The 104,620-nt window shown below is 69.2% G+C and carries 97 protein-coding genes (1 of these 97 running past the window's edge); 48 read left to right on the forward strand and 49 right to left on the reverse strand.

Features of this window, described 5'->3' with window-relative positions:
* The 4 genes in view from argC to G8346_RS02380 are tightly spaced (at most 6 nt apart) and all read right to left on the reverse strand, a layout consistent with a single transcriptional unit that may run on beyond the window.
* Window positions 1-880, reverse strand: the 5' portion of a protein-coding gene (gene argC, locus G8346_RS02365) for an N-acetyl-gamma-glutamyl-phosphate reductase (RefSeq protein ID WP_166047822.1). The gene continues 179 nt to the left of window position 1, outside the view; 880 of the gene's 1,059 nt are visible here — the first part of the coding sequence; the start codon lies at window positions 878-880; its stop codon lies beyond the left edge, outside the window.
* A complete protein-coding gene (locus G8346_RS02370; RefSeq protein ID WP_166047824.1) occupies window positions 877-1,938 on the reverse strand; it encodes a molybdopterin-guanine dinucleotide biosynthesis protein B in 1,062 nt (353 codons plus the stop codon). Before G8346_RS02370 ends, argC begins: the two co-directional genes overlap by 4 nt.
* A gap of 3 nt (window positions 1,939-1,941) precedes the next feature.
* Entirely contained in the window at window positions 1,942-3,153 is a 1,212-nt protein-coding gene (argG, locus tag G8346_RS02375; protein ID WP_206202542.1) for an argininosuccinate synthase, read from the reverse strand.
* Between the two features lie 6 nt (window positions 3,154-3,159).
* Complete coding sequence (locus tag G8346_RS02380) at window positions 3,160-3,612, reverse strand: arginine repressor (protein ID WP_166047826.1); 453 nt, start codon at window positions 3,610-3,612, stop codon at window positions 3,160-3,162.
* Between the two features lie 162 nt (window positions 3,613-3,774).
* Here G8346_RS02380 and G8346_RS02385 point away from each other — a divergent pair, with 162 nt between their 5' ends.
* A complete protein-coding gene (locus tag G8346_RS02385; RefSeq protein WP_206202543.1) occupies window positions 3,775-4,446 on the forward strand; it encodes an alpha/beta hydrolase in 672 nt (223 codons plus the stop codon).
* Between the two features lie 395 nt (window positions 4,447-4,841).
* Here the strand turns inward: G8346_RS02385 and G8346_RS02390 are convergent, their stop codons facing one another.
* From G8346_RS02390 to G8346_RS02410, 5 genes are read right to left on the reverse strand one after another with little or no spacing between them, the layout of a single operon-like run.
* Window positions 4,842-6,764 carry a S9 family peptidase gene (locus G8346_RS02390; RefSeq protein ID WP_166047828.1) on the reverse strand — a complete coding sequence of 641 codons (1,923 nt, stop codon included), beginning with the start codon at window positions 6,762-6,764 and terminating at the stop codon, window positions 4,842-4,844.
* Between the two features lies 1 nt (window position 6,765).
* Window positions 6,766-7,527: an NRDE family protein gene (locus G8346_RS02395; RefSeq protein ID WP_166047830.1), complete on the reverse strand. Its 762-nt coding sequence runs from the start codon at window positions 7,525-7,527 to the stop codon at window positions 6,766-6,768.
* Window positions 7,528-7,548: 21 nt separating this feature from the next.
* On the reverse strand, window positions 7,549-8,478 hold the full coding sequence (gene nudC / locus G8346_RS02400) for an NAD(+) diphosphatase (RefSeq protein WP_166047832.1): 930 nt from the start codon (window positions 8,476-8,478) through the stop codon (window positions 7,549-7,551).
* The gene (gene rraA, locus G8346_RS02405) at window positions 8,475-8,966 is read right to left on the reverse strand and encodes a ribonuclease E activity regulator RraA (protein ID WP_166047834.1); all 492 of its coding nucleotides are present in this window, start codon (window positions 8,964-8,966) and stop codon (window positions 8,475-8,477) included. The genes nudC and rraA overlap by 4 nt, the downstream gene beginning before the upstream one ends.
* A 39-nt stretch (window positions 8,967-9,005) precedes the next feature.
* Window positions 9,006-9,602, reverse strand: a complete 597-nt coding sequence (locus G8346_RS02410; RefSeq protein ID WP_166047836.1) for a hypothetical protein — start codon at window positions 9,600-9,602, stop codon at window positions 9,006-9,008.
* A gap of 183 nt (window positions 9,603-9,785) precedes the next feature.
* On the opposite strand from G8346_RS02410, the gene G8346_RS02415 reads away from it, so the two are divergent.
* The 4 genes from G8346_RS02415 to G8346_RS02430 all read left to right on the forward strand — a co-directional run bounded on the left by G8346_RS02415 (window position 9,786) and on the right by G8346_RS02430 (window position 12,905).
* Window positions 9,786-10,382 carry a hypothetical protein gene (locus tag G8346_RS02415; protein WP_166047838.1) on the forward strand — a complete coding sequence of 199 codons (597 nt, stop codon included), beginning with the start codon at window positions 9,786-9,788 and terminating at the stop codon, window positions 10,380-10,382.
* A 102-nt stretch (window positions 10,383-10,484) separates the two neighbouring features.
* Window positions 10,485-11,414, forward strand: a complete 930-nt coding sequence (locus tag G8346_RS02420; protein WP_166047840.1) for an ABC transporter ATP-binding protein — start codon at window positions 10,485-10,487, stop codon at window positions 11,412-11,414.
* An 11-nt stretch (window positions 11,415-11,425) separates the two neighbouring features.
* A complete protein-coding gene (locus tag G8346_RS02425) occupies window positions 11,426-12,199 on the forward strand; it encodes an ABC transporter permease (RefSeq protein WP_166047842.1) in 774 nt (257 codons plus the stop codon).
* Between the two features lies 1 nt (window position 12,200).
* Window positions 12,201-12,905: an SOS response-associated peptidase gene (locus G8346_RS02430; protein ID WP_166047844.1), complete on the forward strand. Its 705-nt coding sequence runs from the start codon at window positions 12,201-12,203 to the stop codon at window positions 12,903-12,905.
* 367 nt (window positions 12,906-13,272) lie between these two features.
* On the opposite strand, the gene G8346_RS02435 is transcribed toward G8346_RS02430, so the two are convergent.
* The 6 genes from G8346_RS02435 to G8346_RS02460 form a co-directional block, all read right to left on the reverse strand.
* Window positions 13,273-15,093: a DegV family protein gene (locus G8346_RS02435; RefSeq protein ID WP_166047846.1), complete on the reverse strand. Its 1,821-nt coding sequence runs from the start codon at window positions 15,091-15,093 to the stop codon at window positions 13,273-13,275.
* Window positions 15,094-15,099: 6 nt separating this feature from the next.
* The gene (locus tag G8346_RS02440; protein WP_166047848.1) at window positions 15,100-15,807 is read right to left on the reverse strand and encodes a general secretion pathway protein GspB; all 708 of its coding nucleotides are present in this window, start codon (window positions 15,805-15,807) and stop codon (window positions 15,100-15,102) included.
* Window positions 15,807-17,525 carry an ExeA family protein gene (locus tag G8346_RS02445; protein ID WP_166047850.1) on the reverse strand — a complete coding sequence of 573 codons (1,719 nt, stop codon included), beginning with the start codon at window positions 17,523-17,525 and terminating at the stop codon, window positions 15,807-15,809. Before G8346_RS02445 ends, G8346_RS02440 begins: the two co-directional genes overlap by 1 nt.
* 75 nt (window positions 17,526-17,600) lie before the next feature.
* Entirely contained in the window at window positions 17,601-18,857 is a 1,257-nt protein-coding gene (locus tag G8346_RS02450) for a DUF4286 family protein (protein WP_166047853.1), read from the reverse strand.
* Between the two features lie 25 nt (window positions 18,858-18,882).
* The gene (locus tag G8346_RS02455) at window positions 18,883-21,405 is read right to left on the reverse strand and encodes an acyl-CoA dehydrogenase (RefSeq protein ID WP_166047855.1); all 2,523 of its coding nucleotides are present in this window, start codon (window positions 21,403-21,405) and stop codon (window positions 18,883-18,885) included.
* A 184-nt stretch (window positions 21,406-21,589) separates the two neighbouring features.
* Window positions 21,590-22,567 (reverse strand): malate dehydrogenase, encoded by a 978-nt coding sequence (locus tag G8346_RS02460; RefSeq protein WP_166047857.1) that lies wholly within the window; start codon window positions 22,565-22,567, stop codon window positions 21,590-21,592.
* Between the two features lie 311 nt (window positions 22,568-22,878).
* Here G8346_RS02460 and G8346_RS02465 point away from each other — a divergent pair, with 311 nt between their 5' ends.
* Genes G8346_RS02465 through G8346_RS02485 form a run of 5 tightly spaced genes read left to right on the forward strand, consistent with a single transcriptional unit; the run spans window position 22,879 to window position 26,566 of the window.
* Entirely contained in the window at window positions 22,879-23,262 is a 384-nt protein-coding gene (locus G8346_RS02465) for a GntR family transcriptional regulator (protein ID WP_166047859.1), read from the forward strand.
* Window positions 23,259-24,116 (forward strand): ABC transporter ATP-binding protein, encoded by an 858-nt coding sequence (locus tag G8346_RS02470; RefSeq protein WP_166047861.1) that lies wholly within the window; start codon window positions 23,259-23,261, stop codon window positions 24,114-24,116. The genes G8346_RS02465 and G8346_RS02470 overlap by 4 nt, the downstream gene beginning before the upstream one ends.
* A gap of 5 nt (window positions 24,117-24,121) precedes the next feature.
* A complete protein-coding gene (locus G8346_RS02475; RefSeq protein ID WP_240901259.1) occupies window positions 24,122-25,030 on the forward strand; it encodes an ABC-2 transporter permease in 909 nt (302 codons plus the stop codon).
* A 50-nt stretch (window positions 25,031-25,080) separates the two neighbouring features.
* Complete coding sequence (locus G8346_RS02480) at window positions 25,081-25,470, forward strand: BON domain-containing protein (RefSeq protein ID WP_166047865.1); 390 nt, start codon at window positions 25,081-25,083, stop codon at window positions 25,468-25,470.
* Between the two features lies 1 nt (window position 25,471).
* Window positions 25,472-26,566, forward strand: a complete 1,095-nt coding sequence (locus G8346_RS02485) for a DUF4097 family beta strand repeat-containing protein (RefSeq protein ID WP_166047867.1) — start codon at window positions 25,472-25,474, stop codon at window positions 26,564-26,566.
* A gap of 16 nt (window positions 26,567-26,582) precedes the next feature.
* Here the strand turns inward: G8346_RS02485 and purT are convergent, their stop codons facing one another.
* From purT to pspF, 3 genes are read right to left on the reverse strand one after another with little or no spacing between them, the layout of a single operon-like run.
* Entirely contained in the window at window positions 26,583-27,764 is a 1,182-nt protein-coding gene (gene purT / locus G8346_RS02490) for a formate-dependent phosphoribosylglycinamide formyltransferase (protein WP_166047869.1), read from the reverse strand.
* A gap of 22 nt (window positions 27,765-27,786) precedes the next feature.
* Window positions 27,787-29,745 (reverse strand): cation:proton antiporter, encoded by a 1,959-nt coding sequence (locus G8346_RS02495; protein ID WP_166047872.1) that lies wholly within the window; start codon window positions 29,743-29,745, stop codon window positions 27,787-27,789.
* A gap of 13 nt (window positions 29,746-29,758) precedes the next feature.
* Window positions 29,759-30,808 (reverse strand): phage shock protein operon transcriptional activator, encoded by a 1,050-nt coding sequence (gene pspF / locus G8346_RS02500; protein ID WP_166047874.1) that lies wholly within the window; start codon window positions 30,806-30,808, stop codon window positions 29,759-29,761.
* A gap of 166 nt (window positions 30,809-30,974) precedes the next feature.
* On the opposite strand from pspF, the gene pspA reads away from it, so the two are divergent.
* From pspA to G8346_RS02550, 10 genes are all read left to right on the forward strand, one after another.
* Window positions 30,975-31,652, forward strand: coding sequence for a phage shock protein PspA (gene pspA / locus G8346_RS02505; protein WP_166047876.1), 678 nt, complete (start codon window positions 30,975-30,977; stop codon window positions 31,650-31,652).
* Between the two features lie 47 nt (window positions 31,653-31,699).
* On the forward strand, window positions 31,700-31,927 hold the full coding sequence (pspB, locus tag G8346_RS02510; RefSeq protein WP_166047878.1) for an envelope stress response membrane protein PspB: 228 nt from the start codon (window positions 31,700-31,702) through the stop codon (window positions 31,925-31,927).
* Complete coding sequence (locus G8346_RS02515; protein WP_166047880.1) at window positions 31,924-32,205, forward strand: PspC domain-containing protein; 282 nt, start codon at window positions 31,924-31,926, stop codon at window positions 32,203-32,205. The genes pspB and G8346_RS02515 overlap by 4 nt, the downstream gene beginning before the upstream one ends.
* Window positions 32,202-32,591, forward strand: a complete 390-nt coding sequence (pspC, locus tag G8346_RS02520; protein WP_166047882.1) for an envelope stress response membrane protein PspC — start codon at window positions 32,202-32,204, stop codon at window positions 32,589-32,591. The genes G8346_RS02515 and pspC overlap by 4 nt, the downstream gene beginning before the upstream one ends.
* A 46-nt stretch (window positions 32,592-32,637) precedes the next feature.
* Window positions 32,638-32,850 (forward strand): hypothetical protein, encoded by a 213-nt coding sequence (locus tag G8346_RS02525; protein WP_166047884.1) that lies wholly within the window; start codon window positions 32,638-32,640, stop codon window positions 32,848-32,850.
* 118 nt (window positions 32,851-32,968) lie between these two features.
* The gene (locus G8346_RS02530) at window positions 32,969-33,670 is read left to right on the forward strand and encodes an ABC transporter ATP-binding protein (RefSeq protein ID WP_166047886.1); all 702 of its coding nucleotides are present in this window, start codon (window positions 32,969-32,971) and stop codon (window positions 33,668-33,670) included.
* Entirely contained in the window at window positions 33,667-36,195 is a 2,529-nt protein-coding gene (locus G8346_RS02535) for an ABC transporter permease (RefSeq protein ID WP_166047887.1), read from the forward strand. The genes G8346_RS02530 and G8346_RS02535 overlap by 4 nt, the downstream gene beginning before the upstream one ends.
* Window positions 36,196-36,702: 507 nt before the next feature.
* A complete protein-coding gene (locus tag G8346_RS02540; protein ID WP_166047889.1) occupies window positions 36,703-37,569 on the forward strand; it encodes a DUF6279 family lipoprotein in 867 nt (288 codons plus the stop codon).
* 84 nt (window positions 37,570-37,653) lie between these two features.
* Complete coding sequence (locus G8346_RS02545; protein WP_166047891.1) at window positions 37,654-39,333, forward strand: AMP-binding protein; 1,680 nt, start codon at window positions 37,654-37,656, stop codon at window positions 39,331-39,333.
* A complete protein-coding gene (locus tag G8346_RS02550) occupies window positions 39,311-40,087 on the forward strand; it encodes a DUF3108 domain-containing protein (protein ID WP_166047893.1) in 777 nt (258 codons plus the stop codon). Before G8346_RS02545 ends, G8346_RS02550 begins: the two co-directional genes overlap by 23 nt.
* 31 nt (window positions 40,088-40,118) lie before the next feature.
* Here G8346_RS02550 and G8346_RS02555 read toward each other — a convergent pair whose 3' ends face one another.
* Genes G8346_RS02555 through G8346_RS02580 form a run of 6 tightly spaced genes read right to left on the reverse strand, consistent with a single transcriptional unit; the run spans window position 40,119 to window position 44,495 of the window.
* Window positions 40,119-40,382 carry a hypothetical protein gene (locus G8346_RS02555; RefSeq protein WP_166047895.1) on the reverse strand — a complete coding sequence of 88 codons (264 nt, stop codon included), beginning with the start codon at window positions 40,380-40,382 and terminating at the stop codon, window positions 40,119-40,121.
* 48 nt (window positions 40,383-40,430) lie between these two features.
* Entirely contained in the window at window positions 40,431-40,691 is a 261-nt protein-coding gene (locus G8346_RS02560; protein WP_166047897.1) for a hypothetical protein, read from the reverse strand.
* 28 nt (window positions 40,692-40,719) lie between these two features.
* Window positions 40,720-41,484, reverse strand: a complete 765-nt coding sequence (locus G8346_RS02565) for an SDR family oxidoreductase (RefSeq protein WP_166047899.1) — start codon at window positions 41,482-41,484, stop codon at window positions 40,720-40,722.
* 10 nt (window positions 41,485-41,494) lie between these two features.
* Entirely contained in the window at window positions 41,495-42,577 is a 1,083-nt protein-coding gene (locus tag G8346_RS02570) for a phosphotransferase family protein (RefSeq protein WP_166047901.1), read from the reverse strand.
* Complete coding sequence (locus G8346_RS02575) at window positions 42,574-43,770, reverse strand: acyl-CoA dehydrogenase family protein (protein ID WP_166047903.1); 1,197 nt, start codon at window positions 43,768-43,770, stop codon at window positions 42,574-42,576. Before G8346_RS02575 ends, G8346_RS02570 begins: the two co-directional genes overlap by 4 nt.
* A 5-nt stretch (window positions 43,771-43,775) precedes the next feature.
* Window positions 43,776-44,495, reverse strand: a complete 720-nt coding sequence (locus tag G8346_RS02580) for a histidine phosphatase family protein (protein WP_166047905.1) — start codon at window positions 44,493-44,495, stop codon at window positions 43,776-43,778.
* Window positions 44,496-44,632: 137 nt separating this feature from the next.
* On the opposite strand from G8346_RS02580, the gene G8346_RS02585 reads away from it, so the two are divergent.
* From G8346_RS02585 to G8346_RS02600, 4 genes are read left to right on the forward strand one after another with little or no spacing between them, the layout of a single operon-like run.
* Entirely contained in the window at window positions 44,633-45,454 is an 822-nt protein-coding gene (locus G8346_RS02585; protein ID WP_166047907.1) for an SDR family oxidoreductase, read from the forward strand.
* Window positions 45,451-46,521, forward strand: a complete 1,071-nt coding sequence (locus G8346_RS02590) for a trans-acting enoyl reductase family protein (protein WP_166047909.1) — start codon at window positions 45,451-45,453, stop codon at window positions 46,519-46,521. The genes G8346_RS02585 and G8346_RS02590 overlap by 4 nt, the downstream gene beginning before the upstream one ends.
* Window positions 46,511-47,512 carry an alpha/beta fold hydrolase gene (locus G8346_RS02595; protein WP_166047911.1) on the forward strand — a complete coding sequence of 334 codons (1,002 nt, stop codon included), beginning with the start codon at window positions 46,511-46,513 and terminating at the stop codon, window positions 47,510-47,512. The genes G8346_RS02590 and G8346_RS02595 overlap by 11 nt, the downstream gene beginning before the upstream one ends.
* Entirely contained in the window at window positions 47,509-47,856 is a 348-nt protein-coding gene (locus G8346_RS02600) for a hypothetical protein (RefSeq protein WP_166047913.1), read from the forward strand. The genes G8346_RS02595 and G8346_RS02600 overlap by 4 nt, the downstream gene beginning before the upstream one ends.
* Before the next feature lie 422 nt (window positions 47,857-48,278).
* Here G8346_RS02600 and G8346_RS02605 read toward each other — a convergent pair whose 3' ends face one another.
* From G8346_RS02605 to G8346_RS02615, 3 genes are read right to left on the reverse strand one after another with little or no spacing between them, the layout of a single operon-like run.
* Complete coding sequence (locus G8346_RS02605; RefSeq protein WP_166047915.1) at window positions 48,279-50,096, reverse strand: ABC transporter transmembrane domain-containing protein; 1,818 nt, start codon at window positions 50,094-50,096, stop codon at window positions 48,279-48,281.
* Window positions 50,097-50,108: 12 nt separating this feature from the next.
* Complete coding sequence (locus G8346_RS02610) at window positions 50,109-50,858, reverse strand: glycerophosphodiester phosphodiesterase family protein (RefSeq protein WP_166047917.1); 750 nt, start codon at window positions 50,856-50,858, stop codon at window positions 50,109-50,111.
* Window positions 50,859-50,874: 16 nt separating this feature from the next.
* Window positions 50,875-51,546 carry an SDR family oxidoreductase gene (locus tag G8346_RS02615; RefSeq protein WP_166047919.1) on the reverse strand — a complete coding sequence of 224 codons (672 nt, stop codon included), beginning with the start codon at window positions 51,544-51,546 and terminating at the stop codon, window positions 50,875-50,877.
* A 76-nt stretch (window positions 51,547-51,622) separates the two neighbouring features.
* Between G8346_RS02615 and G8346_RS02620 the strand changes: the two genes are divergently transcribed.
* Complete coding sequence (locus G8346_RS02620) at window positions 51,623-52,147, forward strand: hypothetical protein (protein WP_166047921.1); 525 nt, start codon at window positions 51,623-51,625, stop codon at window positions 52,145-52,147.
* 35 nt (window positions 52,148-52,182) lie between these two features.
* The gene (locus G8346_RS02625) at window positions 52,183-52,680 is read left to right on the forward strand and encodes a DUF2505 domain-containing protein (RefSeq protein WP_166047922.1); all 498 of its coding nucleotides are present in this window, start codon (window positions 52,183-52,185) and stop codon (window positions 52,678-52,680) included.
* Between the two features lie 17 nt (window positions 52,681-52,697).
* On the opposite strand, the gene G8346_RS02630 is transcribed toward G8346_RS02625, so the two are convergent.
* Window positions 52,698-53,714 (reverse strand): DUF2333 family protein, encoded by a 1,017-nt coding sequence (locus G8346_RS02630; protein WP_166047924.1) that lies wholly within the window; start codon window positions 53,712-53,714, stop codon window positions 52,698-52,700.
* Between the two features lie 39 nt (window positions 53,715-53,753).
* Window positions 53,754-54,746: a glutathione S-transferase family protein gene (locus tag G8346_RS02635; protein WP_166047926.1), complete on the reverse strand. Its 993-nt coding sequence runs from the start codon at window positions 54,744-54,746 to the stop codon at window positions 53,754-53,756.
* 62 nt (window positions 54,747-54,808) lie between these two features.
* On the opposite strand from G8346_RS02635, the gene G8346_RS02640 reads away from it, so the two are divergent.
* A complete protein-coding gene (locus G8346_RS02640; protein WP_166047928.1) occupies window positions 54,809-55,165 on the forward strand; it encodes a carboxymuconolactone decarboxylase family protein in 357 nt (118 codons plus the stop codon).
* Between the two features lie 9 nt (window positions 55,166-55,174).
* Here G8346_RS02640 and G8346_RS02645 read toward each other — a convergent pair whose 3' ends face one another.
* Window positions 55,175-56,335: an EAL domain-containing protein gene (locus G8346_RS02645; protein ID WP_166047930.1), complete on the reverse strand. Its 1,161-nt coding sequence runs from the start codon at window positions 56,333-56,335 to the stop codon at window positions 55,175-55,177.
* Between the two features lie 152 nt (window positions 56,336-56,487).
* On the opposite strand from G8346_RS02645, the gene gshA reads away from it, so the two are divergent.
* On the forward strand, window positions 56,488-58,065 hold the full coding sequence (gshA, locus tag G8346_RS02650; protein WP_166047932.1) for a glutamate--cysteine ligase: 1,578 nt from the start codon (window positions 56,488-56,490) through the stop codon (window positions 58,063-58,065).
* Window positions 58,065-59,015, forward strand: a complete 951-nt coding sequence (locus G8346_RS02655) for a calcium/sodium antiporter (RefSeq protein WP_166047934.1) — start codon at window positions 58,065-58,067, stop codon at window positions 59,013-59,015. The genes gshA and G8346_RS02655 overlap by 1 nt, the downstream gene beginning before the upstream one ends.
* Here G8346_RS02655 and G8346_RS02660 read toward each other — a convergent pair.
* Genes G8346_RS02660 through G8346_RS02670 form a run of 3 tightly spaced genes read right to left on the reverse strand, consistent with a single transcriptional unit; the run spans window position 59,012 to window position 61,679 of the window.
* Window positions 59,012-60,013, reverse strand: coding sequence for an isoaspartyl peptidase/L-asparaginase family protein (locus G8346_RS02660; protein ID WP_166047936.1), 1,002 nt, complete (start codon window positions 60,011-60,013; stop codon window positions 59,012-59,014). The genes G8346_RS02655 and G8346_RS02660 overlap by 4 nt on opposite strands.
* Window positions 60,010-60,903 (reverse strand): protein phosphatase 2C domain-containing protein, encoded by an 894-nt coding sequence (locus G8346_RS02665; protein ID WP_166047938.1) that lies wholly within the window; start codon window positions 60,901-60,903, stop codon window positions 60,010-60,012. Before G8346_RS02665 ends, G8346_RS02660 begins: the two co-directional genes overlap by 4 nt.
* Window positions 60,900-61,679 carry a serine/threonine-protein kinase gene (locus tag G8346_RS02670; RefSeq protein WP_206202544.1) on the reverse strand — a complete coding sequence of 260 codons (780 nt, stop codon included), beginning with the start codon at window positions 61,677-61,679 and terminating at the stop codon, window positions 60,900-60,902. Before G8346_RS02670 ends, G8346_RS02665 begins: the two co-directional genes overlap by 4 nt.
* A 206-nt stretch (window positions 61,680-61,885) precedes the next feature.
* On the opposite strand from G8346_RS02670, the gene G8346_RS02675 reads away from it, so the two are divergent.
* Both G8346_RS02675 and G8346_RS02680 read left to right on the forward strand, forming a co-directional pair.
* Window positions 61,886-62,098: a PA3496 family putative envelope integrity protein gene (locus G8346_RS02675; protein WP_166047943.1), complete on the forward strand. Its 213-nt coding sequence runs from the start codon at window positions 61,886-61,888 to the stop codon at window positions 62,096-62,098.
* Between the two features lie 50 nt (window positions 62,099-62,148).
* A complete protein-coding gene (locus G8346_RS02680) occupies window positions 62,149-62,742 on the forward strand; it encodes a DUF4136 domain-containing protein (RefSeq protein ID WP_166047945.1) in 594 nt (197 codons plus the stop codon).
* 9 nt (window positions 62,743-62,751) lie between these two features.
* Here the strand turns inward: G8346_RS02680 and G8346_RS02685 are convergent, their stop codons facing one another.
* The 6 genes from G8346_RS02685 to G8346_RS02710 form a co-directional block, all read right to left on the reverse strand.
* A complete protein-coding gene (locus tag G8346_RS02685; protein ID WP_166047947.1) occupies window positions 62,752-63,186 on the reverse strand; it encodes a hypothetical protein in 435 nt (144 codons plus the stop codon).
* A gap of 7 nt (window positions 63,187-63,193) precedes the next feature.
* A complete protein-coding gene (locus G8346_RS02690; protein ID WP_166047949.1) occupies window positions 63,194-64,489 on the reverse strand; it encodes a thioredoxin family protein in 1,296 nt (431 codons plus the stop codon).
* A 94-nt stretch (window positions 64,490-64,583) separates the two neighbouring features.
* Window positions 64,584-66,011, reverse strand: a complete 1,428-nt coding sequence (locus G8346_RS02695; protein WP_166047952.1) for a NapC/NirT family cytochrome c — start codon at window positions 66,009-66,011, stop codon at window positions 64,584-64,586.
* Between the two features lie 115 nt (window positions 66,012-66,126).
* Window positions 66,127-68,097: a hypothetical protein gene (locus tag G8346_RS02700; protein ID WP_166047954.1), complete on the reverse strand. Its 1,971-nt coding sequence runs from the start codon at window positions 68,095-68,097 to the stop codon at window positions 66,127-66,129.
* Between the two features lie 187 nt (window positions 68,098-68,284).
* Window positions 68,285-69,601, reverse strand: a complete 1,317-nt coding sequence (locus tag G8346_RS02705) for a coproporphyrinogen III oxidase family protein (RefSeq protein WP_240901264.1) — start codon at window positions 69,599-69,601, stop codon at window positions 68,285-68,287.
* 73 nt (window positions 69,602-69,674) lie between these two features.
* Window positions 69,675-70,727 (reverse strand): AraC family transcriptional regulator, encoded by a 1,053-nt coding sequence (locus G8346_RS02710; protein ID WP_166047958.1) that lies wholly within the window; start codon window positions 70,725-70,727, stop codon window positions 69,675-69,677.
* A 100-nt stretch (window positions 70,728-70,827) separates the two neighbouring features.
* Here G8346_RS02710 and G8346_RS02715 point away from each other — a divergent pair, with 100 nt between their 5' ends.
* The 3 genes from G8346_RS02715 (at window position 70,828) to G8346_RS02725 (ending at window position 74,738) form a co-directional block, all read left to right on the forward strand.
* A complete protein-coding gene (locus G8346_RS02715; protein ID WP_166047960.1) occupies window positions 70,828-71,943 on the forward strand; it encodes an alkane 1-monooxygenase in 1,116 nt (371 codons plus the stop codon).
* A 153-nt stretch (window positions 71,944-72,096) separates the two neighbouring features.
* Window positions 72,097-74,004, forward strand: coding sequence for a S8 family serine peptidase (locus G8346_RS15010; protein WP_166047961.1), 1,908 nt, complete (start codon window positions 72,097-72,099; stop codon window positions 74,002-74,004).
* A gap of 296 nt (window positions 74,005-74,300) precedes the next feature.
* On the forward strand, window positions 74,301-74,738 hold the full coding sequence (locus G8346_RS02725; RefSeq protein WP_166047963.1) for an Hsp20/alpha crystallin family protein: 438 nt from the start codon (window positions 74,301-74,303) through the stop codon (window positions 74,736-74,738).
* 93 nt (window positions 74,739-74,831) lie between these two features.
* Here the strand turns inward: G8346_RS02725 and G8346_RS02730 are convergent, their stop codons facing one another.
* Window positions 74,832-75,596 (reverse strand): GNAT family N-acetyltransferase, encoded by a 765-nt coding sequence (locus G8346_RS02730; RefSeq protein ID WP_166047966.1) that lies wholly within the window; start codon window positions 75,594-75,596, stop codon window positions 74,832-74,834.
* 166 nt (window positions 75,597-75,762) lie between these two features.
* Here G8346_RS02730 and G8346_RS02735 point away from each other — a divergent pair, with 166 nt between their 5' ends.
* Window positions 75,763-76,650, forward strand: a complete 888-nt coding sequence (locus tag G8346_RS02735) for a rhomboid family intramembrane serine protease (RefSeq protein WP_166047969.1) — start codon at window positions 75,763-75,765, stop codon at window positions 76,648-76,650.
* Between the two features lie 45 nt (window positions 76,651-76,695).
* Here G8346_RS02735 and putP read toward each other — a convergent pair whose 3' ends face one another.
* Window positions 76,696-78,162: a sodium/proline symporter PutP gene (gene putP / locus G8346_RS02740; protein ID WP_166047971.1), complete on the reverse strand. Its 1,467-nt coding sequence runs from the start codon at window positions 78,160-78,162 to the stop codon at window positions 76,696-76,698.
* Between the two features lie 57 nt (window positions 78,163-78,219).
* On the opposite strand from putP, the gene G8346_RS02745 reads away from it, so the two are divergent.
* From G8346_RS02745 to G8346_RS02755, 3 genes are all read left to right on the forward strand, one after another.
* Complete coding sequence (locus G8346_RS02745; RefSeq protein ID WP_166047973.1) at window positions 78,220-79,293, forward strand: patatin-like phospholipase family protein; 1,074 nt, start codon at window positions 78,220-78,222, stop codon at window positions 79,291-79,293.
* Window positions 79,294-79,371: 78 nt separating this feature from the next.
* On the forward strand, window positions 79,372-79,842 hold the full coding sequence (locus G8346_RS02750; RefSeq protein ID WP_166047976.1) for an aminoacyl-tRNA deacylase: 471 nt from the start codon (window positions 79,372-79,374) through the stop codon (window positions 79,840-79,842).
* Between the two features lie 43 nt (window positions 79,843-79,885).
* Window positions 79,886-81,724 carry an SLC13 family permease gene (locus G8346_RS02755; protein WP_206202545.1) on the forward strand — a complete coding sequence of 613 codons (1,839 nt, stop codon included), beginning with the start codon at window positions 79,886-79,888 and terminating at the stop codon, window positions 81,722-81,724.
* Here G8346_RS02755 and G8346_RS02760 read toward each other — a convergent pair.
* Window positions 81,721-82,404, reverse strand: coding sequence for an exonuclease domain-containing protein (locus G8346_RS02760; protein WP_166047978.1), 684 nt, complete (start codon window positions 82,402-82,404; stop codon window positions 81,721-81,723). The genes G8346_RS02755 and G8346_RS02760 overlap by 4 nt on opposite strands.
* The gene (locus tag G8346_RS02765) at window positions 82,401-84,257 is read right to left on the reverse strand and encodes a DUF294 nucleotidyltransferase-like domain-containing protein (protein ID WP_166047979.1); all 1,857 of its coding nucleotides are present in this window, start codon (window positions 84,255-84,257) and stop codon (window positions 82,401-82,403) included. Before G8346_RS02765 ends, G8346_RS02760 begins: the two co-directional genes overlap by 4 nt.
* Window positions 84,258-84,347: 90 nt before the next feature.
* Here G8346_RS02765 and G8346_RS02770 point away from each other — a divergent pair, with 90 nt between their 5' ends.
* Window positions 84,348-85,079, forward strand: a complete 732-nt coding sequence (locus G8346_RS02770; protein ID WP_240901244.1) for an esterase — start codon at window positions 84,348-84,350, stop codon at window positions 85,077-85,079.
* Between the two features lie 24 nt (window positions 85,080-85,103).
* On the opposite strand, the gene G8346_RS02775 is transcribed toward G8346_RS02770, so the two are convergent.
* The 3 genes from G8346_RS02775 to G8346_RS02785 form a co-directional block, all read right to left on the reverse strand.
* The gene (locus G8346_RS02775) at window positions 85,104-85,460 is read right to left on the reverse strand and encodes a YggT family protein (protein WP_166047981.1); all 357 of its coding nucleotides are present in this window, start codon (window positions 85,458-85,460) and stop codon (window positions 85,104-85,106) included.
* 99 nt (window positions 85,461-85,559) lie between these two features.
* Window positions 85,560-87,398 carry a sodium:solute symporter family protein gene (locus G8346_RS02780; protein ID WP_166047983.1) on the reverse strand — a complete coding sequence of 613 codons (1,839 nt, stop codon included), beginning with the start codon at window positions 87,396-87,398 and terminating at the stop codon, window positions 85,560-85,562.
* Window positions 87,399-87,415: 17 nt separating this feature from the next.
* Window positions 87,416-87,679 (reverse strand): DUF4212 domain-containing protein, encoded by a 264-nt coding sequence (locus tag G8346_RS02785; protein WP_370520522.1) that lies wholly within the window; start codon window positions 87,677-87,679, stop codon window positions 87,416-87,418.
* Window positions 87,680-87,935: 256 nt separating this feature from the next.
* Here G8346_RS02785 and G8346_RS02790 point away from each other — a divergent pair, with 256 nt between their 5' ends.
* Window positions 87,936-91,892 carry a NahK/ErcS family hybrid sensor histidine kinase/response regulator gene (locus tag G8346_RS02790; RefSeq protein ID WP_166047985.1) on the forward strand — a complete coding sequence of 1,319 codons (3,957 nt, stop codon included), beginning with the start codon at window positions 87,936-87,938 and terminating at the stop codon, window positions 91,890-91,892.
* Between the two features lie 450 nt (window positions 91,893-92,342).
* On the opposite strand, the gene G8346_RS02795 is transcribed toward G8346_RS02790, so the two are convergent.
* Together G8346_RS02795 and acs are read right to left on the reverse strand one after the other, a co-directional pair.
* Window positions 92,343-93,002, reverse strand: coding sequence for a response regulator transcription factor (locus G8346_RS02795; RefSeq protein WP_166047986.1), 660 nt, complete (start codon window positions 93,000-93,002; stop codon window positions 92,343-92,345).
* A 36-nt stretch (window positions 93,003-93,038) separates the two neighbouring features.
* Window positions 93,039-94,988 carry an acetate--CoA ligase gene (gene acs, locus G8346_RS02800; protein WP_166047988.1) on the reverse strand — a complete coding sequence of 650 codons (1,950 nt, stop codon included), beginning with the start codon at window positions 94,986-94,988 and terminating at the stop codon, window positions 93,039-93,041.
* Between the two features lie 380 nt (window positions 94,989-95,368).
* Here acs and G8346_RS02805 point away from each other — a divergent pair, with 380 nt between their 5' ends.
* The 6 genes from G8346_RS02805 to G8346_RS02830 all read left to right on the forward strand — a co-directional run bounded on the left by G8346_RS02805 (window position 95,369) and on the right by G8346_RS02830 (window position 101,443).
* Complete coding sequence (locus G8346_RS02805) at window positions 95,369-96,460, forward strand: porin (RefSeq protein WP_166047990.1); 1,092 nt, start codon at window positions 95,369-95,371, stop codon at window positions 96,458-96,460.
* A 132-nt stretch (window positions 96,461-96,592) separates the two neighbouring features.
* Window positions 96,593-97,336 (forward strand): acetoacetyl-CoA reductase, encoded by a 744-nt coding sequence (phbB, locus tag G8346_RS02810; RefSeq protein ID WP_166047992.1) that lies wholly within the window; start codon window positions 96,593-96,595, stop codon window positions 97,334-97,336.
* A 45-nt stretch (window positions 97,337-97,381) separates the two neighbouring features.
* Window positions 97,382-97,870 carry a polyhydroxyalkanoate synthesis repressor PhaR gene (gene phaR / locus G8346_RS02815; RefSeq protein WP_166047993.1) on the forward strand — a complete coding sequence of 163 codons (489 nt, stop codon included), beginning with the start codon at window positions 97,382-97,384 and terminating at the stop codon, window positions 97,868-97,870.
* Window positions 97,871-98,011: 141 nt separating this feature from the next.
* Window positions 98,012-98,380, forward strand: a complete 369-nt coding sequence (locus tag G8346_RS02820) for a phasin family protein (RefSeq protein WP_166047995.1) — start codon at window positions 98,012-98,014, stop codon at window positions 98,378-98,380.
* Window positions 98,381-98,508: 128 nt separating this feature from the next.
* The gene (locus G8346_RS02825) at window positions 98,509-99,702 is read left to right on the forward strand and encodes an acetyl-CoA C-acyltransferase family protein (protein ID WP_166047997.1); all 1,194 of its coding nucleotides are present in this window, start codon (window positions 98,509-98,511) and stop codon (window positions 99,700-99,702) included.
* A 10-nt stretch (window positions 99,703-99,712) separates the two neighbouring features.
* Window positions 99,713-101,443, forward strand: coding sequence for an alpha/beta hydrolase (locus tag G8346_RS02830; RefSeq protein ID WP_166047999.1), 1,731 nt, complete (start codon window positions 99,713-99,715; stop codon window positions 101,441-101,443).
* A 42-nt stretch (window positions 101,444-101,485) separates the two neighbouring features.
* Here the strand turns inward: G8346_RS02830 and phbB (G8346_RS02835) are convergent, their stop codons facing one another.
* On the reverse strand, window positions 101,486-102,211 hold the full coding sequence (gene phbB / locus G8346_RS02835) for an acetoacetyl-CoA reductase (RefSeq protein WP_166048001.1): 726 nt from the start codon (window positions 102,209-102,211) through the stop codon (window positions 101,486-101,488).
* A gap of 145 nt (window positions 102,212-102,356) precedes the next feature.
* Here phbB (G8346_RS02835) and G8346_RS02840 point away from each other — a divergent pair, with 145 nt between their 5' ends.
* Together G8346_RS02840 and G8346_RS02845 are read left to right on the forward strand one after the other, a co-directional pair.
* Window positions 102,357-103,403, forward strand: a complete 1,047-nt coding sequence (locus tag G8346_RS02840) for an agmatine/peptidylarginine deiminase (protein ID WP_166048003.1) — start codon at window positions 102,357-102,359, stop codon at window positions 103,401-103,403.
* A 77-nt stretch (window positions 103,404-103,480) separates the two neighbouring features.
* Window positions 103,481-104,461 carry a deoxyhypusine synthase family protein gene (locus tag G8346_RS02845; protein ID WP_166048005.1) on the forward strand — a complete coding sequence of 327 codons (981 nt, stop codon included), beginning with the start codon at window positions 103,481-103,483 and terminating at the stop codon, window positions 104,459-104,461.
* Window positions 104,462-104,620: the final 159 nt, after the last annotated feature.

Genomic DNA, 104,620 nt, shown 5'->3' on the forward strand with positions numbered 1-104,620 from the left:
CGTCCTTGATGCGCGGCGGCGTGTCGACGACCTCGACGAAATGCGAGCGGGCATAGGCCTCGGCCAGCGCTGCACGCAAGGTCGCGGTATCGGCCGGTGCGGCGAGGCGGCCGTGAATGGTGGCGTGAATGCCGCGCGCCCACGGCCCGGAATGGGGCACGAAGTGCACCTGGCAGGGCCGCGCCGCCTCGGCGGCGAGTTGCTCGATCTCGGGCCGGTGGCGGTGGGTCAGCGGCTGGTAGGCAAACATGTTGGCGTGACGCACGGGATGGTGCGTGCCCTCGCCGAGCTTGCGGCCGGCGCCGGTGCTGCCGGTCACGGCGGAGACGAAGAACTCGGGCTCGGCCAGGCCGGCGCGCAGCAACGGGACGATGCCAAGCAGCACCGAGGTGACGAAGCAGCCCGGGTGCCCGACGTGCGCCGCCGGCGTGCCGTCGAGATGCTCCGGCAATGCCGAGGCGAATTCCGCCAGCCGTTCCGGGCAGGCGTGCGGATGGCCGTAGACGCGCGCATAGGCCGCGGGATCGCGGAAGCGGAAGTCGGCGGAGGCATCCACCACCGTCAGCGTGACCCCGGACGCGGCGGCGACGTTCAGCAGCGCATCCACGCGCCCGGCCGCAGCCCCGTGCGGCGCGGCGCAGAACAGGGCGCGCACGCGGCCGTCGCGGACGGCCTCCTCGAGCCCGGCCTCGTCACAGAACCTGGCTGCGCCGAAGACCCCGGCGAGATTGGGGAAGGTTGCCGCGACCGGCTTGCCGGCCTGGCTTTCCGAGGAGATCGCCGCCAGCGCCAGCTGCGGATGTCCAGCCAGCAGGCGCAGGAACTCGCCGGCGACGTAGCCGGTGCCGCCGAGCACGGCAACGGGATAAGGCCTGCTCACGAACCGGCCTCCGGCCCGAACAGCACGCCGCGCAGGTGCTCGCCGAGCTCCGCTTCCTGGGTGAGGGCATTGAAGGCGGCCACGCCCATCTGCTCGCGGATGATCTTCACGCCCACCTCGTTGTCCGTGGAACGGCCAGTGACCATGGCCGGCTCGATGTCGAAGCGCTCGCGCAGCAGGTGTACGCCGCCGAAGGCACCGACCGGGTCGTTGGCGCACAGGATCACGGCCGACACCGCCTTGCGCACTTCCGGGTCCTTGAGGATGGCTTCCACGCCGTAGGCGCCGAGGATGCCGTCGCCGAGCTCGAACACGATCACGTCCGGGCGCGTCTCCGCCATGCGGTTGAGCATGGTGCGGGTCAGGCGCGGGCCGTTGGCCGGGCCGGTGGTGACGATGCCGAAGTCGGTGAAGATGGCGGTGGCGCGCGCGCCGGCGTCCTCCATGGCGAGAATGTCACGCCGGAGCGACACGCCGGTGGCCTTGAAGGCGGCGACGCGGTAGCCGTAGTGCGAGAAGCGGCTGATGATGGCGGCGGCTGCCGCGGTCTTGCCGGCGTCCATGCAGGTGCCGGCCAGCGCCACGACGGGAATGCCGCGCATGTCCACGCTCGGGTCCTCCGGCAGCTTGATGCTGCCGACCCGCGCCGGCGTGCCGATACGCTCGCCCAGGTAAGGGAAGTGCAGCACCGTGCCGAGCACGCGGCACTCGAAAGGCTGGCCGCGGTCGCGGTTCACCGAGTCGCAGATACCCATCACGCCGCCGAGATTGAGCAGGTTGATGGTGTCGCCCGGCGCCAGCTTCTTGGGGATGTGGCCGGAGTAGCCGAACAGCGCATGGCGGTGGCCCAGGGCGCCGACCACGATGTCGCCGCGCTTGACCTGGGCCATGCGGCCTGAGGTCAGCTCGATGGTGTTGTATGTGGACTTGTTGGACAGCACCTCGACGGCGATGACCACGCCTTCCTCGCAGGGAATTTCCGGCGAGATCCGCACCTCGCGGCCGAGGCGGCAGCTCTGCGCCACCGAGGCGACCTTGTCGACTACCAGTGGACGCATGGCTCAGCCCCCCGCCCGCGTGTGCAGCATGCCCGCCAGCGCCTTCATGCGCGCCAGTCCCAGCGCGTCGGCGGCGCTCCACTCGCCGGCCGATTCACCGTACTTGCCCTTGGTGGCGGCGAGCAGGGAATGCGGCGAGCTCACGCCCTCGACGAACAGGCAGCCCGGGCGGAACAGCAGCTTCACCTCGCCAGTGACGCGCGCCTGCGAAGAGGACAGCAGGGCCTCGATGTCCCGCGCCGCGGGCTCGAGGTGCTGGCCCTCGTGCACCAGGTCGCCGTAGATGAGGCCGAGTGGCTCCTTCACCTTGAGCTGCGTGCCGGTGAGGGTGAGCTTCTCCAGCTCGCGGTGCGCAACCAGGATGGTCTCCGCGGCGGGCGCTTCGAAGGCCACGCGGCCCTTGGAGCCGAGGATGGTTTCGCCGAGGTGAATGCCGCGGCCGATGCCGTAGGGACCAGCCAGCGCCTCGAGCTTCTCGATCAACGCCACCGCGTCCATGGTCTCGCCGTCCAGCGACGTCGGCACGCCCTGCGTGAAGCCAAGCGTGTGCCGCGCAGGTTCCTGCGGCTGCACGAAGGCGCCCGCGGTCACCACCCAGGCGCTCTCCGGGATGGACGCCAGCGAGTCCAAGGTCTCCTTGCCGCCGATGGTGGTGCCCCACAGGCCGCGGTTGATGGAGTAGGCGCCGCCGCCCGGGGGCACGGGCAGGCCGCGCTCCTCGAGCCAGGCCACCTGTGCCGCCCGCTGCCAGTCATGATCGCGCACCGGCGCCAGCACCTCGAGGCCCGGGCGCAGCGTGCGCAGCGCCACTTCGAAGCGGACCTGGTCGTTGCCGGCCGCGGTGCTGCCGTGGGCCACGGTGTCGCTGCCCAGCGCCACCGCCTGCTCCGCCACCATGCGCGCCTGCAGGCCGCGCTCGGCGCCCACGCACAGCGGGTAGAGCTGGCCCTTGCGCACGTTGCCGAACACCAGGAACTTCAGCACGGTGTCGAAGAAGGCGTGCTTCGCGTCGACCGTGATGTGGCGCTCCGCGCCCAGCGCCAGCGCGCGCTGTTCCAGCGCCGCGGTATCGACGTCTCCGCCGGTGTCGACGGTGACCGTGATGACCGGGCGGTGCAGCGTCTCCTTCAGCCAGGCGACGCAGAAGGACGTGTCGAGGCCGCCGGAGAAAGCGAGCAGGATCGGGCTTCCGCCCATGGGGGAAGAGGCAGTCATGTTTTCTTACCTTGGGAAGATCCGGGTGAGGCGCGCCAGCAGGGTCTGCTGGCCGCGGGCTGAAGCGGTGGCGACGAAGATTGTATCGTCTCCGGAGATCGTGCCCGCCACTTCATTCCAGCCGGCGCGATCGATGGCGACGGCGACACTCTGCGCGGCGCCGATGGAAGTGCGAACCACGGTCAGGTGCGGGCCCGCCGCGGACCAGCCGGTGACGAAGCCGGTCAGGGCGCCGAAATCGGTGGCCGGGCCGCCGATGTTCTGCGGCGCAAGGTAGCGTTCGCCGACCTTGGCGACGCCGAGGTCACGCAGGTCGCGGCTGACGCTCGACTGCGTCGCGGGGAATCCGCGCACGGCGAGCAGCTCCACCAGCTCCGACTGGCGGGTGATGCGTTGCTGGCGCAGGAGGTCAAGGATGACTTCCCGGCGCTCGTTCTGCTGGGTGTTGACGGCAGGCATGGGGGTGAAATCACGTGCGGATAAATATGCGCATGATTAGAAGTTAATGCGCATGCGATGTCAAGCCCGCCGGCGCCGGTTTTGTCGCGCTCGTCGCATTTACGCCGCGGGCGGTAAACTGCCGCCTCCATTCCGACTGATATGCAACGGAGCCCGCCGCCCATGAGCCTGAAGCTGCAAACTGTCGAGCGCGAGACCGGGCCGGAACCGACCACCAGCGTGATCTGGCTGCACGGCCTGGGCGCCGACGGTTACGACTTCGACCCCATCGTGCCCGCGCTGCGCATCGCCGGCGGCCCCGAGACGCGCTACGTGTTTCCGCATGCGCCGATTCGCCCGGTGACCATCAACGGCGGCATGGAAATGCGCGCCTGGTACGACATCATCGCCATCCAGCGCGGCGCGCAGGAGGACACCGGGGGCATCCGCGAGAGCGCCGAGGCGGTGAGCGCGCTGATCGCGCGCGAGGCCGAGCGCGGCATCCCGCCCGAGCGCGTGGTGCTGGCCGGCTTCTCCCAGGGCGGCGCCATCGCATTGCATGCCGGCCTGCGTTACCCGCAGCAGCTCGCCGGCATCATCGGCCTGTCCACCTACCTGCCGCTCAAGGCGGCCGGTGGCGAGTTCCACGCAGCCAACCGCCAGACCCCGCTGTTCATGGCGCACGGCACGATGGACCCGGTCGTCCCGGCCTTCCTTGGCGAGGAGAGCGCCGAGCTGCTCACGCAGGCCGGCTACCCGGTGGAGTACAGGAGCTACGTGATGCCGCACTCGGTGTGCCCGGAGGAGGTCGAGGACATCCGCAACTGGCTGCGCCAGCGCTTCGCCGCGGCCTGACCCCGGCCGCACCGGGACCCTTCGCCTCCAAGACCTGAACGCGGGGCCGGGCCGTGCAAGGCGCCCTTCGTTCGGAAATCTTTATCTCATTCAGTGCGCCTTGCACGTCCCGCCCCCGCTGCCGTGTCGCAGGCGCGAGGCCCTGGTGGGGCACTGGGGCTTCGGCGGCGGCGCCGACGCGTCCGCGCGCCGCTCAGTAAGCTCGCGGTCGGCTACGTGGCTGCCCGAGTTCCGAATCCGGCCGACACCGCGAAGGCCGGCTTCGCCCCCGGAGGCGCCGTGCGCCACCGAAACCCGCCCCCTGCAACCAAGCAGCGGGGCCGGGACGTGGAACGCTCACTGAGCGAGATAAAGATTTCCGAGTGAAGGGAGCGTTCCACGGCGCGGCCCCGCGGTCAGTGCAGGGCGGCGCCGCCGAGATCGAGCGCCGGCACGTCGCCGGCCGGCGTGACGCCGAGCACCCGGCAGTAGAACGCCAGCTCGGCCTCGAGCGCGGCCCTGATGTTCTCGGCGCGGCGGAAACCGTGTCCTTCCTCGGGGAACTCGAGATAGGCGGTCGGAATGCCGCGCTCGCGCAGCGCGGCGTGCATGCTGCGGCTCTGCTCGGGCGGCACGACCTTGTCTTCGCCGCCCTGGAAGAAGATCACCGGGCAGCGGATCCGGTCGGCGTGCTTCAGCGGCGACCGTGCGTCGAGCAGCCGTTGCGTGGCCGGGTCCGAGGGATCACCGATGAGCCAGCGATCGTACTGTGACTCGAACTTGTGCGTGGTGCCGAACAGCGCGCCCACGTCGCCGATGCCGTAGTAGCTGGCGCCGGCGCGAAAGGCGTCGGTGAAGGCCAGGGCGCAGAGCACGCTGTAGCCGCCGGCGCTGCCGCCGCTGATGAAGGCGGCCTCAGGATCCGCGAGGCCCTGTTGCGCCAGGAAGCGCACGCCGGCGACACAGTCCTGCACATCCGCCTCGCCCCAGCGCCCGTAGAGGCTTTCGCGGTACTCGCGGCCGAAGCCGGTGCTGCCGCGGTAGTTCACGTCGAGCACGGCGAAGCCGCGCGTGGTCCAGAACTGGATCTTCGCGTCGAAGGCCGGCGAGGTGGCGCCGGTCGGGCCGCCATGGCATTTCACGATCACCGGCGGCGTGGTGCCGGCGGGCGCGACGTGCAGCGGGTTGCAGGGCGGGTAGTAGAACGCATGCGCCGTGGCGCCGTCGCCGGTGGGGAAGCTCAGCGCGCGCGGGTGCGAGATCCACTCTTCCTTGAGCGGCAGCGGGCCGGTGTCTGCGACCAGGCGCGGCCGCATGTTGGGCGCGTCCAGCAGGTACACGCCCATGGCGCGGTCGGGCCCGCCGGCCAGGACCACCGCCTCGCGGCCGTCGGTGGCGAAATGATCGATGGCTTCGAGCCGCCAGCGTTCGCGGGAGGGCAGCCCGGGGCCGAAGTGCCACAGTTCCCAGCTGCCGTCGCGGCTCATGGCGCCCATCATCCCGCCCGAGATCTCGCCCCAGGTGGACTGGCCGAACACCCATTGCGGCATCCCGCCCTCGGAGTCCATCGTGGTGAAGCGCTCCGTATGACGCCCGTCCCACGCGTAGTGGTTCCACCAGCCGTCGGGATCGGCGACATAGCCGAGGCGTCCGTCGCGCAGCCACTCCGGCTGGAACACGGAGACACGCTCGCCGCCGGCGACTTTGCGCGAGTCCGCCGGTCGCCCGTCGGCATCGAGGCGAGCCATCCACAAGGTGGTGCCGTCCCAGGGCAGGCGCGGATGGTCCCAGGAGAGCCAGGCGAGGCGCTCGCCGTCCGCGTCGAGGCGCAGCGAGGCATAGAAATCGTGGCCCTCGAGGAGGGTGGTGATGGTGCCGTCGTCGCTGATGGCCACCACGCTGGCGCGCGGCTCGCCCGGGGTGCCGTGATCTTCACAGACAGCCAGCAGGCGCCGCCGCCGGGGGTCGCGCCTGAGATCCGCATAGCGGCGCTGGTCGGCGGGCGTGAGTTGCCGTATGTCGCCCCCGGCATCGCGATGCCAGATCGCCTGGTCGGCGTCGTTGACGAACCAGGCCTCGGCCCCGAGCACGCAGTAAGCCCCGCCGCCGTATTCGTGCGCGCGGCTGCGCACGTTGAACGGCGCCGGCGTCAGCTCGCTGCGCCGCCTGTGCAGGTCCTGCATGAGGACGGTGCGGCCGCCCTCGGCGGGACGCTGCTCCAGCCAGCAGACCTGGTCGCCCTTGCGCCAGGGCTGCTGCAGCTTGACCCCGGCCCGGGCGACTTCGGCGGCGGACAGCGGCGATGACCAGCTGCCGCAGGGCGCTTCTCTCGGTTGCATGTCAGGACTCCGGGACAAATTCGAAACTGCGCTCGTCGACGGCTGCGCCGGCGGCATCGAAGCTGCGCTCGGTCAGCTCCATGGCGCTGCCCCGCGTGAGCCGCAGCACAGTGGAGCAGCGCGTGCCGTAGCGCGGGTCGGTGATGAAAGGTGCTGACAACAGGCGCTCCCACTCTGGCGGCAGCCCCGTGTCCGGTAGCTCTGCGTCGGCTGCCGGGACGCGGTCGGCCAGCATGTCCAGCAGGTCGGACGTGTCGGCGCCGGCATCCAGCAGGCCCGCGAAACGCGCGCGTGTGCGAGCAAGTTTCGGCCAGGGCGTGTCCAGCAGGTGGTTCGACAGGCCATACACCCCGGGTGCCAGCACCTCCGGGCCGCGCCCGCGGTTGGACAGGTAGACCAGTTCGTCGGGCGCGCCCAGCAGGAGGTTGAAACCGGCGTAGTCCTCGTGGTGCTGCGCGACGTGGCGCGCCCACTCGCGGGGCCCGGCGTCGCCACGCAGGAAGCCGGTCACGAGTTCGCCGCGCGAGCGCGGGCCGCGTCCCTCGGCCATGGGCTCGCGGTAGTTGGTGACCACGGCGAAGCGGCCGTCGCGGGCCGCGGCCAGCCAGGTGCCGCCGGCGCGCAGGTCGCGGCCGCCGACGATGCGGCCGCCCTCCCACCAGTCTGCGGGCGCGGCCGGGCGGTCGTGGAACTCGTCGCGGTTGCCGGCCAGCACCAGCGGTCGGGCGGCGGCGGTCTGCCAGGCGAACACGAGCAGGCACATGGGCTCAGCGGGTCCCGGTGTTCATGGTTCGGGCCGCGCGATCCATGGGCCGGCCTGCACTTCCCCGGCGAGCGAGCGTCCCGGCGCGGCGTCGAACCAGTGCTCGATCAGCCGCCAGGCAATGGACACCCGCGGCGGCAGCAGCACCTCGCCGGCGGCGATGTCGTCGCGGCTGAGCCAGCGCGCGTCTTCCAGCTCGCTGTCGCGCAAGGTGATGCGCTCCGTGGTGGCATGCGCGACGAAGCCGAGCATCAGCGAGGAAGGGAAGGGCCAGGGCTGGGAGCTGTGGTATTCGATGCCGCTGACGCGCACCCCGGTCTCCTCGGCGACCTCGCGCGCCACGGCGTCCTCGAGGCTCTCGCCGGGCTCGACGAAGCCGGCGATGGTCGAGTAGCGGCCCGGCGGCCAGGCCGGCTGGCGGCCGAGCAGGCAGCGCTCGCCGTCGGCCACCAGCACGATGATGGCGGGGTCGACGCGCGGGAAGTGCTTGGCGCCGCAGCCGCTGCACTTGCGCGCATGGCCGGCCTCGATGCTGTGCGTGGGTGCGCCGCAACGGCTGCAGTGGCGATGATGCTCGTGCCACGCCAGCATGGCCCGGGCATAGGCCAGCAGGGCGGCGTCGTCGGGCTCGAGCTGTTCGCCGATGCTGCGGATGTCCTCGAAGCGTCCGAGCGTCTCCGGCGGCTCTTCGCCGGCGAGGGCAAAGGCGAAGCAGGGCACGCCGGTGCGTTCGCCCAGCAGCACCCAGTCCTGCGGCTCGCCCGCCACGGCTTCGGCGGCGAGGAACAACGGTCGCGGGCTGGCCTCGGCGCTGACCAGCACCTTGCGGCGCCACACCGCGATCCAGTCGCCGCGACCGCGGGCCGCTGCCAGCCACGCCTCGTCGCGTCGCAGGTGGCCGACGCGGTCGAGCGGCGCAGCGGCGAGGAAGTTGCTGCGCGCGGCGCTCATGCCCCCGCGAGGTCCAGCGGGCGCGCCGCCACCACGATGCCGTCGGCATCGGCATAGAGGTGCTCGCCCGGGCGGAAGGTGACGCCGGCGAAGCTCAGTGAGACGTCGCGCTGGCCTTCGCCCCGCTTGTGGGTCTTCAGCGGGATGGTGCCCAGCGCGTGCACGCCGAGCTCCAGCTGGTTGATGGCCGCGGAATCGCGAATGCAGCCGTTGATGACCAGGCCCCGCCACCCGTTCTTGACCGCCAGCTCGCCGAGCATGTCGCCGAGCAGCGCGCGGCGTTTCGAGCCGCCCCCGTCGACCACCAGCACGCGGCCTTCGCCGGGCTCAGACAGGGCTTCGCGGACCTTGGAATTGTCCTCGTAGCACTTCACCGTGGCGATCGGCCCGTCGAAGGCCGTGACCCGGCCGTAGCGCTGGAACATCGATTCCAGCACGTGCAGGTCCTGTTCGTGGGCGTCGCAAAGGTCGGCGGTATGGTGGGGCATGTCGGCTCCGGGACAAGGCGTCGCCCCATATTCTACGCGTCATGGCGGCGCGCGCTTGGGCCGGCCCCGGCGACGTCCCCGCCTGATGATCCGGCAGGCAGGGCAGCGCCGGCTGTCCAGGGCGAGGGCGTCCTGGACGTAGAAGGCGCGGCACTCCGCGCAATCGAGCAGCAGCAGGTCGTGCCGCTCGGTCAGCGCCGCGAGCAGGCTCCAGGCGTGTTCGAAACTGATGTCGCTCCCGGGGCTCACGGCGCGGAATTCCTCGAAGGCGTCGCAGAACCGCTCGCCGAGCTCGAGCTCGTTGTCCAGCGGGACGGGCTGCGTGCTCAGGTCCGGGAGTATCTCCAGCAGGCCCCAGTTGGCGAATACGTGCGCCAGCAGCGAGGCTTCCGCCTGCAGGAGCGGGTTGCGGACGAAGAACTCGATGCTGGACGGCGACCTGCCACGGTGGCGCCGCACCACGCGCCCGGGCGCCCCGGGCGCGGAAAAATACCGGCTCCAGAGCTTGCGGATCTGGTCCTGGCTGAAGCCGGTGCAGCGCGTGATGATGTGCGTCCGGGCTTCGTGGCGTAACAGGCGGACGGCGAGATCACGCCGGGCCTGCTCCCCCTGGTACTTCTGTTCGTGGTCCGTCATGGCGCATCCCCCCTGGTCGAGCGCCCACTTTCGCTCAGCCCTGCCCGCATTGGAATACCATATTTGGGCTTTCCAGACCAGATATGGTATTACTTACGTCAAATCTCGCTGCAGGCGGCCCTTATTCCGGGGTTACGCGCCGACGCAGAGCCCCTAATCTGCCTGTTCAGGGAGGGCAGCAAGATGAGCATCACATTCAGGCGTGACCTGGCGGAGCTGAACGCCGAGTTCATCGGCTTGGCGGCAGAAGGGCTCGAACTCGGGCTGGCGGCGCCCGTGCAGCAACGTATCGCCGCGCTCGATCCACCCGGGCGCCGCGTCCTGGCCGCGGTGCCTTTCGCGCTGTTCGGGCTGGGTTTCGAGGAGGAGGGGGCCTGGACCACGCTGCTCTCGCCGTGCGTGCGCGACCTCGAGCCGGGCTATATCGCGACGAGAGCCCCGGCGGAAAGGTTCGCACTGCTCGCCCTGAGCACCCTGCGGACCTGCGTGCGCATGGCGTCCCGGAGTACTTCTTCCTGGATCGGCCTGCCGCCCGCGACCCGGCGACGCCTTGCAGCACTGGAGATAGGCTTGCTGCCGCCGGTGGCCGCGTGCGCGGCGCCGCGCCTGCGGGCGAGGCGGGTCCTGCACGAAACGACCTGGGCGCGGCTGGTCGACGCGGTGGCCGACGGCGACGAGCGCCAGCTGGTGATCCTCGCGGCGCTGGGGCGGCAGTGGTCCATACGCCGCTCCCTCGGTATCAAGCCTGCGACTGCAGGTGCGCATGCATTCCGCCGTTGACCGCCCGGCGCGCCTCGTTCTGCGAAGTTGTTAAAATGAACGACTTCGCCGGGCACCCGGCCGCGCTTCCCGCGCGGCGCCGCCCGGCCTCCAGGCAGGCGCATGAAGGCCCTCGAACTCGAAAATCTCAGCAAGACCTACCCCAACGGGGTGCAGGCCCTCAAAGGCATCGATCTCGCCGTGGAAGAGGGCGATTTCTTCGCCCTGCTCGGTCCCAACGGCGCCGGCAAGAGCACCACCATCGGCATCGTCACCTCGCTGGTGACCAAGACCGGCGGCACGGCAAAGATCTTCGGTCACGACATCGATCGCGATTTTTCGGCCGCCAAGGCCTGCATCGGGCTGGTGCCGCAGGAGCTCAACCTGAACCAGTTCGAGAAAGTGGAGAGCATCGTCGCGACCCAGGGCGGTTATTACGGCATGGCGCGCGCCGAGGCGCTGGAGCGGGCGGAGAAGTACCTGCGCGAGCTGCAGCTTTGGGATCGTCGCCACGACATCGCGCGCTCGCTGTCCGGCGGCATGAAGCGCCGCCTGATGATCGCCCGCGCGCTGGTGCACGAGCCGAAGCTGCTGATCCTCGACGAGCCCACGGCCGGCGTGGACATCGAGATCCGCCGTTCTATGTGGGGTTTCCTGCGCAAGGTCAACGCCGAGGGCACCACCATCATCCTCACCACGCACTATCTCGAGGAAGCGGAAAACCTGTGTCGCAACGTGGCCATCATCGATCACGGCCGCATCATCGAGAACGATCGCATGAGCCGCGTGCTGCGCAAGCTGCACATGGAGACCTTCCTGCTCACGCTGGACCGGGAGTACGAGGTGGCGCCGACGCTGGACGGCTACGACACCCGCCTGGTCGATCCGCTGACGCTGGAAGTCGACGTGCACAGCCGCCAGGGCATCAACGAGTTGTTCCACGCCTTGTCCGCCGCGGACATCAGGGTGACTTCCATGCGCAACAAGGCCAACCGCCTCGAAGAGCTGTTCATCCGCCTGGTCGACCAGGGCAGCGACGGCCGGGCGGCCTGAGGAGCACGAGCATGGAACTGCGCGCACAGTGGAACGCCTTCTCCACGCTGGTCATCAAGGAATACAACCGCATCGTGCGGATCTGGATCCAGACCATCGTGCCGCCGGCGATCACGATGACGCTGTACTTCATCATCTTCGGCAGCCTCATCGGCAAGCGCATCGGCCAGATGGACGGCTTCGATTACATGCAGTTCATGGCGCCGGGCCTGATCATGCTCTCCGTGATCACCAACTCCTACGGCAACGTGGTGAGCAGCTTCTTCGGCGCCAAGTTCGGCCGCCACATCGAGGAGATGCTGGTCTCGCCCATGCCCAACTACCTGATCCTGTGGGGCCACGTCGCCGGCGGCGTCATTCGTGGCCTGTTCGTCGGCGGCGTCGTCACGGTGGTCGCGCTGTTCTTCACCAAGCTGGAGATGCAGCATCCCTGGATCGTGCTCACCACCGTGGTATTGACCGCCATCGTGTTCTCGCTCGGCGGTTTCATCAACGCCGTGTTCGCGAAGAAGTTCGACGACATCAGCATCGTGCCGACCTTTATCCTTACGCCGCTGACCTACCTGGGCGGCGTGTTCTACTCGATCTCGCTGCTGCCGCCGTTCTGGCAGCACGTGTCACAGGCCAATCCCATCCTCTACATGGTCAATGCCTTCCGCTACGGCGTGCTGGGCAGCTCCGACATCCCCATCGGCACGGCCTACGCCATCATCGGCGTGGCCATCGCGCTCCTGTACGGCGTCTCCATGTACCTGCTGAACCGCGGCATCGGCATCCGCGAATGACATGTGCGGCCGCTACGCCCTCTACACCCCGATAGAAGCCGTCGCCCGGCTGTTCCGGGTGGCAGAGGTCCACGCCCACGACATCGCGCCGCGCTACAACATCGCGCCCACCCAGGAAGTGCCCATCGTGCGGCGCTCACCGTTTCCGGCAGCTGACGCTGCCCAAGCCCGCGCCGCGCCGCCAGTCGAGCTGGCGCTGGCGCGCTGGGGCCTGGTGCCGTTCTGGGCCAAGGACCCGGCCATCGGCAACCGCATGATCAACGCCCGTGGCGAGACCGTGGCCGCCAAGCCGGCCTTCCGCGCCGCCTTCCGCAAGCGCCGCTGCCTGGTGCCCGCGGACGGCTTCTTCGAATGGCAGAAGACCGGCGACGGCAAGCAGCCCTGGTACATCCGCGATGCCGGCGGCGAGCCCATGGCGCTGGCCGGCCTGTGGGAGTTGTGGGACCCGCCCGACGGCGGCGAGCCGCTGGCCAGCTGCGCCATCATCACCACCGGCGCCAACGCGCTCATGCGCCCGCTGCACGAGCGCATGCCCGTGGTCCTCGACGAGGCCGGCCGCGCCGCGTGGCTCGACCCCGAGGCAGATTCCGGGACGCTCGAGGCGCTGCTGGCGCCGGCGCCCGACGGCATCCTCGAGGCCTGGCCGGTGAGCCGGCGCGTGAACAGTCCCTTCAACGAGGATCCCTCGCTCGTCCAGCCGGCCTGACCGCGGGGTCGGTTCCTGCAAGACCTGACCGCGTGGCCGTGACATGCATGGCACCCTTCGCTTGGAATTCTTATGCCGCTCAGGGCGCCATGCATGTCACGCCCCCGCTGCCACTTCAGGGCCTGCACGGACCGGGGCGTGCGGCCAGGAACTCACCAGATCCGGCTCGCCTGGTGTCAGCCCGGCCCGATGTAGCTACGGCCCGCGTGACGACGGTCGGCTGGCGAGTGCCGGCGCAAGGTGCCGAGTCCGGGTGCGCTGTCGGCGCTCGGCCCTTTGGCGTCGCAGCGGGGCCGGGTCCTGTAGGGTCCCCTGAGCGGCATAAGAATTCCAAGCGAAGGGGACCCTACAGGGGCCGGCCCCGCGGTCAGGTGTCGAGGCGTTGCAGGGCGACCACCAGCGTGCCGGGCCCGCCGTGCACGCCCAGCGCGGTGCCGATCTCGGTGACGAAGGCCTGCTCCAGGCCGGGCAGGCGCGCCTGCAGCTCAGCCAGCAGCTCGGCAGCGGCCTCCGGAGCATTGGCGTGGCCGACGGCGAGGCGCTGGCCGACGGGGGGCCCGGCGTGTTTCGCGATCCAGCGCGCGAACCGCGCGATGCGCCTGCGGTGGCCGAGCAGCGCCCCGGCGGTGCCGATGCGCCCGTCCGGGAAGGTGGCGAGGATCGGTTCGAGGCGCAGCAGCCGCGCGATGACGCGCTTGGATGGCGGCACCCGCCCGCCCCGCACGGCGTGCTCCAGGCTGCCGAGCAGCGCCCAGGTTCGGGTGTTGGCGACGATGCCTTCCAGCGCGAGCGTGATCTCTTCGACGCTGTGCCCGGCCGCGGCCAGCTCGGCGGCGCGCAGCGCGACCAGCCCCTGGCCGATGGACGCATTGCGGGAGTCGACCGCCAGCACCGGGGTCCGGGTGGCGGCGCGAGCCGCGGCGGATTGCGCGGCCTGGAAGGTGCCGCTGCCCCAGCCGGTCACATGGATGGAGACGATCCCGGCGTGGTGGCTGGCGAGAATCTGGTACAGGCGCCGGAAGTCGCCCGGGGGCGGCTGCGAGGTTGTGGGGTGCGCGTCGCTTTCCGCCATGAGGCGGTAGAACTCCGAGGTGTCCAGGCTGACCTTGTCGAGGTAACTTTGTGCGCCGAAATGGATGCGCACCGGCACGGTGTGGATGTCCATGGAAGTGAGCAGCTCTTCCGGCAGGTCGGCGGCGCTGTCGGTGACGACGGCGACGATTCCTGCGCCGCTGCGCGCCGCGACCTGCTGGGCCTGCATGTCGTCGGCTTTCTTCGCGCTGACTGCGCCGAAGCGGGCCGCGGCGCGGAACACCTCCTCGGGGTCGTCCGCGTGAATGTGAATGCGTGCCCGTCGCGTGCCGCCGGCGATGACCAGGCTGCTGCCGAGACCGGCAAGGGCGCCGCGCAGGCGGCGCCGGTCCAGGTCGCCCGTGACCAGGCACTCGGTGCACCAGCGGTGACCGCTGTTGTCGCCCGCGTCGAAAAAACTGGCTTCCTGGGCCTGATGCGCTTGTCCCTGTGCGGGCGCCGCATTTTCGCTGTCGGTGCGCAGGGAGCCGTGGCGGACGAAATCCGTGATGCCCTGCAGCAGGTCGACGAAGCCCTGTGCCCCGGCGTCCACCACGCCCGCCTTGCGCAAGGCCTCGAGCTGCTGGGTGGTGGCGGCCAGCGAACGCTGTGCCCGTGCCAGTCCGGCGTCCAGCAGCGCCGCGAAATCCTGGCCGCCGGCGGCGATCTGCTGCCCCAATTCGGCGGCGAAATCGCGCACGACCGTCAATATGGTGCCTTCGCGCGGTTCGCTCAGCGCGTCCTGGGCGTAGCTGGCGCCCAGTTCCACTGCTGCCGCGAAGTGTCGGGTCGTGAGCAGGCGCTGGTCCTGGCTCGCGTCGCAGACGCCGTGGAAGAACTGCGCCAGGATGGCGCCCGAGTTGCCGCGTGCGCCGTCGAGCGCGGCGTCGGCGACGATCTCGAGCAGCTTGCCGGCGTGTCGCTCTTGGTGGCGCAGCAGCGCGGCGCGCACTGAGCCGAGCATCACCGCCAGGTTGGTGCCGGTGTCGCCGTCCGGCACCGGGAACACGTTGATGCGATTGAGATGCTCGGCGTCGGCCGCAACCCGCGCGATGCCGGCCAGCAGCCCGCGCGCCAGCCGTTGACCATCGAGGTACGCAATACCCGCTGTCGCCAAGCCCGCCTAGTCCCGTGTCAGCAGGAACTGTTGGCCCTGGTAGTTCATCACCACGCCGGTCCGCGTGATGCGTTCCACCTTCGGCCCCTCCTGCGTGGCGTTGCCCTCGTTGTAGCGCCGCATGTTGATGAACACGAAGCGCTCGGCCGGGTCGCCGCTGTAGACATGGATGTCGAGATGCATGTGCGGCACGTTGAGCTCGCCACGGACCACGAGGTCGGCAAAGCGCGGCAGCCTGGCGTCTTCGGTCGCGGTGGCGGTGCTGTCGGCCGGCGCCGCCGAGGTGGTGCGTGCGGCGGGCGACGATGCGGCCGTGGCTGGCGCGGCGCTCGCACGCGAGCTGGTGCTGCTGGACCCCGGCGGCAACTCCGTGGTCAGGGACCGCACTTCATGGCGGGTGGGCTTGTCCGGCAGCGGCAGCGGCGTGGCGACGGTGGTTTCCCGGGCCTGGCCGGCAGTGGTTGCGCGGGCGGGCTGGGCCGGGGCGGCGGCAGGGGGTGCGGTGGTCGTGACGGCTGCGGGCTCGGGGCTCGAGTTGCGCAGCAGCACAGCTGCGAGGACCACGATGTTGAGCGCCAGCAACACCACCAGCACGGGCAGCCACTTCGGACTGCGCCGGTCGGGCCGGCTCTCCGGCACCATCGCCAGCGCCGGCCCGGCTTCCCGCTGCCGCTCGTGTTCAGACTTGCGCAGGGCTTCGAGAATCAGCGACATCACTCGGTCCCGTGCAGGCGGGGGCGCTGCAGCCCCAGCGCGTTGTTGACGGCGATGAGCGTCATCGCGCCGGCAATGCCGTCCACGGCGAGACGCTGCTCGCGCTGGAAGTCGCGCACCGCGGCCTCCAGGGCCGGGTCGTAGCGGTTCGAGTCCGTCGGCAGCAACGGCGCGCCGCGCAGCTCTCCCAGGGCCCGGCGCAACCACACCACGTCCGTTCCCGTGGCGTCACGCGACAGGGGGCGGCCGTCGCCTGCCTCGGGGCGCCACAGCAGCAGGTATTCGCCGTACCAGAGCGTCAGCAGCTCGCCCAGCGGGACCTGGACGCGCTCCGCGCCGGCCTGCAGCTCGGCCCGGCCGTCCAGGATCCGGCGCAGGACCAGCTGGTGTTCACGGCCCTCGGCGTCTGACAGCACCATGATGACGGGGCGGTCGAGTACTGCCAGTTCGCCCCAGGTGCCCCGTTGCAGCAGGCAGCGCATGCCCTGGCTCGCAGCCTGTTCGCAGGCCGGGCCGGCGTCCGGGCTGTAGTTGATGTTCCAGTAACCGAACAGGCTCTGGATCGCCGTGTCCGTACCGGAAGCCAGCATGCCGGCGGCGAGGCGACGCTCCAGCGGTTCGGGATCCGGGCCGGATTCCAGGGTCGCGGTCTCGGGCGCCGTCGTCGCGGCAGGTTCCGCACGCACCGGGACGACTGCGGGTTCTGCAACCTCCTGTTGTGGCCGCTGCACCGGGGTCGCTGCCGGGAGCCGCGCGTTTTCGGTCGCCGGGCTGGACCCGGGCTGGAACGTGGCGGCGGGCTCGCGCTGCAGCAGGAACAGGATCACGGCCGCCATGGCGACGATGACCACGCCGGCGGCGCCGAGCAGCATGGCCGTGGCGCCGGGCGACCGGCGCACCTGGCGCTTGATGCGGTCGCCGAAGACTTCACTGGCCGCCTGCCGGGTCATCTTGGCGTCGACGGTGGAGGCCTCGCGAGACCAGGCGCCCAGCAGCGCGCGGTCGGCGATGACGTTCACCAGGCGCGGGATGCCGTCGGAGCTGCGGTGCAGTTCGCGGAGGGCGGCGGTGGTGAAGATCTGGCCGCGGCCTCCGGCCACGTCCAGGCGATGACGCACGTAGGCGTGGAGCTCATCGGCCTCCAGCGGCTCCAGGTGGTAGCGGCCGGTGATGCGTTGAGCCAGCTGGCGCAGGTCGCTGCGCGCCAGCAGGTCCCGCAGTTCCGGCTGCCCGACCAGGATGATCTGCAGCAGCTTCTGCTTGGCGGTCTCCAGGTTGGTGAGCAGGCGGATCTGCTCCAGCACCTCGGTGGAGAGGTTTTGTGCTTCGTCGACGATGAGCACGACACGCCGGCCGGCCGCATGGGCCTTGAGCAGGCGCAGGTTGAGCGCGTCGATGATGGCCTTGGGACTGGCGCGCTCCTCGACCTCCACCTGCAGCTCGTCGCAGATGGCGAGCAGGAACTCGGTCGAGGAAAGACGCGGGTTCAGCACCAGGGCGACTTCAGTGTTGTCCGGCAGCTGTTCCAGCAGACTGCGCACCACGGTGGTCTTCCCGGTACCGACTTCGCCGGTCAGCTGGATGAAGCCGCCGCTCTCGGTGATGCCGTACAGGAGGTGGGCCAAAGCCTCGGCGTGACGCGGGCCCAGGTACAGGTACCTGGGGTCCGGCGTGATGGCGAAGGGCTTTTCGTTGAGTCCGAAGAAACTTGCGTACATAACCATTTTCCGCGCGGGACATTCCCGCGGCAGGGTCCCGGATGATGCACCGGGTTGGCGCGCCGGGGCAATCCGCTAGAGAGTGATCGCGGTGTACAGCAGCAGGCCGACGAAGGTGGTGACCAGGGCGAACAGGTAGCTCAGCCCCATCAGCACGTACTTGAAAAGGGTCAGCCAGAAGCCCTGGCTGTAGACCCGCCGCAGCGCGCGGAACAGGTAGACCATGACGTAGATGAATGCTGCGCCGTTGATCAGCCCGGTCGGCAGCATGCCGGGCGCCAGCCACGCGCCCCCCTGCTCGAGCAGGATCAGCAGCAGGCTGAAGATGTAGAAAAAGGAATGGTAGTGCACCAGGAACAGCAGGTGCTCGGCGTAGTAGCGGCCCGACAGCGGGTAGGAGAGCTTCATCACCAGCGCCATCACAGGCAGGAAGAGGAACATCATCGCCGGGATGTTGCTCAGCACCGCGCGCAGGAAGGAGCGGCCGCGGTCGAGCGTGATGCGCTCGCAGATCTCGCGGGCGCGCTCCGGTGGAATCCACTCCGCGAACCAGTCGGGCACGCCCTGGTAGTCGACGTTGCACAGCTCGTCGAACTTGGCGCCGCCCACGGTGACGTTGAAATCGAGCGGTTGCTCTTCCGCCGCCGTCTCGGGCGGGGGCGCTTCCTGCTGCGGCGTGCCCTCGTCGAACACGACGTCGTCGCCGATGTTGAAGTCCGTCAGCAGGGAAGCGACGAAGAAGAACACGATGCTGGCCGAGATGAAGAGGCGGAAGGGCGGCACGTAGCGCGCGCGCTTGCCTTCGAGGTAATCCAGGGTCAGCCGTCCGGGCCGGAACAGCAGCAGCGCGAGGGTGCGCCAGAGGCGGGAGTCGAGCGAGGCGATGAGATCGCCGGCGTCCTGCAGCAGCTCCCACAGCGTGATCATGCGCGTGCGCGCGCGCTGGCCGCAGTTGGCGCAGTACTGGCCCCACAGCAGCTGGTCGCAGTTGGGGCATGGGCGCGCATCCGTCAGGGCGGCGTCACGCCCCTCCTCGACGATGCGGCGCGTGGCGCGGAAGCGGTCGCCGAAGCGCGCGATCCCCTCGGCGCGCATGCGCGGCGCGAATTCCTCCAGGTAGCGCTGCAGCGCCGCGCGGTCCTCGAGTTCGTAGCGCACGATGCGCAGCGCGGCCCCGGTCTCGGGATCCTCGCCCTTGTGGATGGTCGCGCCGGTAAAGCCCGGCAGCGCGATCATCTCGTCGGCGTGGTACTCCAGCCAGGCCTCGAAGTCGCGCAGGATGGCCGGGTCCGGCTCGAGCGTGACCTCGTAGGTGATGCGCTCGCCGGACACGGCCTCTTACCCGGCCCCGCCGCCGTCAGGCTTCGGTGGTTTCGGCCGCTTCCTGCGCCGACTTGCGTGCGCGCGGCTTGCGCGCGGGCTTGTCCGCCGTGTCCTCCGCGGACGGCCGCACGAACGGCGACAGGTCCTCCGGCGCGAAGTCGTCGACGTGGATGATCGCCATGATCTTCTCGTCGGCCTGGCGCAGCTTCTCTGCTTCCGCTGCGCTCAGGATGCCCGCGGCCACCGCTTCCTCGAGCTGGCCGGCGAGGCCGAGGGCCTGGATCTTGCCTTCCTTGGCGCCCTTGCGCAGCTTCTTCTCCAGCGGCGAGGCCTCGATGGACAGCTCCATCGCCTCCTGCAGCAGGCCGAGATGGCTGCCGGGCTCCACGGTGCGGTACACGCCCTCGCACAGGCCGTCGCGCATCTCGCCCGGGCTGATGACGCCTTCGACGATGCGCCGCGACAGGCTGTCGCGCGGCGAGCTGAAGCTGCGCCCGCGCGGGAACACCACCAGCCGCAGCATGCGCGCCACCCAGCGCACCGGGAAGTTGCGCAGGAAGCCGTGCAGCTGTTCCTGGGCGCGGTAGAGCAGGAAGCGACAGCTCCACTCCACCAGCGGCAGGTCGGCCTCGCGCCGGCCCTGGTTCTCCCAGTGCTTCAGCACCATGGAGGCGAGGTAGAGGTTGGAGAGTATGTCGCCGAGACGGGCGGACAGCATTTCCTTCTTCTTCAGGGCGCCGCCCAGCGTCAGCATGGCGGTGTCGGAGACCAGCGCGAAGGCAGCGCTGAAGCGGCCGATGTGCTGGTAGTAGCGCCGCGTCGGGCCGCGCGTCGGGCTCTCGGCGCCGCGCGCGCCGGTGAGGCCGAGCACGAAGGCGCGGGCGGCGTTGGAGAAGGCGTAGCCGATATGGCCGAACAGGGCGCGGTCGAAGGCCTCGAGCCCGGCTTCCTGGTCCGGGTCCTGGGCCGCATGCAGCTCCTTCAGCACGAAGGGATGGCAGCGGATGGCGCCCTGGCCGAAGATCATCAGGCTGCGCGTGAGGATGTTCGCGCCTTCCACGGTGATCATCACCGGCACCGAGTTGTAGCCGGTGCCGAGGTAGTTCTTCGGCCCCATGCAGATCGCCTTGCCGCCGTGGATGTCCATGGCGTCGTCGGTGACGTCACGGCCGAGCTCGGTGCAGTGGTACTTGAGGATGGCGGCCGGCACGGCGGGCTTCTCGCCCGCGTCCACCGCGGCGATGGTGACGCTGCGCGCGGCGTCGATGATGTAGGCGAAGCCGGCCATGCGCGCGAGGGCTTCCTGCACGCCCTCGAAGCGGCCGATGGACATGCCGAACTGCTTGCGGATGCGGCTGTAGGCGCCGGTGGCGAACACCGCCGCCTTGGCGCCGCCGTTGGCGTTGGACGGCAGCGAGATGCACCGGCCGACGGACAGGCACTCCATGAGCATGCGCCAGCCCTGGCCGGCCATCTTCGGCCCGCCGATGATGGCGTCCAGCGGCACGAACACGTCCTTGCCCTCGATGGGGCCGTTCATGAACGGCACCGACAGCGGCAGGTGGCGGCGGCCGATCTCCATGCCGGGCGTGCCCGCAGGGACCAGCGCCAGGGTGATGCCGAGGTCTTTTTCCTCGCCCAGCAGGCCGTCGGGATCGAACAGGCGGAAAGCCACGCCCACCACGGTGGCGACGGGCGCCAGGGTGATGTAGCGCTTGGAGAAATTCATGCGGATGCCCACGACTTCCTCGCCGTCGACTTCCTGCTTGCACACCACCCCGGTGTCGGGGATGGAGGCGGCGTCGGAGCCGGCGCGCGGGCTGGTCAGGCCGAAGCAGGGAATCTCGCTGCCGTCGGCGAGGCCCGGCAACCAGCGGTTCTTCTGTTCCTCGGTGCCGTACTTGTGCAGCAGCTCGGCGGGGCCGAGGGAGTTCGGCACGGCGACCGTCGAGGCGAGGGTGGCGCTGCGGCTGGCGACCTTGGTCAGCACCTGGCTGTGCGCGTAGGCCGAGAACTCGAGCCCGCCGTAGTGCTTCGGGATGATCATGGCGAAGAAGCCGTTCTCGCGCAGGAACTTCCAGGTCTCGGGCGCGAGGTCCTGCAGCGAGTGGGTGACCTGCCACTCGTCGTTCATGCGGCACAACTCTTCGCACGGCCCGTCGAGGAAAGCCTGCTCTTCTTCGGAGAGCTGCGGGGCGGGCGCGCCGAGCAGCTTGTTCCAGCGCGGCACGCCGGCGAACAGCTCGCCTTCCCACCACACCGTGCCGGCTTCCAGCGCCTCGCGCTCCGTGCGCGACATGGAGGGCAGCATCTTGCGGTACATCTTCAGCATCGGGCGGGTCAGCCGCTCGCGGCGGAAGTCCTCGACATTCAGCGCCACCAGCCCGGCGAACACCACCCACAGCACGAGGTTCCACAGGAACCCGCCGCTGCCGAACAGGGTGTAGGCCACCAGCGCGGCGCCGGCGGACGCAGTGAACACGCCCAGGCTGACGCGACGGTAGGCCAGCGCGATCGCGCCGCCGAAGAAAACGAGGAACCAGAACAGAGTCGCCACGATGAACCCCCTCGAGCTTGCGGGCCGACGGCTTCAAGGGAATGAAGCCATACAAGCGTTTGAATATAACCCCCGCAAAGGGGGTGCCGCAAAGATTTCGCAGGGGGGCCGGGGCTGGTTGCGCCGGCTGGGATGGCGGCGCGGAACAGGAGGCGCCGCCGTCGGGCGGCGCCTCCGCAGGGCTTTACAGCAGGTCCTTGACCCCGTCGCGCTCTTCGAGCAGTTCGGCCTCGGTGGCCTGCATGCGTTCCCGGCTGAACTCGCTGATCTCCAGCCCCTGCACGATCTCCCAACGGCCGTCCTTGCAGCGCACCGGGAAGGAATACACGATCCCCTCGGCCACGCCGTAGCTGCCGTCCGAGGGCACGGCCATGCTGACCCAGTCGTCGCCGGGTGAGCCGAGGGCCCAGTCACGGATGTGGTCGATGGCCGAGGAGGCGGCGGAGGCGGCGGAGGACAGGCCGCGGGCCTTGATGATGGCTGCGCCGCGCTGCTGCACGGTGGGAATGAAGTCGTCCTTCACCCAGGCCTCGTCCACCAGCTTCGGGGCCGCCTTGCCGGCCACCGTGCAGTGGCTGATGTCCGGGTACTGGGTGGCGGAGTGGTTACCCCAGATGGTCATCTGGCGGATGTCCTTCACCGGTGTGCCGGTCTTGATCGAGAGCTGCGCCAGGGCGCGGTTGTGGTCCAGCCGCGTCATGGCGGTGAAGCGCGCATGGTCGAGATCGGGTGCATTGGAGTAGGTGATCAGCGCATTGGTATTCGCCGGGTTGCCGACCACCAGCACCTTCACCTTGCGGTGCGCGTTGTCGTTCAGCGCCTTGCCCTGGGCGGAGAAGATCTTGGCGTTCTCCAGCAGCAGGTCCTTGCGCTCCATGCCGGGGCCGCGCGGCCTGGCGCCGACCAGCAGGGCGTAGTCGGCGTCGGCGAAAGCCTCTTCCGGCTTGTCGGTGGCGACCACGCCGGCCAGCGTCGGGAGGGCACAGTCCAGCAGCTCCATTTCCACGCCCTTGAGCGCGCCCAGCGCCGGAGGGATTTCCAGCAGCTGCAGGATGACCGGCGTGTCGGGGCCGAGCATCTGGCCGGAGGCGATGCGGAAGGCGAGCTGGTAGCCGATCTGGCCGGCGGCGCCGGTGATGGCGACTCTGGCGGGCTGGGTCATGGGGGACTCCCTGTGCTGGATGCTTGCTGGATAGGGCGCCGGACCCCAAGCCTGGGACCCCGCGCAGGATGCCGGCATTTTAGCAGCGGCGGGCCGGTCGGGCGCGTGCATGCAGGTGGGGGTTGCATTTATTCGAATCGGTGTTATAGTCAACTACAACACCGGCTCAGCCAAGGGCGGATTACCGCCAGCGAGGACCGCCATGAAGACGCAAATGACCCGCGAACAGACCATGCGCATGTTGACGATATTCGCCATCGCGTGCCTCACGCTCGCATCCATCGCTGCCTGAAAAGACCGGGAGGCAACCCATGGAAGGCGAGTGGAACGACAGCCAGCCCATTTACCGCCAGCTGCGCGACCGGGTGGTGAACATGATCCTCGAGGGCGTGCTCACAGACGGTGACGCACTGCCCTCGGTGCGCACCGTCGCCGCCGAGTACCGCCTCAATCCGCTCACCGTGCTGAAGGGGTACCAGGAACTGGTGGACGAGGGCCTGGTCGAGAAGCGTCGCGGGCGCGGCATGTTCGTGCGCGAGGGCGCGCGCAAGGCGCTGGTGAAAGACGAACGCCAGGCCTTTCTCGACGAGCAGTGGCCGGAGGTGGTGAGCACCATTCGTCGGCTCAAGCTGGATTTGGAAGAACTGCTGGCGCAGGCGCGCCGGCAGCTGGATGACGAGGAGAAGTCGCAGTGAGCACCGTGATTCGTGCACAAGGACTGTCGCGCCGCTACGGCAGCACCGTGGCACTCGATAACGTCGACTTCGAGATCGAAAGCGGGCGCATCGTCGGCATGATCGGCCCGAACGGCGCCGGCAAGACCACCGCGCTCAAGGCCATCCTCGGCCTCGGGCACTTCGACGGCCAACTGGAAGTGCTGGGCATGGACCCGCGCCGGCAGCGCGCCGAGCTCATGCAGCAGGTGTGCTTCATCGCCGACGTCGCGGTGCTGCCGCGCTGGCTGAAGGTGCGCCAGGCGCTGGAGTTCGTGCAGGGCCTGCACCCGCGCTTCGACCGCGCCAAGGCCGAGGCCTTCCTCGACCGCACCGAAATCAAGCGCAACAGCAAGATCAGCGCGCTGTCCAAGGGCATGATCGCCCAGCTGCACCTGGCGCTGGTGATGGCCATCGACGCCCGGCTGCTGGTGCTGGACGAGCCGACCCTCGGCCTCGACATCATCTACCGCAAGGACTTCTACCGCGCGCTGCTGAACGACTATTTCGACGGTGAGCGCACCATCCTGCTCACCACCCACCAGGTGGAGGAGATCGAGCACATTCTCACCGACCTGATGTTCATCAGCCACGGCCGGCTGGTGCTGGACGAGCCCATGGATGCCCTGGGCGAGAAATACATCGAGGTCGCGGTCCGGCCCGATCGCGCCGATGAGGCGCGCCGGCTGGGACCGCTGTCCGAACACCAGGGCCTGGGCCGTTATCACTTCATTTTCGAGAACCGCAGCCGCGATGAGCTGGCGCCGCTCGGCGAGCTCAAGGTGCCCGGCGTGGCGGACCTGTTCGTCGCCAAGGTCAGGGGGGGCGCGTCGTGAACCAGATGATCACTCTGTTGCGCCGGGAACTGGTCGAGCATCCCGCCAGCTGGATGGTGCCGGCGGTGCTGGGCGGCTTGTTCGTCGTGGCGGCGCTGTTCGCCGTGTTCGGTATCGCGCGGGTGGGGATCGACGAGGTGCAGTTCAGCTCCGACGTCTTTGCCGAGGCGGCTGACCCGGGCGATATCCGCGCGGTGCTGATGGTCATGTTCCTCCCGATGGCCGCACTCTTTGCCATGGTCATCAGCGTGATCATCGGCTTTTACCTGCTGGATGCGCTGTACGCCGACCGCAAGGACCGCAGCATCCTGTTCTGGAAGTCGCTGCCTGTGAGCGACCTGAAGACCGTGGGCTCCAAGTACCTGACGGCCATCGGCGCCATGCCGTTGCAGGCGCTGGGAGTATTCGTCGCCACGGCGGTGCTCGTGTGGCTCGTCCTGGGCACGGCGGGCGCCGTGGCAGGCACGAGCCAGTTCCTCGTGCACGGCCCCTCGGCACTGCTGCAGGCCGCGATCGTGCTGGCTTACGGGCTGGTCGCGCTCGGCCTATGGCTCGCGCCGGTGCACGCCTGGCTGTTGCTGGTCTCGGCCTATGCCAAGCGGGCAGTCCTGGCCTGGGCCACGCTGCCGCCCTTGCTGGTGATCGTGGCGGAGAAGACGCTTTTCGACACCACGTACTTCGCCATCCTGCTGGGACAGCGCTTGTCCGGTGGCGCGGAGCTGGCGTTCAGCGGCGAGGGCAATGCCGCCATCGAGGCCGTCGACGGTGGCGTGTCTGCAGTTTTCCCCGCCCTGGCCGAACTGCTCACGCCCGGCCGCTTCCTCGCCGCACCGGCGCTGTGGGCCGGCCTCGTGGTCGCGGCCGTGTTCTTCGCCGGCGCCGTCTGGTTGCGGCGCTGGCGCGATGATTCCTGATCCTGCGCCCGACCGCGCAGCTCTTTTTCCTATCCGGAGGTTATGAAGCCATGTCGACGAAGTTCAAGATGCCGCTCATTCCCGCCCTGGCGCTGTGCGCCGCCGCGGTCACTGCCGGTGGCTGCGTGCTGGTGGTGGACGGCGAGGGCGTGCATCGCGCCAACAGTGACGTGGAGTGGGCCCGGGTGAGCGAACCCGCCCCGGCGTCTTCCACCACAGCGGCGGACGGCGCCCTGGCCCGGGAAGTGCGCAGCCGCTTCACTGCCGATACTGCCCTGGCGGAGGAGGACATCACCGTGTCCTCGAGCGGCGACGTCGTCACGCTGCACGGGCGCCTCAGCGACGCAGCGCTGCTCGAGCACGCGCTGCGGGTGGCCGCCGAAGTGCCCGGCGTGACGCGAGTGGTGTCCCGGTTGACAGTCGAGATGGAGGGACAGTGACATGAGAAACATGCCCTACAAGCTGCTGGCTCCCCTGGTCGCGCTGGCCTGCCTCGCGGCCGGACCGGCGGCCGCCGCCGAGCGCGTGGTGGAGCTGGAGATCGACGCGCCCGCGCTGCAGGTGACCAACCTCGCCGGCTCGGTGCGTATCGTCCCCGGCGCCGGTGCTGTCGTCCTGCGCGCCACCGTGAAGGCGGATGACGCTGCCATTGCCGATGCAGTCCGCCTGGAACAGGGGCGGCGCGGCGATACCGCCAGTGTCTCGGTCCGGTTGCCGGACGGCCTGGACGAGGTGCGCTACGAGGACGAGCAGTTCCGCCGACTCGACGTGCGCCTCGAGTACGAGGGTGAGCGGATCCGTGTCCGCAGCAACGGCGGCGAAACCTTGCGCGTCGACCTCGAGCTGCAGCTCCCGGAGGGCACCCAGCTCGAGCTGCGCCAGGGCGTGGGCGACATCGGCGTGGCCGGCGTGGATGCCGACCTGAACCTCAGCCTGAACTACGGTCATCTGCGCGCCGCCGACGGACAGGGCGTCCTGGTCGCGATGACCCGCGCGGGCGATATCGAGGTGAAAAGCCAGCGCGGCCAGCTCGATGCGCGCAGCGGTTCCGGCGATGTCGACGTCGAGAACGTGCTCGGCACGACGCGCGCGCGCACCGGCTCCGGCGACGTCAGCCTGAGGGGCGTGGACGGCGAGATGCAGGTCGAGACCGGTTCGGGGGACCTCGAGCTTGCGGACGTCATCGGCTCGCTGCGCGCCCGTACAGGTTCTGGCGATGTCGAGATCCGCGGCCTCGGCGCCGGTCCGAAGCTGGATATCGCCACCGGTTCCGGCGACGTGGCGGCTGCGGGCGATCTCGGCGCATTGCGGGACGTGACGGTGCGCACCGGCAGCGGCGACGTCGCCCTGGCGAGCAGCGCGCCGCTTTCGCTCAAGGTCAGCCTGGCCACCGGCAGCGGCAGCATCAAGGTCGACGTCCCCGTGATGGGCAACGTCGAGTCCGGGCGCCGCAGCTTCAAGGCCACCATCGGAGCCGGCGAGGGCGAGGCGCGCATCAACACCGGCAGCGGCGACATCTCCATCAAGGCGCCCTGACGCGGCGCCTTGACGGCTACAGGCTGATTCTCACTGCCTCGGCAACGCGTCGCGCCTTGGCCCGCGCCTCTTCCAGGCTCTCCCCGCGGGCCAGCGCGACGCCGAGCCGGCGCCTGCCCCGCACCTCGGGCTTGCCGAACAGGCGCAGCTCGGTGTCCGGCTCCTCAAGGGCGTCCGACACGCCGCCGTAGCGCATGCGGTCGGAGTCGCCTGCGCCGAGAATGGCGCAGGACGCCGCGGGGCCACGCTGGCGGATGACCGGCACGGGCAGGCCGAGGATGGCCCGCACGTGCAGGGCGAACTCGGACAGGTCCTGCGACGCCAGCGTCACCAGGCCGGTGTCGTGCGGGCGCGGCGAAACCTCGCTGAACAGCACCTCGTCGCCGCGCACGAACAGTTCCACGCCGAAAATGCCGTGGCCGCCGAGGCGCCCCGTGACCTCCGCCGCGACGTGCTGGGCGCGCTCCAGCGCCAGCGCGGTCATCGGCTGCGGCTGCCAGGACTCGCGGTAGTCTCCGTCCACCTGCAGGTGGCCGATGGGCGCGCAGAAGCTGGTGCCGTCGCGATGGCGCACCGTCAGCAGCGTAATCTCGTAGTCGAACTCGACGAAGCCCTCGACGATGACGCGGCCGGCCCCCGTGCGGCCGCCCTGCTGCGAGTAGTCCCAGGCGTGCTCGATGTCCGCCTCGCTGCGCACGGTGGACTGGCCCTTGCCCGACGAGCTCATCACCGGCTTGACCACGCAGGGGATGCCGATCTCGGCCACTGCGGCGCGGTACTGCTCCACGGTGTCGGCGAAGCGGAACGGAGAGGTGGGCAGTCCCAGCTCCTCCGCCGCCAGGCGCCGGATACCTTCGCGGTCCATGGTGAGGCGTGCGGCGAGGGCGGTGGGGATCACCTGCCAGCCTTCCGCCTCCAGCGCCTGCAGCTCGGCCGTGGCGATGGCCTCGATCTCCGGCACGATGAGCGCGGGACGCTCGGCCTCGACCACGGCGCGCAGGGCGCTGCGATCGAGCATGTCGATGACATGGCTGCGATGCGCCACCTGCATGGCCGGCGCATTGGCGTAGCGGTCGACGGCGATGACTTCGACGCCGAGGCGCTGGGCCTCGATGGCGACTTCCTTGCCCAGCTCGCCCGAGCCGAGCAGCAGCATGCGGGTTCCGGTGTCGCTCAGGGGCGTGCCCAGGGTAGTCATAGGGTTCTCAGTGCATTCCAGTTCAGCGGGAGGTGAAGAGCATGCCCAGGGCATGCTCCAGGTCTTCTGGGCGCCCGAACAGCACCAGCACGTCCTGCTCGCGCAGGATCGTGTCGGGCAGCGGGTTGCGGCCAACGATACCGTCGCGCCGGATGGCTGTCACGACCACGCCGTGACGCTCCAGGTCCAGCTCCGCCAGGCTGCGGCCGACAGCGGCGGCTTCTGCCGGCAAGGTGACCGTCTGCAGCTCGGCCTGCTCGGCCTGGCCGGGCTCGCGCGCACTGTCGCGAAACACCGAGCGCAGGATGGCGTAGCGGTCCCCGCGGATGTTCTGCACTTTTCGTACGACGCGGCCGATGGGCACCTTGAGCAGCGTCAGCATGTGCGAGGCCAGCATCAGGCTCGCCTCCAGCGTCTCCGGCACCACCTCGGTGGCGCCGGTCTGCAGCAGCAGGTCGAGTTGCGAGTCGTCGCGCGCGCGCACCAGGATCGGCACGTCGGCAGCCTGCTCACGCACCGCCGCGAGGATACGCGGGGCGGCGCGCTGGCCGGGCACGGTGATGATTACCAGGTCGGCGCGCGACAGCCCTGCCATGCCGAGGATGGCGGGATCACTGCAATCGCCCCAGATCACCGGGTCGCCGGCCTCGCGGGCCTTGCCCGCGGTTTCGTGGTCCAGCTCGATGGCCAGGTACTCGATGCTCTCTTCCTCGAGGATGCGGCCCAGGTTCTGGCCGACGCGCCCGTAGCCGCAGATGACGACGTGATCGCGCTGGGCCGTGGCGGCCACCGGGTCCGGGCCCGGCGACGGCGGTCGCGGCGGCGGCGCCACGCCGAGCAGGCGCGCGATGGCGTCGCCGTGGCGGATCAGCAGCGGGTTGATGGCCATGCTCAGCACGATGGCAATGAGCATGGGTTGCACCGCCTCCGGCCCCATCAGCTCGCGCTGGCTGGCCACGGTGAGGATGGCGATGCCAAACTCGCCGCCCTGGCCGAGTGCGATCGCAGTCTTGATGGAGGTCTCGCGGGTTTCACGAGCGCGCAGCAGGAGCCCAGCGACGATGGCTGACTTCACCACCGTCAGCAGCAGCAGCGACGCGATGACGAAGGGCCACAGCTGCAGCAGGACGCGGAAGTCCAGCGTCACGCCGACCGTGATGAAGAACAGGCCCAGCAGCAGGTCGCGGAACGGCCGGATGTCGCTCTCGACGCGGTGCCGGAACTCGGTCTCGGCCAGCATCAGGCCGGCCAGGAAAGCGCCCAGCGCCAGCGACAGGCCCACGGCTTCGGTGACCCAGGCGGCGGCCAGCACCACCAGCAGCACGGTAAGGGTGAACAGTTCGGCGAGGCGCGCGCGCGCGATCTCGCGCATGAAGGGCCGGAGCAGCCAGTGCCCGACCGCGAGCACGACCACCAGGGCCACGAGCGCCAGCAACACGGCCCGCAGCGGCGCCACCGGGCCGGCGCCACCCGCCAGCACCGGGGCCAGCGCCAGGAACGGCACCACGGCAATGTCCTGGAACACGGAGATGCCGATAGCGAGGCTGCCGTGGCGCCGGGTCAGTTCGCCCTGCGCCGCGAGCTGCGGCGCCATCACCGCAGTCGACGACATCGCGACGGCGCCGCCTAGCAGTATGGCCACGGCCGGCGGGCTGCCGAGCAGCCATGCCCCGGCCACCACCAGCAGCGTCGTGAGCACCACCTGCAGCGTGCCGAGCACCACCAGGCTGAAGCCCAGCGAGCGCAGGCGGGGAATGGAGAAGTCCAGCCCGAGCGTGAACAACAGGAAGGCCACGCCGAACTCGGCCAGCAGCCGCACTTGCTCCAGTTCCGGCACCACGCCCAGTGCGGCAGGGCCGAGGAACGCGCCGACCAGCACGTAGCCGAACACCGGCGGCAGGTGCAGGCGTCGCACCGTCGCCAGCGTGAACACCGTGGCGGCGATCAGGATCAGCACGGTGAGCAGCGACAGCTGGCTCATGGGTTATCTGTCCTCAGGCAGGCGGGCGGCCGGGCTTGCCGGGACCGCCGATGCCATGCTTGCGCAGCAGTCCCCGCAACTGGTCGTAGCTCAATGACAGTGACTCCGCCGCGATGCGCCGGTTCCCGTCCGCTGCCGCCAGCGCCCGCAGCAGCAGGCGCTGCTCGAAGCGCTCCACGGCGGTGCGGAAGTCCTGCGGCAAGCCGTCGTCGGGCCCGGCGGCCGTCGCAGCCGTTGAAGCCTCGGCCCGCTCCTGGCGCGGGTCCTGCGCCGGAAGCGGCTCATGCCCGTGCGCAAAGGGGTCGAAATGGATCTCCTGCACCGCCTGCGTCGCCTCCGCGGCGCGATACAGGGAGCGTTCCACGGCGTTCTTGAGTTCGCGCACGTTGCCGGGCCAGGGCCAGGCGAGCAGCGCCCCGACGGCGTCCTCGGAGAAGCCCGGAAAATAGGGCCGCTTCAGCTCGGCCGTGAAGGCCACCGCGAAGTGCTGCGCCAGCTCCAGCACGTCCTCTGGCCGGGCCCGCAACGGCGGCACGTGCACGACGTCGAAGGCCAGGCGATCCAGCAGGTCGGCGCGGAAACGTCCTTCCCGCGCGGCGGCAGGGAGGTCTTCGTTGGTGGCCCCGATGATGCGCACATCGACGCTCAGCGTCGTGCTGCCGCCGACCCGCTCGAACTCGCCGTACTCGATGACGCGCAGGATTTTCTCCTGCATGCGGGCCGGCAGCGTGCCCAGCTCGTCGAGGAACAGGCTGCCGCCGTCGGCGCGCTCGAAGCGGCCGACGTGGCGTTTCGTGGCGCCGGTGAAGGCGCCGGCCTCGTGACCGAAGAGCTCCGACTCGAGCAGGCTTTCGGTGAGCGCGGCGCAGTTGAGCTTCACCAGCGGCTGCTCCCAGCGCGGAGACAGGTAGTGCAGCCGCGCGGCCACCAGCTCCTTGCCGGTGCCGCGCTCGCCGATGATCAGGGCCGGCCGATCCAGCGGCGCGAGCCGCGACACCTGCTCCAGCATGACGCCGAAAGCGGGCGAACTGCCCAGCATCGGGGCGCTTTGGTCATGATCCATTGGGCGATCATGCCGAATAATGGTGAATAACGCCACGAAAAAATGGTGACAGAAACCAGTTTTATGGTCGGCTGCTAGAAAAGGCACGAAAAAACAACAGGTTGCTTTATTCGCCCGCTTGGCACGCTTCCTGCAATTCTCTTGTCAGGACAACGGAGGAACCGCCATGGGCATTTTTTCCCGCTTTTCTGACATCGTGAATTCGAACATCAACTCCCTGCTGGAGAAGGCCGAGGACCCCGAAAAGATGGTCCGGCTGATCATCCAGGAAATGGAAGACACCCTGGTCGAGGTGCGCTCCGCGGCCGCCCGCGCCATCGCAGACCGGAAGCAGCTGGAGCGGCGCCTGGCCGAGGCGCGGCGCGAGGGTGACGACTGGGCGCGCAAGGCCGAGCTGGCGGTGCGCAAGGGTCGCGACGACCTGGCGCGTGCGGCGCTCGGCGAGAAGGCGGCCGCCGAACAGCGCGTGGCCTCCCTGGAGGCGCAAGGCACACAGATCGAGGAAGCGCTGGCGCGACTCAACGACGACATGGCGCGGCTGCAGGAGAAGCTGTCCGACGCCAAGGCGCGGCAGAAGGCCATGGTCGTGCGTCATCGCACCGCAGGGCACCAGCTCGAGATGCGGCGCCAGATCCACGAGTCGAAGATCGACGACGCGCTGGTGAAGTTCGAAAAGTTCGAGCGTAAGCTCGAGGACGTCGAGGGTCGCGTGGAAGCCTACGACCTCGGCCAGCGCAAGGACCTGGGCCGCGAGTTCGCCAGCCTCGAGTCCGAAGAGTCGGTGGAGGCCGAACTGGCCGCACTCAAGCAGCGTGTCGGCAGCGAGACCCAGGACAAGGCCTGAGCCGGGACCGAGGGAAGGACTGATAACGAGCAGCAGTGAGCATCGTCATGAGTGAATTCATAGGCGCATTCATGATCATCATCGCGGCCGTCGTGTTGCCGCTGGTGGTCATCCTGCACTACGTCACCAAGTGGAAGTCCTCGCGCACGCTGTCCGGCGACGAGCAGCGCATGCTCGAGGATCTGTGGCAGGACGCGCAGAAGATGGAGAGCCGCATCAACGCGCTGGAAACCATCCTGGACGACCGCGTGCCCGACTGGAGGAAAAGGACATGAACCGTCGCATGCGTTCCCTGCGCGGCGTCCGGCTGTACCGCGACACCGACCACGGCATGATCATGGGCGTGTGCGCCGGCCTCTCGGACCAGTTCGGTTTCCGGCTCGGGCCGCTGCGCATCATCGCCCTGGTGTCCCTGTTGCTGTTCACCCTGCCGACGCTGCTGGTGTACGTGGCCGCCGGGCTGTTATTGCCCGACAAGCCGCTGCGCTATTACGGCAGCCGTGACGAGCGCGAGCTGTGGAGCCAGCGCAGTTCGCGGAGGATGCAGGCATGAAGCGTGAACCGAATCCCGCCCGTTTCTACCGCGATCCGGACGCGGGCAAGCTCGGTGGCGTGTGCGCCGGCGTGGCCGACTTCTTCGGCTTCGACCTGGCGTTGACGCGGGCGCTCACGGTCATCGCCACGTTCTTTTTCCCGACCCTGCTGCTGGTGTACCTTGGCCTTTGGTGGCTGCTGCCGACCAAGCCCGGCCAGATGTACCGCAGCGAGGACGACAAGGAGTTCTGGCGCGGCGTGCGCGTGTCACCCGCTGCGACGTTGTCCGACGTCCGGCATCGTTTTCGCAGCAACGACGCGCGGTTGCAGCGGATGGAGCGCTACGTCACCTCGCGCAACTTCAGCCTCGACCGCGAGTTCCAGGACCTGGAGCGCGGCGACTGAGGGTTGGTCCGACCAGCCCGCGAACCAATGACAAGGAGAGCATGCCGTGCACCCATTCGAGATGGTGGTCATCATCGTCTTCCTCGCTCTCGCGGCGAAGGTGATCTCGCAATACATGCAGCACAAGAGGCAGGCCCCGCCGCGCGACGACGGGCGCATTGAGCAGCTCGAGGAACGCGTCCGCGTGCTGGAGCAGATCGTCACCGACTCGGGCTACGAGCTGCGCCGCCAGTTCCGCGACCTCGAGCGCGACGACTGACGCCAATATCTACCTGATATCCTGAGCTTCCGCGCGGCCCGGCCGCGCCGTCGCGCGACCGGCGGAACCGGACGGTGGCGCGGCGCGAACACGTGGCCTGAGCCGCAAGGAAGCCCTGATGTCGTCCACCGATCATCCCTCCGCCCACATCCAGCTCGAGTCCGTCAGCAAGGACTACGACGAGCACGGCCAGCCCCATCCCGTCCTGCGCGAGGTCAGCGCCGAGATCGCGCGCGGCGAGCTGATCGTGCTGGTCGGGCGCTCGGGCTCGGGCAAGAGCACCTTGCTGAACATCATCGGCGGGCTGGACCGGCCCAGCCGGGGCGAAGTGCGCATCGGCGGCCAGCCGCTCTCCGGGCTCTCGGAAGACGGGCTCGCTCGGCTGCGGCGCCGGGACATCGGTTTCGTGTTCCAGTTCTTCAACCTGGTGCCGACCCTTACGGCGCTGGAGAACCTGCTGCTGCCGCTGGACCTGCTGGGCGTGGAGCGCGCGGAGGCGCGGCAGCGCGCGGAGGACTGGCTGCAGGCCGTGGGCCTGCCCGGGCGCGGGAGCTCTTTCCCCGAGGAGATGTCGGGCGGTGAGCAGCAGCGCATCGCGCTCGCCCGCGCGCTCATCCACCGGCCCGGCCTGGTGATCGCGGACGAGCCCACCGGCAACCTCGACCTGGAGACGGCGCGCCAGGTTCTGGGCCTGCTCGACGACCTGTGCCGGCGCGAGGGCACCACCCTGGTGATGGCGACCCACAGCCCGGAGGTGGTCGGCGTCGCCGACCGGGTCTTTACCATCCACGACGGGCGCCTGGAGATCTCCACGCCGTGAGCCGCCTGCTGGCCCGCTCCGGGCGGCGCTTCTTCGCCCGCCACCCCTGGCAATTCGTGCTGGCCGTGGTCGGCGTGGCGCTCGGTGTGGCCGTGGTGCTGGGCGTGGACCTGGCCGGCGCCAGCGCGCGCCGCGCCTTCGACGCCTCGACCGAGCTGGTGATGGGGCGCGCCACCCACCAGGTGCTGCCTCGCGCCGGGCGCATGGACGAGTCGGTTTACGTCGAGCTGCGCCGGGCGTTGCGTGCGCAGGGCAGCGGCGGCGCGGCAGCGCCCGCCGTCGAAGGTGCGGTCACGCTGCCGAACGGGCGCCGGGCCGTGCTGCTGGGCCTGGATCCTTTCGTCGAGGCCCCGTTCCGCGACGAACTGACGGCCTGGAGCGGTGAAGTCGACCTGCTGGCCCTGCTGACGCGGCCGCGCGCCGTCGCGCTGCCGGAACCGCTGGCCGCCGAGCTCGGCGTGGCGGCAGGCGAGCAGGTCGAGGCCGTTTCGCCCGCCGGTGCGATCGTGCTCGAGGTCGCGGGGATAGTGGCGCCCGACCCGGAACGGTCTGCCGCGGCCTCGGGCTATGTCTTCGCGGACATCGCCACGGCCCAGGAACTGCTCGGCATGGTCGGCGCACTCACCCGCATCGACCTCATCGTCGGCGACGAGGTGGCGGCAGCGTTGGCGGCGGGCCTGCCGCCCGAGGTCGAGCTGGTCGAGGCCTCGTCGCGCTCGCGCGCCACCTTCGGCATGACGCGGGCGTTCCGGCTCAACCTGACGGCCCTGTCGTTGCTGGCGCTCCTGGTCGGCGCCTTCCTGATCTACAGCACCATGAACTTCCTCGTCGTGCGCCGCACCCGGACCATCGGCATCCTGCGCAGCGTGGGCGTCGACCGCGCCGGCATGGTCCGCAGCATCCTCGGTGAAGCGCTCATCGTGGGCGTGCCGGGTACGCTGCTCGGCCTGCTGCTGGGCGCCGGCCTCGGCTCCGGCCTCACCGGGCTGGTGGTGCAGACCATCGACGACCTGTACTTCCGCCTGCGGGTGGACGCGCTCGCCCTGGCCGGCTGGCCGTTCGCCAAGGCGGCTGCGTTGGGCGTAGGCGCCACCCTGCTGGCGGCCCTGGGTCCGGCGCTGGAAGCGGCCAGCATCCCGCCGCGCGCCGTCCTCTCGCGCGCCTCCATGGAACGGCGCACGCGGCGACGCCTGCCGTGGCTGGCGGCCAGCGCACTGGTCGCGCTGGTCCTCGCCGTCGCCCTGCTGGCCGCCGGGCGCCACTCGCTGGTGGTGTCGTTCGCCGGCCTGTTCGGGGTTTTTCTTGCCGCCGCCCTGGCGACGCCGCCGGCCACAGCGGGCCTGATGTCCCTGCTCGACCGCGGGCTCCCGGGCCGGCTGCCCGTCCCCGCACGCATGGCCATCCGCGGCACCACAGCCTCGCTCAGCCGTACCGGCGTGTCAGTGGCCGCGCTGGCAGTGGCGGTGGCCACGGTGATCGGGGTCGGCCTGATGGTGAGCAGCTTCCGCCTCAGCGTCGACGAATGGCTGCAGCAGACCCTCGTGGCCGACTTCTACCTGGCGGTGGACGACGCCTGGTGCGAGAGCGCGGGCGGGCTGGATCCGCTGGCCGCCGAGCTCAGCGCACTCCCCGGCATCGACGAGGTGACCTATTCGCAACGGCTGCGCCTGCAGGCGGGCGGCGAGGAGTGGCGCCTGTGGGCGGTCGATCCGGGCCAGCGCGGCCTGGGGTCGACGATCCTGGCCGGGGATCCCGCGACGGCCCGGGCGCGCTTCGATGCCGGCGACGCCGTGCTGGTGTCAGAGCCCTGGGCCAACCGTCGCGGCACCGGGGTCGGCGACATCATCAGCCTGCCGACGCCCGCGGGCGTGGTGGATTTCCCCGTGGCCGGGGTGTTCCGCGACTACACCTCGGACCGCGGCGTGATTGCACTGCACCGCGACCGCTACCGCGCCCTGTGGGGCGACGCCTGCAGCGAGGGCGTCGGCGTGACGTTCGCGCCGGGCACCGACGATGCCGCCGCGCGGCGCGCCATCGAGAGCGTGCTGCCGCCAGGCAGCGCGATCTGGCTGTCGAACAACGCCGAGCTGCGCGCGGCCTCGCTGGCAGTCTTCGACCGCACTTTCACCATCACGCGCGTGCTCCAGGTGCTCGTCGGCCTGGTCGCCTTCCTCGGCATACTCTCGGCGCTGCAGGCGCTGCAGCTGGAGCGCGTGCGCGAGACCGCAGTGCTGCGCGCCGTGGGCTGGGTGCCGCGCCAGCTGCGCGCCCTGGTGCTGGCGCAGACCGGACTGCTCGGCCTCGCTGCCGGGATCTTCGCCATGCCGCTGGGCATCGCACTGGCAGGGCTGCTGGTATTCGTCATCAACCGCCGCGCCTTCGGCTGGACCATGAGCTTCGAGATCAGCGCCGGCGAACTGCTGCAGGGCGTGCTGTTGGCCCTGGTCGCGGCGCTGCTGGCCGGCGTCTATCCCGCCTGGCGCACCAGCCGGCGGCCGGTGGCGCAGGACTTGCGTGAAGAGTGACCTGGCCGCAGCCGGACCATGACCGGGTCCTTCTCACTTGGAAGTCTTATGCCGCTCGAAGGACCCGGTCATGTCCCGGCTGCTACACCGGTTACAGGTCCAGCGGCCTGGTGCACGCGGACCAGGTTGCCGGCGTAGACGGGGGGGTTCAGTGGTGCGGCCGGTCACACGCGTGGCGCTGTCGTGCTCGGGTCGCCGTGCTTGTTCACCGGGCTGGGCGTGGCTTGCCGCCGACGCCACAAGGGCGGCCCGCTGACATCGCCATCCGGTGCGACCTTGCGCCAGGAGCGTCGGGGGCATCTCCGCAGTAGCGGCCGGGGTATTGCATGGTCCTTCGAGCGGCATAAGACTTCCAAGCGAGAAGGACCATGCAATGCCCCGGCCGCGGGCAGGTGAGAAGGCCCACCGGGGCCCAGGCGCGTCATCGCGCTGCATCCCGTTCATGCAGGGTTAACGAACCCTATGCCAGTCTGTCGCCAAGGTCAGTCGATGCCAGCAAGGGGTTACATGTCGCCATGCCGCCGTATTTCCCGGGGGCTGCTGCTGTGCGCGGCGCTGCTGTCGCTGGCCGGCTGCGGTACGGCCTTTATCTACGAGCGGGCCGACGGTTTTGCCGGGCGCTGGCTGAATGACTACGTAGAACTCGAGCCGCAGCAGCGGGCGGCGCTGGAAGCCGAGCTCGAGGCGCTGCACGACTGGCATCGCCGTGAACACCTGCCGCGCTATTCCGCCTGGCTGCGGTCGGTGGCGGCGCAGCTGGAGGCGCCGGGCGCCCTGGGGCCGGCAGAGATCCGGGCCCGCGGCGAGGAGCTGGGGGCGTTCTGGCGGGAGCTGGCCGACCGGTCGCTGCCGCCGCTGCTCGAGCTCGGCAGCGGCCTGGAGGACGCCCAGGTGACGGAGCTGGTCGCGCGCCTGCGGGAGGAACACCGGGAATTGCTGGAAGAGGACTCGGGGCGCAGTGCGGAATGGCTGGCGGCTCGCCGGGCGCGCTCCATGGAGCGCTTCCTGAAACGCTGGACCGGGCGGCTCTCGGCACAGCAGCGCGCCGAGGTGCGCGCCTGGTCGCAGCAGCTCGAGCCCTCGCGGGAGGCCTGGCTGGAGAGCCGCATGGGCTGGATCGACGCCATGGAGCGCGCGCTGGCCGGCCGTCATGACCAGGAGGCGCTCGCGCTGGCGGCGCAAACGCTGATCGCGCGGCCGGAGGACCGCTGGAGCGAGGAGTACGCCGGGCTGGTGGCGCGCAACAGTGCCCGCACCACGGCATTCCTCGCCGGTTTCCTGGCCGGACTCGACCCGGTACAGCGGACGCGGGCGATCGAGCGCCTCGAGTCACTGGCGTCCGATTTCGAGTCGCTGTCGGCGGCGGCCGGTTGACGCCGGCTTTGTTGCAGTGCGCATAGCTGCGGCTGTGGACTGCTGATTTAATTCCGGGTCGTTGTGTCCCCTGGAGAGCGGAACGTGCACAAGCCATGGCTGGAAAGTTACATCCCCGGCACCCCCGCTGAGATCGATCTCAGCGACGGCGCCACCCTCGTGAGCATTTTCGAGCAGGCCGCGCGGCGCTTTGCCGACCGGCCGGCTTTCTCGTGCATGGACCACGCCATCACTTACGCCGAGCTGGACCGGATGTCGGCCGAGTTCGCCGGCTGGCTCTCCGGCGAGCTGGGACTGAAGCCCGGCACGCGCGTGGCCATCATGCTGCCCAACCTGCTGCAGTACCCGGTGGCCCTGTTCGGCGTCCTGCGCGCCGGCATGACGGTCGTGAACGTCAATCCTCTCTACACGCCGCGCGAGCTCAAGCACCAGCTGGTGGACTCGGGCGCCGAGGCGATCCTCATCCTGGAGAACTTCGCGGCGACGCTGCAGAAAGTCATCGCGGACACGCCGGTAAAGCACGTGGCTCTGACCGGCATCGGCGACCTGCTGCCTTTCCCCAAGCGCCACATCGTCAACTTCGTGGTGCGCCGGGTGAAGAAGATGGTCCCGGAGTACCAGCTGCCGGGCAGCGTGCGGCTGGAGCAGGCGCTGGCGCGCGGTCGCGCCCGCGGCTTCACGCCGGTGCAGGTGACGCAGGACGACCTGGCGTTCCTGCAGTACACGGGCGGCACCACGGGCGTGTCCAAGGGCGCCATGCTGACCCACCGCAACATGGTGGGGAACCTGCGCCAGATGCACGCCTGGATCGGTGATCTCATCGACGAGGGACGCGAGGTGGTCATCACCGCGTTACCGCTGTACCACGTGTTCAGCCTGGTGTGTAACTGCCTGCTGTTCATGTCCGTGGGCGGCCTGAACGTGCTCATCACCAACCCGCGCGACATTCCGGCCTTCGTCAAGGAATTGTCGAAGCTGAACTTCTCCATCATCACCGGGGTCAATACGCTGTTCAACGCGCTGTTGCAGGACCCGGACTTCGCCAGGCTGGATTTCTCGCATCTCAAGTGGGCCGGCGCCGGCGGCATGGCGCTGCAGGCCGCAACGGCGCAGAAATGGCACGAGGTGACGGGGAAGTATGTGCAGGAAGGCTACGGGCTCACGGAGACATCACCGGTGGTGACCATGCAGCCCACCACGGTGGATGCGGTCTATACCGGCACCATCGGCCTGCCGCTGCCCTCGACAGAGGTGCTGATCCGGGACGAGGACGGGCGCGACCTGCCCGTGGGCGAGCCCGGCGAGCTGTGCGTGCGCGGCCCGCAGGTGATGAAAGGCTACTGGCAGCGCCCGGAGGCGACCGAGCAGGTCATGTACCCGGACGGCTTCCTGCGCACCGGCGACATCGCGACCATGGACGAGCAGGGGTTCTTCCGTATCGTCGACCGCAAGAAGGACATGATCCTGGTGTCGGGTTTCAACGTCTTCCCGAACGAGGTGGAGAACGTCGTCACGCTGCATCCCGACGTGATCGAGGCGGCGTGCATCGGCGTGCCGGACCCGAAGTCGACCGAGGCCGTGAAGATTTTCGTGGTCAAGCGTGAAGGTGCGGTGCTGGACCGGGACGGCGTCATCGCGTGGTGCCGCGAGAGCCTCACGGCGTACAAGGTGCCCCGCCACGTGGAATTCCGCGCCGAACTGCCGAAGACCAACGTGGGCAAGATCCTGCGCCGTGCGCTGCGTGACGAAGCGCAGGGAGGCTGACATCCGACTGTTGCCCCGCTTCATGCTCGCCCTCGCCGCCGCGATGCTGGTGGTTCCCGCCAGCGCGGCGGAAGAGGGCGCGCCCGAGGCCGCGCCCGGGCTGGCGGTGCCGCCGCACGAGGCCATCTACCACGCCTCGGTGCGCGGCATCCCGGTCAGCGTCGGCCTGCGCCTGGAACAGCAGGACGGCGACTACTTCCAGTACCGCTCCTGGGCGGAGCCGCGCGGCCTGCTGGGCTTCATCCGGCGTGAACTCACCGAGACCAGCCTCGTGCACATCGAAGACGGGCGGGTCGTCCCCGTGTCCTACCGCAAGCGCGACGAGTTCGGGGACCGCCACAGCGCCATGCGATTCGACCCCTATGCCGGCGAGGTGCACATCGAGTATCGCGGCAGCAGCCAGACGCTGGACTGGGAGCCGGGCATCTATGACCTGCTCAGCCTGCGCCTCGCGCTGGCGCACGACCTGGCACGCGGCCAGCTGGCGGAGGTCTACCGGGTGGTGGACGACCGCGGGCGCATCGAAGAAGTCGACGTCGAGGTGGCCGCGCGCGAAACCATCGATACACCCCTGGGGAAACTCGAGACCGTGCGTCTCGAGTACCGCAGCCGGCGTCGCGACCGGCTGTTCCGGCTGTGGATCGCGCCGGACATGGACGCGGCGCTGGTCGCGCTGGAGCAATACGAGGGCGACAGCCTGCGCGGCCGCCTCAACATCGTCGAGTACAGCCGCCTGGAACCCGCTGCGCCCTGATCGGGGGGATCAGCCGAGGGTCGGCGCCCGATCAACCGAGCTTCGCGCGGATACGCCGGTAAGCCTGGCCAAGCTCCTCGGCGAGCACGCCGAACGCGGCGCCGACTTCGCCGGACGCCTCCCTGGCTTCTCCAGCAGCGCCGGAGAGCCGGCCTTCCAGCCGCTCCCACTTGCGCTCGAGCCCGGCCCATTCCTCGCGGAATTCCGCCTTGCCCAGCTCCATCTGCAGCCGCAACTCGTCACGTTCCTGGCGCAGCTTGTCGAGGACCTGCTTGCGCTTCGATGCTTCGGTCATGACTGGCACCTCGCTTCAGTACCGCCTGTACCAAGCATAGGCCAGGCCTCAGGTTCCTCCAGCCCCTCCGGCCGGGGCCGGGCGCAGGCGTCCGCCGAGCCACTGGCCGAGAAAGTAGGCGCCGACGAACAAGGGCAGGGTGGCGAGACGCCAGTCCAGCCCGAGCAGGTCGCGGATCAGCCACACCAGCGGGATCGGCGCGTGGATGGCGACGATCCACGGCAGCGAGCGCTTGGCGAGTCCCGCGCGCCAGTAGCCGAAGGGCAGGTTCGCGAGCCAGACCAGCAGGAGCGCCAGCGCCAGGTTCAAGGGACCGTCTCCGCCGTTCCGCCAGGCCTCAGGTGAGCAGGCCGCCGTCGACCGGCAGGCAGGCGCCGGTGATGTAGGAGGCGGCGTCCGAGGCGAGGAACAGGATGGCCGGCGCGATCTCCTCCGGCTGCGCCACCCGGTTCATCGGGATCAGCGGCAGGATCATGTTGAGGATGCGCTCGTTGCCGATCAGCGCCGAGGCGAACTTGGTGTCGGTCAGCCCGGGCAGCACGGCGTTGACGCGCACGCCCCACGGCGCGCATTCCTTGGCGAAGGCCCGGGTCATGGAGATGACCGCTGCCTTGGTGACGGAGTAGATCCCCTGGCCAGGACCCGGGCGCTCGCCGTTGATGGACGAGGTGTTGACGATGGCGCCGCCCCCGTTCTGCTTCATCAGCAGCGCCGCTTTCTGCGACATGACGAAGTAGCCGCGTATGTTCACGTCCACCGTTTTCTCGATCATGGACACAGGGGTCTCGGTGATGTGGCCGAAGTGCGGATTGGTGGCGGCGTTGTTGACCAGGATGTCGAGGCGGCCATGGGCGCCCTCGATCTGGGCGAAGGCGGCCTCGATGGCATCGGGCTCGCCCACGTGGCAGGCCATGGGCGTGGCCTGGCCGCCGGCGGCGCAGATGGACTCGGCGACGGCCTCCACGCTCTCGTGCTTGCGCGAGCTGACGATGACGTGAGCGCCGTGTTGCGCCAGCAGGCGGGCCGTGGCTTCGCCAATGCCGCGCGAGGCGCCGGTGACCAGGGCCACGCGGCCGTAGAGATTGAACAGTGCATCGCTCATCAGGGTCTCCTTAAAACCGTGTCTTGCCTGCCGCGACGGCCTCGGCGCTGCGCGAAAGCACCGTGCAGAACTGCCCGAAGGGGGCAAAGCGCGGATTTTTCGTCTGGCCCAGCACGAAGCGGTAGTAGATCTGCTGCACGATCACGGCGAGGCGGAACAGGCCGTATACATAGTAGAAATCGAAGCGCGCCGGCGCGAGACCGGTGCGCTCGCAGTAATAGTCCACCAGCTCGGCGCGGCGCATCATGCCGGGCAGGTGGGTGGGCAGCATGCGGATCTGCTGCAGGGGTTCCGGGTCATCCGCCTGCACCCAGTAGGCCAGCGAAGCGCCGAGGTCCATGAAGGGGTCGCCGAGGGTGGCCATCTCCCAGTCCAGCACGCCCACGATGCGCCAGCCGTCCGGCCCGGGGCGCAGCACCACGTTGTCGAACTTGTAATCGTTGTGGATCAGCGCCGCGCGCCCGGACTCCGCCGGCTGGTTCGCCTCCAGCCAGTGCATCAGCGTCTCGTTGTCGGGCACGTCGTCGGTACGCGCCGCGCGGTAGCGCTGCGACCAGCCGCTCACCTGGCGCGCCACGTAGCCCTCCGGATGGCCCATCTCGCCCAGTCCGGCGGCGGCGTAGTCCACCTCGTGCAGCTCGGCCTGCACGTCGACCAGGTTGCGGCAAAGTGCCGTGGCCTGTGTGGGGGACAGCGACATGTCTGCCGGCAGGTCGCGCCGCAGGATGCGGCCCTTGAGCCGTTCCATGAGGTAGAACTCCTCGCCCAGTACCTCGCGGTCGGCGCAGAACAGCAGCGTGCGCGGCGCATAGGGGAAGGCGCCGCTGATGCGCGACAGGATGCGGTACTCCCGGCCCATGTCGTGGGCGCTGCGCGCCTTGGTGCCGAAGGGCGGGCGCCGCAGCACCCACTCGCGGCTGCCGGCGCGCACGAGGTAGGTCAGGTTGGAGGCGCCGCCCGGGAACTGGCTGATCTCCACCGCGCTGTCGAAGCCGGGCAGGGCGCGCGCCAGGAAGCCGGCCACCACCGCGGGATCGAGTGCCTCGCCCGCGCGCTGCGGGCGCGCCTCTTCCGGCAGCGCCGTCTCGCTCATCGTTCCGCCGCGGCCTTGAACAGGCGGCGCGCCACCGCCATGCGGTGGACCTCGTCCGGGCCGTCGTAGATGCGCGCGGCGCGCTCCTCGCGATAGAAGAAAGCGAGGATGCGGTCGTCGGTGACGCCGAGCCCGCCGTGCGCCTGCAGGGCGCGATCCACCACCCGCTGCATCACGTTGGCGGTGTAGTACTTGATCATGGAGACCCGCTCGCGCGCGGCGCGGAAACCTTCCTGTTCGATGGTCCAGGCCGTCATGAGCACCAGCGCGCGCGCCGCCTCGATCTCGGCAGCCGACTCGGCAACCCAGTCCTGCACTGCGCCCATCTTGGCCAGCGGCAGCCCCGGCTTGATCTCGCGCTTGAGGGTGTGGCGCAGCATCTCGTCCAGCGCGCGGCGACAGATCCCGAGCCAGCGCATGCAGTGGTGGATGCGCCCGGGCCCGAGCCGCTCCTGCGCCATGGCGAAGCCGGCGCCGGCTTCGCCCAGCAGGTTCGTCGCCGGCACACGCACGTTTTCCAGGCGCACCTGGCCGTGGCTGAAGAAGCCGCGGCCGGGATGGCCCATCACCGGGATGTTGCGCACCAGCTGCACGCCGGGCCGCTCCATTTCCACCAGGATCATGCTGGCGCGCCGGTACTTGTCGGCCTCCGGGTCGGTCACGGCCATGCAGATACCGAACGCAGCCCCGTCGGCTGCAGTAGCGAACCACTTGTGGCCGTTGATGACGAACTCGTCGCCGTCGCGCACCGCCGTGGTGCCCATCTCGGTGGGATTGGAGCCGGCGAACTCCGGCTCGGTCATGAGGAAACAGCTGCGCACCTCGCCCGCGGCGAGCGGCACGAGGAAGCGCTCGCGCTGCGCCGGCGTGCCGTGCGCCACCAGCAGTTCGGCGTTGCCCGCGTCCGGCGCCTGGCAGCCGAAGACGAGGTGGCCCAGCGGGCTACGCCCGAGCATCTCCGACAACAGGCCGAGCACCACCAGGCCCTCGCCGCTGCCGCCCTCGTGCGGGGACAGGTTGGGGGCCCACCAGCCGCGGGCCTTGACCTCCGCGCGGCATTCCGCCACGGCTGCATCCAGCGCTTCCCACTGCCCCTCGAGCAGCAGCGACTCGAGCGGCTGCACGCGCTCGATGACGAATGCACGCACGGCCTCGAGACGGGCGGAGAGTTCCTGGGAGATGCTGAAGTCCATGGCGACTACCTGAAGGTGACGAGTTCGCGGCCGCCCGCGAGTTCGAGGTGGGCGACGTTGTTGAAGCCGAGCAGCAGCGCATCCTCGTGGCGCTGCGAGCGACCGTAGTAAAGCTGCGTGACGGAAGCATTGTAAATGCTCCAGTTCATCGACAGGGTGCGCTTGTTGGACAGCCCCAGCACGGCGCGCAGCGCGGCGGCGATGGCGCCGCCCGAGGTCACGATGCCGATGTGCGCCTTGGGGCCGTGCGCGGCCAGCGCGTCGCTGAGGCCCTGTCCCACGCCGCGGCAGAAGTCGCGCCAGTCTCCCAGCCCCTCCTGCTCGTGCGGCAGGTTGTCCATCCACGCCTTGAGCATGAAGCGGAAGGCGAACTCGAACAGCTTGGGATCCGACACCACGTCCGCGCGCGTGATACCGCGCGGCTCGCCCACGCGCTCCATGAACAGCGGCAGGTAGGCGCGGATCACGGCGACGTGGTCGTATTCGTTGAACGCCTCGTGCACGGCGTCGGGCGGCGCGCGCTTGCCCAGCACCTCGAGGATGGCGGTGCCGGTGTCGCGCTGCCGGCGCATCGAGCCGCTGAGCAGCGCGTCCAGCGGCGTGCGGCTGCGCTGCAGGTGGCTGCCGAGCGCATTGGCCTGGCGGCGACCCAGCGCGGAGAGCTGGTCGTAGTCCTTTTTCCCAAAGGACGCCTGGCCGTGTCGAATCAGGTGGATAACCGCCATGGATCGGGACAGTCTGCTTCGCTCCGGCGGGCGGGAAAGCCCCAAGCCCGATGTTCAGGTCAGTGCGCAAGGTCAACAATGCGCGCGGTCTCGTGCATTATGTGCCATTTGCCGGGCAGCGACACGAGCCGCAGGTCATGAAAAGAGAAAGAATCGTCATCACCGGAGGCGGCAGCGGCCTCGGGCGCGCGCTGGCGCTGGAGTACGCGCGGGCAGGCTGGCGCGTCGCCGTGCTGGATCGCAATCGCGCCGCCGCCGAGAGCGTGGCTTCCGAGGTCGAGGCGGCGGGCGGGAAGTCGCTGGCGCTGGCCTGCGACGTCACCGACCCGGACGCGGTAGGCCATGCCGCCACCGCTATCGGGCGCGGCTGGCACGGCCTCGACGTGCTGGTGAACAACGCCGGCATCGCGGGATCGGGCACGGTGGCGGACACGCCCGCCGAAGACTGGCGCCGCATCATGGAGGTGAACTTCTTCGGCGTGGTCACCACCAGCCGCGCCTTCCTGCCGACCATGATCCGCGCCGGCTCCGGGCATGTGGTCAATATCGCCTCGGCGGCGGGCTTCGTCTCGGCGCCCGGCATGGCGGCCTACAATGCTTCCAAGGCGGCGGTCATCTCCCTTTCCGAGTCCATGCGCGTCGAGCTGTCCGCCCACCGCATCGGCGTCAGCGTCGCCTGCCCCTCCTTTTTCCGCACCAACCTGCTGGAGGAATTCAGCGGCAGCGAGGCGTCCCGGCAGTACGCGCTGAAGCTGATGGAGAAATCGCCCATCAGCGCGGACGACGTGGCACGCTTCATCCGCCGCGGCGTGCGCAAGAAGGAGTTCATGCTGGTCCCGCATGCCGAAGCGCGGCGCATACTGCTGCTGAAGCGCTACGCGCCGGACCTGTTCTTCACTGCCGTGCGCAAGGGCGCGGCGAAATTCCTCGAGGCCCAGGCAAAGAGCAAGCGCACATGAACAAGCCATGGATGATCTACGGCGCCAACGGATACACCGGCGAGCTGATCGCGCGCGAGGCGGTGCGGCGCGGGCACGCGCCGCTGCTGGCCGGGCGCAACGAAGAGAAAGTCGCGGCCCTGGCCGGCGAGCTGGGGCTCGAGCACCGCTGTTTCGCGCTCGAGGCGCCGGGCGCGGTGGATCGCGGGCTCGCGGGCATGGCCCTGGTCATCCATTGTGCCGGTCCGTTCTCCGCCACCGCGCGGCCCATGATGGACGGCTGCATCCGCAACGGCGTGCATTACCTCGACATCACCGGCGAGATCGCCGTCTTCGAGCTGGCGCACCAGCTGCATGAGCGCGCCCGCCAGGCCGGCGTGTTGCTGTGTCCGGGCGTGGGCTTCGACGTGGTCCCCACGGACTGTCTCGCCGCCACCCTCAAGGAGGCCCTGCCCGGCGCGCGACGCCTCGCGCTGGGCTTCGATTCCCGCGGCGGCATGAGCCCCGGCACGGCGCGGACTTCGGTCGAGGGCCTGGCCCAGGGCGGCCGCATCCGGCGCGAAGGCAAGCTCGTGCCGGTGCCGCTGGCGTGGCGCACGCGCCGCATCGATTTCGGCGACGGCGAGAAGCTCGCCATGACCATTCCCTGGGGCGACATCGCCACGGCCTGGTATTCCACCGGCATACCGGACATCGAGGTCTACCTGCCGGCACCGCCGAAGCTGGTCGCGCGGCTGCGGCGGTTGAACTGGATCCGGCCGCTGCTCGGCCTGGGCTTCGTGCAGGCTTGGCTCAAGGGCAAAGTCGACCGCAGCGTGCGCGGGCCTGACGCCGACAAGCGCGCCCGCACCCCGACTTCCGTCTGGGGCGAGGTGACGGACGGCCAGGGCCGGGTGGTCAGCGGGCGCGTCCGCGTGGCCAACGGCTACGACGTCACCGTGCACGCTTCTCTGGGCATCGCGGAGCGCGTCCTGGAGATGCGCCGGGTGGTCGGCCACCTGACGCCCGCGCAACTCGTCGGCAAGGATTTCGTCGAGCAGTTGCCCGGTTCCACGCCGATCCAGGTCGAGGGCCAGGGTGACGACTGAGGCGACGCGGGATTTCGCGCCGACCGGGCTGATCGCCAATCCCCACGTCCAGTCCATCCTGGTCAGCTCGCCCCTGCGCCGCGTGCTGCTGCGCCGGCGCGCTGCACCCGTGCTGGCCGCGAGCCGTAACCTGCTGCTGGATTGCGGGGAGGGCGTGCGCCTGCATGCCTGGCATGCGCCGCAACCCGGCGCCGGCGCACGCGGCATCGCGATCCTGATCCACGGCTGGGAGGGCGCGGGCGACTCCTCCTACCTGTTGTCTGCGTCCATGAGCATGTACGCCGCAGGTTGGGACGTGGTGCGCCTGCACCTGCGCGATCATGGCCCGAGCCATCACCTCAACGAAGACCTGTTCCACTCCAACCGCATCCGCGAGGTCGTGGGCGGCGTCGCCCGCCTCGCCGAGCTGTTTCCGCAGCGGCCGTTCTGCCTCGGCGGCTTCTCGCTCGGCGGCAACTTCGCGCTGCGTGTCGCTGCGCGCGCACAGGCCGCCGGCATTCCGCTGGACCGGGTCATGGTCGTGTGCCCGGTGCTCGATCCTGCCAGCACGCTCGACGCCATGGAGCGTGGGCCGCGTGTGTATGAACGTTACTTCATGATGAAGTGGCGTCGCTCCCTGCGCATCAAAGCGAAACTGTTTCCACAGCGCTACGACTTCGGCGACCTGAAGCGTTTCCGTGGCCTGCGCGACATGACCGACGATTTCGTGTGCGACTACAGCGAGTACCCAGACCTGGCGAGCTACCTCGCGGGTTATGCTGTCACCGGCGACGCCCTCGCCGGCATCACGGCGCCGACCCTGCTGGTCGCGGCGCACGATGACCCGGTGATCCCGGCACGCGACCTGCCGCGCTTGGCACGGCCCGAGCCGTTGCAAATCATTGCCACCACCCGCGGCGGACACTGCGGCTTCCTGCCGTCCGCCTTCGGGCACAGCTGGATCGACGGCCTGATGCGCGAATGGTTCGGCGCGGCGGCCGCAGGCGCATGATCCGCATCGCTCCGCTGCCGCTGGCGATCATCATGCTGGCCTCGATCTTCGCCGCGCGCGCCGCGCTGCGCCTGGCGCAAGCGGAGTTCTACGTGCTGCATTTCGCGGTGCTGGGCTGGCCGGCCTGGGCGGTCTGGGCCGTCTCCATTGCCGAGCTGGCCGGGGCGTTGCTGCTGTTGCAGCGGGCGACCTTCCCGGCCGGCGCCATCCTGCTCGGGCTGGTGGCGGGCAGCTTCACGTTCGCCTACCTGCAGGCCGGCGCGCCGGTGGAGGCGCTCGGCCCGGGAGGCCTGCTGTTGGCGCTGGGCGGGATCGCCTTTCTCCGGCGGCTGCCCCGACACTGACCTGCCCGCGGCCGTGGCATTGCATGGTCCTTCTCGCTTGGAAGTCTTATGCCGCTCGAAGGACCATGCAATACCCCGGCCGCTGCTGTGGAGATGCCCCCGACGCTCCTGGCGCAAGGTTGCACCGGATGGCGATGTCAGCGGGCTGACCCCGTGGTTGCGGCGGCAAGCCGCGCCAATCCCGGTGAGCGAGGACGGCGACCCGAGCCAGACGTGGTCGCGATTGTCCCGGGCCAGTTACCGAACCATCCCGTATCCGGCAGCGACCTGGTCGAAGTGCGTCCGGGCCTGTCCGCTGTAACCGTCGCAGCGGCAGGGCATGACAGGGTCCAGCTCGCTTGGAAGTCTTATGCCGCTCACAGGACCCTGTCATGCCCTGCCGCGGCCAGGTCTTACAGCCAACACGGCCCGGAAGCACGCGGTCAGGCCGCGTCGGCGCCCTCGGTGAACTGCAGCCGCGCCAGGCGGGCGTAGAGGCCGCCTTGCTGGACCAGTTCTTCATGGGTGCCGGTCGCCACGAGCTTGCCTTGCTCGAGCACCACGATCTGGTCGGCCTTGAGGACCGTGGCGAGGCGGTGGGCGATGACGATGGTGGTGCGCTCGGCCATGAGGCGGTCGAGTGCGGCCTGCACCTGGCGCTCGCTCTCGGCGTCGAGCGCACTGGTGGCCTCGTCGAGCAGCAGCAGCGGCGGGTTCTTCAGGATGGCGCGGGCGATGGCGATGCGCTGGCGCTGGCCGCCGGACAGCCGCACGCCGCGCTCCCCGAGGTAGGTGTCGTAGCCCTGCGGCATGTCGCAGATGAATTCATGCGCCAGCGCGGCACGCGCTGCCGCCTCGACTTCGTCGTTGCTGGCCTCGGGGCGGCCGTAGCGGATGTTTTCGCGCGCGCTGGTGGAGAAGATCACCGTCTCCTGCGGCACCATCGCGAGCGCACCGCGCAGGTCCGCCAGGCTGAGCCTGCTGATGTCCACGCCGTCGAGGGTGATGCGGCCGGACTGGGGCTCGTAGAACCGCAGCAACAGCTGGAACACCGTGGTCTTGCCGGCGCCGGAGGGGCCGACGAGGGCCACGGTCTTGCCCGCCGGGACAGCAAAAGACACGTCGTCGAGCGCGTTGCGTTCGGGCCGCGCCGGATAGCAGAAGCTCACGCCGGCCACGCGCACTTCGCCGCGGGCCGGCTGCGCGGCGGCCTGGGGCGCGACGGGGTCACGAATCTCGGGCGTGGTCTCGAGCAGCTCCATGATGCGTTCCATGGCGCCGGCGGCGCGCTGCACCTCGCCCCAGACCTCGGCCAGCGCGGCGAAGGAGCCGGCCACCAGCACGGCGTAGAGCACGAACTGGCCGAGTTGTCCGCCGGTCATGTTGCCGGCCAGCACCGCCTTGGCGCCGAACCACAGCACCAGCACGATGCTGCCGAACACGAACAGGATGACTACCGCGGTGAGCAGGGCCCGCGCCCGGGTGCGCGCCAGCGCAGCGACGAAGGACGCCTCCACCGATGCACTGAAGCGCGCCGCTTCCCAGGCCTCGCGCACGTAAGCCTGCACGATGCGCATGGCGGTGAGGATCTCCTCGGCCAGTGCGCTGGAGTCCGCGATGCGGTCCTGGTTGCGGCGTGACAGCGTGCGTACCTTGCGGCCGAACAGGATCAGCGGCAGCAGCATCACCGGCACCAGCACCACGATGAGTCCCGTGAGCTTCGGGCTGGTGATCCCCAGCATCACCAGGCCGCCGGCCAGCAGCAGCATGTTGCGCAGCGCGATGGAGGCGCTGGAGCCGACCACCGTCTGCAGGATGGTGGTGTCGGTGGTGAGGCGGGACAGCACCTCGCCGGTGCGCGTGGTCTCGTAGAAGGACTGGCTCAGCCGCAGGATGTGGCTGAACACGGCCTCGCGCACGTCGGCGACGACGCGCTCGCCCAGCCAGCTGACGCAGTAGTAGCGCAGCGAGGTCGACACCGCGAGCAGGCTGGCGATGCCGAACAGGGCGAGGAAATACTGGTCCACCTGTGCGGCGCTCTCGGCCGAAAAGCCCTGGTCGATCATGAAGCGCACGGCGACCGGCAGGCTGAGGGTCGCCCCGGCGGCCAGCAGCAGCGCGGCCAGGGCCGCCAGCAGCATGCCGCGGTAGGGGCGCAGGAAAGGCGCGAGTTCGCGCAACGGCCGCAGGCTGCGGCTGCGCTCGCGCTCCGGGCCGTCCGTGACGGTCTCGCTGCCGTCGGGATTGCGTGTGGTAGTCATGTGGGCGGCGGATTATACGGCTTCGTGCGCCAGGGCGGCGGCCAGCGCGCGGTAGCGCATGGTCTCGAGCCAGCGCGCGCCGCGGGCCATGAGCGTCCGGGCGGTGGGTGCGTCCTCGATCTCGTACAGCACCCACGCCCACGGGCCCACGGGCAGGGGGCCCGGCGGCAGGCGCTGGTGACGGCAGAACAGCCATGCGGCCTCGATGCCCTGTGCGCGGGCGGCGATCTCCGCGTCGAAGCCGCGCACTACCCAGCCCAGTTCGCGCAGTCCGCTCGCATGGGCGAGGGCGAGCACCTCGTAGTCGTCGGAAATCAGCCGCCATCGCCCCGCCGCAGGGGCCAGTGCCTCCAGGCTGGCGGCCAGCACCTGTTTCCTGCCGAATCGCTCCAGGCTTTCGATTTTCAGCTCGACGAAGGCGTGCACGCCGGGATGGCCGCTCAGCCACGCGGCGAACTCGGCCAGGCGCGGGATGCGGACATCGGGGAATTGCGCGCCGAATCGGTCCGGCTCGCCGACCGGGATTTCGTCGAGTGTCGCGGCGTCCAGGTCGAATATCGCCTCCGCGCGCCCGGCCACGCGCTGCAGGTCGGCGTCATGCAGCAGGACGGGCACGCCGCCGGCGCACAATTGCACGTCCACCTCGACCCAGCGCGCGCCGGCATCGACGGCGTCCTGCAGCGCGGGCAGCGTGTTCTCGGGCCGCTCGGCCGCGTGGCCGCGGTGGGCCACGAGAACCGGCGCTGGCGGGGTTGTTGGCATGGGCGGTACCGCGCAATTACCAGGGGAGTTCCTGGCCCTTCGCGTGCCAGAAGCTGCCGGTGTTGGCGAGGCTGAGTTCGTCCATGCGCGCGATCAGCCCGGCGGCCGCTTCTTCCGGCTCCACGTCGCCGCCGCCGCCCACCATCTCCGTGCGCACGTAGCCCGGATGCAGCAGCGCCACGGCGATGCCGCGCTCTTTCAGGTCCATGGCCAGCGAGCGGCCGGCGGCGTTCACGGCCGCCTTGCTCATGCGGTAACCGTAGTAGCCGCCGGAGTCGTTGTCGCCCATCGAGCCCATGCGGCTGGTGACGATGCCGACGCGCGAGCCTGACTGCAGGTTGCCCAGCAAGGCCTGGGTCACCAGCAGGGGCCCGACGGAATTGACCCGGAACTGCAGGTAGACGTCCTCGAGCGCCTCGTCCTGCAGGCCGCCGAGCGTGTCGCGCCTGAGCACCCCGGCGTTGTTGATCACCCAGTCGAGCGGCTGGCCCTCGAGCTCGCGTGCCAGTCCCCGGATCGACTCGGCATCGCCCACGTCGACACCCGCGATGATGCGCACGCCGAGCGCCTCGAGGGCCGCCGAAGGCTTGCGGCATGCGGCAATGACCTGGTCGCCGCGCGCGGCGAGACGCTTGCACAGCGCGAGACCGATACCGCGGTTGGCGCCCGTGACGAGACATACAGACATGGTGTCCTCCTCTAACTCCGTTGCTGGCTTGCCCGCAAGTATAGGCAGCCGGCGGCGGGGCCGATAAAGTAACAGCATGCCGTTAGTGCGCGTCCTGCTGCTGGTCTCCTGTCTCGGCCTCGCTGCCTGCGCCGCCACCCCTGCGCCGCAGGGCCTCGCGATGCCCGCGCCGCACGAGGCCCGCGCCGCCAGCCTGCTGGCCGGCTACCTGCTGGGGCGCGGCTGGACGGTGGCGCTGGCCGAGGACCGGGTGGTGGTCGCAGCGCGCGGTCCGGAACGGCTGGAGCTGGAACCGCTGCTGGACGCCACGGGTCTCGACCGGATCATCGTCTGGCGCAGCTGGCCGGCCGTGCCGGGAGCCGATCCGGCCGCGCTCGAGGCGCTGGCGCTGGAGCTGAACGCCAACCTGAATGTCGGCCAGTTCCAGGCCGGGGCGGGCGAGCTCCGCTTCCAGTCTTCCCTGCCTTTCCTCGATGCCCTCGAGCCGCGGCTGCTGGACGCTTACCTGGAGCACACGGGCCGGGTCAGGCTGGCCGTGCTGCGGGTCCAGGGCGAGCGCCAATTGCTGGTGCCGGTTGAGGGTGACTCCTCCGGCCGTTAATCTGGCCTGGCTGCACGATCTTCCCGGAGCCCCGTATGAGCCTCACCGTCCGCGCCCGGCACGAGTACGACCACCCCCTGGCGAAAGTATGGGCCGTGTTCACTGATCCCGAGTTCTACCAGGCCAAGTTCGAGGGCATCGGGCACCGCGCGGTCGAGGTGGTGTCCGCCGAGCGCGAGGGCGACGAGTTCAGCATCGAGATCAGCCGCGAGGTGCCGGTGGACGTACCGGCCGTGCTGCGCGGCCTGCTGGGCGAATGGAACACGCTGCTGCAGGCCGAGCGCTGGGCGCCGGCGGGCAAGAACGCCTACAGCAATGAGCTCACCATCGAGGCGCGCGGGGTGCCCGCCACCATGCGCGGCCGCATGCAGCTGTCGGCCAACGGCAAGGGCTGCGTCAACGAGGTCGAGATCACGATCCGCGCTTCCGTGCCGCTGATCGGCGGCAAGCTGGAGCAGTTCGCGGCGCGCGACGCCGAGGCGACGCTCGCCGCCGAGTACGACTTCATCCAGGGCTACCTGGAGTCGGCCTGAGGCTCAGCGCTTGAGACTCAGCCCCCCGCCAGCAGCTCGCGCAGGTTGGTGATGGCCTGGGTGGCGCGCGACAGGTAGGACGCCATCACCAGCGAGTGGTTGGCGAACATGCCGAAGCCCCCGCCGTTGAGCACCACCGGGCTGCGCATCGGCGCCAGGCTCGCTTCCAGTTCGCGGATCACCTGGCGCAGGCTGACGGTCGCGTTCTTGTCCTCGAGCACGTGCTGGAAGTCGTACTCCACGGCGCGCAGGAAATGGAGCAGCGCCCAGGCGGTGCCGCGCGCCTCGAAGAACACGTCGTCGATCTCCAGCCACGGTGTCTTCACCGCGATGTTGTCGCCGCGCGGCTGCCCGGCTGCGGCGGAGGGATCCAGTGCCAGGTCGGTGTTCACCCGCATCTGGCCGACGCTCGCCGACAGGCGCTGCGACAGGTTGCCGAGCCGCTTTTCCACCACCGCCAGCCATTCGCGCAGGTTGTCGGCCCGGGCGTAGAAATTGGCGTCCGGTTGCGACGTGTCGAGCAGGCGCGCCTGGTAGTCCTCGAGGTACTCGATGGCCTCGCGGTAGCGGGACTCGCTCGAGGGCAGGATCCAGCTGTCGCTGTCGAAATTGAAATTCGGCTCCATTTCCGCGAGCGCGGGGTCTTCCACCGACTGCGTCTGCGAGCGGCTGAAATCGTTGCGCATGACGCGCGAGAGGTCCCGCACCTGCACCAGCACACCGAACTCCCAGTTGGGAATGTTGTCCAGCCACAGCCCGGGCAGGGTGACGTCGTTGCTCAGGTAGCCGCCGGGCTTGTCCAGCAGCGTGCGCGAGACGCGCAGCAGCGTTTCGGTGGTGGCGTAGCCGGTGATCGCAGGCCGGCCGTCTTTCTCCCAGTCCACCCAGAAGATGTCCGGTTCGCGCGACCAGTACCAGCTCAGCACCAGCAGGAACACCAGCAGCACCGCCGCGGCGACGCCGATCACGCGCCCCAGCCCGCGGCGCGGCGTGGCCGGGTTGCGCAGGCTGGACCACCATCCCTTGATGTTCATTTTCGTGCTCCTTCGGAATCTGTGCTTGAGCGGCCGGCCTCAGGCGGGCAGCGGGTCGCGGTCGTGCGGGGCGTCGAGATCGAGCTCCGGTCCCAGCGGCACCACCCCGGTCGGGTTGATCATCCTGTGGCTGTAATAGTAATGCCGTTTGATGTGGTCGAGGTTGACCGTCGCCGCCACCCCCGGGACCTGGTACAGCTGGCGCGTGTAATTGGACAGCTGCGGGTAGTCGCGAATGCGGCGCAGGTTGGCCTTGAAGTGGCCGACATAGACCGGGTCGAAGCGCAGCAGGGTGGTGAACAGGCGCCAGTCGGCCTCGGTGAGGCGGTCGCCGGCCAGGAAGGGCTGGCGCGCGAGGCGCTCATCCAGCCAGTCCAGGGCGGCGAAGAGGGCGCCGAAAGCTTCCTCGTAGGCTTCCTGGGTGGTGGCGAAGCCGCAACGGTAGACCCCGTTGTTGACTTCTGCGTAGACGCGCTTGTTCACGGCGTCGATTTCCGCACGCAACCCGGCGGGGTAGTAGTCGGTGTCGGAGGCGGCGCAGGCGGCGAAGGCGCTGTTGAGCATGCGGATGATGTCGGCCGACTCGTTGCTGACGATGGTCTCCCGCTCGCGGTCCCACAGCACCGGCACGGTGACGCGGCCGGTGTAGTCGGGCCGCGCGCGCGTATACACCTGGTGCAGGTAGTCGCTGCCGAACAGCGGGTCGCCGGCGGTGAATTCACCGGCCGCACAATCGCGGAACTCCCAGCCGTTCTCCAGCATGTCGGGGTGGACCACCGAGACGCTGACGGCGTCCTGCAGCCCTTTCAGCGCGCGGAAGATCAGGGTGCGATGCGCCCAGGGACAGGCCAGGGAAACGTACAGGTGGTAACGCCCGGGTTCGGCGCGGAAGCCGCCCTCGCCAGTAGGCCCCGCCGTCCCGTCGGCCGTGACCCAGTTGCGGAACACGGCGTCCGAGCGCACGAACTTGCCGCCCGTGGACTCGGTGTCGTACCACTCGTCCCGCCACTTGCCTTCGACCAAGAGACCCATGTCAATGAACGCTCCCGGCGCAGCCCGTAAGATGCGCACTTTGTTTCCAAGGAGCGCCCATTATGACCGAAGAGACCTACGCCGCCGTCCGCAAGCGCATCACCAAGGCCAACGCCGCCCTGCGCCAGGGCCAGCCCGACACCTTCAAGGGCTTCAACATGATCCACCACCAGGCCATGCAGGACGGCGCCCTGGACCACAAGACCAAGGAGCTGGTCGCGGTGGCGCTGTCCGTGGCCTCGCGCTGCGATCCCTGCATCGCCTTCCATGTCCCCGCGGCCCTGCGGCTCGGCGCCACGCGCGAGGAGATCATGGAAATCCTCTCGGTGACGGTGATGATGGGCGGTGGGCCGTCGCTGATGTACGCCGCGCACGTCATGGACGCGGTGGACGAGGAGCTCGGCAAGGCGGAGGACTGATCCCCGGCTTCAGTGCGCGCCGCGCGTGGTGTTCCAGCGCCGCACCCAGTCCAGCAGCTTCTCCGCCTCGAGGGCGCGTGCCACGAAATAGCCCTGGCCCTCGTTGCAGCCGAGCGCGGAGACGAGATCCCAGGCGCGCTGGTTGTCGATGCCCTCGGCGACCACCCGCATCTGCAGCTGGTGCCCGAGGCGGATGTTGGACTGCAGTATGGCCGCGGCTTCTTCATCCACCAGGGCGTTGCGCACGAAGCAGCGATCCAGCTTGAGCTCGCTGTAGGGCAGGTCGTTGAGCTGGGTCATGTTGGAGCGGCCGGTGCCGAAGTCGTCGATAGACAGCTCGAAGCCCTGCAGGCGCAGGCGAGTGAGCGTCTCCAGCGTGTCGACGCTGCTGTTGCCGTCCCAGTTCTCGGTGACCTCGAGCGTGACGTGCGCGGGCTTCAGCCGGAAGGTCTCGGCCCAGGTCACCAGCGTCTGCGGCAGGCGCTCGTCCGCCAGCAGCAGGGGCGAAATGTTCACCGCCAGTTGCAGCGACAGGCCGCCTGCGCGCCAGCGCGCCGCGGCCGAGAAGGCATGGCAGACCAGCGCTTCCGTCAGGGGGAAGATCAGGCCGGATTCTTCGGCCACGCGGATGAAGGTGCCGGCCGGCAGGATGCCGCGCTCCGGGTGCTCCAGGCGCGCCAGCGCCTCGACGCCGACAGGCTGCAGGGTCTCGAGATCGATCTTGGGCTGGAACCAGGGTCGGATGCGCCCCCGGTGCAGGCGGTCGCTGACCAGTTCGCTGCTGAGCTGCAGCGGCAGGCCCATGGTGGTTTCGTCCGGCGTCTGCACCGGCATCAGCAGCATGGCGCCGAAATCGGCGACGCTGTACGGCTGCTGCAGTTGCCCGAGCAGCTTGAGTCCGCGCGCCCGCGCCAGGCGCGCAGCCGAGCTGAGCACCCTGGCATGGCTGCCGCCGGTAAGAATGAGGCCGGCCTCGCAGGCGTGCTCGCTGAGGAAGCGCAGGCCGTCGATGCCGTCCGTGCGGTCGCCCGACAGGGACAACACCGTGAAACTCAGCTTCGGGTGCCACATAGCAGCGAACGAGATCGCGTCCGCAGCCGTGTCGGCGCGATAGCCGCGGCGGCCGCAATAGTCGGCCAGTCGGGCTCGCACCTCCGTATCCGGTTCCATGATGAGGATCTGGGATTTCACGCTGGATGGATAACAGGTACTGCGCCCCGGGGCCCATGAAGCGGGTCACGGTTTGCCGCCGAACCCTGTGCCTGCGCGTATAATCGCCCATCCTGCGCACCAGCGACCACCCAGCGGGGAGATTGCCTGCCATGTACCAGCTAGCCGACGAGCGGCTGTCGCGCCTCGCCGCCGTCGACGGCGATTGTCTCCACGGCGGCGGTCGCGGGGTGGAGAAGGAGTCCCTGCGTGTCACCCCGGACGGGCGGATCGCCACCACCCCGCATCCGGCCGCGCTCGGCGCCGCGGTGGCTCATCCGTGGATCACTACGGACTACTCGGAGGCGCTGCTCGAGTTCGTCACCCCGCCGCTCGACACCTGCTGGGCCACGCTGCAGTTCCTGTGCGACGTGCACCAGTTCGTGTATCCGCGCCTCCCCGAGGGCGAGATGCTCTGGGCCACCAGCATGCCCTGCGCGGTCGGCGGCGACGCCAGCATCCCGGTGGCCGACTACGGGACCTCGAACGTCGGGCGCATGAAGCACATCTATCGTCTCGGCCTGGGCTACCGCTACGGGCGGGTGATGCAGACCATCGCCGGCGTCCATTTCAACTACTCCCTGCCGGAGCGCTTCTGGGAGGTGCTGGGCGAGGTCGAGGGGCGTGACGGCATGGACCGGGCGTTCCGCGACGACATGTACTTCGGGCTGCTGCGCAACTTCCGGCGTTACGGCTGGATCGTGATGTACCTGTTCGGCGCCTCGCCGGCGGTGTGCAAGTCTTTCCTCGGTGGGCGCGACCCCGGCCTGCCGGAGTTCGACGCCAGCACCTGGTACGGCCCCCATGCGACCTCGCTGCGCATGAGCGACCTCGGTTACCGCAACACCAACCAGGCCGGCATCCACCTGTCGATGAACTCGCTGCAGGAATACATCGACGGGCTCGAGCACGCCATTCGCTCCCCCTGGCCGCCCTATGAGAAGATCGGCGTGTCCGCCGGCGGGGTATGGCGGCAGCTTTCCACCAGCGCGCTGCAGATCGAGAACGAGTACTACGGCTACGTGCGCCCGAAGCAGCCCATCCGCAGCGGCGAGCGCCCGACACTGGCGTTGCGGCGCGCCGGGGTGGCGTACGTCGAAGTGCGCGCCCTCGACGTGAGTCCCTACGACCCCGCCGGGGTGAGCCAGAACGAGCTGCGCTTCCTCGAGGCCTTCCTGGTGTTCTGCATGCTGCATGACAGCCCGCCGTTGGCGGCGGCCGAAATGGAGCAGCTGGACGCGAACCACGCCCGGGTGGCGGTGGCCGGGCGCGACCCCAGGCTGGCGCTGGACATCGCGGGCCGGCACCAGCCGCTGGTGGCCTGGGGACGCGAGATCTGCCGCCAGCTGGCGCCGATCTGCGCGCTGCTGGATCACGGCGACCCGTCGCGCTCCTACAGCGCCGCGCTGGAGCTGCAGTCGGCCAAGCTCGAAGACCCGGCGCTGACGCCGTCGGCCCGGATCCTGGCCGAGATGCGCCAGGAGAGCGAGTCCTTTTTCGGCTTCGCCCGGCGCATGTCGCAGCAGCACGCCGACTACTTCGCCGCACTGCCCCCCATGTCGTCTGCCCGGCTGGACGAATTCGAGGCCGAGGCCCGCCGCTCGCTGGAGACCCAGCAGGCGCTGGAGGCTGACGATGACGAATCCTTCGAGGACTACCTGGCGCGGTATTTCGCCACGCCGGCACCTTGATGGCGACGAGCCTGGGTTTCCTGGCGCTGGGTTTCCTGCTGCTCTATGGCGGCGGCGAGTGGCTGGTGCGCGGCGCCAGCAACCTGGCGTTGCGCTTCGGCATGAGCCCGTTCCTGGTCGGCATGACCATCGTCGCCTTCGCCACCAGCGCGCCCGAGCTGGCGGTCAGCCTGCAGGCGGCCCTGAGCGGCGTGGACGACATCGCCATCGGCAACGTGGTGGGCTCGAATATAGCCAATATCGGCCTCATTCTCGGCATCTGCGCGGTGCTGACGCCGACGGTGGTGCGCATGCGCCTGATCCAGCTGGATCTGCCGTGGCTGATCGTGGTCTCGGGCCTGCTGACGGCGTTTCTCTACGATGGCGGGCTGACCCGCGCCGGCGGCATCGTCTTCCTCTGCGGCCTGGCGGCCTTCCTGTTCTGGAACATCCGCGTCGGTCACCCGGAGCAGGAGGAGGACGCCGTCAAGCAGGAGTTCGAAGGCGTCGTGCGGCCACGCGTCGGCGCCAGCGTCGACCTGCTGCTGATCTTTCTCGGCCTGGTCGCCCTGGTCGCCGGGGGCGCGGCCTTCGTGCGCGGCGGCGTCAGCCTGGCGGAGGCGCTCGGCGTACCCTCGGCGATCATCGCCCTGACCGTGGTCGCGGTGGGCACCAGCCTGCCGGAGCTGGCCACCAGCATCGTCGCCGCCATGCGCGGCGATGCCGACATCGCGGTGGGCAACGTCGTCGGCTCCAATTTCTTCAACATCCTTGCCATCCTGGGCATCACCGCCACCATCCAGCCGCTGGAGCGCGGCGGCATCACCATGGTCGACATGGGCGTGATGGTGGCTTTCGCCGCCGCCCTGCTGCCGCTGATCATGGTGCGCCGCTGCATCGGCCGGCCCGAAGGCGTCGTCCTGCTGCTGGGCTACGGCGCCTACGTCACCTGGCTGGTGCTCAACGCCTAGGGCTCTTCGCCGGCGAAGATCGCCACCTCGCGCCCCGCGGCGTCGGCCCGGCCCCGGTACATGCCTTCCGTGCTGAAGGACAGGCTGTAACGACCCGCACCGTCCAGCACGATGACGCCGCCGAGGCCGCCGAGAGCCCGGATTTCCTCCAGCACGCCGCTGGCCGCCGCAGCGGGCGTGTCTCCGCCCAGGCTCATGCGGGCACAGATGGCGTGCGCCGCCGCGGCGCGGATGAAGTACTCGCCGTCGCCGGTGGCGGACACGGCGCAGCCTGTATCCGCCCAGGTGCCGGCGCCGATGACGGGCACGTCGCCGAGGCGCCCCCAGCGCTTGGCCGTGGTGCCGCCGGTGGAGGTCGCGGCCGCGAGCCGCCCGCCGGCGTCCAGCGCCACGGCGCCGACGGTGCCGAAGCGGCCCTGGTCCGGTTCTATGGGCAGTGCGCCCTGCAGGATCGCGTGTTGCAGCTGCTGCCAGCGCCGCTCGGTGCGGAACCAGCTGCTCGGCTTGAGCTCCAGTCCCTGGTCGATGGCGAACTCGATCGCGCCCTCGCCGGCGAGGAAAACATGCGGCGAGGCTTCCATGACGCGGCGCGCGAGCAGCACCGGGTTGCGCACCCAGCGCACGGCGCCCACGGCGCCCGCCTGCCGCGTCGCCCCGTCCATGATGGACGCGTCCAGCTCGTTACGCCCGTCGGCGGTGAATACCGCGCCGCGCCCGGCGTTGAACAGCGGCGAGTCCTCCATCGGCACGATGGCGGCGGTGACGGCGTCGAGCGCGCTGCCGCCGCTCTCCAGCACGCGCCAGCCGGCCTCCAGGGCTGCGTGCAGCGCCGCCTCGTAGGCGGCACGGTCGTCCGCACTCATGTCCGCCGCGCGCAGCGTGCCGGCGCCGCCGTGGATCAGCAGCACGGGTTCAGCCGCTGCCGCAGGCTGGGCTGCGGCGGGCATCAGGGCGGCGAGGGCGGCGAGAGTGGCGAGAGTGGGAAGAAACTTCGTCATGGGTTCTCCTGTTGCAGCGGGATCTGGCGCGGCGCGGGCAGCAGCCGGGCCACGGCCGCGCCCGGCCGGCGCCGGAAAGCGATGACAGTGAGGTCGTCCGGCTTGCTGGGATGCTCGCCCGGCGCGTCCTCGGCGGCGCCGCGCATGCGCGCCAGCGCCTGTTCCGCCAGCGCGCCGACGCGCCGGTCCAGCCGGCCACAGCGCATCAGCCCCGCAATTTCCTGCAGGCGCATGTTGTCCACCAGCCCGTCACTGCATACCAGCACCGTGTCGTGTGCGGCGAGCCGCACGGCGGAGCCGACCTCGATGCGCATGTCGCGGCTGCCGAGGAAGTTCGACACCAGGTGCCGGTCTTCATGGTGCAGGGCTTCTTCGTGGTCGACCAGCCCGGCCTGCAGCGCGAAACCCACCGGCGAGTGGGACAGGGTGCGCAACTTCAGGCGGCCGCGCTGGCCGAGCACGATGACTTCCGAGTCGCCGATGTTGTAGGCGCGCACCATGCCGTCGCACAGCTCGGCCACCACCAGCGTCGTGGCGCTGCCGTTGGCCAGCGCCAGCACGGCGTCGTTGGCGCGGGAGATGCCGTCGAGTATGGCCGCCTGCAGGGCGCGGCCCTGCGCGAACTCCTGCTCCACGACCGCCGCCAGCGTGGCGATGGCGCAGGCCGCAGCAGCGCCGCCGCCGGGCATCCCGCCCATGCCGTCCGCTACCGCCAGCACCGCGTTGCGCGCGTCCAGCGGCAGGACCAGCAGGGCGTCTTCGCTTTTTGCCTTGCCCGCGCACGGCGCCGTCCAGGCGACTGCAGCGCCGTCCGTCACACGCAGCAGGGCTTCTGTCCGGGCCTGGGCCGTGGCGAGCTGCAGGCCTTCCTCGGCCGGGAATGCGCTCACCGGGCCGCCGCCGGGCGCCGGATACGTTCGAATGCAGCCAGCATCTGCTGGCCGTCGCGGTAGCGGCGCCCCGGCTTGACCTCGATGGCCCGCCGGATCAGCGCCACCATGTCGGGGTGCAGCTTCTGGCGCAGCCGCGCCGCACCGGGCGGCGGCCAGTCGTAGGGCCAGCGCGGCAGGACGCCGGCGAACATGCGGTACAGCACCAGGCCGACCGAGAACACGTCGGAGGCCAGCAGCGGGCGTCCCATGGCCTGTTCCGGCGCCACGTAGCCCACTGTGCCGGAGCCGGAGGCCTCGATCCTGCCCCGCGCCAGCTTGGAGAAGCCGAAATCCGCCAGGCGCAGCTGGTTGTCCGGGAACAGGATGAAGTTGTCGGGCTTGATGTCGCAGTGGATGATGCGCTCCTCGTGCGCGTGCGCCACTCCCGCCAGGATCTGGGCCGTGAAGTCCAGCGCCTTGGCGGTCGAGATGCGTTTCTGCAGCCTGCTGCCCAGGGTCTCTACCCCCAGCGGCATGGAAATCACGAAGTAGCCGTCGATGAAGCAGGCGTTCTGGATCGGCAGGATGTTGGGGTGGTCGAGTTTCGCCAGCATGCGGACTTCCTTGCGGAAATCGGCCAGGAAATAGTCGTCCATCATGCGGCGGTGCGGGATCTTGAGGGCCACGCGCAGGCCGTGGATGGTGTCGTAGGCCTGGTAGACGGTCGCCAGCGGGCCGTCCGACAGGCGCCGCTCGATGCGGTATTTGCCCAGTTTTTGCCTGGCTCTCAGCAAGGTCCACGACTCCGGGGATCGCGCCTGGCGCGGCCCGGGAGGGGCGGCGCCGGAAGTCCCGGAATATAGGGCAAAGCCGCCGTCGGCGCGAGGCATTGAATTTTCCGTCCGTCGCGCCATCTAAGGGTGCTGAGGGCCGCGGCGGAACCGCTCGCGGCTGCCGCGCGAACACATGGGTGCCAAGCAAGAGGTGGAGCAAGCCGACGATGAGTGGATACGCACGCAAGGACTTCCCGCAGGACGCCGATTTCGAGTTCGCCGGGGACGGTGAGCCGATCGAGGTCTTGTCGGACATCGGCCGCCGCGAGGCGCAGCGCAGCGGTCCGGGCACCGCGGCGCGGCGCACGCTCGAGGCGCTGGCCGAGAGCCGCCGCCTGAGCCGCGAGCTGGCCGACCTCGAGAGTTTCGACGACCTGTAGACGGCCTATAATCGGATCACCATGACGATACCGCAGCAGAGGCGCGAGCGATGAGCAGCATATGCATGCGCGGACTGGCCCTGGCGGCCGGGTTGGCGGTGCTGGCCGGCTGCGCCACAGCGGGTCCGGACATCAGCACCGACTACGACAGTTCCGCTGATTTCTCCCAGTACCGCACGTTCGCTTTCATGAGCCGCGACGAGCGCGGCGTGGAGCGCTCGTACGACACCATCGCGGATCGGCGCCTCATGTCCGCCGTGACCCGTGAGATGGAAGCCCGCGGCTATCGGCGCGTCGAGGCGGGCGCCGACCTGCTGGTCAACTTCGCGGTCAGCACCGAGGAGGTGGAAGACCTGCGCACCGTCCCGTCCTCGGTCATCCCGCCGCCCTGGTACGGCTGGCGTACCGGCTACTACTACGACCCCTGGCCGGCCTACAGCTACGAGACGCGCATCGACCGCTACCAGCGCGGCACCCTGTTCGTAGACCTCGTCGATGCAGAGCGACGCCAGCTGGTATGGGAGGGTCGCGCGGTGGGACGCGTGACGCGCGAGGCGCGCGAGGACCCGGGCGCAGCACTCGACCAGGCGGTCAGCGAGATTTTCGCCCGCTATCCCTTCACGGCCGGGCCCGCGCCCCGCTGACGGGACCTTTCACCGCGTCCTGCCCGTCGCCGGGTCACTGCGGCGGCGGGTCGGATCGCGCGGCACCACGTCGCAGGCCTGGCCCTCGTGCCGCGCGGCGGCCACCGTGTCATTCCTGATCTCGAAGAACAGCGTGCACTCGCCCTGTGGCGCCGGGCTGCGGGGCTGTCGCGGGCGGCCGGGATCCAGCGGTGCGCCCGGGTCTGCAAGCTGCTCGATCCGCGGGTCCAGGCTCCGGGTGCGCTCGTACACCAGCACCGTCGCGCCGTCCGCCTCGCTCACGGTACGCAGCGGCGGCCCCCAGGCATCCAGCAGTGCCGAGGTCGAGGCGCCGACCCAGGCGTCGAGGTCCTGCTGCCACCAGGGTGTGGCGGCGCAGGCGGTGAGCAGCAGGGCGGCGAGCAGGGTTGCCGCCGCGTGACGGCGGGAGAGGGACGGGCTCATGCCCGGATCATATCAGTCCCGCGCGCCGGCTGATGAGGTGGATCACCCAGGTCAGCGCCACCGCGCCGAGCAGCAGCACGATGGCGATGCCGGCGTTGTTCAGCGCCGTCGGCGCGACCAGCATCAGCGCCCCCAGGCCCAGCATCATCATCCCCGACATGAGCTTCAGCAGCCGTCCCTCGGCCTCGCCCAGCTTGCGCGAACCGAACTTCATCACGAACAGCAGGACGATGATCAACAGCGGGATGACGTAGATGATGTTGTACAGCACCAGGTACATGTAATAGACGAACGTGTCGGCCTCGCGCAGCGTCAGGATGCGCGTGTAGACCATGGGCAGTCCCGCCGTGCACAGCAGCTCGTAGGAGTTCACCGCCACCGCGAGGATGGCGGTGCCCGCGAGCATGGCCCAGACGCTCTTGGCGGCGACGAGGTTGCGCATGCGCTGGTACATGCCGGGCTTCTTCGATTCCGGGATGGACAGCGACGGGCCGCCGGACTGGAACCAGAAGTAGTCCTTGATGTTGATCGCGGCGAGGCCGACGGCGATGACGCCGGCGATGACCGTCACCAGCCTGAGCTCGCCCAGCAGCAGGAAGACGTTCAGCCAGGCGGCCATGAAGACGAAATAGATCAGTCCCGAGATGAGGACGAAGGTGCCGCCGACCAGCATCATGCGGGCGCGGCTGCGCGCATGCACCATCAGGCTGAGCAGGAACAGCAGCACGAAGAAGGCGCAGGGATTGAAGGCGTCCAACCCGGCGATGACCACGGTGAGGATCGGCAGGCCCCAGTCGGACGGGTCGATCATCCCGAGCAGCGGCACCTGCACGCCCATGACCTCGCCGGGCTTCGGCCCGCCGCCGCCGGCGCTCGCACCGGAGAACATGGCGATGGCCTCGTCCGGGTTGGCGCGGCAGTGCTCGAGCCGGGCCAGCAGCACGGCGCCGGTGGTCTCGGCGTTGTCGAAGCCGGTGTGCATGGTGCCGCAGAAGATGAAGGCGGGGACGCTGCGCGCCTGCTCGCCGATGGCACGCGCCGTGTCGCGGTAAAGGATGCCGTTGTCGCGGCTCTTGGTGATCTCGAAGGCGCGCAGGTCGATCCACTCGCGGGCGTCCAGGCCGGCGATGAAGGGCTTCGCTTCCTGGCAGTGCGGGCAGGTGTCGGAATAGAAATACCAGACAACAATGCGCGGTTCGCCGTCGGGGCCGGCACTCAGCCACTCCACTTCGGCGCGCGCCGACGACGCGCACAGCAGCAGCGCCAGCGCGGCGAGGAACAGGGTCAGGGTCTTGTAATGCATCGCTCGTCCACTCCGCCGGAGCGCTGAACTCTACTCAGCGCTCCGGCGGCGGGCAATTGTGGCAAGTGCTTGGGAACTTTTCCCGCGCAGGCCGCTACGGGTTCAGCTCTTGCAGGATCTCCGGGTTCTCCTCGCGCGTCGCCAGCACGGTGTGGCACAGCGTGCAGTTGCGCGAGATCCCCTCGCCCTCGGCGGTCTTGTGTTCCCGGTTGTGGCAGCGGAAGCAGCCCGGTGCGTTCTCGCGGCTGCGGATCGGCGGGTGACCGCTGTGGTCCGGGTAGGTATCCCAGCGCACGTTCATGTGCGGAAACACGTTCCAGCTATAGATGTCGCCCAGTGCGTCCGCGGCCTCCGTGATCGCCGCGGCCTTTTCGACCACGAGGTCCGGGTAGTTCTCTCGGTAGAAGGCCTGCAGCGACTCGGCCACGCCGATGCGGGCGTCTTCCTTCGTCTCGTAGTCGGCCTCCTCGATGATACGCACGCCCTCGCGCTTGATGTACGGCAGGGTCTTGTCGATTTTTCCGCCGGACATGAGGATGTCCAGTTCCTCGCCCGGGTGACGGTAAATGTGTGTCGGGCGGTTGTGGCAGTCGACGCAGTCCATGGTGCGCCACTCGCCCGGGTCCTCGGGCATGTTGTCCGCCAGGAAGACCTTTTTCGTGCCGTCGGCCAGCGTCATCTCGATGTCGTAGACCTCCATCCTGCTGGGGTCGGAGCGATACCGGATCTCGATATTCGGGTCCACGTGCCAGTGAATGCCCGAGGACTCGCGCCCGGCGAGGCCGCCGACCTTGAGCAGGATGGCGCTCTTGAGCTCGGTGTTGGCTTCGTCCTCGTCGTAAATGGTATCGATCTTCAGCTTGTCGCCGACGAACACCGTCGGCCAGTGGCACTGTTCGCAGGTGTCGCGCGCCGGGCGCAAGTCGTGCAATGGCGTATGGATCGGCCGCGGGTAGATGTCCAGCGCCACCGCCACCAGCTGCCAGGCGCCGTCCATCTTCGACTTCACGAACCAGTCGGCGCCGGGGCCGATGTGGCAGTCGACGCAGCCCACGCGCGAGTGCGGCGAGCGGCTGTGTGCGGTGTGCTCCGGCTCCATCACGGCGTGACAGGCCAGGCCGCAGAACGCGGTCGAGTCCATCACTTCCACGCCCTTGTAGGTGGCGCCGGCGATCACGACGATGTTCACCAGCGTCAGCACCAGGAAGATCACCATCGCCTTGCGCGTCGTCTCCTGGTTGAGGTCGATCACAGGGAACAGCGGCGGCGCCTTGCCTTCCGCAGCGAGCTTTGCGGCGCGCTTGCGCTGCCGGTAAATCCCGACCGGGATCATCAGCAAGCCCAGCACGAAGAACATCGGCAAGATCAGGAAGGTCACGATGCCGAGATACGGCCCGCCTTCGAAGCCGACGGCGTGGACGATGAACAGGGCCACGATCAGCGTCAGGGTAGCCACCGCCAGCGCAGTGCCGGCAAGGCTGATGGGGTTCTGGGTCAGGGCGGCAAAGAAGTGTCGAGCCATGGTTGTTTTCCTCTTGGGGACGCACGAGGCCCCACCGATCTCTCGGCGGGGCCCCGGGCCTATCCCTGGTTGAATACCCGGGCGGCCGTCCTGGTCGCCCGGATAGTTGCAGTCATCAATAAATCAGCAGTGCGGTAAAGATCCCCACCGCCAGGGCCAGGCCGATCGCGACGGCGATGAAGCCCCAGAAGTGGATGCTGCGCATCTGTTCCGGCGTCGGCGCCGGCACGATGTGGTCTTCCAAGGTGCCTTCTTCCACCATGCGCTGGTATTCCAGCGGCCGCTCGTCCTTGAAGCGCTCGATCGGCTGGCTGCCGGTGAACACCACCGGATCCAGCGGGAAGCTCTCCGGACGCAGGTGCGTATGGAAGAAGTGGAACAGGAAGATGAAGCCGGTGGCCAGCAGGGCTTCCTCGCTGTGCACCACGTACGCGGCGTTCAGCGCCCAGCCCGGCAGCGGCAGGATCTCGGTGAAGAAGTTCGGGAACCAGAGCATCAGGCCGGAACCGCCGATGATCAGCATGCCCCAGAACACCGCCAGGTAGTCGAACTTCTCCCAGTAGGTCCAGCGGTCGCCCGCAGGTCTCGGACCCATGTAGAGGAAGTACTTGAACATGGCGACGATGTCCTTGCCGTCCTTCAGCTGCGGCGTCATGGAGTTCGGCCCCCAGAACAGGCCCTTCTCACCGGCGATGAGGCGGCGGATCAGGACCACCAGGTGCCAGACGAAGTAGCCGAAGGTGCCGACCGCCGCGGCGCGATGCAGGAACATGGTGTTGTCGACGCCGCCGAACCACGCCATCAGCGTGTGCGCCCACGGTGCATGCGCGAACTTCAGCGGCAGGCCCGTGGCCGCCAGCAGCAGGAAGGTCACGATGATCAGCTTGTGCATGCTGATGTCGCGCTTCTTGAAGCGCCGTATGTAGGTGTTGCTCGGGCTGTGGTGGCCGAGGAACTCGCCACGCATGTGGCCGACGATGCCGCGTTGCAGCCACAGGATGGCGTGGATGCCGAAGAAGCCGAACACGCCGATCACCAGCGCATGCATCGCCATGGCGATGATGAAGACGTAGAAATTGTCATCCGGGCTGTTCGGGTTGATGTGCGGGTTGAAGGAGGCGAAGGCCGGCGTCACGTCGCCGTGGCACTCGCCGCACATCGCCTGCAGGTTGTCCGGGTGGATGGTCGAGCGCGGATCGTCCTGGCCCAGCGTGCTGTGCGGGGTATGACAGTCCGAGCACGTCGCGGAGGTGACCAGGCCGAGGTCCGTGGCCTTGCCGTGGAAGCCGCCGCGGTAGGTGTTGTACAGGTCGCCGTGGCAGTCGCCGCACTCGTCGGCCATGTGCAGGCGATCGGCGCCCAGCGTCGGGTCCTTGATCGAGTGCGATTCATGGCAATCGATGCAGGTGGCGGTGTTGGTGTCGCCCGCCTGCCAGGCGGCGCCGTGGGCGCTGACGTTCAGCCACTCCTCGTAGATGTACTGGTGGCAGTCGCCGCACATCTGGGGCGAGTTCTTGAACGAGGTGTGCGAGCGCTCGTGCTCCACCGGGAAGACCATGTGGCTGCCGTGGCAGGTGCTGCAGGTCGGGGAGGCCACCAGGCCTGAGCGCAGCAGCCCGCGGCCGTGCACGCTCTCGACGAAGGCCGTGATCAGGCCGCCGCCGCCTTCATGGCCGCGGTGGCAGTCACCGCAGACCTGCACCTGGCCCACGGGCGACATGGGCGAGTGCAGGTCGTCGTTCTTGAGCATGGTGTGGGCGCTGCCGTGGCAGTCCATGCAGCCCACCTGGTCGGCGTGGGCGCTGCGGCCGACGGCGCGCGGCGCCATGGTGTGGCACTGGGCGCAAATGGCGTCGCCGCTGAGGTCGGCCAGGTCCTCGGCCTTGTGGCGCGGGCTGGTCACGTTGGTGTGGCAGTCCTTGCAGGCCACCTCGGCATGCGCGGTGGAGTCGAAGTGCGTGTCCTTGTGGCACATCGCGCAACGGATCTCGCGCTCCTGGGCGTCGGCTGTCGCGGCGCCGAGGGAGAGCACTGCTGCGACCAGCAGGCCGCACAGCAGGGCAGGGAAGGAGAGATGTCTGGCCATGGTGTTAACCCCGGTGTAGCGGTCCCCGGACCGCCGGCCCCGCGTCTGGCGGGAGTCCATGTTTGGTTTTCGGCCGCCCCAAAACCGGCCGAGCCTTCAGGCGGCACGGCCCGCAAATGCTGGATTTGCGGACACTTACCTCAGGCGACGTCAATTTTGCGCGGTGCGGCGGCCGCCGCAATCAGGGTCAATGCGTACCCGGGGGGCGCAGGTCGGGGGTCGGGATACGGGTCTCGAGGGGGCCGGGCGCGTCCAGTTCCTCGCGGATGGTGTGGCGCATCAGGTCGCGGAAATCTGACACGGCCATGAAGAACTCGCGCATGATGAGGATCCAGACGCGCATGCCGTACTCGGTCAGTACCAGCCGATCCCCCTCGTCGCGCACCGCACCCATCATCTTCAGGCCGAGGATTTCGGGCGCCAGCTTCCAGAAGAAGCCCGGATAGCGCTTTTCGGCCACGGCCTTGTCCAGCGACAGGCCGAACAGGTTCATGAGCATGAAGTAACGCAGCCGGTCGCGCCGGGTCAGCGGCTGGCGCCGGCTGATGCCGAAGCGGCCACCGTCGACCTGGCGGTTGTAGTGGTTCAGCGAGAAGGTGCTGGAGTAGAGCACGCCGTCGAGGTAGCTCATGGCGCCGCTGCCGAGGCCGAGGTACTCCTCGTTCTCGATGATGTACTCGTCGACCGTGCCCCGCTCGCGGTTGAAGCACCAGGCCGAGGACGGCTGGTAGCTGTCCGGCAGCGCGTCGAGGATCAGCCGGTACATGTGGCCCTCGCGGTCGAAGTCGACCTCGCCCATGGTCTTGAGCATCTTGCGCATGGTGCTCTCGGCGCTCATGAGCGGGTAGAAAGTCACCTGGCTGACTTCGAGCTGCCGCGTCAGCAGGTCGATGTCACGCAGCAGCGAGCGCTCGTCCTGGTAGGGCAGGTTGAAGATCATGTCGGCGTTGAGGGTCTCGAAGAAGCCGTGGGCTTTCTCCAGGCGCTTTATCACCTCCGCTGCGGAGCCGTATTTCTCGTAGCGGTCCATCTGCTTGAGGAGTTCGTCATCCAGGCTCTGGATGCCGACCGAGACGCGCGTGACGCCGGCGTCGCGCATCTGCGACATGACCTCCGGGCGCAGGTCGTCCGGGTTGGTCTCGATGGAGATGCTCTCGATGGGGCTGAGCTTGTGCAGCAGCCCGAGGGTCTCGGCCAGCTCCGCAGGCATCACCGTGGGCGTGCCGCCGCCGACATAGACGTCGGAGAAGCGGTAACCCGCCTCGTGCGCCATGCGGATCTCCTGGCGCAGGCTCTTGAAGTAGCGCAGCGCCTTGTGTTCCTCGAAGCACACGCGGTGGAAGGAGCAGAAGGGGCACAGCACGGTGCAGAAGGGCACGTGCAGGTACAGCATGTACTTGCGCGCGGTGTCCGGCGCCGGCAGGGACTCGCTGGGCTGCGGCCGCGCGAAACGGGTCAGCCTCCGGCTGTTGTGCCGGAACCCCGCGGTCAGCAGGCGATCCATGATGCTCAAGACGGCGGCGCTCCCTTTACTGTGGGCCGGGCGCGAAAGTCGCCAATGGTAACGCAGTCGGCTCTCATTCCCGATGCGTATTCGTCGCCAGCCCGGTCCCCGGAGCCGCAGCCCCGTGCCGCCGGCGCCAGGCGCCGGGACTGTCCCCGGTCCAGCGCCGGAAGGCATGCGACAGGTTGGCGGCGTCGCTGAAGCCGGTGCGCGCGGCGATCTCGTCCAGCGGCAGCCCGGTGTTTTCGAGGTAGCCGGCGACCAGTCCGAAGCGCACCTCGTCGACCAGGGCGCGGAAGCTGGTACCTTCTTCCGCCAGCTTGCGGCGCAGGCTGCGGCGTGAAAGTCCCAGCCCGCGTGCGGCCTCGTCCTGGGTGGGCAGCCGGCCGGGGTGGTCCAGCAGCAGGCGCCTGAGCCGCGTCGACAAACCGCCGGCCGGGGACAGCCCCTCCAGCAGCCGGCGGCATTGCGCCTCGGCCGCTGCAGCCGTGACCGGGTCGCCGCCGGGCAGGGGCTGGTCCAGTGCGGCCGCCGCCAGGCGGAGCGCGTGCCGCGCGGCGCCGAAAGCGGGGCGACAGCCGAACACCGCCTCGTAGCGGGCCGCCCAGGCCGGCGCCGGATAGGCGAACTCTGCCCCGGCGAGGCCGCCGCGCCGGCCCGTCAGGTCCTCCAGCAGCGTTGCCGCCGCCGCGGCGTCGCGTTCGACGAGAAAGATCTCGAGTCCGCCCAGGGGCGCGCCCGCCTGCATCACCAGCGCCGCCTCGGGCCGGGTGCGCTCGAAGCGCCAGCGCAGGAAGGTATGGGTCAGGTCGACGTACTGCAGCCCGAGGCGGATGGCGCTGGCGAGGGTGGGGCTGGCCGCCAGGGCCAGGCCCCAGAAACCGAACACGGGGAAGCGATGCCCGCGACCGGCGAGCAGCCCGAGGTCGGGCCGGCCCGAGACCTCGAGCGCCAGCCGGATGAAGGCGATTTCACGCTCCACGGGGATGGCCTGGCCCGTCCCTGCCAGCCCCTCGGCCAGCCCGCAGCGGGCCAGCAGCGGCAACGGGTCGATGTCGAGGTCCTGCAGGGTGCGCGCCAGCACGGCCACGCCTGCCGCGGGATGGCGCAGGCCGGGTGGAACCATCGGGGCGGGACCGTGGGCGCTCATGTTGGCCGAAAATAACAAAAGGATTGACGGATGGGAACAATGCGGCCGCGGGCATCGCCGCGGCACTATCGTCTGCATGGCTGCTCATCCCGCTGAAGTCACTGCCTGGACCGACCGGCGCCGCCACTGGTGGCTGGCCTCGGTGTTCATGCCCATGTTGCCGCTGGCGGGGATCACGGCGTGGCTCTCCACCGGCGCGGAAGGCTGGTTGTGGCTGACGCCGGTGGTGCTCTACGGGCTGGTGCCACTGCTGGACCACCTGCTCGGCGAGGACGAGACGAATCCCCCCGAGACACTGGTGCCCGAGCTGGAGACTGATCCCTGGTACCGCTGGCTGGCCTGGCTGGCGGTGCCGGCGGTGTGGCTCACGGTGACCGTCGCGGCCTGGGTGGCCGTCGAGGGCGGCCTCGGCTGGGTGGGCTGGCTCGGCCTGGCCCTGTCGGCCGGCTGGACCAGTGGTGCGGGGATCAACGCCGGCCACGAGCTGGGCCACAAGAAGGCGCCGCTCGAGGTGTGGCTGGCCCGCGCCGCCCTGGCCCCGTCCTGCTACGGGCACTTCGTGGTGGAGCACGTGCGCGGCCACCATCGCGACGTCGCCACGCCGGAGGACCCGGCGTCTTCCCGCCTGGGCGAGAGCTACTACCGCTTCATGCTGCGCGAGATCCCCGGCGCCGTCCGGCGCGCCTGGCAGCTGGAACGCGAGCGTCTCGCCGCGCAAGGCCGAGGCCCCTGGCATTTCGCCAACCACAACCTGCAGGCCTGGGCGCTGAGCGTGCTGTTCTGGACGCCCCTGCTTTACTGGCTCGGCCCGGGCTTGCTGCCCTTCCTTTTATTACAGGCGGTATTCGCCTACAGCCTGTTGTCTGCCGCCAACTACGTCGAGCACTACGGCCTGAAGCGCCAGCGCCGCCCGGACGGCCGCTACGAGCGCTGTACGCCGCGCCACAGCTGGAACTCCAATCACGTCATTTCCAACCTGCTGCTGTACCAGCTGCAGCGCCATTCCGATCACCACGCCTGGCCGGCGCGCCGCTACCAGAGCCTCAGGCACTTCGACGAGGCCCCACAGCTGCCGACCGGCTACTACGGCATGTTCCTGCTGGCCATGGTCCCGCCGCTGTGGCGTCGGGTCATGGACCCGAAGGTGCTGGCGCATGCGGGCGGGGACCTCGAGCGGATCAATCGAGGCTGAGGCCTGAGCCGAGCAGACGCGTCCTGAATTCCGCGACATCGGTCCGGGCTTATGACAAACGTCGGGGGTGACTTCGGGCGCGGACGGTGGCAGATTCCGCTGAACGCGGCGCCGAGACCGCGAGCTGGCCCCAAGTCTGGAGAGGTTGAACCGATGAGTCTTACCCGTTACCGGGCGCTGAGCCCGCGCGACATCGTTGCGCCGATGGTCGTTATGCTCGCTGCGGCGTTGTTCCTGTTCGCCGGTCTTGCGCTCGCCGCGCCCGGTCCCGACCAGGACCGTTTCATCGTCAAGTTCAAGGAAGGCAAGGGACCGCAGGGCAAGGCCGCGCTGCGCGGCGCCGGCGCCGAGCTGCTGGTGGACCTTGCGGATTACGACGCCGCGGCCTTCCGCATCCCCGGGCAGGCGCTCGCCGGGATCGCGCGCAATCCGAACGTCGAGTACATTGAGGTCGATCCGCCGCGTTACCCGATGGGGGAGACGCTGCCTTACGGCATCCCCATGGTGCAGGCCGATCCCGCCAGCGGCGGCGAAGCGCCCGGCGCGAACCCGGTCAAGGTGTGCGTCATCGACTCCGGCTACGACTTCGGCCATGAAGACCTGCCAACTAACGCGGTGTCCGGCTTCGCCTCCTCCGGGCAGCGGTGGGACACCGACACCTGCGGTCACGGCACGCACGTGGCCGGCACCATCGCCGCGCGGGGCGGCAACGGCGCGGGCGTGGTCGGCGTGCTCGGCAGCAATGCCAGCCTGGTCATCGGCAAGGTCTTCGATGGCGCCACCTGCGCCTACAGCTACGCGTCTTCGGTCGCCAGCGCGGCCAATGCCTGCGCGCAGGCCGGCGCCAAGGTGATCAACATGAGCCTCGGCTGCACCGGGCGGCGCTGCGCCTCCGCCACCGAGGAGAACATCTTCAACAACCTGGCCGGCCAGGGCGTGCTCTCCATCGCCGCGGCCGGCAATGACGGGACCACCCAGCTGAGCTACCCCGCGTCTTACCCGTCGGTGGTCTCCGTCGCTGCGGTGGACGAGAACAGCCTGGTGGCCAGCTTCTCGCAGCAGAACAGCCAGGTGGAGCTGTCCGGGCCGGGCGTGTCCGTGGTGTCCACGGTGCCGCGCGGCATGGGTTTCGTGGCCTCCTTCAGCGTGGGCGGCACCGCCTACCTTGGTGCCGGCATGGACGGCTCCCCGACGGGGACCGTCGCCGACAAGCCGGTCGTGAACTGCGGTCTCGGCACGGCGACCTGCAGCGCCACGGGCGGCGCCATCTGCCTCATCGAGCGCGGCGGCATCAGCTTCGCCGACAAGGTGCTGGCCTGCCAGGATGGCGGCGGCTCGGCGGCGGTGATCTACAACAACGAGCCGGGCCTGTTCAGCGGCACGCTGGGCACCACGCCGACGGGGATCCCCTCGCTGAGCATCTCGCAGGCCGACGGCCAGGCCGCGCTCACGGGCCTCAGCAGCGCGACCCGCGGCGGTGTCGAGCTCGGCGCGGGCGACTACGACATCTACAACGGCACCTCGATGGCGACGCCGCACGTCGCCGGTGTGGCGGCGCTGGTGTGGAGCCGCGTGCCGGGCGCCACGGCGGCGCAGGTGCGCGAGGCGTTGCAGGCCACGGCCATCGACCTCGGCCCGTCAGGGCGGGACAATGCCTACGGCTTCGGACTGGTTCAGGCAGCTGACGCCATCGCTTATCTGGGCGACAGCTCCGGCGGCGGTGGCGGCGGCGGCACGGACCCGAACTTTCCGCCGACGGCCAGCTTCACTTCCAACTGCACCGACCTGGGCTGCAGCTTCGATGGCCGCGTCTCGAGCGACAGCGATGGCACGATCAGCAGCTATGCCTGGACCTTCGGCGACGGCGCCTCCGCGAGCGGTGCGACGACAAGCCACACCTACGCGGCAGCCGGCACTTATACCGTCACCCTGACCGTGACCGACAACGGGGGCGCGAGCCATTCGGCGTCCCAGCAGGTGACGGTGTCGGCGCCCAATACCGGTGGCGGCGGCAAAGGCGGCGGCGGTGGTGGCGGCGGCAAGGGCGGCGGCAAGAAGTAGCCTCCGCAGCCAGCAGCACAAAGAGCGGGGCGGGCCGGCGACGGTCCGCCCCGCATGCGTCCGAAGCCAGCTAAGTGACTGATTAAGAGTTCCAGCGGCGGCTCTTGATCCGATTTGTCGCGGTTTCCGGTCAATCCGCAGTTCCCTCCATAGCCGTCGCCGTCCCACGCACTAGCTTTTAAATGTCAGGAGAAGGTTTCTCCTGGCACGCACCCACATGGGAGGTGATGAGCATGTCGACGGTACGCGAGACGGCCCCGAAGGTATCGGGGAAAGGCTCGAGGAGCGTCGCGCGGATGAGCAAGCCCCTCCTGGGCATGGAAGACTTCATCGAGAACCTGTTCTCGAGATCGTTGATGGAGCCCATGGGCTGGAGGCGTCCGCTGCTTGCCGAACTCGAGGACTTCGAACTGAAGTTCCCGCGGATCGACATGGTGGATCGCGAGAGCGAATTGCTGATTCGTGCTGAGCTCCCCGGGGTGAGCAAGGACGAGCTGGAGATCACCGTGGCGGATGATTTCCTGACGATTGCGGTCAACCGGGAGACCTCGGAGAAAGAATCCTCCGAGCACTTCTACCGGGCCGAGATGTCGCGCGGCGCCATGGAGCGGATCATCCCGCTGCCGGTGGACGTCGTCGGCGACAAGGCCAAGGCCGAACTGAAGGACGGAGTCCTTGAGCTGGTCATCCCCAAGGCCACCAAGGTCAGCCGCCACAAGGTGAGCGTGCGCTAGCAATCCCCCGCCGGCGCACGCGGATCGCCCCACGGGCGGTCCCGCGGCCGGGATGGCGCAAGGCCGTCCCGGCCGTTCTCTTGCCGGCGCGGGCTAGCTCTTGGCGGGCTTGCTCTGGGCCGGCTTGCTCTGGGCCGGCTTCGGGCGGTCCTGCCGCTGCAGCGTCTCCAGCAAGGCCTTGGGGCCGAGCGCCTGCAGCCGCTTCTCGGCCAGCGCCAGCGGCAGCACCAGCCCGCCCTCGGCCATGCGCTTGAACATGTGCGTCACGGCGGCGGCGTTGCGCGCCAGCTGCGCCATCAGCGGGTCGCCCAGCGCCGGCACCGGGAAGCGGAATCGCAACAGCTCGTCCTCGCGCTGGAAACCGCCCGGCGGCACGTAGGGCTCCAGCAGCCGGCGCATGCGCCGGTTCTCGGCCTGCAAGCGCCCGTCGGCCCAGGGGATGCGGCGCTCGCTCATCATGGCGAGCAGGCGGTGCAGCAGGATGCGTCCGATGCCCAGCCCCTGCCAGTCGTCGACGATGGTGATGGCAATCTCGCCGGCGGCGGGATCCTCGCGGCTGCGCACGAAGCGCGCCATGCCGATCGGCGCGGCTTCGGCGTCGTGCTCGTCCAGTTGCACGGCCACGATGGCGCCGTGGTCGTGGTCGGCGGGCGAAACGAGGGCCTCGATCTCGGCCTCGGTGAGGCGCATCTTGGGATAGAACCAGCGCTGCACGCGGGTTTCGGGCGACAGCCGGTCGAATGCCGCGAGAATGCCGTCCCGGTCGCCGCGGTCGGCCAGGCGCAGGCGCATCCGGGTGCCGTCGGGGAGGGTCAGTTCCTCGCGGTAGCTGGCATCGAACAGGCGGTCTGGCGTCATGCGGGCGTTCTCACGCTCTCCGGCCGTTTCTGTTGCATCGCAGCATAGCACGGATACCCGTGGCGCGCCGGGCTGCCGGATTGACCATAGCCGGTTTTGTGACACGTGCACGCTGCGACGCGGCAGGCCCATTGAGTTGCGCGCCCGGCACGGGGAGGATAGCCCGATGGAAACCGACTACGACGCCCCGGAGCTGGTGTATCGCAGTCGCCGCCGGGGCGCCTGCGCCGAGGCGGCGCTGGTGCTGGAAGCCGTAGGCCTGCGCCCGGTCCTGCACGACCTGGGCGGATCCTGGGTGGTCATCGTGGCGCCGCACGAGGCGGGCCGGGCCCGCGCCGAGATCGCGGCCTGGCAGGCGGAGAACCCGCCGCGCCCGGCGGAGCCGCCGCCGCGGCAGCCGCTGGCGGACGGGCGGCCGGGGGCGGTCGGCTACGTGCTGGTCGTGGTCGGCGTGGCGCTGGCGGTGGCCAACTTCGCCCTCGACCGCGACTGGCTGGCCGCGGGGCGCGTGGATGGGGTCGCTATGCGGGCCGGCGAGTGGTGGCGGGCCGTGACTGCCCTGACCCTGCACGCGGATCTCCAGCACCTGGCGGGCAACATCTTCTTCGGCGGCCTGTTCGGCGGCTTCGCCGGGCGCTACCTCGGCTCAGGCGTCGCCTGGCTGCTGGTGCTGCTGGCCGGGGCCTGCGGCAACGTGGTCAATGTCATCCTGCAGGGCTTCGACCACCGCGCCATCGGCGCCTCGACCGCGGTCTTCGCGGCGCTGGGCCTGCTCGGCGCGCTGGCCTGGGCGGGCCGGCGCGCCAGCACGCAGGGGCGCTGGTACCGCTGGGGTCCGGTGATCGGGGCGGTGGCGCTGCTCGCCTTCACCGGCACCGGCGGGGAGCGGACTGACATCGGTGCGCACCTGTGGGGCTTCGCGGCAGGACTGGGGGCGGGATGGCTGGCGGCGGGGTTGTCGCCGGACGTACTGCGGCGGCGGGACGTGCAGGCAGCCGCCGCGCTCGCGGCGCTGGGCGTGGTTGCGGGCGCCTGGGTGCTGGCACTGGCCTGAAGTCCGCGCGCGGCTTCCGGCGCGGCGCGGCGCTGCCGGCCAGCCTCAGGCGTGGCGCAAGGCCTCGGGCGCGGGTGCCGCCGGGCCGATGCGGCCGAAGACCGCCACGGCAATGGCGGAGAACAGCACTCCGGGGACGATCTCGTAGAGCTCGAAGATCCCGCCCGAGAGCGACTTCCAGGCCACGACCGTGATGCCGCCTGCCAGGATGCCGGCGTAGGCGCCGGCGAGGCTCATGCGCTTCCAGTACAGCGAGGCCAGCAGGGTGGGCCCGAAGGAGGCGCCGAAGCCGGCCCATGCGTACGCCACCAGGTCCAGCACCTTGCTGTCGGGATCGAGCGCCAGCAAGAACGCGCCGATGGCGATGAGGATCACGGCGAAGCGGCCGATCCAGAGCAGTTCCCCGGGCCGGGCCTGCGGCCGTAGCAGGTCCCGATACAAGTCCTCCGACACGGCAGAGGAGGCCACCAGCAGCTGCGAATCGGCAGTGGACATCACCGCGGCGAGGATCCCGGCCAGGCACACGCCGGCGACCACCGGGTGCAGCAGCGCCGCCGCCATCGCCATGAACACTTTCTCGGTGTCTGCTCCCGCGAGCCCGGGTGTGAGCCAGGCTGCGCCGGTGAGCCCGACGGTCATGGCGGCGCCGAGCGCGATGATGACCCAGCCCACCGCGATGCGGCGCGAGGCGTCGAGCTCGGCGGCGGAACGCACGGCCATGAAGCGCGCCAGGATGTGGGGCTGGCCGAAATAGCCGAGGCCCCAGCCCAGCAGCGACGCCACGCCGATCACGGTCAGGGGTGCGCCGGTGTTGTCGGTGAAGGCATTCAGCAGGGCCGGGTTGCGTTCCGCCAGGCCCGCGGCGAGGCCGTCGAAGCCGCCCGTGACCGCGACGCCGAAGCAGGCCACCAGCACCAGTGCGGCCAGCATCAGCATGCCCTGCAGGGCATCGGTCCAGCTCACCGCGAGGAAGCCGCCGATGAATGTGTAGGCCAGCACTGCGCCCGCCCCGGCGGCGACCGCCCAGGTGTAGGGCAGGCCGAACACGGTCTCGAACAGCTTGCCGCCGGCGACCAGCCCGGAGGCGGTGTAGAAAGTGAAGAAGAGCAGCACCACCCCCGCGCCGAGGAGGCGCAGCAGGCCGTAGGGGTCGGCAAAGCGGCGCTGCAGGTATTCGGGCAGCGTGAGGGCATCGCCATAGGCCTCGGTGGCGATGCGCAGGCGGCTGGCGGTGAAGCGCCAGTTGAGCCAGGTGCCGGCGAGCAGGCCGATGACCAGCCAGGCGGATTCCAGTCCCGCCACGTAGGCGTACCCGGGGAGGCCGAGCAGCAGCCAGCCGCTCATGTCGGAGGCCTGGGCCGACAGCGCCGTGGTCCAGCGGCCCAGCCGGCGCCCGCCCAGGATGTAGTCGCGCAAGTTGGCGGTGCTGCGCCAGGCGATGATGCCGATGGCCAGCACCACCAGCAGGTAGACCACGAAAGTCAGCGTGACGGCAGGGCCGGTCTCGATCATCGGCCGGATGGTAGCAGGGACTGTCCCGATGCGTCCCGGGCCCGTATCCTTCGTTGCATGGCAGCACACGCGCTACGCATCCTGGCCGGCCCCACGGCCCTCCACAACCTGCGGACCCACGGTTTCGACCCCGACGCCTTCGCGGTCATGGCGGGCGCCTCGGGCAGCGCCAAGTGGTTCTCCATCGGTGGGCTGGACCGTGCCCTGGCGACGCATTTCGTGGCGCGACGGCATTCGCCGCTGTTCGTCATCGGCTCCTCGATCGGCGCCTGGCGCGCCTGCTGCCACGCGATGCCGGATCCGCTCGCGGCACTGGACCGGCTGGAGGAGGCCTATCTCGCCCAGACCTACGATGCCCGGCCGGCGCCGGCGCAGGTGACCGAGACCAGTCGCGGCATCCTGCGTCACGTGCTCGGGGACGACGGTGCCGGCCAGGCCCTGCGCCACCCGACCATCAGGCTCAACGTCGTCGTCGCGCGGGCGCGGCACATGGCCGCGTCCGAGACGCCCTGGGTGCAACAGCTGGGCCTGCTCGTGGCCGCCCTGGGCAACGCCGTGTCGCGCCGGACGCTGGGCCTGACCTTCGAGCGGGTCCTGTTCCATGATCCGCGCGGGCGCGCCCCGTTCCTGGACCCGGACATCCTCCCGGGCGAGACCGTGCCGCTGACCCGGGACAACCTGGCGCCCGCCGTGCTCGCCTCCGGGGCCGTGCCGCTGGTGCTCGAGGGCGTGCGCGAGATTCCCGGCGCCATGCCCGGCATCTACCGCGACGGCGGCATCATCGACTACCACTTCGACAGCCCGCTCTCCGGCGAGGACGGGCTGGTGCTCTACCCACATTTCTATCCCCACCTGGTCCCGGGCTGGTTCGACAAGGTGCTGCCCTGGCGCCGGGCCGGCCGCCGCGCCCTCGATCGCACCGTGCTGCTGTGTCCCTCGGCGTCGTTCGTCGCCGGGCTGCCGGGCGGCAGGATCCCGGACCGCAAGGATTTCCAGGCATTCGAGGCCGAGGAGCGGTTGCGACGCTGGCGGACCGCCATCGCGGCCGCCAGGCGCCTGGGCGACGAGTTTGCCGAGCTGGTGGACACCGGCACCCTGCCCGGACGGGTCGAGCCTTTCCCCGGAATCTGAGTCCGGCTGGAACAAGTCCAGATGGGCCGGCCGCCGGACCGCTATAATCAGTCGACATCGATCCGACGGAGCATCGAGATGAGCCTTGCCAAGACCGTCAACTACGCGCTCGCCCTGACCCGGGTGGATTTCCAGATCCTCCGTCATCACCACAGTGACACGGCGCTGGCGGCCGCGCGCACGGCCCACGTCGATCCGAGCACCCTGGCCAAGGCCGTGGTGCTGAAGGACGGCATCGGCCCGCTGCTGGCCGTGGTCCCGGCGAGCGAGCGCCTGGACCTGGAGCGGCTGCGCGCCGCCCTGCGCCGCCCCGGCCTGGATTTCATTCCCGAGGAGCAGCTCGACCAGCTGTTCTACGACTGCGACAAGGGCGCCATTCCGCCGCTCGGGCCGGACTACCGCGTCCCGACCGTGGTCGACCTGCGCCTGCGCGACTCCGACCAGGTCTATTTCGAGGCCGGCGACCACGAGGACCTGGTGCACGTGGACCAGACCAGCTTCCGCACGCTGATGCGGGGCGCCGAATACCTCGACATCGTCGTCCACTGACGGGGACCGTCCCCATCAATCCCCCGCGCCGGCCGCGCCGACCGTGACTCCAGCCCCGCCGGACCTGCACGGCCTCGCCGTCATGCTGCTGGCGGTGGTCGCGCTGTTCCTGTTCAGCCGCGATCGCATCCCCATGGAGAACTCGGCTCTGGTGGTGCTGGCGCTGCTGGTGGTCGGGTTCGAGGTGTTCCCCTACGTCTCGCCGTCGGGCCAGTCCATCGGCACCCGTGACTTCCTCGCCGGCTTCGGCAACAGCGCACTCATCACCATCATGGCGCTCCTCATGTGCACGCGCGGGCTGGAGGTGACCGGCGCCCTGCAGCCCGTGGCCGACCGGCTGGCGCGGCTGTGGCTGAAGAGTCCGACCTTCGCCTTGCTGGTGGCGCTGCTGCTGGCGGCGACGCTGAGCATGTTCCTCAACAACACCCCGGTGGTGGCCATGCTGCTGCCGATCCTGATCAGCGTCGGCCTGCGCACCGGGACGCCCGCTTCTTCAATGCTCATGCCTGTGGGCTACGCCACCATCGTCGGCGGCGTCTGCACCACCATCGGCACCTCCACCAACCTGCTGGTGGTGCAGGTCTCCGCCGAGATGGGCCTGGCGCCGATGGGCATGTTCCATTTCACGCCCATCGCGGTGGTCGCAGCCGGACTCGCCATCCTGTACCTCTGGCTGGTGGCGCCGCGCCTGATCCCCGCGCGCACCGCGCCCATGCCCGACACCTCGCCGCGCGTGTTCGAGGCGGTGCTGCACGTCGGCGAGCAGAGCGCCGTCATCGGCGCCACCATCTCCGAGCTCATCGCGCGTACCGAGGGCGCCATGAAGCTCAGCGCCATCGAGCGCGGGCCGGGCCTGTTCGTCGCCAGGCTGCCCTCGGTGACCATCCGCGCCGGGGACCGCCTGCATGTGCGCGACACGCCGGACCGGCTCAAGCGCTTCGAGAAACAGCTCGACGTGGCGCTGTACGACGCGCTCGATCCGGGCCACGCCCTGGCCGCCGGCGAGGCGCCGAAGGCCGGCGACCAGCGCATGGCCGAGATCGTGGTGACCCGCGGCTCGCCGCTGCACCGGCGCACGCTCAAGACCGTGCCGTTCTTCACCCACCACGGCCTGCTGCCGGTGGCGGTGCATCGGCCACGCTCGCCCGGCGCCGAGGTCACGGACATCGGCGAAGTGTTCCTCCGCGCCGGCGACATCGTCCTCGTCCAGGGGTCCGCGGCTGCCCTGGACGTGATCAAGCGCCTCGGCAACGTGCTGGTGGTGGACGGCTCCATGGACCTGCCGCACACCAGCAAGGCTCCGTTGGCGGGCGCCATCATGGTGAGCGTCGTGTTGCTGGCGGCGACCGGCGCGCTCTCCATCACCGTGGCGGCGCTGCTCGGCGTGCTCGCCATGGTCACCAGCAACTGCCTCAACTGGCGTGCGGCGCTCGGCGCGCTCGACCGGCGCCTCATCATCGTCATCGTCACCAGCCTGGCTCTCGGCCGCGCGCTGACGGTGACGGGTGGCATGGACTACGTCGCGGGCCTGTACGTGATGGTCGCCGAGCCCTGGCCGACCTTTGTGGCTCTGGCCGGTTTGCTGCTGGTCATCGCGCTGCTGACCGAGTTCGTGACCAACAACGCCGCGGCGGTGCTGGGCACGCCGGTGGCGATGTTCGTGGCGCAACGGCTCGGCGTGCCGCCGGAGCCCTTCGTGCTCGCGGTGCTGTTCGGCGCCAACATGAGTTACCTGACGCCGATCGGCTACCAGACCAACCTGATGGTGCTGTCGGCCGGCGGCTACCGTTTCACCGACTTCTTCCGCGTCGGCCTGCCCCTGCAGCAGATCATGTGGTGGTCGCTGTCGATCCTGCTCGCCTGGCGCTACGGCCTGTTCTAGAGCAGTTCCTTCAGCCGCGTGCCACGCGCGCCGCCCAGTTCGTCCAGCTGCGCCAGCAACAGCTCGGCGCAGGCGATGGCGTCCGCGCCGGCCGAGTGACGCTGGTGCTCGGGCAGCTGGCGGCGTTCGCGGCAGGCATCCAGCGTCAGGTCGCCGTGCAGCTCCCGCACGCTGCCGCCCTTGCCCTCGAGCAGCCGGCGCTCCAGCGTCATGGTGTCGATGAAGGGATTCGGCAGGGGGACCCCGCCGAGCCGGCGCAGCACGGCGTTCAGAAAGCCGCGCTCGATGCTCGCCGCATGCGCCACCACGGCCCGTCCGGCGAGTTCCGGCAACAGGTGCGCCAGCATCCCGTCCACGCTGTCGGCATCGTCCAGGTCGCTGTCCGTGATGCCGTGGATGATCGCGCTCTGGCCGACGCCGTCCGCGGCCTCGTTGCGGACGCGGATTTCGCGCGCGCTCGCCATGACGATGCGATCGCCACGCAACAGCACCCAGCCGACGGCGATGATGTGATCGCGCGCGGGATCGAGGCCGGTAGTCTCGAAGTCCATGGCAACGAGCTCGACTTCCGCCACGCGCTGGCGCCCGGCCGGGGGCGCGTGCTCCAGCAGGCACGCCTGCGGCGCGTAGCTGCACTTGCGCTTCGCCAGGGCCAGCCGCAGCCGCTGCCAGGGGGTCATCCGGGGAAGTCCAGCGCCAGTCCTTTTTGCGCCTCGCGGATGACCAGGAAAGCATCCTTCAGCGCAGCGCGCTCCGCGTGGCTGATGGAGCGCACGCGCAGGTGGTTGTGCGGTTCCTCGCCCTTGCGCAGCTGTTCGGCGTGGATGCGCACGCGCAAGCCCGACAGCAGGCGATGCGCGCCCGCGAGGCGGTCGCCGTCGCGCTGGCTCATCTTGCCGGCGGCGACCAGCTGGGCGAGGCGGTCCTGGGTGCCGGGGACGGTGACGCCGCCCTGCAGCGCCAGCATGCGCACCATGTCGGTCAGGGGCAGCAGGCCGGCGGCCTTGATCTCCAGCGTCTCCTTGTGTTCACCCTTGCTTTCGAGCACGAAGCGCCGGAAGAAGCCGAGCGGCACGTCGTAGCCGGCGGCCTGGCGCGCCAGCGCGGCGAGGAACACGGCCTTGCCGGAGCCCGAGGCGCACTCGGCCAGTGCCCTGCGCACGCGCTGCACCAGCGCTTCGTCGCCGTAAATGCCACGCAGGTCGAAGAAGATGCTCACCTGCAGCACGGCGCCCGGATCCGGCAGGCGCGCCCACTCCGCGAAATGTTTCAGCCAGCCGGACAGCGGCTGGCGCCATTTCGGGTTGCTCGCCATGATGTCGCCGGGGCAATAGGGATAGCCGCAGGCGTCGAGGCCGTCACAGACGAACTGCGCCAGCCGGCGAAAATACTCGGCGGCTTCAGGCGGCGCGTCGTCGGCGTAGACGATGCCGTTGTCCTGGTCCGTCTTCAGGCTCTGTTCCTCGCGCGCCTGGGAGCCGAAGGCGAGCCAGGCGAACGGCACCGGCGCCGGGCCGAACTCTTTCTGCGCCAGGCCGATGAGGGTGCGCGTCACCGTGTCGGTGATCATGGTCAGGACCCGCGGGACCTCTTCCGGGCGGATGCCCGAGGACAGCATCAGCTCGAACAGCTTGGGCACGCGGCGGCAGGTTTCCACCAGGCCCTCGACCGATTCCTGTTTCTGCAGCTGCGCGGCGAGGTAGAGCGGGTGATGGGTCTGCAGGCTCATGAGGTCGCGCGTGGTGACCATGCCCACCACGCGGCCGTCACGCGCCAGCGGCAGGTGGTGGATACCGCGCCCCGCCATGGCGAGGATGCCGGCCAGCACCGGCGTCGAGTCGTCCAGCGTCAACGGGTCGGCGGTCATGATGCTGGTGACCGGTTCCGCGGGGTCGCGTCCCTGGGCCAGCACGCGGTTGCGCAGGTCACGATCCGTGATGATGCCCGTGACGCGGTCGTCCTCGTGGATCAGCAGCGATGAAATGCCGTGCTCCGACATGCGCTTCGCCGCGGCCGCGATGGTGGTGTCCGGCGACACCATGACCGGCTCGCGTGCCACCAGCTCGCCCATGGGGGTCATGAAAAGGGTCTGGGTGCGGCTGCGCCCGGTGCCGGACTGGAGCGCCGACATCAGCCGGTCTTCCAGGCTGCGGATGTAGAAGGTGTCGAAAGCCTGCGAGGCGCCGCGCAACTCGTCGAATGCCTTCCGCGGCATCATCCACAGCAGGCCGTCCTCGATCAGGGTGACGCGGAAGCGCACCGGCTTGCCCGTGAGCAGCGACTGCAGGCCGAAGCTCTCGCCTTCCCCGAAGCGCCCGACCAGGTTGTCGTCCTTGTCGTGCGCTTCCACGGCGCCGCGCCGGATCAGGTACAGCTGGTCGTTGCTGGCGCCGATCTCCAGCAACTCGGTGCCCTTGCGACGGTAAACGGCCTCGAAGGCCCCCGCGGCGCGGCGCAGCAATTGCGCCTCCAGCAGGTCGAAGGGCGGGGTCTGCTGCAGGAAGCTTTCGACGTCGGCCAGCGGATTGCTCATGCACGCAATCATAGCGCCAAATGAATCCGCCGCGCCGCCGCGTGCAACCGTATAATGCGCCTTCAGTCCCAGGGGTCCAGCCGCAGCATCATGACCGGTTCCCGCAAGCCAGGCGGCCAGCGCATCGTGCCGCGCCATGTACCGGCGGAGCGCGAGCGCTTTGCCTGGAGCGACTTGCGGCCCGACCGGCTGTGGGACACCGTCAAGTCCTACATCGGCGCCGCCGGGCGCAGCCGCGGCGAACCGATCCGGGAGCGCGCGGCGCTGGAACGCTTCATCGACACCCGCGCCAGCCACGTCGCGCAGACCTCGCTGTACGGCTACCTGCGCACCCGCGCGGGGATGCGTTACCCCGAGCTGTTCGAGGACGACCCGTTCGTCGCCGGCATCAACATCGCGAAGTGGCAGCTGTGGCTCGCCTGCGTGTCCGACCTGGCGGTGTTCGCCGGCAGCCGGCTGGCGCAGCACGCGCCGCGCGAGACCGGCCGCGTGCGCTTCATGATGCAGGGCATGGTAGACGATATTCTCGCGGCGGCCGGCAGTCCGGCGGAGGCGGGCGACCAGTTCGCCGCTGAAGCCGAGCGCGTGCGCCAGCGCATCGCGCGCGTCGACCTGCTGGCGGTGGGGGGTTTCGAGGCGGCTTTTTCCGAGAGCCCGACGGCCCTGGTGCGGTGGGCGCCGATCATGGACGAACTCAAGGAGCTGGACGAGGAGATCGTGCGCAACTCGGTGCGCTTCCGCTGGCAGGAAGTGCGGCGCGAACTGCTGCGCAACTTCGATCCCCAGGCGCTCACAGGCAGCCTGCCCGACGATGCGGCCTGAGCGGCCGCCACCTTCCGCTCGTAACTAGTTCAGCAGCAGCCCGACCAGGTAAGCCACCCCCTGCGCGATCTCGCTCTCGAGCGGGAACGACAGCATGCCCATGACCGAGTACCCGAGCATCCAGGGCATGAGGTAGAAGCGGAACATGAAGAAGAACCAGGCCACGTAGAGCGGCACCATCGGCGCCACCAGGAAGGCCGGCGTGATGGGCCGGAACAGCTTCAGCAGCGGGTCGGTGACGCGAATGAAGAAGCGGCTGAAGAAGAACTTGCTTTCTTCGGGCAGGAACAGGCGCATGCCGAAACGGCCGATCAGCGTCCACATGATCATGCCGAGCACGTAATCCAGCGCGACGGCCCAGAAAGGAATCTGCTCGGTCATCCGCAAGCTCCAGCCGGTTGAAGGCGCAATGTTCTCACACGAAAAAGGGCCGGGGCGAGCAGCACTCGCCCCGGCCCCGTCAGGACCAGGCGTACCCGATCAGCTCTTGGCAGAGATGATCGTGTCGCCCCGCGGGATGCGCACTTCGTCCACCATGCGCTGGATCTCCTCGTCCGGCGCGGGGGTGACCAGGCTGACCACCACCATGGAGATCAGGCTGGCCGTGGCGCCCACGATACCGAAGCGCAGGTGGTCCAGGCCGATCCAGGGGTCCATGCCGGAACGCACCGCGATCAGGTACCACCAGCCGACGCCCAGGCCGACCACCATGCCGGCGATGGCGCCTTGCCGGTTGGCCCGCTTCCACCACACGCCGAGCACCAGCGGGAAGAACAGGCCCGACATGGCGAAGCAGAAGGCCCACGCCACCGCGCCCAGGATGCCGGTCAGCTTCATGCTGGCCACGATGGCGCCGCCGGCGCCGATCACGAGCAGCAGGATGCGGGCGACCAGCAGCCGCTTCTTGGTCTCGGCCTTGGGGTCGACGATCTTGAAGTACAGGTCATGCGACAGCGCGTTCGCGATGGCCAGCAGCAGGCCGTCGGCGGTGGACATGGCGGCGGCCATGCCGCCTGCAGCCACCAGGCCCGAGATCACGTAGGGCAGGCCCGCGAACTCCGGCGTCGCCAGCACGATGATGTCGGCGCGCAGGAAGAACTCGTTGATCTGCAGGATCCCGTCTGCGTTGCCGTCCGCCACCGCGAGCATGCCGATGGCGCTCCACTTCTGCACCCACTCCAGCGCCAGCACGTCGGCGATGGGCTGGCCGATGATGGCCGTCGGCAGGTTCGGGTCGAGCAGCTGCAGCTTGCTGAACGTCGCCAGCGCGGGGGCCGTGAAGTACAGCAGGAAGATGAAGAACAGCGACCAGGCCACCGAGGTGCGCGCGGCGCGCACGGACGGCGTCGTGAAGTAGCGCATCAGGATGTGCGGCAGGGAAGCCGTGCCGATCATCATGCAGGCGGCCAGGGAGATGAACTTCCAGGCCGCCATGGCGCCTTCAGCCGGCGTGGCATGCAGGGTGGTCAACACCGAGAGGCCCGGGAAGCTCCTGCCCTCGATCGCGACCGCCGGCGCACCGACACCCACGACCTGCTCCAGCTCCATGATGCGCTCCACCGCGTAGCCGTACTGGAACTGCGGCAGTGGGCCGAAGTCCTGCGCGATAGACATCCAGAACACCGGCAGCAGGTAGGCGATGATGAGCACGATGTACTGGGCCACCTGGGTCCAGGTCACCGCGCGCATGCCGCCCAGCATCGAGCACACCAGGATGCCGGCGAGGCCGAACCACACGCCCACCTCGAAGGGGATGTTGAGCGCGCGGGCGGCGATGGTGCCGGTGGCGTTGATCTGCGCCGTCACGTAGGTGAAGGAGGCGACGAACAGCACCACCACGGCGAAGAAGCGTGTCAGCTTGCCGCCGTAGCGCGTGCCGATGAAGTCCGGCACGGTGTAGCAGCCGAACTTGCGCAGGTAGGGCGCCATCAGGGTCGCGACCAGCACGTAGCCGCCGGTCCAGCCCACGATGAAGGCCATGTAGGAATGGCCGCCCATGAACACGCCGCCGGCCAGCGCCACGAAGGACGCGCCGGACATCCAGTCCGCCGCCGTGGCCATGCCGTTGAACACCGGCGGTACCGAGCGTCCGGCCACGTAGTAGGCCTCGACCTGCATGGTGCGCGACAGCACGCCGATGAAGGCGTAGATGGCGATGGTGAAGGCGATGAACAGGATGCCGATGACGTCGGCGCTGAGGCCGAACTGCTCGAGGACCGCCATCAAGGCGAAGAAGGCGAGGAAACCGCCCGTGTAGATGCCGTAGATCTTGGGGAGGTTGTCGGTGAAACTCTTCCCCTCGAATGAGATTCTAGCCATGGTTCAGATCCTCTCCCTTAGTCTTCGGCGACGCCGTAGCGGGTGTCGATCTTGTCCTGCTGTTTCATGAACAGGAAAAGCTGGACGACGAACGCGATCAGCGACCCCTGCGCGGCCATGTAATAGCCGAGCGGGAAGTGGAAGAAGCTGATGTTGTTGAGCGGCACGGCGAAGGCGTGCACCACGAACCCGAAAAAGAACCACACGATAAGGTGGCCGATCATCAGGTTACGGGTGGCGCGCCAGTGTGCTACGCGATCTTCGGGACTGAGTTGAGTCACTGCGTTTCCTCCCCCTTCTTTATTGGGAATTGGCCCCTCGGACCTTGTCTAGAAGGCACGAGCCCGGAGCCGGGGCTCCGGCGTCGGGTGTGGTGAAACTAGCAGCGGCCCCGCGGGATGTCCTTGCGACCTTAGTCGCAGTCGCTGATGCTGCGTCGCGGCATCCGCTTCCGCACCCGCCGCCTTCCCGGTAGCATCGACTCACCGCGCCGGCCCGCCACCAGAGCACAATGCCGGCCGGATGGGGAGAAGTTACATGCTGGAGACCTGGGTTCCCCCGGTCGTTGCCCTGGCTTACGCCGTGCTGCTGTTCCTGGTCGCCTGGAGCGGCGACCGGCTGCACCGGCGCGGCGTCTACGTGCCGACGCCTGTGGTCTACAGCCTGGCGCTCGGCGTGTACTGCACGTCCTGGACTTTTTTCGGCGCCGTCGGGCGCGCGGCCTCCCAGGGCTGGGACTACCTCGCCATCTACCTGGGGCCGATCATCGTGTTCCTGATGATGACGCGGCTCCCCGCCCGCATCGTCAAGGTCAGCAAGCAGCAGAGCATCACCTCGGTGGCGGACTTCATCGCCACCCGCTACGGCAAGGTGCAGGGCATCGCCGCGCTGGCCTCGATCATGGCCCTGGTCACGGTGCTGCCCTACATCGCCTTGCAGCTCAAGGCCATCGCCGGCAGCTACAGCCTGATCATGGGCGGCGAGGGCATGAGCGTGGTACCGCCCGTGAGCCGCGACACCGGCCTGGTGGCGGCGGCGCTGCTGGCCGTGTTCACCATCCTGTTCGGCACGCGCCAGGTCGATTCGACGGAGAGCCACCGCGGCATGGTGCTGGCCGTGGCCTTCGAGTCGGCGGTCAAGCTGGTGGCTTTCCTTGCCGTCGGCCTGTGGGTCCTGTTCGGGCTGTTCGACGGCCCGCGCGCGCTGATCGAGGCCTCGCAGGCGAACGAACTGGTCACCGGCCTGTACTCCACCGCCACCATCGACCACTCCTTCCTGGTGCTGACCGTGATCTCCATGCTGGCCATCCTGTGCCTGCCGCGGCAGTTCCACGTCGCGGTGGTGGAGAACACGGGTCCGCGCGACCTGCGCCTGGCGCGCTGGCTGTTCCCGATCTATCTCGCCGTGTTCACGGTCTTCGTGGTGCCGATTGCCGCGGCCGGGCTGGTCACGCAGGGCGGCGGCGCCAGCGCAGACGGGTTCCTCATCAGCCTGCCGCTGGCCGAGGGCCAGGAAGGGCTTGCCCTGCTGGCTTTCCTCGGCGGCTTCTCGGCCGCCACCGGCATGGTGATCGTGGGCACCATCGCCTGCAGCACCATGCTGTGCAACGAGGTGGTGATGCCGGCGCTGGTGAAGCTGCGCGGCGAGGAGGTGTCCAGCCGGCCCGACCTCGCGCGCCTGCTCATTCGCATCCGGCGCGTGCTGATCGTCGCCATCCTGGCGCTCGGCTGGCTGGCCTACCGCGTCATCGGCATGTACGGCGCGCTCGCTTCCATCGGGCTGCTGTCCTTCGCCCTGGCGGCGCAGTTCGGCCCGGCCATGATCGGCGGCCTGTACTGGCGCCGCGCCACGCGCGCCGGCGCCATGTCGGGGATGGCGGTCGGCTTCGCGGTGTGGACCTGGACGCTGCTGGTACCGGCCTTCGCACAGACCGGCTGGCTGCCGCTCACACTGCTGGATGCGGGCCCTTGGGGCATCAGCTGGCTGCGTCCCTACGCCATGTTCGGGGCGGACGGCTTCGACCCGGTGACCCACGGCGTGATGTGGAGCCTGGGCACCAACCTGGCCTGCTTCCTCGTGGTCTCGTACCTGGGCGTGCCGCGCATGCTGGAGCGGCGCCAGGCGGCGGCGTTTGTCGGTGACGAGACCGAACGTACCGAGGGCGGGATGCTGCCGGCGTTCACGCAGCGCATGCGTGGCGCCGCGAACGTCGGCGACCTGCGCATCCTGGCGGAGCGTTTCATCGGGCGGGAAAAGGCCGAGTCCGCCTTCGCCACGCATTTCAAGGCGCGCGGCCTGTATTACACCGAGGGCGCCCGGGCCGACGTGCAGCTGCTGGAGCTCACCGAGCGCCTGCTCTCCGGCGCCATGGGCGCCTCCGCGGCGCGCATGGTGCTGGTGTCCGCGCTGCGCGGCGTCGAACTGCAGATCGAGGATGTCGCCAGCATCGTCGGCGAGGCGTCGCAGGTGTCGCGCTTCAACCGCGACCTGCTCGAGAGCACCCTGGAGAACGTCGCCGAGGGCATCAGCGTGCTCGACGCCGACAACCGGCTGGTGGTGTGGAACCGGCGTTACGCCGAGCTGTTCCGTTATCCCGACCAGCTGCTGCGGATCGGCACGCCGGTGGAGGCGCTGATTCGCTACAACGCCGAGCTCGGCCGCTGCGGCCCCGGGGACGCAGAGGAGCACGTGGCCAAGCGGCTGGCGCACCTGCAGCGCGGCAAGCCGCACATTTACCAGCGCGTGCGCGATGACGGCCTGGTGTTGGAGATGCGCGTCAACCCGCTGCCGGGCGGCGGCTACGTCGCCAGCTTCAGCGACATCACCGCGCACAAGCGCACCGAGCGGGCGCTGCGCGAGAGCGAGCGCAACATCCGCGTCTACACCGACAACGTGCCGGTGCTGATCGCCTACGTCGACCGCAGCCTGGTCTATCGCTTCGTCAACAAGGCCTACGAGCAGGCCGTCGGGCTGCATCGCGACGCCATCTGCGGGCGGCGCGTGAACGATGTGCTGGGCCGGGAGAGCTTCCTGCAGCGCGAGGCGCACATGGAAGGCGCGCTGGCGGGTATCCGCCAGAGTTTCGAGGTGGCGACCCTGGATGAGCAGGGCCGCACGCGCTATGCCGAGGCGACCTACATTCCGGAGTTCGACACGGCCGGCGCGGTACAGGGTTTCTACGCCATGTTCCACGACATCACCGAGCGTCGCCGGGCGCAACAGGAGCTGCGCGAAGCCTACGCCACCCTGGAGCAGCGCGTGGAGGAGCGCACCCGCGAGCTCTCCGAGCTGAACCAGCGCCTGCGCAACGAGATCGAACTGCGCAACCGCATCGAGCGCGCCCTGCGCGAGGCCAAGGGCGACGCCGAGGCGGCCAACCTGTCGAAGACCCGCTTCCTGGCCGCAGCCAGCCACGACCTGCTGCAGCCGCTGAATGCGGCGCGGCTGTTCACCTCCGCGCTCGGCCAGGCAGAGCGGGACGGCAAGACACTGCATGCGGTCGAGCGCATCGACAGCTCCCTGCGGGCGGCCGAGGAACTGCTCGGGGCGCTGCTCGATATCTCCAAGCTCGACGCCGGCGCGCTCGAGCCGCAGCTGTCGCACTTCCGTGTCGATGACGTGCTGGCCACGCTCGGGGTCGAGTTCGGCGTCATCGCCCGCGAGCGCGGCATCACCTTCCGCACCGTGCCCAGCAGCGCCATGGTCCACACCGACCGCCAGTTCCTGCGCCGCATCCTGCAGAACTTCCTTTCCAACGCGTTGCGCTACACCCGCCAGGGCAAGGTGCTGCTGGGCTGCCGGCGACGTGGGGACGTGTTGTCCATCCAGGTACTGGATACCGGCCCCGGCATCGCCGCCGAGCACCTGGAAAACGACATCTTCGAGGAATTCCGTCGTTTCCAGCCGCGCGACGAGCTCGGCGCCAAGGGCATGGGACTGGGCCTGGCTATCGTGCAGCGCATGGCGCGGGCCCTCGGCCACCAGGTGCGCGTGCGCTCCGAACTCGGGCGCGGCTCGGTGTTCTCCGTGGAAGTGCCGATTTCGACGGCGCCGGCACTGGCGGCGCACAAGCCGGCTGCGCCCCTGCCGGCTGCGCGGCTGGACGAGGCGGTGGTGCTGTGCGTCGACAACGAGCAGAGCATCCTCGAGGGCATGACGCACCTGCTGGAAGGCTGGTCCTGCAGCGTGCTGACGGCGACCGATACAGCCGGCGCACTGGCAGTGCTCGAGCAGGCCGGCCGCGCGCCGGACCTGCTGCTGGCGGACTTCCACCTCGACGGCGACGACACCGGGCTGCGCAGCATCGCCGCCGTGCGTGCGCGCTGGGGCGATATCCCGAGCGTGGTGATCACCGCCGACTATGGTGAAGAAGTGCGCGAGCGGGTGCGGTCGGCCGGCTTTGCCATCATGCGCAAGCCGGTGAAGCCGGCGGCGTTGCGCGCCATCATGAGCCAGCTGCTCCTCGCGCGACGGCAGATCGCGGCGGCGAGCTGACCCGCCCACCGCAGCGCGACGGCCCCGGTGGCCCGCGGCGCCTTCCCCGGCCGCGCTCGCGCAGTGTCGTCGCCTCCCCTCGCTCAGAAATCTTTATATCGCTCGGTGAGGCGACGACACTCCGCGGCGCTGCGCCGCGGTGCTGGGGTCCATCTTGGCGCGCCGCGTCGAGGCGGGCTTGCCGCGCTCGCCATGCATCCCGCGTCGCGGTGTCGCCTCCGCTGCGGTTGCGGCGTCCGCCTGTGGACCGCGTGCGCCGGCCACCATGGCGTCGGCCCGAGGCGACCGCCCAGCCACTTCGCCCGACCTCGCGCCCGTGACCTCCACGGCATCCCAGGCGTAGCGCCGCGGGATGTCATCGCCTCACCGAGCGAGATAAAGATTTCCGAGGGAGGGGAGGCGATGACAGTCCGCGAGCGCGGACGGGGCGGGGGTCGTGGGAGAGCCGGGTCAGGCGTGCGGCCGGGTGGTCGACTCGATGCGACGGGCGGCGACGGCGGCCTGGGTACGGCTGCGCACCCCGAGCTTGCGGAAGATGGCCGTGACGTGCGCCTTCACGGTGGCCTCGGAGACCTCCAGCTCGGCGGCGATCTGCTTGTTGAGCAGCCCGTCCGCCAGCATGTCGAGGACGCGGAACTGTTGCGGCGTCAGGCTCGCCACCTTGCGCGCGAGCTCCTTGTCCTCCGAAAGTTGCGCATCGTCGAGGGCCAGCGCCGCTTCCGGCAGCCAGATCTCGCCCTCCAGCACGGCACTGATGGCTTCGGAAATCGTGTCTACCGTGGACGACTTCGGGATGAAACCGGCGGCGCCGAGGTCGACGGCACGGCGCATGACAGCGGCGTCGCTGGTGGCGGAGACCAGCACCACCGGCAGCGCCGGGTGCTGCGAGCGCAGCCAGGTGAGCACCGAGAAACCCTGTGCGCCAGGCATCTCGAGGTCCAGCAGGACCAGGTCCGGGTCTTCGCAGGACTCCACCGCCGCCTGCAGCGATTCGAAGGACTCCGCTTCGACGAAGCTGACGCCCGGCATCGTGGGTGCGAGCGCCTGTTGCAGCGCCTCCCGGAACAGCGGGTGGTCGTCCGCCACGATGATGCGCGCATTGTCGCCCATGGTTTCACCTGCCGCGGCCGTGGCCGCGGCTGCGGCCTAGCCCAGTTTTTTCCTGTTCTCGATCAGGTCGTCGACCACCGCGGGGTCCGCGAGCGTCGAGGTGTCGCCCAGGTTGCCGTACTCGTGCGCCGCGACCTTCCTGAGGATGCGGCGCATGATCTTGCCCGAGCGCGTCTTCGGCAGCCCCGGCGCAAACTGGATCACGTCCGGGGTGGCGATCGGGCCGATCTCTTCGCGCACCCAGGCGCGCAGTTCCTTGTTGAGCGCGTCGCTCGGATCCTCGCCCGCCTGCAGCGTGACGTAGCAGTACACGCCCTGGCCCTTGATGTCGTGCGGGAAGCCGACCACGGCGGCCTCGGCCACCTTGGGATGCGCCACCAGCGCGCTCTCGATCTCGGCCGTGCCCATGCGGTGGCCGGAGACGTTGAGCACGTCGTCGACGCGGCCGGTGATCCAGTAGTAGCCGTCCTCGTCGCGGCGCGCGCCGTCGCCGGTGAAGTAGGTGCCGAGGAAAGTGGAGAAATAGGTCTGCACGAAGCGCTCGTGGTCGCCGTACACGGTGCGCATCTGGCCCGGCCAGCTGTCGAGCAGCACCAGGTTGCCCTCGGTCGCGCCCTCGAGCACGTTGCCTTCGCCGTCCACGATCGCCGGCTGCACGCCGAAGAAGGGGAGGGTGGCGGAGCCGGGCTTGAGGTCCGTGGCGCCGGGCAGCGGCGTGATGAGGATGCCGCCGGTCTCGGTCTGCCACCAGGTGTCGACGATCGGGCAGCGCCCGTCGCCCACCACGCGGTGGTACCACTCCCAGGCCTCCGGGTTGATGGGCTCGCCCACCGAGCCCAGCAGCCGCAGGCTCTCGCGGCTGGTCTTTTTCACCGGTTCCTCGCCTTCGCGCATGAGCGCGCGGATGGCCGTGGGGGCGGTGTAGAAGATGTTGACCTTGTGCTTGTCGACCACCTGCCAGAAGCGCGACGTGTCGGGGTAGTTGGGCACGCCCTCGAACATCAGGGTGGTGGCGCCGTTGGCCAGCGGGCCGTAGACGATGTAGCTGTGGCCGGTGACCCAGCCCACGTCCGCGGTGCACCAGTAGATGTCGCCGTCGTGGTAGTCGAAGACGTACTCGTGCGTCATCGAGGCGTACACCATGTAGCCGCCGGTGGTGTGCAGCACGCCCTTGGGCTGGCCGGTCGAGCCGGAGGTGTAGAGGATGAACAGCGTGTCCTCGGCGCCCATTTCCGCCGGCGGGCATTCCGCCGGCTGGTCCGCCACCAGCTCCTCGTACCAGACGTCGCGGCTGTCGTTCCAGCCGACCTTGCCGCCGGTGCGCTTCACCACCACCACGTTGGCGACGGAGTCGAGCTTGTGCTGCTCCAGCGCGCGGTCGACATTGGTCTTCAGCGGCACCTTGCGCCCGCCGCGCAGGCCTTCGTCGGCGGTGATGACGAGCTTCGAGTTGCAGTCCTTGATGCGGCCGGCCAGCGACTCGGGGGAGAAGCCGCCGAAAACGATGGAATGCGGCGCGCCGATGCGGGCGCAGGCCAGCATGGCCACGGCAGCCTCGGGGATCATCGGCATGTAGATGGTGACCATGTCGCCCTTGCCGATGCCCAGCGACTTGAGGCCGTTGGCCAGGCGGCACACCTGCTCGTAGAGTTCGCGATAGCTGATGTGCTTCGAATCGGCCGGGTCGTCCCCTTCCCAGATGATCGCGGTCTGGTCGCCCCGGGTTTCGAGGTGACGGTCCAGGCAGTTGGCGCTGGCGTTCAGGGTGCCGTCGTAGAACCACTTGATGTGGAGATGGTGGCGGTCGAAGGAGACATCCTTGACCTTGGTATAAGGCCGGATCCAGTCGATGCGCTTGCCGTGCTCGGCCCAGAACTTTTCCGGGTCGGCCACGGACGCGGCGTACATCTCTTCATACTTCTTCTTGTCGCAGTGGGCCGTGTCGCCCAGGCCCTCAGGTACCGGGTAGACCTTGGATCCGGTCATTGCATGCTCCTCCTGCCCGTCCAGCGCGGCCTGCGGCCGGTCACGGGTGCTGTCGCGGTTTCAAATCAGAGTCTTGGTTCGGCCATAACTAGCGTACATTAGACCTTGGTCGCAACAAGCGCGTCGCGTCCGCGTCCTGCCACACGCCGCGCAGCACCGTGACACAGCGGTTGCAGCATCATCGCCAGGCGTCGTTTTTTTGCCACGCAACATTTCTGTAATGTTTCGGTTTTTCCTTACGCACTGCAGCAAAAAGTGGCAGAAACTTAGACTTTCAGCTAATACTACGCCCGCGCCGCATTAGTGGATGATGCGGGGCGGGGAGTTGCCTCCAGACAACAACAATTCCAGGCAAGACGATCGTCATCTAGGAGAAAACCATGCGAATGAAGAAAATTGCATCCAGTGGCTTGCTGGCCGCAGCTGCCCTGGCGCTCGTGCCGGTCACGGCCAGTGCCTGGAGCCCGAAGCTCGAAGTCAACGAGAATGCGTGGGTCCAGCTGGGCTACCTGCACCAGTTCTGGTACGAGTCGGTTGATGAGGGTACGGCCGACGGCAGCCGCAGCAGCGACTTCTTCACCCGGCGCAACCGCATCATGCTGCTGGGCCAGGCCGCGGAGAAGGTGTTCTTCTTCGTCAACTACGATGCGGCCGCGGGCGCCGCCAGCGGCGGACGCCAGGACCCGGTCCTGACCGACGCGTTCATTGATTACCGCATTTCGCCCGCCTTCAACGTCATGGTCGGCCGCCAGCTGGTGCCGTTCTCCATCGACAACCAGGCCTCTGCCGTCAGCCTCACCGCGATCGACTACCCGACGCGCGCCCTGGCCCCGCTGCCGACCAACCCCAGCGGCGCTTTCTGGCGTGACGACGGTATCCAGGTCCGCGGCCTGCTGGCCAATGACCGCATCGCCTATCGCGCCGGTTATTTCCGCGGCGCCATCGACGGCAACAACACCGGCGAAGACGGCCGCATGACCGGCATGATCATGTACAACTTCGCCTCGCCCCAGGGCGGCTGGTTCTTCAATACCAACAGCCTGGGCGCGCTGGACGTGCTCAGCGTCGGTATCGGCTACGACCAGATGGGTCGCAGCGACCAGGACGACCACAAGGCGATGAGCATTTTCGGCGTGGCCGAGAAGACCCTGGGCGCCGGTCACCTGTCGGTCACCGCCGGCTGGTTCGACTGGGAAGGCGTTGGTGCACCCGGTGGCGCGTTCTACAACGGCGGCACCACGGCGCACATCACGGCGGCCTTCCTGCCCACGGGCAGCAAGTGGCAGCCCGTGATCCGCTGGCAGCAGCAGGATCCGGACGACGGTGACAGCCTCGACACCATCGGCCTGGGCCTGGCGTATTACATCAGCGGCCATCGTGCCAACATCAAGGCCGAGTACTCGATCGACGACCAGTCCATCGCTGGCGAAGAGGTCGACGCCTTCCGCATCGGCGCGCAGGTGTTCTTCTAAGCGCATACTCGAGACGACAACCTGTCGTGATGAAGGGCGGCCTCCGGGCCGCCCTTCTTTTTTGCGTTGCACAAATCAACGCGCTATGCTCCGCTCCGACCTAAAAACTACTCGAACAGGCGGGAGACGCGCATGAGCGGAAGAACGGCGCTGGTGACCGGCGGCACGGGCTGCATCGGCAGGAAGATCTGCGAGACGCTGGCCGAGGCCGGTTACAGGGTGGCGGCCAACGGTCATCCTGCAGATGCGAACAACGCTGCGCGCTGGCAGGAAGAAGCGGCGGCGCGCGGGCTGGAGATCCACGTCGAAAACTTCGACGCGGGCGATTACGAGGCGACGCTGGCGGGCGCCCGGGCGGTGGAGGCGGCTGTCGGGCCGGTCGACGTGCTGATCAACGCCGCGGGCATCACGCGCGACGGACGGCTGGTGAACCTGGACCCCGAGGACTGGAAGGCCGTGGTGCGCACCAACCTCGACAGCGTCTACAACGCCACCAAGGCGGTCGTCGGCGGCATGATCAGCCGCAATTTCGGCCGCGTGGTGAACATCTCCTCGGTGAACGGCCAGCGCGGCCAGTTCGGCCAGGCCAACTACTCGGCGGCCAAGGCCGGCGTGCACGGCTTCACCATGGCGGTGGCGCGCGAGGTGGCGCGCAAGGGCATCACCGTGAACACGGTGTCCCCCGGCTACATCGAATCGCCGCTGATCATGCAGGTGCCCGAGACCATCCGCGAGGGCATCCGCGAATCCATCCCGGCCGGCCGTTTCGGCAAGCCGGAGGAAATCGCCCGCGCCGTGCTGTTCCTGGTCTCCGACGACGCCGCCTACATCACCGGTGCCGACCTGTCGGTGAACGGCGGCTACCACATGGATTGATGCCGGCGCTTCACTCGCGGCCGCCGGGGCTGCATGATGGTCCCCATGAAAGAACGCGTCATCCGCAAGTACGCCAACCGGCGCTTGTATGATCCTTCGGAGAGCCGTCACCTGACGCTCGACGAGGTGCGTGAGCTCATCGTCGCCGGTGAGCGCGTGCGCGTGGAGGACGCCAAGACCGGCGAGGACCTGACCCGCAGCATCCTGCTGCAGATCATCGTCGAGCGCGAGGAGGCCGGCCGCCCGCTGCTCTCCGCCGAGCTGCTGGAGCAGCTGATCCGTTTTTACGGCGGCGCCATGCAGGATTTCCTCGCCGCCTACCTGGAGCGCTCCGTCGGCGCCTTCGTCGACCAGCAGTCCCGTTTCCAGGACCATGTGCTGAAGATGATGCAGGACACCCCGCTGGCCACCATGGGGCAGCTGGCGGAGCAGAACCTGGCCGCCTGGCAGGACTTCCAGCGCGGCCTGCTCGGCGGCGGCAGGACGCAAGCGCAAAAACCAGGCTCCGGCGCCGGGCCCAAGAAGCGGAAGTAAAAAGCTTTTCAAACAGTAGGTTAAAATACCTACGCCCAGCGGCGCGGAATCTTTTTGCAATGCAAAAAACTTTCTGCTATGGTTCCTCCCGGGTCGGCGCCCTGCCGGGCGCCAGTAGCGGAACAAGCCGAGGAACACAGCATGAACTACGGATTCGAGAACTTTTTTGCCAAGACGCAGGACGCCATGGCGCCCCTGTCCGAGCTCACCGAGTTCGGCTTCGACACCTTCGAGAAGGGCCTGCAGTTCCAGGCCGAGGTCATGGGCGACGCCCTCGATTTCGCCACCGAAGAGATGAAGCTGCTCTCGAGTGCCACCAGCCCGAGCGAGTACTTCCAGGGCCAGGTCGAGCTGGCGCAGGGCTTTGCAGCCCGCGCGCAAAAGCGCGCCCAGGCGCTCGGCGCCGCGGCGACCGAGATGCAGACCACGCTGGTGAGCTGGGCCGAACAGGGCTTCAAGCAGGCGCAGTCTTCTTTCGAAGACACGCTGGCTGCAACCAAGGCAGCCTGAAGCGAGCAAGCAACGGGCGGGACGGTGGCGTCCCGCCCGTTTTTTCATGGGCTTGCAGCCCGCCTGCGCGGGTGGCAAGTTGAACGGCCGGGACAAGGCCGTAACGAACAACCAAGGCAGGCAGCACCATGAGCACTCCACAGCGTGAAGTCGTCGTCGTATCCGCCGTTCGCACCGCCATCGGCACCTATGGAGGCGCGCTCGCGGGAACGCCGCCGGCCGAACTCGCTGCGCTGTGCGTGCGGGAATCCGTCGCCCGTGCCGGGCTGGAGTCCGCCGACATCGACCACTGCGTGTTCGGCAACGTTATCCACACCGAGCCGCGGGACATGTACATGGCCCGCGTGGCGGCGGTGAATGGCGGCCTGCCGGTCGAGACGCCTTCGCTGACGGTCAACCGGCTGTGCGGCAGCGGCCTGCAGGCCATCGTATCGGCCGCCCAGCTCATCCTGCAGGGCGATGCCGGGGCCGCCGTGGCCGGCGGCGCCGAATGCATGAGCCGGGCGCAGTACTGGCTGCCGGGCATGCGCTTCGGCCAGCGCCTCGGCGACGGCCAGGTCATCGACGCCATGGTTGGGGCGCTCAGCGATCCCTTCGATTCCTGCCACATGGGCATCACTGCGGAGAACGTCGCCGAACGCTGGGGCATCAGCCGCGAGGACCAGGACGCACTCGCGCTGGAAAGCCAGCAACGCGCCGCCCGGGCCATCGACGAGGGTCGTTTCAAGGGCCAGATCGTTCCCGTGGAGGTCAAGGTCAAGCGCGAGAAGAAAGCCTTCGACACCGACGAGCACGTGCGCCGCGAGACCACCCTGGAAACGCTGGCGAAGCTGCGCCCGGCCTTCAAGGGCGACGGCAGCGTCACGGCCGGCAACGCCTCCGGCCTCAACGACGGCGCCGGCGCGGTGGTGCTGGTGGAACGCGCCGCGGCCGAGGCGCGCGGCCTCAAGCCGATGGCGCGGCTGGTCGGTTACGGCTTTGCCGGCGTGGAGCCGAAGTACATGGGCATCGGCCCGGTGCCGGCCACGCGCGCGCTGCTCGACCGCATCGGCCTGAAGGTGTCCGACATCGACGTGTTCGAGGTCAACGAGGCGTTCGCCGCACAGGCGCTGGCGGTGTGCCGCGACCTCGACCTGCCCGCCGACAAGGTGAATCCCAACGGCAGCGGCATATCGCTGGGCCACCCCATCGGCGCCACCGGCTGCATCATCACCGTCAAGGCGCTGCACGAGCTGGAACGGGTCGGCGGCCGCTACGCGCTGGTGACGATGTGTATCGGCGGCGGGCAGGGCATCGCCGCCGTGTTCGAGCGCCTGGGCTGAGGGGTCCATCATGTCCGTGTTGAAGCATTTCACGCCTGCCAACCTGCAGACCCAGTACCAGATGACCCGCGTCATGGCGGGGCTCTCCGCGGACGTCACTCGCGCCTATGCGCAGTGGATGACGGCGCTGGCGCTGCACCCGGGCTTCGTCATGAAGCACTCGGTGTCGCTCACCGGCGACTACCTCGGTATCGGCGGCGAGCTGCTGCGCCAGGCGGTCGGCAGCCCGGTCAAGCCCAACGGCCACGGCGGCGACCGCCGTTTCAGCGGCGAGAGCTGGGAGCGCCGGCCCGTGTTCAACGCCGTGCGCAAGGCCTGGCAGGCCAACACGCGGACCCTCCTGTCGCTGGCCGAGGGCACGCCCGGCCTCGACGCGGACACGGCGCGCAAGCTGCGCTTCTTCACCGGGCAGTTCCTCGATGCCGTGGCACCGAGCAACTACGCGCTCAGCAACCCCGAGGTGCTGGCCGCGGCCAGGGCCACCAGGGGCCGCAACTTCATCGACGGCCTGCGCAATTTCTGGTCCGACCTCGACCTGGAGCACGGCCGGCTGAAGATCAGCATGTCGGACATGGGGGCGTTCAAGGTCGGGCGCGACCTCGCCATCACCCCCGGCAAGGTGATCTACCAGAACGAGCTCATGCAGCTCATCCAGTACACGCCGACCACCGCCAAGGTGGCGCGCCGCCCGCTGCTGATCATCCCGCCGTGGCTGAACAAGTACTACGTGCTGGACATGCAGCCCTCGAATTCGCTGGTGCGCTGGGCGGTGGAGCAGGGACACACCGTGTTCCTGATTTCCTGGGTGAACCCGAACGGCGAGACCCGGGACAAGACCTTCGACGACTACCTGCGCGAGGGCCCGCTCGCCGCGCTCGACGTCATCAAGGACGTCACCGGCCAGAAGGAAGTCAACGCCATGGGCTATTGCCTGGGCGGCATCCTGCTGACCGTGCTGCTGGCCTGGCTGGAGAAGAAGGGCGAGAAACCCATCCGCTCGGCCACCTTCATGACCACGCTGGTGGATTACTCGGACGTCGGCGACATCAAGGTGTTCGTCAACGAGGAACTGGTGGACCGGCTCGAGGCCGCGGGGCGCGCCAAGGGTTTCATCCCGGGCGACAATGTCTCCTGGGGCTTCCGCATGCTGCGCGCGCCAGACCTCATCTGGTCGTTCATCATCAACCACTACCTGCTCGGCAAGCCGCGCGTGCCCTTCGACCTGTTGTACTGGAACGAGGACGCCACCAACATGCCGGCGGCCTGCCACACCTGGTTCATGCGCAACATGTACCTGAAGAACCTGCTGCGGGAGCCCGACGCGCTGGAAGTGGCCGGGGAACGCATCGACGTCAGCCGCATCAAGACGCCGTCCTACGTGCTCGCCACACGCGACGACCACATCGCGCCGTGGAAGACCTGCTACCAGGCGACGCAGCTGTTCTCGGGGCCGAGCCGTTTCGTGCTCGGCAACTCGGGGCACATCGCCGGCGCCATCAACCCGCCGACCAAGGTCAAGTACGGCTATCGTGCCGGCGACGAGACGCCCGCCAACCCCGACGCCTGGTTCGAGGCCACCGAGGAACATCCCGGGAGCTGGTGGGTGGACTGGGGCAAGTGGCTCAAGCAGCACACCGGCGGCCAGGTCAACGCGCGCCAGCCGGGCAAGCACAAGGACTACCCGGTGATCGAGGACGCGCCCGGCGCCTACGTCAAGCGCAGCATGGAAGAGACGCGCTAGGCGAGCAGGGCGCGGGTCCGGCCCGGCCCGGCCCGGCAAGGCTCAGTACATGTGCTGGCCGCCGTTCACCGAGACGGTGGAGCCGGTGATGAAGTCGGCCTCGTCGGCCACCAGGAACAGCACCGCGCGCACGATGTCGTCGGTCTCGCCGAGCCGGCCGACCGGGATGCGCTGGATGATCTTCTCCAGCACCGGCTCGGGGACGGCCCGCACCATCTCCGTGTTGACGTAACCGGGGGCGACGGCGTTCACCGTGACGTTGACCTTGGCGCCTTCCTGGGCGAGCGCCTTGGTGAAGCCGTGGATGCCGGACTTGGCCGCGGCGTAGTTCACCTGGCCGTACTGGCCCGCCTGGCCGTTCACCGAGCCGATGTTCACGATGCGGCCGAACTTGCGCTCCCGCATGCCGTCGATGACGTGGCGGCACATGTTGAAACAGCTGGTGAGGTTGGTGCGGATCACCTCGTCCCAGGCCTCGAAACTCATCTTGTGCAACGTGCCGTCGCGCGTGATGCCGGCGTTGTTCACCAGCACCTCGACCGGGCCGAGTTCCTGCTCGATGCGCTTCACGCCCTCGCGGCTGGCCTCGAAGTCGCCCACGTCGAAGCGCACGGTCATGATGCCGGTGCGTTCCTGGAAGGATTTCGCCCGGTCGGTGCTGCCGACATAATTGGCCGCCACCGTGTATCCGGCTTGCGCCAGCGCCTCGGAAATGGCGCCGCCGATGCCGCGCGTGCCGCCCGTGACCACCGCTACGCGTCCCGTCATGACTCTCTCCCCCGTTTTTTTTCGGCTTTGGCCGGTAAATATGGACTCCGGGCGCTCAACTTGCCACCCGTCGATGGTCTAAGATTGCGCGCCGTGATCATCCCCCGGCCCCGGCCGATCCCCGTAGCGCTTAAGGAGTCGTTCAATGACCATGACCCGCCCGGCGCCCGCTGAGCTGGGCTATGCCATGCCTGCCGAATGGGCGCCGCACCAGGCCACCTGGATTTCGTGGCCGCACAACCCCGAGACCTGGCCCGGCTGCCTGCCCGCGGCCGAGACCGCGATGGTCGCGGCGGTGAAGATGCTGGCCAGCGGCGAGACCGTACGCATCAACGTGCTCGACCCCGACCACGAGGCCCACGTGCGCGGCCTGCTGGGATCCGTGGCGGACAGCCCTGCGGTGGTGTTCCACCAGGTGCCGACCAATGACGCCTGGTGCCGGGACCACGGCGCCATCTTCGTGCGCGACGGCAAGGGCCGGCTGGCGGCGGTGGATTGCGGCTTCAACGCCTGGGGCGGCAAGTATCCGCCGTGGGACCGCGATGACGCCGTGGCGGCGCGCATGGCCGAGATCCTCGAACTGCCGCGCTTCGAGGGCGGCATGATCCTCGAGGGGGGTTCCATCGATGTGAACGGCGGCGGTGCGCTGCTGACCACCGAGCAGTGCCTGCTGAACCCCAATCGCAACCCCGGCCTGTCGCGCGCCGACATCGAGGAACGCCTGCAGCTGCTGTTCGGCGTGCGGCAGGTGCTGTGGCTGGGCGACGGCATCATCGGCGACGACACCGACGGCCACGTCGACGACATCACGCGCTTCGTGGGGCACGACCGGGTGATCACCGTGGTCGAGCCGGACCCCGCCGATCCCAACCACGCCCCGCTGGCGGATAACCTGGAGCGCCTGCGCAGCATGCGCCTGGCCGACGGCCGGCCGCTCAGGATCATCGAGCTGCCCATGCCCGAGCCGGTGGAACTGGACGGCGCGCGCCTGCCGGCGAGCTACGGCAACTTCTACATCGGCAACGAAGTGGTGTTGATGCCGGCCTTCGACCAGCCGCGCGACGAGGTCGCGGCGCGTATCCTCGCGCGTTGCCTGCCCGGGCGGCGCGTCATTCCAATCCGCGCCAACGAACTGGTGGTCGGCCTCGGCGCCTTCCATTGCCTGACGCAGCAGGTGCCGGCCGCGGGCTGAGCCCGCGGCTTGCTGCGGCGGGCCGGCTGCCCTAACCTTGCGCACCTGTTTCGCACCCCCAGGCAGGAGGGCTCCGCATGTCCGATGCGCCCGTTTCCGCTTTCATCCGCCACCACTTCCGTCACTTCAACGGCGCCACCCTGGTGGACGCCGCGGACGCCTACAGCGCCCACCTCGCTGACGGCGGCGGCATGATGGTGACCCTGGCGGGCGCCATGAGTACCGCCGAACTCGGCCTGTCGCTGGCCGAGATGATCCGCCAGGACAAGGTGCAGGCCATCACCTGCACCGGCGCCAACCTCGAGGAAGACGTGTTCAACCTGGTGGCGCACGATCACTACGTGCGCATCCCGGGCTACCGCGACCTCACGGCGCAGGACGAGGAAGAGCTGCTGGCGCGCCACCTCAACCGTGTCACCGACACCTGCATCCCCGAGGAAGAGGCGATCCGCCGCATCGAGCACGTGGTGCTGGAGCACTGGCTGGCTGCCGACGGCGCCGGCAAGCGCTACTTCCCGCACGAGTACATGTACCAGATCCTGCTCAGCGGCAAGCTCGAGCAGCACTACCAGATCGATCCGAAGAACAGCTGGCTCCTCGCCGCGGCCCAGAAGAACCTGCCGATCATCGTGCCAGGCTGGGAAGACTCGACGCTGGGCAACATCTACGCCAGCCACTGCATCACCGGCGAGATCAAGAACGTGCACACCGTGCGCAGCGGCATCGAGTACATGACCTACCTCGCGGCCTGGTACCAGGAGCAGGTCAAGGCCGGCCGCTCGATCGGCTTCTACCAGATCGGCGGCGGCATCGCCGGCGACTTCCCGATCTGCGTGGTGCCGATGCTGGAGCAGGACCTGCAGATGACCGACATCCCGCGCTGGGGCTACTTCTGCCAGATCAGCGACTCGACCACCAGCTTCGGCTCCTACTCCGGCGCGGTGCCGAACGAGAAGATCACCTGGGGTAAGCTCTCGGCCGACACGCCGAAGTTCATCATCGAGTCGGATGCGACCATTGTGGCGCCGCTGATGTTCGCCATGATCCTCGGCTGGTAACGCCGGGCCGTCCCCGCAGCACCCGACAGCACCGGGCTCCGGATGCGTTGCCCCTGACCGCGGGGCCGGCGGTCCGGGCTCGGCTCGGTAAACTGGCGGTCGGTTACGTCGCCATCCGTGTTCTTAATCCGGTCGATTCCGAGCCACGGCCGTTGCCGT

Source organism: Thioalkalivibrio sp. XN279 (assembly GCF_011089885.1).
Lineage (GTDB): Bacteria > Pseudomonadota > Gammaproteobacteria > Steroidobacterales > XN24 > XN24.

Bases quoted from the DNA above. Each gene is read 5' to 3' on its own strand.
- G8346_RS02370 (WP_166047824.1), bottom strand. From the start codon at position 1,938: ATGCGTCCACTGGTAGTCGACAAGGTCGCCTCGGTGGCGCAGAGCTGC.
- argG (WP_206202542.1), bottom strand. From the start codon at position 3,153: ATGACTGCCTCTTCCCCCATGGGCGGAAGCCCGATCCTGCTCGCTTTC.
- G8346_RS02380 (WP_166047826.1), bottom strand. From the start codon at position 3,612: ATGCCTGCCGTCAACACCCAGCAGAACGAGCGCCGGGAAGTCATCCTT.
- G8346_RS02385 (WP_206202543.1), top strand. From the start codon at position 3,775: ATGAGCCTGAAGCTGCAAACTGTCGAGCGCGAGACCGGGCCGGAACCG.
- G8346_RS02390 (WP_166047828.1), bottom strand. From the start codon at position 6,764: ATGCAACCGAGAGAAGCGCCCTGCGGCAGCTGGTCATCGCCGCTGTCC.
- G8346_RS02395 (WP_166047830.1), bottom strand. From the start codon at position 7,527: ATGTGCCTGCTCGTGTTCGCCTGGCAGACCGCCGCCGCCCGACCGCTG.
- nudC (WP_166047832.1), bottom strand. From the start codon at position 8,478: ATGAGCGCCGCGCGCAGCAACTTCCTCGCCGCTGCGCCGCTCGACCGC.
- rraA (WP_166047834.1), bottom strand. From the start codon at position 8,966: ATGCCCCACCATACCGCCGACCTTTGCGACGCCCACGAACAGGACCTG.
- G8346_RS02410 (WP_166047836.1), bottom strand. From the start codon at position 9,602: ATGACGGACCACGAACAGAAGTACCAGGGGGAGCAGGCCCGGCGTGAT.
- G8346_RS02415 (WP_166047838.1), top strand. From the start codon at position 9,786: ATGAGCATCACATTCAGGCGTGACCTGGCGGAGCTGAACGCCGAGTTC.
- G8346_RS02420 (WP_166047840.1), top strand. From the start codon at position 10,485: ATGAAGGCCCTCGAACTCGAAAATCTCAGCAAGACCTACCCCAACGGG.
- G8346_RS02425 (WP_166047842.1), top strand. From the start codon at position 11,426: ATGGAACTGCGCGCACAGTGGAACGCCTTCTCCACGCTGGTCATCAAG.
- G8346_RS02430 (WP_166047844.1), top strand. From the start codon at position 12,201: ATGTGCGGCCGCTACGCCCTCTACACCCCGATAGAAGCCGTCGCCCGG.
- G8346_RS02440 (WP_166047848.1), bottom strand. From the start codon at position 15,807: ATGTCGCTGATTCTCGAAGCCCTGCGCAAGTCTGAACACGAGCGGCAG.
- G8346_RS02445 (WP_166047850.1), bottom strand. From the start codon at position 17,525: ATGTACGCAAGTTTCTTCGGACTCAACGAAAAGCCCTTCGCCATCACG.
- G8346_RS02460 (WP_166047857.1), bottom strand. From the start codon at position 22,567: ATGACCCAGCCCGCCAGAGTCGCCATCACCGGCGCCGCCGGCCAGATC.
- G8346_RS02465 (WP_166047859.1), top strand. From the start codon at position 22,879: ATGGAAGGCGAGTGGAACGACAGCCAGCCCATTTACCGCCAGCTGCGC.
- G8346_RS02475 (WP_240901259.1), top strand. From the start codon at position 24,122: ATGATCACTCTGTTGCGCCGGGAACTGGTCGAGCATCCCGCCAGCTGG.
- G8346_RS02480 (WP_166047865.1), top strand. From the start codon at position 25,081: ATGTCGACGAAGTTCAAGATGCCGCTCATTCCCGCCCTGGCGCTGTGC.
- G8346_RS02485 (WP_166047867.1), top strand. From the start codon at position 25,472: ATGAGAAACATGCCCTACAAGCTGCTGGCTCCCCTGGTCGCGCTGGCC.
- purT (WP_166047869.1), bottom strand. From the start codon at position 27,764: ATGACTACCCTGGGCACGCCCCTGAGCGACACCGGAACCCGCATGCTG.
- G8346_RS02495 (WP_166047872.1), bottom strand. From the start codon at position 29,745: ATGAGCCAGCTGTCGCTGCTCACCGTGCTGATCCTGATCGCCGCCACG.
- pspF (WP_166047874.1), bottom strand. From the start codon at position 30,808: ATGGATCATGACCAAAGCGCCCCGATGCTGGGCAGTTCGCCCGCTTTC.
- pspA (WP_166047876.1), top strand. From the start codon at position 30,975: ATGGGCATTTTTTCCCGCTTTTCTGACATCGTGAATTCGAACATCAAC.
- pspB (WP_166047878.1), top strand. From the start codon at position 31,700: ATGAGTGAATTCATAGGCGCATTCATGATCATCATCGCGGCCGTCGTG.
- G8346_RS02515 (WP_166047880.1), top strand. From the start codon at position 31,924: ATGAACCGTCGCATGCGTTCCCTGCGCGGCGTCCGGCTGTACCGCGAC.
- pspC (WP_166047882.1), top strand. From the start codon at position 32,202: ATGAAGCGTGAACCGAATCCCGCCCGTTTCTACCGCGATCCGGACGCG.
- G8346_RS02530 (WP_166047886.1), top strand. From the start codon at position 32,969: ATGTCGTCCACCGATCATCCCTCCGCCCACATCCAGCTCGAGTCCGTC.
- G8346_RS02540 (WP_166047889.1), top strand. From the start codon at position 36,703: ATGTCGCCATGCCGCCGTATTTCCCGGGGGCTGCTGCTGTGCGCGGCG.
- G8346_RS02555 (WP_166047895.1), bottom strand. From the start codon at position 40,382: ATGACCGAAGCATCGAAGCGCAAGCAGGTCCTCGACAAGCTGCGCCAG.
- G8346_RS02565 (WP_166047899.1), bottom strand. From the start codon at position 41,484: ATGAGCGATGCACTGTTCAATCTCTACGGCCGCGTGGCCCTGGTCACC.
- G8346_RS02570 (WP_166047901.1), bottom strand. From the start codon at position 42,577: ATGAGCGAGACGGCGCTGCCGGAAGAGGCGCGCCCGCAGCGCGCGGGC.
- G8346_RS02575 (WP_166047903.1), bottom strand. From the start codon at position 43,770: ATGGACTTCAGCATCTCCCAGGAACTCTCCGCCCGTCTCGAGGCCGTG.
- G8346_RS02580 (WP_166047905.1), bottom strand. From the start codon at position 44,495: ATGGCGGTTATCCACCTGATTCGACACGGCCAGGCGTCCTTTGGGAAA.
- G8346_RS02585 (WP_166047907.1), top strand. From the start codon at position 44,633: ATGAAAAGAGAAAGAATCGTCATCACCGGAGGCGGCAGCGGCCTCGGG.
- G8346_RS02590 (WP_166047909.1), top strand. From the start codon at position 45,451: ATGAACAAGCCATGGATGATCTACGGCGCCAACGGATACACCGGCGAG.
- G8346_RS02600 (WP_166047913.1), top strand. From the start codon at position 47,509: ATGATCCGCATCGCTCCGCTGCCGCTGGCGATCATCATGCTGGCCTCG.
- G8346_RS02605 (WP_166047915.1), bottom strand. From the start codon at position 50,096: ATGACTACCACACGCAATCCCGACGGCAGCGAGACCGTCACGGACGGC.
- G8346_RS02610 (WP_166047917.1), bottom strand. From the start codon at position 50,858: ATGCCAACAACCCCGCCAGCGCCGGTTCTCGTGGCCCACCGCGGCCAC.
- G8346_RS02615 (WP_166047919.1), bottom strand. From the start codon at position 51,546: ATGTCTGTATGTCTCGTCACGGGCGCCAACCGCGGTATCGGTCTCGCG.
- G8346_RS02620 (WP_166047921.1), top strand. From the start codon at position 51,623: ATGCCGTTAGTGCGCGTCCTGCTGCTGGTCTCCTGTCTCGGCCTCGCT.
- G8346_RS02625 (WP_166047922.1), top strand. From the start codon at position 52,183: ATGAGCCTCACCGTCCGCGCCCGGCACGAGTACGACCACCCCCTGGCG.
- G8346_RS02630 (WP_166047924.1), bottom strand. From the start codon at position 53,714: ATGAACATCAAGGGATGGTGGTCCAGCCTGCGCAACCCGGCCACGCCG.
- G8346_RS02635 (WP_166047926.1), bottom strand. From the start codon at position 54,746: ATGGGTCTCTTGGTCGAAGGCAAGTGGCGGGACGAGTGGTACGACACC.
- G8346_RS02640 (WP_166047928.1), top strand. From the start codon at position 54,809: ATGACCGAAGAGACCTACGCCGCCGTCCGCAAGCGCATCACCAAGGCC.
- G8346_RS02645 (WP_166047930.1), bottom strand. From the start codon at position 56,335: ATGGAACCGGATACGGAGGTGCGAGCCCGACTGGCCGACTATTGCGGC.
- gshA (WP_166047932.1), top strand. From the start codon at position 56,488: ATGTACCAGCTAGCCGACGAGCGGCTGTCGCGCCTCGCCGCCGTCGAC.
- G8346_RS02655 (WP_166047934.1), top strand. From the start codon at position 58,065: ATGGCGACGAGCCTGGGTTTCCTGGCGCTGGGTTTCCTGCTGCTCTAT.
- G8346_RS02660 (WP_166047936.1), bottom strand. From the start codon at position 60,013: ATGACGAAGTTTCTTCCCACTCTCGCCACTCTCGCCGCCCTCGCCGCC.
- G8346_RS02675 (WP_166047943.1), top strand. From the start codon at position 61,886: ATGAGTGGATACGCACGCAAGGACTTCCCGCAGGACGCCGATTTCGAG.
- G8346_RS02680 (WP_166047945.1), top strand. From the start codon at position 62,149: ATGAGCAGCATATGCATGCGCGGACTGGCCCTGGCGGCCGGGTTGGCG.
- G8346_RS02685 (WP_166047947.1), bottom strand. From the start codon at position 63,186: ATGAGCCCGTCCCTCTCCCGCCGTCACGCGGCGGCAACCCTGCTCGCC.
- G8346_RS02690 (WP_166047949.1), bottom strand. From the start codon at position 64,489: ATGCATTACAAGACCCTGACCCTGTTCCTCGCCGCGCTGGCGCTGCTG.
- G8346_RS02695 (WP_166047952.1), bottom strand. From the start codon at position 66,011: ATGGCTCGACACTTCTTTGCCGCCCTGACCCAGAACCCCATCAGCCTT.
- G8346_RS02700 (WP_166047954.1), bottom strand. From the start codon at position 68,097: ATGGCCAGACATCTCTCCTTCCCTGCCCTGCTGTGCGGCCTGCTGGTC.
- G8346_RS02705 (WP_240901264.1), bottom strand. From the start codon at position 69,601: ATGGATCGCCTGCTGACCGCGGGGTTCCGGCACAACAGCCGGAGGCTG.
- G8346_RS02710 (WP_166047958.1), bottom strand. From the start codon at position 70,727: ATGGTTCCACCCGGCCTGCGCCATCCCGCGGCAGGCGTGGCCGTGCTG.
- G8346_RS02715 (WP_166047960.1), top strand. From the start codon at position 70,828: ATGGCTGCTCATCCCGCTGAAGTCACTGCCTGGACCGACCGGCGCCGC.
- G8346_RS15010 (WP_166047961.1), top strand. From the start codon at position 72,097: ATGAGTCTTACCCGTTACCGGGCGCTGAGCCCGCGCGACATCGTTGCG.
- G8346_RS02725 (WP_166047963.1), top strand. From the start codon at position 74,301: ATGAGCAAGCCCCTCCTGGGCATGGAAGACTTCATCGAGAACCTGTTC.
- G8346_RS02730 (WP_166047966.1), bottom strand. From the start codon at position 75,596: ATGACGCCAGACCGCCTGTTCGATGCCAGCTACCGCGAGGAACTGACC.
- G8346_RS02735 (WP_166047969.1), top strand. From the start codon at position 75,763: ATGGAAACCGACTACGACGCCCCGGAGCTGGTGTATCGCAGTCGCCGC.
- putP (WP_166047971.1), bottom strand. From the start codon at position 78,162: ATGATCGAGACCGGCCCTGCCGTCACGCTGACTTTCGTGGTCTACCTG.
- G8346_RS02745 (WP_166047973.1), top strand. From the start codon at position 78,220: ATGGCAGCACACGCGCTACGCATCCTGGCCGGCCCCACGGCCCTCCAC.
- G8346_RS02750 (WP_166047976.1), top strand. From the start codon at position 79,372: ATGAGCCTTGCCAAGACCGTCAACTACGCGCTCGCCCTGACCCGGGTG.
- G8346_RS02760 (WP_166047978.1), bottom strand. From the start codon at position 82,404: ATGACCCCCTGGCAGCGGCTGCGGCTGGCCCTGGCGAAGCGCAAGTGC.
- G8346_RS02765 (WP_166047979.1), bottom strand. From the start codon at position 84,257: ATGAGCAATCCGCTGGCCGACGTCGAAAGCTTCCTGCAGCAGACCCCG.
- G8346_RS02770 (WP_240901244.1), top strand. From the start codon at position 84,348: ATGACCGGTTCCCGCAAGCCAGGCGGCCAGCGCATCGTGCCGCGCCAT.
- G8346_RS02775 (WP_166047981.1), bottom strand. From the start codon at position 85,460: ATGACCGAGCAGATTCCTTTCTGGGCCGTCGCGCTGGATTACGTGCTC.
- G8346_RS02780 (WP_166047983.1), bottom strand. From the start codon at position 87,398: ATGGCTAGAATCTCATTCGAGGGGAAGAGTTTCACCGACAACCTCCCC.
- G8346_RS02790 (WP_166047985.1), top strand. From the start codon at position 87,936: ATGCTGGAGACCTGGGTTCCCCCGGTCGTTGCCCTGGCTTACGCCGTG.
- G8346_RS02795 (WP_166047986.1), bottom strand. From the start codon at position 93,002: ATGGGCGACAATGCGCGCATCATCGTGGCGGACGACCACCCGCTGTTC.
- acs (WP_166047988.1), bottom strand. From the start codon at position 94,988: ATGACCGGATCCAAGGTCTACCCGGTACCTGAGGGCCTGGGCGACACG.
- G8346_RS02805 (WP_166047990.1), top strand. From the start codon at position 95,369: ATGCGAATGAAGAAAATTGCATCCAGTGGCTTGCTGGCCGCAGCTGCC.
- phbB (WP_166047992.1), top strand. From the start codon at position 96,593: ATGAGCGGAAGAACGGCGCTGGTGACCGGCGGCACGGGCTGCATCGGC.
- phaR (WP_166047993.1), top strand. From the start codon at position 97,382: ATGAAAGAACGCGTCATCCGCAAGTACGCCAACCGGCGCTTGTATGAT.
- G8346_RS02820 (WP_166047995.1), top strand. From the start codon at position 98,012: ATGAACTACGGATTCGAGAACTTTTTTGCCAAGACGCAGGACGCCATG.
- G8346_RS02825 (WP_166047997.1), top strand. From the start codon at position 98,509: ATGAGCACTCCACAGCGTGAAGTCGTCGTCGTATCCGCCGTTCGCACC.
- G8346_RS02830 (WP_166047999.1), top strand. From the start codon at position 99,713: ATGTCCGTGTTGAAGCATTTCACGCCTGCCAACCTGCAGACCCAGTAC.
- phbB (WP_166048001.1), bottom strand. From the start codon at position 102,211: ATGACGGGACGCGTAGCGGTGGTCACGGGCGGCACGCGCGGCATCGGC.
- G8346_RS02840 (WP_166048003.1), top strand. From the start codon at position 102,357: ATGACCATGACCCGCCCGGCGCCCGCTGAGCTGGGCTATGCCATGCCT.
- G8346_RS02845 (WP_166048005.1), top strand. From the start codon at position 103,481: ATGTCCGATGCGCCCGTTTCCGCTTTCATCCGCCACCACTTCCGTCAC.